We start from the raw sequence: 115033 nt of genomic DNA, 5'->3' as shown, positions 1-115033 counted from the left end.
GCCACCCGGCCGTCACGCTCGCGCTGCGCGCCACCGGCCCGGTCCTGCTGCTCGCCGCCTGGTACGCGGCCACCGCCACCGGCGCCCTCACCCAGGACGTGCTCGCCGGCCCTCAGGACGTCGTCAACACCTTCGGCGAGCTGTGGGCCGACGGCCAGCTCCCCGAGGCGCTGCGCGTGTCGGTCACCAGGGCCGGGCTCGGCCTGCTGCTGGGCGCCTCCACGGGGTTGGCGCTGGGCGTCGTCTCCGGCTTCACCCGGCTCGGCGAGGAGCTCGTCGACTCCTCGATGCAGGCCCTGCGGGCCATCCCGTTCCTGGCGCTGACCTCGCTGTTCATCGTCTGGTTCGGGATCGAGGAGGCGTCCAAGATCCTGCTGATCGGGGTGGCCTGCACGTTCCCCATGTACATCAACGTCTCCAGCGGGGTGCGCAACGTGGACCGCAAGGTCGTCGAGGCGGCGCGCTCGTTCGGACTGGGCCGGCTGGCCGTCGCCCGCGAGGTCGTGCTGCCGGGCGCGCTGCCGTCGATCTTCGCCGGGCTGCGGTTGTCCACCACGCTCAGCGTGATCGCGCTCATCGCCGCCGAGGAGATCAACGTGACGGCCGGGCTCGGCTACCTCATGGCCCGGGCCACCGACTACCTGCGCACCGACATCCTCGCTCTGTGCGTGCTGCTGTACGCGGTGATCGGGCTCGCCGCCGACCTGGCCCTGCGGCTGGCCGAGCGGGTCACGATGCCCTGGCGCAGGGCGGTGACGATCCGATGAGCCTCGCCGTACGCACCCGGGGGCTGCGCAAGGTCTTCGGCGAGCGGGCCGTGCTCGACGGGGTCGACCTGGACGTGCGGCGCGGCGAGTTCCTGGCGCTGCTCGGCGCGAGCGGCACCGGCAAGACCACGCTCCTGCGCATCCTGGCCGGGCTGGACGCGGCCGGCGGCGGGAGCGTGCTGGTGCCGCCGGTGCGCACCGTCGTCTTCCAGGAGCCGCGGCTCGTCCCGTCCAAGCGCGCCCTCGCCAACGTGATCATCGGGCAGGGCCGCGCCGCCCGCGCCAAGGGCCTGGCGGCGCTGGCCGAGGTGGGGCTGAGCAGCCATGCCGACGCCTGGCCCGCGACGCTGTCCGGCGGCGAGGCCCAGCGGGTCGCGCTGGCCAGGGCCCTGGTACGCGAGCCGGAGCTGCTGCTGCTCGACGAGCCGTTCGCCGCGCTGGACGCCCTGACCCGGCTGCACATGCAGGACCTGATCGCCGAGCTGTGCGCCCGGCACCGCCCGGCCGTGGTGCTGGTCACGCATGACGTGGAGGAGGCGATCCTGCTCGCCGACCGGATCGCGGTGCTGCGCGCGGGCACGTTCGTCACCGATGTGCGGGTCGAGCTCGACCGGCCGCGCGACCGCACCGACCCCGACTTCGTCGAGCTGCGCCGCCGGCTCCTCGCCGACCTCGGCGTGGACGCCCACGCGGGAGCGGCGCCATGACGGCGCCCGGGAGCAGTGCCATGAGCAGTGCCATGAGCAGTGCCATGAGCAGTGCCGTGAGCAGGGCCGTGACGGCGGCGGGCTGGATCGCCGGGAACGCCGCCGCGCTGACCGGGCTCGCCGACCGGATCTGGGCCTACGCCGAGCCGTCGCTGCGCGAATGGCGCTCGGCCCTGGCCACCGCCGCGCTCCTGCGCGCGCACGGCTTCACGATCGCGTGGGGCACGGCCGGCCTGCCTGCCGCGTTCGTCGCCACCCACGGCGACCGCGGGCCGGTGCTGGGCTTCAACGTCGAGTACGACGCCCTGCCCGGCCTGTCCCAGCGGGCCGGCGCGGCCCGGCACGAGCCGGTCGCGTTCGAGGGCGACGAGTACGCCCCCGCCTACGGCCCCGGCCACGGCTGCGGCCACAACGCCCTGGCGGCGGCGTCGGCAGGCGCGGCCATCGCCGCCGCCACGGCACTGGGGAGCCGGGCCACGATCAAGGTGTTCGCGTCCACCGGCGAGGAGCACCTGGTCGGGAAGGCGTACGCGGTGCGCGACGGCGCCTACGACGGGCTGGACGCCTTCCTCGACTGGCACCCCGCCCCCGTCACCGGCACCGGCTGGGACGTCACCAGCGCCCTGTACTCGGCCACGTTCTCCTTCCTCGGCTCGCCCGGCCACGGCTCGAACCCGCTGGGCACCCGCAGCGGCCTGGACGGCGCGCTGCTGCTGACGGAGATGGTCGAGCGCCTGCGCGCCGGCCACGTCTCCCCCTCCGGCCGCGTCAGCTACACGATCAGCGGCGGCGGCGCCCCCAACGTCACCCCCGACCTGCAAACGGTCTGGGTCTACGTCCGCGAGTCCACGGCCGCCGCCGCCAGGACCCTCTACGACCAGGTCGTGACCTGCGCCCACGCCGCCGCCGCCGGCAGCGGGACCCGGCTGGAGCACCGCCTGGTCACCGCCGTCAGGCAGGGGCTCGGCAACCGGGCGGGCGCCGAGCTGCTGCACCACACGATGAGCGAGCTGGGGCCGCCGGCGTTCACCGACGCCGACCAGGCGTTCGCGCGGCGGCTGCAGGCGGCGATCGGCCGCCCGCCCGCCGGCCTGGCCGGCGAGGTGCTGCCGCTGCGCCCGCCCGCCGGTCCCGACCTCGGCGGCCCGTCCAGCGACACCTCCGAGGTGAGCTGGACGGCGCCGCACCTCAGCCTGGTCGCGGCCGTGGTGCCGCTCGGGGTGCCCCTGCACTCGTGGGCGGCCACCGCGGCGACCGGCACCCCGATCGCACACGCCGGGCTGCTGGCCGCCGCCCGCTACCTGGCCACGGCGGCGGTCACGCTGGTCGAGCAGCCCGAGACGCTGGCGGCGGTCAGCGCGGAGTTCGACTCCCGCGAACGGGAGCCCGCGCTCCTGCCGGCCGCCGCCGAGCCGCCGTACCACCTGCCGCCGCCCGGCTTCCTCGACGAGACGGGCCAGTCGCCGCAGCCGACCCGGACGCCGCCCGTTTCCGCTGAACCCCTAGGAAAGATCTGACATGTCCGTCCTGCTCATCTCCGGCAGCCCATCGGCCGCCTCGCGCACCGTACGCCTGCTCGACCACCTGGCCGGGCGTCTGGGCCGGCCCGCCACCGTACTGCGCCTTCGTGACCTGCCCGCCGAGGCCCTGCTGCGCGGCGACACCGCCCATCCCGAGCTGGCCCGCGCCACCGCGCAGGTGGCCGCGGCCGACACGATCGTCGTCGCCACCCCGATCTACAAGGCGTCCTACACCGGGCTGCTGAAGGCGTTCCTGGACGTCCTGCCGCAGGGCGCGTTCGCCGGCAAGACGGTGGTGCCGATCGCCACCGGCGGCACCCCGGCCCACCTGCTGGCCGTGGACTACGCCCTGCGCCCGGTGCTGAGCGTGCTCGGCGCGCGGCACGTCACGCGCGGCCTGTTCGTCCTGGACAGCCAGATCGAGCCGCTGGCCGGGGAGCTGCTCCCGCGCATCGACGCCCTGCTGGAAGAGGTCCCGCTGGGGGCGGCGGCATGACGGCGCACCGCACCGGCCGCTACCACCTGGCCCTGCCCACCCGGAGCCCCGCCCCCGTCCCGTTGCCGGGCTTCGTCACCGACGTGCGGCCGGCGCTCACCGACCCCGCCGGGCGGGCCGCCGTGGCCGCGGACCTGTCCGGGTGGGCGGGCGCGCTCTCGCCCTTCGACCCCGCCGGCCAGGAATCCCTCACCGTCGCCGCCAACGCCCTGCGCCACACCCGCCACCTGCGGGTCGTCGCCGAGTTCCACCCGGCCGTGGCCACCCCGGTCTACGCGGCCAAGCTCTCGGCGTCCCTGCAGCGTTTCTCCGCCGGACGGCTCGGCTGGCGGCTCGCGGTGGATCTGGACCCGGCCGTGGCCAGGGCGCAGGGCGACTTCCTGACCGGCGCCGCCCGGTTCGCCCGCGCCGACGAGTTCCTCACCGTGGCCAAGGGCGTCTGGGGCGGCGGCCCGTTCGACTTCGCCGGAGACTTCTACGAGGTGGTCAAGGGCGGCTTCGGCGCGCCGCTGTCGTCCCCGCCCTTCCCCGAGGTGCACCTGTCGGGCGCCTCGCCCGAGGCCCTGGAGCTGTCGCGCCGGCACGCCGACGTGCACGTCTTCGCGGCCGGTGACGACCTGGCGGCCCTCATCCCCGAGCTGCCCGGCCTGCGCTACGGCGTGCACCTGCCCTCGATCGAGGCCGCCGACGAGTACGCCGCGCTCGGCGTCACCGAGTTCTTCCTCCAGACCGAGGACGTCTACCGCCTCGGCGAGCACGTGAAGGAGCGGTCTGTTGACCGTTGACATCTACTGGCGCATCCACATGGAGGGCGACCAGCCCTCGCTGCGCCGCCGCGTCCGCAGCCGAGGCGGTTTCGCCCCCGGCGGCACCGCCCCCGGCACCAGGGACGGCCGGGACGACGGCTACAGCCACGCCGACTACATGGCCGAGGTCGCCAGGGCCGCCGAGGACGGCGGCTTCACCGGCGGGCTGCTGCCGAACTTCCCGCACACCGACGACCCGTGGGCCGCCGCCGCGACGCTGGCCCGCGAGACCACGTCGTACCGCTTCATGGTGGCCTTCCAGCCCGGCTTCCTGCACCCCGTCCAGGCCGCCCGGATGACGGCCACGCTGCAACGGGCCACCGGCGGCCGGATCGTCTACAACGTCATCTCCGGCGGCGGCGGCCCGGCGCAGCTGTGGTGGGGCGACAAGGTGGACCACGACGACCGCTACGCGCGCACCTCGGAGTTCCTGGACGTGCTCAAGGGCGTCTGGCAGGGCGGGCACACCCACCGGGGCCGCTTCTACCAGGTGGAGAACGCCGGGCTGCCGGAGGAGCTGGCCGGGCAGCCGTTCCCCGAGATCTTCTTCTCCGGCTCCTCCCCCGCCGCCATCGACGCCGCCGGCCGGCACGCCGACTACTACCTGTCCTGGCTGGAGCCGTTCGAGGCGCTGGAGGAGAAGTTCGACGCGGTGCGCGCGCACAGTGCCACGCCGCCCCGGTTCGCCGTGCGGGTGGACCTGCTGGCCCGGGAGAGCGAGGAGGAGGCATGGGCGGAGATCGAGGCCGGCTGGCGGGCCCGGCCGCGCGAGAGCGAGGCCGGCGAGGGCGACTCCGTCGGCGTGCGCCGCAGCCGCGCCTTCCTCGCCGGAGCCGGTGACGACCCCCGAGCCCTGGAGGTCGCCCCCCACGTGTGGGGCGGGTTCAGCCAGCTGCGTGACGGCCCGGCCTTCGGCCTGGTCGGCGACTACCACCAGGTCGCCGACCGCCTCGACCGGTTGCTGGATCTCGGGGTGGACGCCCTCATCCTGGCCGGGATCCCCCATCTCGAAGAGGCCCGCCGCGTGGGCCGCCACGTTCTGCCGCTACTGAAAGGACGCTCCTGATGACCACCAAGGTCGGCTTCTTCCCGCAGAACAACACGCTCTGGGTGGCCCGCCACCGCGACCTGCTGCCCGACGTCGAATGGGTGGACCTGAACGCCCTCGGCCGGGACGGGCGGGTCGATCCCACCCGGGCCCTGCCGTCCGCCCACGGCGACCACCTGTTCGACGGCGGATACGACTTCATCGGCACCGGCTCCACGCCCCCGGTCACCGCCCAGGCCAAGGGGCACGACATCGTGTACGTGGCGATCTCGGGGCCGCGGGTCGAGAACGGCCGCCTGGTGGTGCGGGACGACTCCCCGATCGGCTCGGTGGCCGAGCTGAAGGGCAGGCGGGTGGCGCTCGGGCACGGCTCCTGGCAGACCACCCTGCTGCTGCTGGCGCTGGAGCGGGCCGGGCTCGGATGGGGCGACATCGTCCCGGTGGACGCCTACGGCAACGCCGCCGAGCTGCTGGTGAACGGCGACGTGGACGCCTGGGTGGGCTCCTACCCGTACCTGACGCCGGTCGAGTCGCGCACCCGGACGCTGGTGGAGACCGAGGGCCTGTTCAGCCACCGCTCGCTCTGGTTCACCCGCCGCGACTTCGCCCAGGAACGGCCGGAGGAGCTGGCCAGGATCGTCACCGCGCTGCAGCGGGCGGACAGCTGGACGGAGCAGCACCCGCGCGAGGCCGCGGCCCTGTTCGACGGCGACCTCGACGCGTGGGAGCACGCGCTGCGCACCCGCCCGTGGGGGCTGCACCCGGTCAGCCCGGAGTTCGTCGCCGAGCAGCAGCACGCCGCCGACCTGTTCCACGCCAACGGGCTCATCGAGCGGAAGATCACGGTCGCGGACGCCGTCCTCCCCGAGATCGGCGAGCTGGTGACACGGACCCGGTGACTCCCGTCCTCTCCGCCGCCCACGCGGCAGCGGAGAGGTTTCATGGATCAGCTGCGTGCTTCGGGCGGCACGTAGGCGAAGGTGGGACCGGCGCCGCCGGGCAGCGCCATCAGGGCCTGCGCCTGGGCCCTGAGCGTGAACATGGTGCGGGTGGCGTCCGTGAGCCGCTTCGGGTCGCCGTTGAACGCCTGTTCCAGCAGGTTCAGCAGGGTGCTGTAGGTGGTGTCGAACAGATCCTGCGCCGCCCGTACGGCACTGCCCGGCTCGGCGGGCCGCGGGTTGGGTGTCATCGGCAGCACGCCGTCCGGGTCGACGCCGACCTTCTCGCCGGTCGGGCCGGTCTTCGGGGTGTCGCCCCGCTGGTAACGGCGGCCGAGCTTGAGCTCCTGAAAGCGGTAGTAGTGGGCGACCTCTTTCCGCTCGGGGTGGAGGACGTCCTGGTCACCGTCCCAGACCTCGCCGCGGGCGTTGCCCTCCCCCTGCTCGACGATCTCCTTCAGCGCGCCGAGCGCGGACTCCAGATCCTCGACGGCGAACAGCGATCCGGCAGTGTGGCGGAAGTGGGCGCCGCTCACCTGCCGGGCCGGGTCCCCGCAGAACACCTCCTTCTCGCCGAGCGTTCCGCACAGATGGCGCAACCCCTGCTCGATCGCAGCGTAGAACTGCCCGATCGTCTCGTAGCCGTCATCCTCCGGCGGCGCGCCGGGCGGCGCCGGACGCTCCAGGCGCAGGAACATCTCCAGCGCCTGCGCGCCGAACGGCACCAGCGACACCTCCAGATCACCATGAGGCAGCCTGCGCGGATACGGCGGCAACATCCCCGGCATATCCAGACGCGGCGTGCCACCGACCGCGTTCAGCAGATTCGCCGCCAACGCCAGATGCAGCATCTCCTCCACGAAGACGCCGCTCACCACCTCCACAGCCACCGGATTGCGCTCCGGATCCAACGAGTACAGCGCCGTCAGGTACGGCGGCAACGTCGCGTGCTCCAGCTCGATCGCCCACTGCAGATGCTCACGCAGGCTGCCGAGCGTGCCGATCCGGACCGGTCGTTCGTGCTTCATTCGTGTCATACCTCGGGTTGTCGGCATGGCGGATCGGACCGCCGGCCGATGGGCCGGCGGCCTGGTTCGATCCTGGGATCAGGCAGCGATGACGGCAGCCCGTGCCGTCACGCTGCGGACACCTCGCCGGGGTTCAGGACGGGCGTGGCGCGCGGCGGTCCTTGCGCCGGGCCAGCTCGGCCTCTTCCACCAGCGTGAACATCGGCTTGCCCGGCTCGCACAGCATGGTGACCGTGAACCGTACCGGGACATCGGCGCGATTGTTGCCGTCCTGGTAGTGGATGACGTCGCCACCCGGCTCCCAGAACGCCTCGCCGGCGCGGATCACCCGCTCCGGCTCCCCTTCCAGCTCCATCAGCATCTCGCCCTCAAGGACGACGCCGAAGGCGGGACCCGGGTGGCGATGCGGCGGCGCGCCCGGGTCTCCGGGCGGGTACTCGATGACCACGGTCATGGCGTGCGCGCCCTCGGGGATGAACGGAGGCTGCGCCTCCTGCAGCACGGTCAGCGCCGTCTGCCACGCGGTCGATCGCGGCTTGTCCATCGCCCCGCCCTACTTCGCGTCGGACTGGTCGAGCCAGTCTTCGTAGGTGATGGTGCCGAGCCGCGCGCCGTCGGCGGGCACCAGCGACCGCTCGCCGAGCACGCTGCCGAAGTAGCGCGCCTGCGGGTCGGTGACGACCTCGCGGGTGTCGCCCCAGGCGGCCAACGCCTTGCGGAAGAACTCGTCCATCTTGTACCGGGTCGGTCCGGCGATCTCGATCCGGCCGTTCAGCGGCGTCCCCACCGCGGTCCTGCCGACCGCCTGGGCCACGTCGTCGCCCGCGATCGGCTGGAACAGCACCGGCGCGATGTGCACCTTGCCGTCGACGGTGCCCTCGTCGGCGATGCCGCGGGCGAACTCGAAGAACTGGGTGGAGTGCACCAGCGAGAACGGGATGCCGGACTTCTCGATCAGCTGCTCCTGGGCGATCTTCGCCGCGAAGTAGCCGTTCTCCGGCATCCGTTCGGTCCCCACGATCGACACCGCCACGTGATGGCCCACCCCGGCGGCCGCCTCGGCCGCCAGCAGGTTGCCGGTGGAGGTCTGGAAGAACTTCATGACGGCCTCGCGCTCGAACGAGGGCGAGTTCGACACGTCGATCACGACCTCGGCGCCCTTCAGCACCTCGGCCAGGCCCTCCCCGGTCAGCGTGTCGACGCCGGTGTTCGGCGACGCGGCCACGGCCTCGTGGCCGTGCTCGCCCAGCTTCCTCACCAGCTTCGACCCGATGAGCCCGGTCCCGCCGATCACCACGATTTTCATTGCTGGCACCCTTCTGGCTTTCCGGGCGCTGTGGTGCGCCCTCGTCGTCAGCTAAGACAAGGCAGCCCCCTCGGTTGTGACAGGCGGCCTCGTGTCCGAGGAGGAGCGTGCTGATCGCGCGCCGCCTGGACCAGGGCGAGAGCACGCAGACCATGCTCGACCCGAAGAAGTACCCGGGGGGATCTGGTCGTGCACCGGTATGCCGTTCAGTGCCAACGCTGGAGTTTGTCGGGGTTCAGGATGATCCACACCGCCGTGACCTCGGCTCCGGCCACGCTCACGCTGACCACCGCCACGACCTTGCCCGCCCGCCGCAGCACGAGCCCCGTCCTGCCGTTCACCGATCCGATGGCCGGCTCGGTTCCCGGCTGGTCGATCAGCAACGCCGTGACGACCCGCGCGACCGCGTCCGCACCGTGGGCCGGCCGTACGGCGACGCGCACCTTGCCGCCGCCATCGCTGACGACGATCGCGTCGGCGGCCAGGACCTCCCGCAGCGCCTCGGTGTCGCCCGCCTGGCAGGCCGCGGCGAACCGGCGGGCCACCCGCTCGTGCCCGGCGCGCATCTGCGGGCCGTACCCGGCCTGGTGCGAGGCCGGGTACGGCACGGGCCGGGCCCGCGTCACCCGGCCGCCAGGCACGGGGTCAGGGTCGGGGTCGGCGACGAGCTGCAGGCAGATGTTTCCCGCTGTCCGCGTCAGCCAGGCGCGCGGCACCGCGATGGCGGCGCGCTCCTCCTCGTCGAGGGCGTACCAGCGGCGATAGGTCTCCTGGACGACGTGCTCGGCCGTGGTGTCCGAGCCGAACATGGACAGAGCGATCCCGAGCAGGTGCTGCCGTTCGTCGAGCATCTCCGCCAGCGACTCGGCGCCCGCCTCGGTCATGGTCTGCCGCCTCCTTCATCGTTGGCAGATAAGACCGGACAGCCCGTTACGTTGTGACAGAGCGGCTGCGCGAGCGCTCGAAGGCCTCGATCTTGGCCGGGTTGAGGATCCACAACAGGTGGTGGATCCCCTCCTTGGAGGCCTCCATGGCGAGCAGGGCGACGCCGGTGCCGTCCCGGGTGACGAGCACGCCTGGCAGCCCGTTCATCTCGACCCACGTGACGGCGGTGCCCGGCCAGAACCGCGGCGAGAACGCGGCCACGAACCTGGCCACCCGCTCGTTGCCCAGCACCGGGAACTTGGCCGATCCCCTGATGCCGTCGCCGTCGGAGGAGCTGACGACGTCGGCGGCGAAGAGCTTCTCCAGGGCGCCGACGTTTCCCGTCCGGGCGGCGTCGAGGAACGTCTCCAGGAGGCGCCGGTGCTGGAGCCTGTCGACGGGCTCGTGGCGGACGGCGGTCACGCGCCTGCGGGCGCGGCTCACGATCTGCCGGACGTTGACCGGGGTGAGCCGCAGGATCTCCGCTATCTGCGGATAGGGGTAGTCGAAGGCCTCGCGCAGGACGTAGGCGGCGCGCTCGGTGGGATTGAGCCTCTCCAGCAGGAGCAGAAGGGCCAGCTCCAGCGCTTCGCCGCGTTCGGCGCCGACAGTGGGGTCGAGACTGGTGTCCACGGGTTCCGGCAGCCAGGGGCCGATGTAGGATTCCCGCCGCACGCGCGCCGACTGCGCCAGGTTGATGGCCAGCCGGGTGGTGACCAGCGCCAGGAAGGCCGGCGGGTTCTCGATGGTCTCTCGGTCGGTGTCCTGCCAGCGCAGCCACACCTCCTGGACGATGTCCTCGGCCTCGGCCGCGCTGCCCAGCATCCGGTAGGCGATGCCGAACAGCCGCGGGCGCAGCTCGATGAAGGCGGACGCCGCCCGATCGAGAGCGTCCGCCTGTTCCAGGGATTCCGTGTTCATGTGCCCCACATCGATTCGCCCGTCGGCCTGAACAGGGGTTCGTCAGCCTCGCGCGTGGTCCGCGGCGTCGAGGATAGTCGCTGTCACGGCGTCGGGCTGGGAGGCCGCGAGCGCGTGGGAGGCGCCGGCGATCTCGCGCGTGCCGCGCGAGTCCGCGCGCTCGGCCATGAAGCGCAGTGCGGCGGCCGGGATGTTGCGGTCCTTGTCACCGTGGACGAACCAGGACGGGACGGTGCGCCAGGGCGCCTCGTCGACGGCGAGCCCGTCGGACAGGGCGCGCTCGGTCACCGGCCGCTGGGTCGCGGCCATCAGCGCGGCCTCCTCGCTGTCGAGGTCGGCACAGAACTGGCGGTGGAACGTGGCGGGGTCGATGCGGAACTCGTCGCCGCCGGAGGCCACCGGGTAGGCCTGCAGCGCCTGGCCGAGCGTGCTGCCCTCGAAGCCGCGCAGCGGGTTGGCCACGGCGACCGCGGTGAGCCGGCTGTCGCGCAGGCGCCGGATGACGCGGTTCCAACTGGCCGACTCGGCGAAGGCGCCGTGGACGAGGAGAACGACTGGTCGGTTCATGGGATTGCCTCTCTGGTTGTTCACTCGTGAAAGCCGATCTCGCGATGGGTGCCGTCGCAGAGCGGTTTGTTGCCGGAGTGACCGCAACGGCACAGCGTCATCCGGTTCCTAGTCTCCAGCGGCAGGCCGTCCGATCGGGTGACGGGGATTCCACCGGTCACCCACAGCGCGCCGGCGAGGCCGTCCTCCTCCTCCAGCACCGAGACGGCGCGCGGGAGGTCGGCCTCGATCGTCTCGCCGCCGCGTTCGAGGGCAAAGCTGTAGGAGCCGGAGGGGCAGTGATCGATGCGGCCCATGACGTCCGAGCGCACGTCGCTGTCGGCGGTGTCGTCGAGCATCTTGGCGATGGGCCTGGTCCGGCCGATGCAGAAGGCGGCGTGCACGCACAGCTCGCCCACCCGCCGCGCGGAGATGCCGACGCCGTCGTGCACGTGCTGCAACTCCTGGTAGGGCCGCATCGGCGCGGCCTCCGTGCCGTCGAAGCCGATCACGGCGTGAGTGCCGTCACAGAACGGCTTGGCGCCCGAACGGCCGCAGCGGCACAGCGCGTAGGTTTCCTCGGTCTCCAGCGGCTCGCCGGTCTTCCAGGTGAGCGCGTTCTTCTGCTCGGCGGAGACGATCTTCCGCTTGCGCCGCAGGGGGACGCGACCGTACACGACGTACGGCCCATCCCGGAGCACGACGATCCGCTGGTGGTCGCCCGCGCTCCAGCGGCGCAGCTCAGGCGGGACGTACTCGAAGGTGAGGCCGCCCCGCCGCATCAGCTCCTGCGCCTGGGCCTTGAGCGCGTACATCTCGCCGGTGGCGACGGCGAGCATCCTCGGGCTGCCGTTGAAGGCCAGCTCCAGCAGATGGAGGATGGCGCAGTAGGCGTGGTCGAACTCCTCCTGCGCGGCGCGGTCGGCAGGGCCGGGCGTCATGGGGAACACCCCGGTGAGATCCACCGGGAGCCTTTCACCGGTGGGCCCGGACTCAGGGGTGTCCCCGCGCCGGTAGCGGCGGCCGAGCTTCAGCTCCATGAAACGGTAGTAATGGGCGACCTCGTCCTGGTCACCGTCCCAGACCTCGCCGCGGGCGTTGCCCTCCCCCTGCTCGACGATCTCCTCAAGCGCGTCCAGCGCGGAGGCGAGGTCGGTGACGGCGACTAGTCTGCCGCCGGTGTGGCGGAAGTGGGCGCCGCTCACCTGCCGGGCCGGGTCGCCGCAGAACACCTCCTTCTCGCCGAGCGTTCCGCACAGATGGCGCAACCCCTGCTCGATCGCAGCGTAGAACTGCCCGATCGTCTCGTAGCCGTCATCCTCCGGCGGCGCGCCGGGCGGCGCCGGACGCTCCAGGCGCAGGAACATCTCCAGCGCCTGCGCGCCGAACGGCACCAGCGACACCTCCAGATCACCATGAGGCAGCCTGCGCGGAAACGGCGGCAACATCCCCGGCATATCCAGACGCGGCGTGCCACCGACCGCGTTCAGCAGATTCGCCGCCAACGCCAGATGCAGCATCTCCTCCACGAAGACGCCGCTCACCACCTCCACAGCCACCGGATTGCGCTCCGGATCCAACGAGTACAGCGCCGTCAGGTACGGCGGCAACGTCGCGTGCTCCAGCTCGATCGCCCACTGCAGATGCTCACGCAGGCTGCCGAGCGTGCCGATCCGCGGCTCAGGCAACGTCGTCACCCGGCCGCCAGCCGTCCTCCAGCACCTCGACCGCGTCGCGCAGCCCCCGCAGAGCGATCTTCTCGCGCTCGACGTCCGTCGGGTCGTACAGCCACTCGGTGACCGGCTGCCCCACCTCGTCCTCCGGGTGGCTGGCCTCGGTGATGATCAGCTCCTCCTCGATCTCGACGTGGAGCTCGTACAGGAACTCGTTCTCACCGTTCGGGGTGCTCATGTCTCCTCCAAGGGATCTCCAGTCGGCCGGCGATCCGGCCTCAGCCCGCCGACTCCCGCGCCCATGTGATCCGATCGCCAGCTAAGACAGGGCAGCCTCGGCATTTGTGACAAGATCCGGCTATTCGGCGAGCTTTCCCACGGTTGAGACGTCGCGCGGCCCCCTCGGTGACGATGCGCACCGTCTCAGGGTTGGCCGGCAGGTGACTCTCCTTGAGAGTGTCGGCCGCGTGCCGCCCAGATGGCGACGGCGACCAGCGCGACGCAGGCGGCCGCGATCAGCGCGACCACGGCGGCCACCCCGATCCACGGCGCCGCGAGCGGCGACGACATGACGGCGCCGACGCACCCTGCCACGGCGGCGCGGGGGACGACGGAGTCCGCGTCGACCAGCGCATGCACCGCCCGGAGCAGGATGAGATACACCCCGACCGGGACGGCGACCGCGTAGCCGATCGCCGTCGGCGATGCCGCCACCTGGCGCCCGCTCTGCTCCACCGCGACCTCGAGCCCGGCGCCGAGGGCCGCCAGCGCGGCGAAGACGCCGAAGTGGCCGTACCCCCACCAGTACGACCGGTGACGCCGCTCGCTGAGCCCCTCCCCCGCCTCGACCAGGAAGTACAGCCACCACAGGGCGAACAGCAGGACGAGACCGGATCCGGCGATGACGACGAGGGGAGCCGCTTCGAACGCCCCTTCAACCCCTCTGCTCGCGGCCAGGACGCTCTCGCCCAGCAGAATGATCGTGAACAGGCCGTAGCGCTCGGCGATGTGCCGCGGGTGCCAGGTGGTCGCCCTGGCCCGCTCCGCCCACCACGGCACCGCCAGCTCCAGGACGACCAGGCAGGCGAAGAACGGCAGCTGGAGCGACGCCGGCAGGAGGCCGGCGTCCAGGAGAGCGAGCCGGAGCAACCAGCCCAGCTCGACCAGACCGATGCCCGCGGCGTAGCGCAGCCCCGTACGGCGGCTCGCCGGGTCTTCGACCGCGGCCCTCAGCCATTGGGCGACGAGCCCGATCCTCATGATGAGGTAGCCCAGGGTGATGATCCCGTAGTCGGAGCGGCCGGCCGCGGCGGGCACGCCGACGGCCAGGACCAGCACCCCCGCCATCTGCACCATGGTCAGCAGCCGGTAGGGAACGTCGTCGGTGTCGTAGGACGAGGCGAACCAGGTGAAGTTCATCCACGCCCACCAGATGGCGAAGAACACCTGGAGGAACGGGACCAGCCCGGTCAGGCCATGACCTTCGGCGATGACGTGCGCGAACTGCGCCGTGACGGCCGCGACCGCGACCACGAAGGTGAGATCGAAGAGCAGTTCGAGCTGGCTCGACGCGCGATGCGGCTCGTCGACGGGCCGGGAGCTCATCCTGACCCGGATCCGGATGGTGGTCATGGTCGAGGGCACGCTCACGCTCCTGTCGCTCTTTCGGCGTCCGATTCACCCGAAAGACCGGACGGCATCGTGATCTGTGACAGATCGCCGCACCAGCGATCGAACTCAGCGGACGATGTCGGCGGTGAGCACCTCTTCCAGCGCGGCGAGGTCGCCGGACTGGGCGGCGGCGACGAACGTCCGCACGAGGCGCCGGTGCGCGGTGGTGCTCACCTGGTGGCGTCGCTCGGTGGCGAGGTGGTTGCGCGCGCGTCGCAGGAGTTGCCGCGCGTGGTCTTCGCCGAGGTGGAGGAGCTCGGAGATCTGGCGGTAGGGGTAGTCGAAGGCCGTGCGCAGGAGATAGACGGCTCGTTCGGCGGGTGTCAGCCGCTCCAGCAGCAGCCGGATCGCAGTGTCGACCGCCTCTCGTCGTTCGGCTGCCGTCTCGGGCCCGGCGGCGAGGTCCGCCGTCTCCGGGAGCCAGGAGCCGGCGGAGGTCTCCCGGCGCCTGCGGGCGGACCGGGCGACGTTGATGGCGAGCCTCGCGGTGGTCAGCGCGAGGAACGCCGGCGGGCTGATGACGACCGACCGATCGGCACGGGCCCAACGCAGCCACGTCTCCTGCACCACGTCCTCGGCTTCGCCCACGTCCTGCAGGACGCGCAGACCGATCGTGAGAAGCCGGGGCGCGGCGCTGACGAACGCCGGATCGTCTCCGTCCCCATGGGTGATCGACCGGTCACGGGTCTGCTCTGCGTGGTCTTCGTACGACTCCAACAGGCTCATGGTCACGATGGCGGCTCCGTTCGACAGCTGGCATCCGGTGATGCCACTGCGATCACGGTCGCCGTCCGGGCTGCTCCATCGCGCCCTGGGAACACCGTGGTCGGTACCCTGGCCCGCACCGTGGCGGGCGTCGGGGCAGCGGAGGAGCCTCGGGCGGTGGGATGCTCCGCGACCACCCGGCTCACCCTGCGGCCGGTGTCACCAGCAGATTGCTGGGCTTGATGGCAGAACGGTAGGTTACGTCTCCATCGAGGATGTAGCGCCGGTTTTTCCCCATGTTCAGCGGTCATGGGGCCACGAACAGATGATCGTCGGGGGCAGTGCCATGGCAAGCGGGGGTCCCGGGTCGCGACTTCTCGGGCGGCAGCTGGAGTGCGAGACGCTGGATCAGCTCGTGGCGACGGTGCAGGACGGCCACAGCTCGGTCCTGGTTCTGCGCGGCGAGGCCGGCATCGGCAAGACGGCGCTGCTGGAGTACGCGCGGGACAGCGCGTCCGGCTGCCGGATCATCAAGGCGACCGGCGTGGAATCCGAGATGGAGCTGGCCTTCGGCGGGCTGCATCAGCTGTGCTCCCCGTTCCTGGAGCATCTGGGTCGCCTGCCGGGCCCGCAACGCGACGCGCTCGGGACGGCGTTCGGCCTGAGCGCGGGAACTCCTCCGGACCGCTTCCTGGTCGGGCTCGCGGTGCTCAGCCTGCTCGCCGACGTGGCCGGGAAAGGGCCGCTGGTCTGCCTCGTCGATGACGCGCAGTGGCTCGACCAGGTCTCCGCGCAGACCCTCGCCTTCGTCGCGCGGCGCCTGCTCGCGGAGCCGATCGGGCTGGTGTTCGCGGTGCGCGAGCACCACCTCGGACCGGAGCTGAAGGGGCTGCCCCAGCTCGACGTGGGACGGCTGAGCGACAGCGACGCCCGCGCCCTGCTGGACTCCGTGACTCCCGGACGGCTCGACGAGCAGGTCCGGGACCGGATCGTCGTCGAGACGCAGGGAAACCCGCTGGCCCTGCTCGAACTGCCCCGGGGGCTGGCGCCGGCGGAGCTGGCGGGTGGATTCGGGCGGCCCGACGCGCGACCGCTGGCCGGTCAGATCGAGCAGGGCTTCCTGCGGCGGGTCCGGTCGTTGCCGGCCGAGACACAGCGGCTGCTGCTCATCGCGGCGGCCGAGCCGGTCGGGGACGTGACCCTGCTGACCCGCGCGGCGGAGTTGCTGGGCATCGAGGTGTCCGCCGCGTCGCCGGCCGAGGCGGCGGGGCTGATCACCATCGGTACGCGGGTGCGTTTCCGCCATCCCCTCATGCGATCGGCGGCCTACCGCGTCGCGTCCCCGCAGGACCGGCAGGACGTCCACCGGGCGCTGGCCGACGCGACCGATCCCCGAGCGGACCCCGATCGCCGGGCGTGGCACCTCGCCAACGCGACGGCCGGCCCCGACGAGACGGTGGCCGCCGAGTTGGAGCGCTCGGCCGATCGGGCGCAGGCGCGCGGCGGGGTCGCCGCGGCGGCGGCGTTCCACGAGCGGGCAGCCGAGCTGACCCCCGACCACGCGCGCCGCGGCGCCAGGGCCTTGGCGGCGGCACGGGCCAAGTACCAGGCCGGCGGGTACGACGCCGCGCTCGAACTGCTGGACGCAGCCGAACTCAGCACTCTGGACGAACGCGAACGCGCCCAGGCGGACCTGCTGCGCGGTCAGATCGCGTTCGCCTCCAGGAGCGCAGGCTCCGCCTTCCCACTGCTGCTCAGAGCCGGTGAGCGCCTGGCGCCGCTGGACGCCGGGCTGGCCCGCGAGACCTACCGCGACACGTTGAACGCGGCCATGAACGCGGGCCGGCTGCCGAGCGGCGCCCAGGTGGCGGACATCGCCGAGGCGCTGCTCGCCGCACCGCCGGGTCCGCCGCCGGAGCGCAACGACCTGCTCCTGAACGGCGTGGGCGTGGCGCTCACCGAGGGTTCCGCCGCGGGCGTGCCGATGGTGCTGCGGGCCCTGGAGTCCTTCCGCGCCGAAGGGGTCTCCAGGGAACAGGGCCTTGGCTGGCTGCCGTTCGCGTCCCGGATGGCCCATAACGTCTGGGACTTCGACAGTTGGTCGGTGCTCTCCGCGAGGCTGGTCGATCTGGCACGCGAGGCGGGCGCCCTGTCGGTGCTGCCCTCAGCCCTCCACATGCTCGTGTCGAACAGGGTCCTCGCCGGTGAGTTCGCCCTGGCCGACGCGCTGGTCGCCGAGGCGGCGACGATCGGCGAGGTGACGGGCAGCCGCTACCTGGCCCAGTACGCGGCCCTGATCCTCGAGCCGTGGAGAGGACGGGAGGCCGCGACCCGTCAGGTGAGCGCAGCGATCACGCGGGACCCGGCCATTCAGGGAGAAGGCAAGGTGGTGACCGCCACCCAATGGGCGAGCGCGGTGCTCTGCAACGGCCTCGGCCGGTACGAGGAGGCGTACGTCGCCGCCGAGCGGGCCTTCGAGCACCCGCAGGAGCTCGGCGGGACGGCCATCAGGTCCACGGTCGAGCTCGTCGAGGCCGCCGTCCGGAGCGGGAGGCCCGCCCGGGCGGCCGAGGTCGCCCGGCGGCTCGACGAGATGGCCCGAGCCAGCGGCACCGACTGGGCCCTCGGCACCTCGGCGTGCCTACGGGCCCAGGTGAGCGACGGAGCGGACGCCGACGTTCTCTACCGCGAGGCGATCGAGCGGCTCGGCCGCACCGAGGTCCGGACGACGCTCGCCCGCACCCGGCTGCTCTACGGCGAGTGGCTGCGCCGGGAGAACCGCCGCCTCGACGCGCGCGAGCAGCTGGGCATCGCATACGAGCTGCTCGGCGACATGGGGGCCGAGGCGTTCGCGGAACGCGCCCGGCGCGAGCTCCAGGCCACCGGTGAGACGGTACGCAGGCGCACCGTCGAGGCACGCGCCACTCTCACCGCCCAGGAGGCGCAGATAGCGCGCCTGGCCGGCGACGGGCTGACGAACCCCGAGATCGGCGCTCAGCTCTTCATCAGCCCGCACACCGTCGAATGGCACCTGCGCAAGGTCTTCGCGAAGCTCGGCATCTCCTCACGCAAGCAGATCCGCACCACGCTGCTCGAAGGCGCGGCGCTCACGGCCTGAGGATCCGCGGCCCCGCCGTCGTCCGCGAGCGGGACGGTGATGTGACGAGCGTCATGTCACGGGCGGCCTCCCGCACTTTGTCTCTGTAACGACGGTCCATGAGTCACCGCCGGGCCAACGGCGCGATGGCCGTCGATTCGAGAGACGATGCGGGAGAAGAGATGTTCGTCAAGAAGAGGTTGTTCATCGCGGCCGTGTCGCTGATCGCCTCCGCCGGTGGAATGACGCCGCCGGCCTCGGCCGACGACGGCGGCGCCTCGATCAGCTCCTGGGGCTTCCCCGGTGAGGGGTCCGACTGGCAGCCGGTGACCTACGCCGGCGGGCAGATCACCAGCAGGTCCACTCCGGGAGAGGCGCGCGACGACCGCGGCAACATCCTGCACGCCTGGCGCGGCGCGGACAACGACTCCATCTGGATCTCGTTGAACAACGGGCCCGCGTACTCGCTGCCCAACGCCCAGACCTGGACGCCGCCGCGGGTGATCTGGACCGACGACGGAGGCCGCGGCAACTTCCGGATCTTCCACACCGGCACCGAGGGCCACGTCTACCAGCACCGCGTCCAGCTCAGCCCGAGCTACCAGCTACCCGCCACCCTGCCCGGCTGGACCAGGATCCCCAACGACACGCGCACCACCGACACCGAGCCCGTGGCGGCGGCCGCGCTCCCCGGCAACTCCTTCATGCTCGCCTGGAACAGCCAGTCCACCGACGACATCTGGACGATGTACTACAACGGCGACACCGGCACCTACAGCTCGCCCAGCGTCGTGCCGGGCGCGCGGAGCAAGGACGCGCCTGGACTGGCCGCCCAGGTGGGCGCCAACGGCGACCCCGCTCCCTGGAACCAGGTCGTGCTCGCCTTCACGGGCACCGACAACTACGTGTACATGTCGCGGCAGCGGTACGGGACCGGCAACTGGACGAATCCGTTCCGGGTCTACGCGACAGGCACCCCGGGCTACACGAGGAACGGCCCGTCCGTCGCGCTCTCCCGAAGCGGCTACGGCGTCATCACCATCACCGAGGACCGTGACAACACCATCGGCAGTTACCTGATCTCGCGCGACGGCGGGTGGAGCGGCTACTACGAGGAGAACAGCTTCGCGCTCTCCCCCGGCAGGACCCCGCTGGCCGTGGTGGCCGGAACCGATCTCTACTACGTCGTCAACGGTTCGGCCGGCGGCAGGAGCGGCGTGCTGTGGAAGAAGGTCTACGACTTCGCGGCGATGCCCACGCCGTCGGCCCCGCAGTGGTGAAGCCGGCGAACACGCAGCCGGACGACGTCATCGTCACCGACGCCGGCTCCCGGCGTCCGCGTCCTTCTCGGAGAGATCACGTGAGAATGGTCCGACCAGCGGCGGCCATGATGTCCGTCCTGCTGCTCTCGTTGTCGTCGCCGGGCGGCACCCCGGCGGCGTGGGGGGCCTCCGCCTCCCCGACGTCCGTGACCGCACCCGCCACGGCGGAGGACCCGCCGTGGGCGGGGCCTGGAGCGTCCGGCCCTGACCTGAGTCACGGCAACCGCACGGCCCCGCCGGCCGGACTGCCGGACTGGTCCCGCGCCGGGTACCGAGGCGGCCAGGAGCTGCCTGAGGGCGATGCGGAGCTGACCGACGACGCCTCCTGCCGCATCTCGCCGGAAGAGCTCGCCTCCTCCTACGGGGTGACGGCGGACGACGGGACCGACGACACCGCCGGACTGCAGAAGGCGATCGACCACATCAAGAACGACTGCTCGCCGAACGCCAACTTCAACCGGCTCTCGCTCATCGAGCTACCGGCAGGCCGGATCGACATCACCCGGCAGATCTACGTAGATGCCGGATTCCTCATCGTACGGGGCAAGGGCTCCGGCGACGACGGCACCCGGCTGGTGTTCAGACCCGGCCTCCAGACCCGCTACGACCAGGTGATCAACGGCCGGTGGGACCAGGAGAGCATGATCGCCGGCACCGCCCCCGACATCGGCAACGGCGGCTGGATCTGGCCCGGGCGTGGCATGTTCCGGGTCCAGACCCGGGAGGTGGCGACCCGGTACAAGGACGACTGGGAGCTGGCCTCCAGCCTGCCCATGCGCAAGGACCTGTACGAGGGGAGCGTCAACCAGCACTGGGTCTCCGGCTTCAAGGTGGCCGCCGCGCCCGATGACCCGGGCTTCTCGGCACGGGCGGGAGGCACGGTCGTGCGGCTGGACGCGAAGGCCGACATGACGAGGTTCAGGCCCGGCGGCTATGTCTGGGTGGGCGCGGCCAACAGCAGGAAGTTCTACGCGCAGCAGGGCATCACCGAGCAGAGCATGATCGAGGCGCTCCACATGCGGCAGGAGATGTTCCGGCTCAGCCGCATGGACGCCACGGCCAGGACGATCACGCTGGACCGGCCGCTGAGGTGGGACCTGCCGGTGAACTCCGAATCGGACGGCTCCGAACCGCTGAACGGCAACGGCACCCCGTACGCCAGCAAGGTCACACCGCTGAAGGTGGTCGAGGGCGTCGGGTTCGAGGACTTCTCCTTCACCCAGGACATGAACGGCCTGCCGAAGATCGGCGGCCAGGAGACGTACTCGCTCACTCCCGAGCAGGCCGTGCACAACTACGGCAACCTGGCGCCCGAGTACGCCATGCACGGCATCGTGTTCAAGTGGGCGGCGAACAGCTGGGCGCGCGGGCTCAAGGCCACGATGACCGGCTCACACCCGATCGTCACCGAGGTGGCGCGCAACCTGCAGATCGAGCGCAACAGCTTCGACGGCGCCTGGAACAAGGGCAAGGGCGGCAACGGCTACCTGCGCGGCAGCCGCGTGTGGGACTCGTTGTGGGCGCACAACCTCAGCCGCGGCCTGCGCCACTTCACCTTCCAGTGGTCGGCGGGCGGCAACGTCGCCTTCCGCAACGACCTCGACTCCGACCTGAACCTGCACGGCGGCTGGGAGCACGACAACCTGTTCGAGCAGAACACGGTGCGAGTCCCCTACGAGCACCGCTCGGCCAGTTGCTCCGCCAACTGCGGTGGCGAGGGCGGTGAGATGGACGCGGGCACCTGGTATCCGATCTGGTGGGCGGCCGGGCCCAAGGCCGGCAAGTGGGCCGGCTCGTCCGGGCCGCAGAACGTCTTCTACGGCAACACGCTGAGCAAGCAGACCACCGCCGGCGGGCCGTTCGAGCCGTACCGGCCGTACGGCGCCCAGGCCGGCACCGCCTTCCAGTTCGGATCGGACGGCTCCGACCCACGCGCGTTCCTGCCCCTGAGCCAGGACGGGCAGGCGATCACGGACTGGACCGGGCGGGAGACCCTGAACTACCAGGGCAACGGAGTGGCCGCCCTCGACGTGGGACACCGGCAGTCGCTGTTCCTCCGCGACACCGGCGGCGAGCTTCCCCCACGCGACCCGAAGCTCGTCGAGATCAAGGCGGCCACCTGGAACATGGCCGGCGCGTCCTCGCCGCGACAGGGCGACAGGTACGCGACCGCGCTGCCCGCGCTGCACACCCGGGAGAGTCCTCCCAGGGAGAACGACCTCCTGGCCCTGCAGGAGACCGGCTATCCCACCGACCGGCACTATTGGGGCAAGGACACGATCGCGCAGACCGACTACGTCAAGAGGATGCGCGACGGCAGCACGAACGCGCCTCCCGTCGAGGAGATCTGGCTCAGCCGGACCAGTGGAGGCCGCGGCGGAGGTTACCTCTACTGGCTGAACACGAACGTCGACACCGGTTCCGGCAACCCGGAGAAGATCAATCTGGCCGTCTGGACGCGCAGAAGTGTCCGGAGGGACGAGATATTCGTCGTCCCCGGAGCGACCCGGAACGGCGTTCACGAGGGCAAGTCCCGTCCCGCGCTCGGCGTCAACTATTGCGGGGTCGTCTACTTCACCTGGCACGGGGCCGCGGCAGGCGGCACGGACAACGTCACGATGCTGCGGAACATCAGGAGTCATATGGAGAACGCCGGCCCGAACGGGCAACCGCTGCCCTGGGTGGTCCTCGGCGACTTCAACATGGAGGCTTACGGGCAGACAGGATTGTTGACCGCCCTCGGCGACGACTCCGGTCAGTTCGACGTACTGCCCTCCAGCGGGCCCACCCGGCCCGTCACGGGACGCACCATCGACTACGCCGTCACCCAGAACGGCGTCACCCCGGCGCTCTACAGGGGGTACGGGTTCGGGACGCCGATGACCGACTTCGAGATGTCGGACCACCTTCCCGTCGAATACGACTTCTCCTATCTCACCGAGGACCCGCGGTGCACGACGTCCCAGCCGGCGCGGCAGGCGAAGGCCGTTCCGCGGACGACGCAGAATCTCAGAAGCGCCTCCAGCACCCGCTCTCCCTACCCTTCGGGTGCGGGGACGCGGCCCGGCAGCAGCCGCCTCAAGACCAGGACGTTCGCCCGGTCCGAGCAGAGCGCGCACAATTTCCGGTTCCTGGCCGCCGGTGACCACCCGGGGCACTATCGCGTGCTGCACAGCCTCACGCGTACCTATCTTGGCCAGGAATCCGGACTCGCCGACGCGCCGGCGGTTCTCCAGGGCTCCGACGACGGCGACTCCCAGCTGTGGCGGTTGCTCGACATGGGAGACGGCACCTGGATATTGCTGAACAAGGCCACCGGCCAGGCGTTGACCGCCCTGGATCGCGCCGACGGCGAAGAACTGGTGGGCCGTGACCTCGCCGACGAATTCGACCCCGACCAGCGCTGGTTCCTCCAGGACGCCGAGAACGAGGCGCTGGACGTCGATGAGATCGTCACCGGCGCGGGATCGGCCATGACCGTACAGGACTCCGATCCGGAACCGGGCACGCCGGTGGCGCTCGAACCCGACAGCGACGATTCCGCGGAAGAATTCATGCCCGTATACGCCGACAAGACCGAGGGTTATTACTGCTACTACCTGGTCCACAAAGGACTGTATGTCAATTCAACGGCCACCAATCCCGGGGTCGGCGACGGCAACCTGCTCACGCTGAACGAATTCCGTCCCAATGACGGCGGCTACATGTTCTGCACCCCGCCGGCCGACAGGCACGCCTCGCAACTGACGGCGGTGGGCCAGTACGACGCGCGGGGCCGCTTCCTCAACCTCGGCACTGCCGGCCCGGGTCTGCTGGCGCTGAGCACGTCCTACGGGCTCACCTGGAACTGGAAGGCCGTCGCAGGCTGACCGCCGGTGGCGTTCCACCGGCGGCCTCGTGGCCGCCGGCGGGAGCGTGATCACAACGAGCAGTCCCGCTCCCGGTGCTCGTCGAGCGCGCGGAGCACGTCGGCGCACGCCTGCGCGAAACCGGCCAGCCGCTCGGGCCCGAGCACGTCGACGAACAGGGCGTGCACCAGCTCGGTGTGCTCGGGGACGGCCTTGTCGATCGCCGCGGAGCCCTTGTCGGTGAGCCGCACGTCGGGATAGCGGCGGTCGTCGGTGTCCACCCGCTCGACCAGCCCGCGCTGCGCCATCCGGGTGAGCTGGTGGGACAGGCGGCTCTTCTCCCACTGGGTCGCGGCGGCCACCTCCGCGACGGGCATCTCCCGCCGCTCCGACTCCGTGAGCCGGACCAGGACCTCGAAGTCGGCCGCGGACAGGTCGCACTCGCGCTGCAGGTGCTGCTGCAGGTGTGAGCCGAGGTGCTTGGCCATCTCGATGTACGTGCGCCACATCCGGTCGGCCTCGCCGATGTCCTGCTCCCATCCCATGACGCCCACTCTACCGGTTGCTTGACGTATCAACCTGGCGCTGTATGGTGGCCGGGTTGATACATCAACCTGACCACGTGAGAGGACCGTTTCCGTGAGCGAGCAGCAGATCATCGCCGTGGTGGGCGCGACCGGAGCGCAAGGAGGCGGGCTGGTCCGCGCGATCCTCGACGACCGCGGCGGGCGGTTCGCCGCGCGAGCCCTGACCCGGGACCCGGGTTCGGCGCGGGCCAGGGAGCTGGCCGCCCTGGGGGCCGAGGTCGTGCAGGCCGATCTCGACGACGCGGGCAGCCTGCGCAGGGCCTTCGACGGCGCGCACGGCGCCTTCGTGGTGACGAACTTCTGGGAGCCGCGCACGCCCGAGGAGGAGCGGGCACGGCCCGCGACCACCAAGGAGCGGGAGCAGGCCGGCAACGCCGCGCGGGCGGGCCGGGAGGCCGGCGTCCGGCATTTCGTCTGGTCCACGCTGTCCGACACCCGCGGCTACTTCCGTCCGGACGACGGGACGCCGAGCTTCGGGGGCACGTACAAGGTGCCGCACGCCGACGGCAAGGCCGAGGCCGACCGGTTCTTCCTGGAGTCGGGCGTGCCCACCACCTTCCTGCAAGCGAACGTGTACTACGAGGCATTTCGCGACATGTTCGCGCCCCGGCGTGACGAGACGGGCGCGCTGGTGCTGCCGCTCGGGTTCGGCGAGGCGAGGGTGGCCGCGCAGGCCGCGGAGGACGTCGGCAGGACCGCGCTGGGGATCTTCCGCCAGGGGAACGGGATGGCCGGCAGGCGGGTGAGCGTCGCCGGGGCCCTGCTCACCGGCGCGCAGTACGCCGCCGCGCTGAGCCAGGCGCTCGGCGAGCCCGTCACGTACCAGGCGGTCAGCCCCGACATGATCCGGGCCGCGGGGTTCCCGGGCGCGGGCGAGGTCGGCAACATGCTCCAGTACCTGGTCGCGGCCGCCCCCGACATCGCCGAGCTCATCGACTTCGAGCTGCTGCGTGCACTCAATCCGCGGCTGCAGACGTTCGACGCCTGGCTGGCCGCCCACCGGGACACCATCCCGCACTGACCGGTTCTCGCGGGCACGCTTCTCACGGCCGCCTCACCCGCCGGCGCCCCGGCGACCAGTTCCCCATGCGGCAACGGGCCAGGACCGACCTCGTGCGCGGGAAGCTCTCGTTCGCCCGGCGCCGGGGCGGCGAGGGGCCCACGACACACCTGCTGAGCGCGGCCGACACCTGTCGTGGTGCTTCGGACTCCGTGGTCAGTGCGCCTGGTCGGCGAGGTCGGCCAGGTCCTCCTCGGTCAGCTGCAGGGACGCGGCGGCGACGTTCTCCTCCAGGTGGGCGAGCGAGCCGGTGCCGGGGATGAGCAGGATGTTCGGCGACCGGGCCAGCAGCCAGGCCAGCGCCACCTGCGGCACGGTCGCGCCGTGGCGGGCGGCGACGGCGTCCAGACGCTCGGCCGTGAGCGGCCGGAACCCACCGACCGGGAAGAACGGCACGTACGCGATGCCCGCCTCGGCGCAGGCGTCCACCAGCGGGTCGTCCTCGCGCCTGGCCAGGTTGTAGAGGTTCTGGACGCAGACGATCGGCGCGATCTTCTGGGCCTCGGCGAACTCGGCGGGTGTCACGTTCGAGACGCCGAGGTGGCGGATCAGCCCCTCCTCGCGCAGCGCGAGCAACGTCTCCAGCGGACCGGCGAGCGGCGTCCCGGCGCGGTCGAGGTCGCCCATGCGCAGGTTGACGACATCGAGGCGGTCCACGCCGAGCGAGCGCAGGTTCGCCTCGACGCCGCGGCGCAGGCCGTCGGGGGTGAGGCCGGTCTTGCCCTCGGCGGGCAGGGCGAGGTCAGAGCCCTCGACCAGCGCGCCCACCTTCGTCACGATCACCAGGTCGTCCGGGTAGGGATGCAGCGCCTCCCGGATCAGCTCGTTGGCCGCCACGCCGTCGCGAGCGTAGTAGTGCGAGGTGTCGATGTGGTTCACGCCCAGGTCGACGGCCCGGCGCAGGACGGCGAGCGCGGTGTCCCTGCTGGGACGGTCGCCTTTCGGCCAGCCGGTCAGCTTCATCGCGCCGTACCCGACCCTGGCGACGCTCAGGTCGCCGCCCAACGCCCATCGTCCAGTCGTCATGATCACCCACTCTAGCGGTGGTCAGCGTCCGGGGCCGCGAGCGCCGTCGAGCATGGACCTCGCCGGTGACCAGGGCGATGCGGGCCCAGCACCCGGATGAAGACCATGATCCGCACATCTTTCGCGGAGGTTCCAAATCGCTTCCAAATGCCTTCCAAACACCCAGGAGCAGCCTGAACACATCGCAACCGATGAAGGAGCGGGAACAGATGAGCGTCAACACCCGGGACATGGAGATCGTCCACCGCGCGCTCCGCCGTGAGTCGCGGCTGCTGGTGGAGCTCGTCGCGGCCGTCGCCCCGGGTGACACCGCTCGCGCCAAGGTGATCGCCGGCCACTTCCGCGTCTACCGGCTGGGCCTGCACAACCACCACGAGGGCGAGGACGAGCTGCTGTGGCCGCCGCTGCTGTCCCGGGTGGACCTGGAGGCCGACGTCGTCCTGCGCATGCAGGCCCAGCACGAACGCGTCGCGGCCACCCTGAGCAGGCTGGACGCCGCGCTTCCCGCCTGGGAGGCCACCGCGGGCGCCGACGAACGCGACGCCCTGGCGGCCGCCCTCTGCGAGCACCGCGCGGTCCTGCTGGAACACCTCCACGACGAGGAGGCCGCCCTCCTCCCGCTCGCGGCCGAGCACATCACCCGACAGGAGTGGGCCTCCCTGGGCGACCACCTGGTGAACAACACGCCCAAGCTCACCCTGCTCACGCTCTTCGGCGCCGTCCTGGAGGACGCGAACCCGGCCGAGCGCGCCGTCGTCCTCGGCGGCCTGCCCGTCCCGGTCCGCGTCATCTGGCACCTCATCGGCCGCCCCCGCTACGCCCTCCACATCCGCCGTGTCCGCGGCTGAACCCTGCCCGTCCGTGCAAACAAGGAGTACGACCATGTCGCTGAAGAAGCTCAACACCGTCCTGGCCGCCGTCGTCGTCCTGTTCACCCTCTACCTCGGGTTGTCCTTCGTCCTGCCCCTCGGGACGACCTTCCCGGGGCTGGCGGACTGGCCCTCCGACGGCAGCGGCTTCTCCATCGTGAAGGGCAGCCGCGAGATCGGGATGGGCCTGGCCATGGGCGTCCTGCTGGTGACAGGCCACCGTCGCCCGTTGGGCTGGGTCCTGCTGATGACGGCCGTCACGCCGTTCGGCGACATGGTCAACGTCCTGGCCCACCACGGATCCACGGCCGCCGCGCTCGGCATCCACGGCCTGACCGCGGCGCTGATCGCGATCACGGGGTTGCTGATCCTCCGCGAGGCCGGAGCCACCCCGGCGACCGCCGCGCAGTCCGCCTGACGTCCGCATTTTCTGACAACTCGACAAGGGAGACGACAATGACGATCAACGATTTGCGCGGTGTCCTGAAGGGGCGCGTGCTCCTGCCCGGCGACGACGGCTTCGAACAGGCGGCCACCGCGTGGAATCTGACCGTCAGGCAGCCGGTGGCTGCCGTGGCGGAGGCCGCGGACGCCGAGGACGTGGCGGCGCTCGTGCGTTACGCGCGGCGGGCGGGCATGACGGTGACCGCGCAGCCGAGCGGGCATGGCGCCTCGGGTGACGTGGAAGGCGTGATCCTGTTGCGTACCGGCCTGCTGAACGACGTGGAGGTACGCCCGCAGGAGCGCGTGGTCCGGGTGGGCGCGGGCGCGAAGTGGGGGCAGGTGCTGGCGGCGGCCGGTCCGCTGGGTCTGACCGGCCTGTCCGGCAGCGCGCCGGGGGTCAGCGTGACCGGCTACACCCTGGGCGGAGGGGTCGGCTGGTTCAGCCGCAAGCACGGCTTGGCCTCCGACAGCGTGCGGGCCATCGACATCGTGGACGCCGACGGCCAGCCGGGCCGGGTGACCGCCGAGTCCGACCCCGACCTGTTCTGGGCGCTGCGCGGCGGTGGCGGGGACTTCGCGGTGGTGACCGCCCTCGAACTCGACCTGTATCCCGCTCCGGTCCTGTACGGCGGGCGCGTGATCTGGCCGGAGCACCGGACCGGGGAGGTGTACGACGCGTTCCTGGAGATCACCGCCGAGGCGCCGCGTGAGCTCAGCCTCTGGATCAACCGGCTCCAGCCCCCCGGCGCGCCGCCGATGGTGACGCTGGATCTGGCCTACCTGGGTGAGGCGGCGCAGGGGGCGGACCTGCTGGCACGCATCGACAAGATCGGGGGCGCGATCTCCGACAGCCGCGGCGTCGTCCCGGTCGCTGACCTGGGCAGGATCGCCGCCGAGCCCACCGATCCGGTCCCGTCCATCGCTCGTGCGGAGCTGCTCACCGGCCTGAACGCGGACACGGTGGAGCTCCTGCTGGCCAAGCCGATCGAACCGCTCATCAACGTGCAGATCAGGCACCTGGGCGGGGCGCTCGCCGAGCCGGGCGGCGGGGCCGGTGCGAGCGGCGCGGTGGCTGAGCCGTACCTGCTCGGACTGGTGGGTCTCGGCCTGCCGCACGCGGCCGACGCGACGCGCGCCAAGCAGGCCGAGGTCGTGGCCGACCTGGAGGCGTACATCAGCGGCCGCAAGCCGTACACCCTGCTGTCCCCCGGTGACACGGCGGCGCAGTCCTTCTCCGGCGACGCGCTCGCGCGGCTGCGAGAGATCAAGCGGGCCCGTGACCCGCACAACGTGTTCCGCGCGAACTACCCGGTGCTCGGATAGCTCGGTTCCCAGCGGCTCATGGCCCCTCCGCCCACCACGGCGGCGGGGCCGCACCACGTCCGCATGACAGATGTCGCCCTACGGCGACTGGACCGGCTCCGTCTCGTGCCCCGTTCGCAGACGGAGCTCCAGGACGTCCTCCCGGCCGAAGACCTGCCCGGTGGGAACGAACCCGGCAGAGGTGTAGAGCGCCCTGGCCGCGATGTTGTCGCCACGCACTCCCAACCGCAGCACCGGTGCGTCGAACGCGTCCCGCACATGGGCGATGACCTGTTGGAGGGCCGCTCGGCCCAGCCCCTTCCCCTGGTGATCCTTGTCGATCATCAAACGATAGAGCCAGATCTGGCCGTCATCGGGATCGGGGCCGTACATCGCGAAGCCCACGGCGCGCTCCTCGTGCATCACCGCACGGGTGACGAAGCCCGGCAGGAACCGGCTCTCCGCGATCGAGTACAGGTTCGACGCGATGAGATCAGCCTGGTCGTCAGCCACCCTCAGCTCGGCCACCGCTTCCCAGGTCTCCTGGCACAGGTCGTCAAGGCGCACACGAATCGACATGGATCCTCTCTATCGGATCATTGCGCAGACGGTCATGCGAATATCACCGCGACCAGGCACGGGTGACCATTGCGCGAACCGCCGCACGTCACGCACGGATGCCGGATGGCTCGCCGGAGCCTTCCGCCGTTCGGCAAGAAGTCGCCCAGCATTCGCTTCCTCCCCATGCAAGCCGTCACGCTCCTCTGCGAACGTGACGAAGGGCCGCAGGTTCACCTGCGGCCCTTCGTGCGCAAGCTCATGGGCCACCCGAGAACGACGCACCAGGTATTCCAGATGAAAGGTATGTCCCATGTGCCGCACCCATGCACACACCCACAGCGCACCGGAAGGAACGGCTGCGTTCGCCGACCTGTCCGTCTCAGAGACCGAACTGTCGCCCGCCGACCTCGGTCGGCGCCGCTTTCTGCTGAACAGTGGGCTGCTCGGCATCAGCAGTCTCGCCGTCACCGCTCTGGGAGGGCTGACCACGCGTCCCGCCGCCGCGATCAGCGGCGGCTCCCGCGCGCTCAACTGGCTGGCCGGCGACCATCACGTTCATACGCAGTACAGCTACGACGGCTTGTACACCATTGAGCAGCAGGCTGCGGGCGCCCTCAAGCACGGCCTGGACTGGCTGGTCATCACCGACCACGGGCATGCCGCGCACGAGAAGTTCGCGGTCGAGTCCACCTATGCCGACATCGTCACCTCCCGGGCCAAGCACCCTGAGCTGCTGTTGTGGCAGGGGCTGGAATGGAACGTTCCCGGAGGCGAGCACGCCACGGTGTTCTTCGACGGTGCTCGCGATGAGATCCAACTGCTGCGCGCGTTCGAGCGGCTCTTCGACTCCAGGATCAACGGCACCGGCGCGGGCAACCCGGCGAACGAGGCCAAGGCGCTGGAGGCGCTCGCCTGGCTGGAGACCGCGCTGCGCACGGGTTCGGCGAGTTCCGCGCTGTTCCTGATCAACCACGTGATGCGGCGCGGCAGGTACTCCCCGCGTGACCTGCGCACCTATCGCGACAAGGCGCCGAACATCGCAGTCGGCATGGAGGGCGCGCCTGGCGCCCAGAACGAGCCCAGGGCCCGCGGCGACTTCAACAACACCGCCGACGCCGACTCCTGGGCCGGCTGGCGGCCGGAACACTACCCGACGTACGGCGGCTTCGACTCCATGACCGGCATCCTGGGCGGCATGTGGGACTCGATGCTCGCCGAGGGCAAGGGCTGGTGGATCACTGCCAACTCCGACGGCCACTTCTACAACGGTGACACGACCGTCGAGCCCTCCCGACCTGCTGACTGGTACGACCAGCACGGTAGATACCCCGATCCCATCGACGGCGGCGTCCCGCTGCGGCACGCCGACTTCTGGCCCGGTCAGTTCAGCCGCACGGTTGTGGGGGCGACCTCACGCAGCTATGGCGCGGTCATGGAGGCGATCAAGGCCGGGCGATCCTGGGTGTCGATGGGCGGCCTCATCGACGGGCTGCACGTCGACGCGCACGCCCCCGGCAACGCCCCGGCCACGTTCGGCGGACGGCTGTCGGTGCGGCGCGGCGACGACGTCACCATCACCATCTCCGTCGATCTCGCCGGCCGTCCCAACGCCAATGAAGAGATCCCCCGGCTCGCCCGCCTGGATCTGATCCGCGGTGCGATCACCGGGCCGGCCGCCGACCCCGACGTCTTCACCGCACCGGACGTGAGTGTGGTCGAGTCGTTCATGCCGAAGGGCAGGGGCCGGGTCGCCCAGTTCCACTACAAGTTCCGCGACGTGCGCGAGCCGTTCTACTTCCGGCTGCGTGGCACCGACGGCAGGCGCAGCGCTCCGGGCGGGATGGAGCCGGCGGCGGACACAGGCCGCAATGAGAACCCCTGGCACGACCTCTGGTGCTACACCAACCCCACCTTCGTAGAACTGACATAGAACGATTCGGCGACACCCGTCCCGCTGAGGCGCTGCACCAGTTCTTTACCGTCGTACGGGCCGTCGTGGTCGGTGTCGCCGGTGCTTCCGAACCGGTGAGTTGCCGGGCATCAGGTGCGGTCTCCGGCTCCAGGGACGATCAAGCCGGTCTCGTATGCGACGACCACGGCTTGGGCGCGGCTGGACAGCTTGAGCTTGGTCATGAGGCGGCCCAGGTGGGATTTGACGGTGGCCTCGGCGATGTTCAGGCGGGTGGCGATCTGCTGGTTGGTCAGGCCCTGGCCGACCAGGTGGAGCACGGCGGTTTCCTGGCTGGTGAGCCGGGCGAGTTCCGCGGGCCGGCGCCGGTCGGGTTCGGGCGCGGTGACGAAATGGTGGACCAGGCGCCGGGTGACGCTGGGCGCCAGCAGCACCTCGCCGCGGGCGACCGTGGCGATCGCGGCCAGCATCTGGTCGGCGGGGGTGTCCTTGAGCAGAAAGCCCGAGGCGCCGGCGCGCAGGGCGGCGAAGACGTGTTCGTCCAGGTCGAAGGTGGTCAGGATGAGGATCTTCGGTGCCGGGCCGGCGGCGTGGGCGAGGATGTGGCGCGTGGCGGCGACGCCGTCCAGGTCGGGCATGCGGATGTCCATCAAGATGACATCCGGGGCGGTCGCCGCGGCCTGGGCGATGGCTTCGTGGCCGTCGGCGGCCTCGCCGACGACCGCGAGAGCGGCGTCGGTGCGGAGGAGGGCGACCAGGCCCGCGCGGACCAGGGCCTGGTCGTCGACGACCAGGACGCGGATGGTCCCGCGGCCGGTGTCGGGGCCGGTCATCGGGGCGCCCCGGGTCGTGGTGCGCTCTGCCGCGGGTGGGCCGTGGCGAGAGCGGGGTCGCTGAGCGGGGAGGCGGGCGGGTGGGCCGTGGCGAGAGCGGGGGCGGCGAGTGGGGAGGCGGGCAGGTGCGCGGTCACGGTGAAGCCGCCGTCCGTACGTGGGCCGGCGGTGAGGGTGCCGCCGTAGAGGGTGGCTCGTTCGCGCATGCCGATCAGGCCGTGCCCGTCGGCGCTGTGCCCGGTGGTGGCCGGGCCGCTGTTGCCGACCTGCAGCGTGACCGCGGCGGGCTGGTAGGTCAGGGTGATGGTCACGTCGGCGTGTGGGGCGTGTTTGAGCACGTTGGTCAATGATTCCTGGGTGATGCGGTACAGGCACCGGTCCACGCCGGGCGGCAGCGGGCGTACCTGACCGGAGGTTTCCCGCCGGATCGACAGGCCGGACAGGCGTGAGCGTTCCAGCAGCGTGTCCAGCTGGGCCAGCCCCGGCTGCGGGGCGTAGGAGTCCTCGCCGGTGTCGGACGTGAGGCGCAGGACCGACAGCATGTTCCGGAGTTCGGCCAGTGCCTCGCGGGTGGTGGCGGCGATCGCGGTGAATGCCTCACGTGCGGCGTCGGGCTCGGTGTCGATCAGACGGCCGCCGGCGCCGGACTGGATCGAGACGACCGACAGGTGGTGGGCGACCACGTCGTGCAGTTCCCTGGCGATGCGCACGCGTTCTTCGGCGACCGCTCGCAGCGCTTTCTCCTCGCGTTCGATCTCCAGGTGGCGGGCGTGCTCGACGAGGTCCTGGTGGCGCAGCCGGCGGCTGCGCACCCCCTCCCCGATGGCCCAGGCCGCGCCGAGCTGAAGCGCGTTCTCGACCAGGCTCTTGACGATCGTGAAGGTCAGCCCGGACCTGATGAGGTCGGGAACGAGGATGCCCGCCATCAACGCCAGGGCCACGACGCCGTCGCGATGGCCCTCCCGGCGGTAGGCCGCGACGGTGTAGAGGCTGACCAGCACCGGCGGGGCCTGGAATCCGTTGGGGTAGCCGGCCAGGCCGCAGCCGATCAGACCCGCCGTGATCACCGCGAGGACGGCGATGGGGTGGCGCCTGCGCAGCACCAGCGGCGCGCTGGTGAGCACCGCCAGCAGGTACGCCAGCACGACCGGGTCATGGGCGGACAAGGCGGCCTGCGTCACCGCCAGCACGGTCGACACACCGGCCAGCAGGCTGTCGGCGACCATCACCGGCAAGCCGCGCCACCAGCGGCCCCATCGTCGCACCACGTTCATGAGACGAAGGTAGCCGCCAGCATGACCCGCTTTGTCCTCCTTTGGGAGGAGTCGTTGTTAGGGCAGCGGTTGCAGAGAAGCGGGCGGTTGGTGTGCCGGTGGCAGGGCCCGGATCGACCTTCCGCACGATGTCCAGGGGCTGCTCAGGCCCCTAGTTTTGGATACAGCCGGTGATCAGTGATCAACAGGGGGCACCCCTGAGACCGGACACATCACTGCCGGACCGTCGAAATCCGACGCGCGCCGGATCCGCAGGAAACAACCCCTTCACCAAGGAACGACGCATGCTCCTCATCAAGAGTGGAACGGCTGCCGCAGTGGCACTCACGGCCGGAATCGGATTGGGCGCCGCCGGACCGGCGCAGGCGGCCACCCCCCTGGACCGCTTCCACCATCAGACGATCACCTGGCGCGCCTGCGCAACCGGACCCGGCGATCAGATGGGCGAACAGATGGACGCCGCCGGTGCTCGATGCGCCACCGTCCTGGTCCCGATGGACTACCGCAGACCGCAGGGGCGGACCCTCTCCGTCGCGATCTCACGGATCAAGGCCACCGATTCCGCCCGGCGCCGCGGCGTCTTGCTGCTCAACCCCGGCGGGCCGGGCGGCGCCGGCCTCTCGATGACGCTCCTGGGCAAGGCGATGCCCGAGGTCGCGGCCCGTTACGACCTGGTGGGCATGGACCCCCGATTCGTCGGCCGCAGCACACCGACCAGCTGCCGGTGGCAGACCGACACCTTCCTCCGCTCGGCGGGACCCGACCGGCGTACCTTCGACGAGGGGGTGCGCCTGGCCGAACAGTTGGCGGCGGGCTGCGCCAAGGGCAATCTCCAGACCCTGCCGTACGCCACGACCAGGAACACCGCACGCGACATGGACGTGATCCGGGCCGCGCTCGGCGAGCAGAAGCTGTCCTACCTCGGTTACTCCTACGGCACCTACCTGGGTGCGACCTACCTGCAGATGTTCGGCTCGCGGGCCGACCGGGTGGTGCTCGACAGCGCCGTCGACCCGCAGGTGTACGGCCCGCGCATGTTCGCACGCGCCGCCCCCGCGATGGACGCCGCGCTGCGCCGCTGGGCGTCCTGGGCCGCGTCACATGACAAGGAGTACGGGCTGGGCGGGACCCGTGACGCCGTCCTGGCGACCGTGGAGAAGATCAACCGGCATCCCGTGAAGATCGGCGCATACCGCGTCGATGCCCATGTCGTGCCGTACTGGCTGTTCGCACGCCTCTACAGCGACGACCCGCAGTCCTATGCCGTCCTCGCCGAGGAGGCGCGGGCGCTGAGCCGCGGCGGCGAGACGCCGCCGCCCGCCTCGCTGAAGGAATTCCTCGACGGCCTGTTCACCGGTTCCGGAGAGGCCACGGACCGGGCGGGCACGGCGATCCTGTGCGGTGACCGGGCCGCACCCCGCGACCCGGCGACCTACTACCGCAACATCCAGCGGCACCGCACCGCAGAACCACTGTTCGGGCCGCTCGCCCGCAACATCTCCCCGTGCGCGTTCTGGCCGGTCAAGCCGCTTGAAGCGCCCACGAGGGTCGGCAACTCCGTACCGGCGTTGATCGTCGGCGCGGCCGGCGACCCCGCGACGCCCTATCCGGGCCAGCAGGCCATGCACCGGGCGCTGACCGGCTCCCGCATGATCACCTTGAACGACGCCTTCCGCCACGGCGTCTACCTCGCGGCGGGCAACGCCTGCGTCGACACCAAGGTCACCAGCTACCTGGTCGACGGTGTCCTGCCCGGTGAGGACGTCACCTGCGGCCGCCCGGCCGTCTGACACGTTCGCGCCCCACCACCAGCCGTCCCGGCCGGAAGAGCCTCATCGTCCTCGACGACCTGTTCCAGCGAGCCGCGGCCCTTCCAGGAGCGGCAGGCCCGCCGCGTACCGCCGGAGGAAGCCGGCGGTCGGGGTGTTCGCGGTTGCGACGGCGTCCGGGGTGCCCTCCGCGACCACCGCGCCCCCGTCCGGACCGGCTCCCGGCCCCAGGTCGATCACCCAGTCCGCGGACGCGGCGACGGGGATGTCATGTTCGGCAACGACGACGGTGTTGCCCGAGTCGAGCAACACGTCGAACGCGTCCACCACCCGCTGGACGTCAGAGGGGTGCAGGCCCGAGACGGGTTCGTCGAGAACGACAAGACCGGCCTTGCGGCCCGCGGCCCCGCGCTGGATGGCGGAGGCCAGCTTCAGCCGCTGCGCCTCGCCGCCGGACAACTCCGTGGCGCTCTGGCCGAGCTGCAGATAGCCGAGCCCGACCTGGTTCAAGGCTCCCAGGGTCTCGGCGAGTTGCCGGGGTTCGGAGAACTGCTCCACCGCCTCGGCGACGGTCAGCTCCAGCACCTGATCGATGGCCAGTCCCTGGTACTTGATCTCCAAGGCCTCCGGCGTGTAGCGCCGGCCCTGGCATGCGTCGCAGACCACCCACACATCCGGCAGGAAGTGCATGTCGACCAGCTTGCGGCCATAACCGGTGCAGGGTTCGCAGCGGCCACCGCCCGCGGTGTTGAAGCTGAACCAGGACGCGTTGACCCCACGTGCGCGTGCCATGTCGGTCTCGGCGAACAGCTTACGGACGACGTCGAACGCCTTGCTGTAGGTGGCCGGGTTGGATCGCGGCGTGCGCCCGAGCGGTTCCTGATCGACGACGGCGACCCAGTCGAACCCCTCCAGGCCGGTCACCTGGCGCACGGCGTCGGTCGTCGTCCCGTTCAGAGCGGCCTCCACGCTCGCCGCGAGCGCGCCGAGCAGGCTGCTCTTGCCGCTGCCGCTCACCCCGGTCAGGCAGGTGAGCCGACCGGCGGGGAAACGCACCACGTCTGCGGTCACGTTGTGCGCGCGCAGGCCGTGCAGCTCCACCCAGCCGGTGTCATCCCCGGCCGGACGGCGGGTCCGGCGCAGCCGTGGCCCCTCACCGGCCAGGTAGCGTCCGGTCAGTGACGTGGGGTGGGCGGCCGCGTCGGCGGGAAGCCCCGACACCAGGATCTCACCGCCGAGGCGGCCCGCGCCGGGCCCCATGTCGATCACCCAGTCGGCCCGGGCGATCAGTTCGGGGTCGTGCTCGACCAGGAGCACCGTGTTGCCGGCCTCGCGCAGCTCCAGAGCGATGTCGAGCAGGTGCGCCTTGTCCGCCGGATGCAGCCCGGTCCCGGGCTCGTCCAGGACGAAGACGATGCCGCTGAGCTCGGTGCTGAGCTGTGCGGCGAGCCGGGTTCGCTGCAACTCGCCCCCGGACAGTGTCGCCGCGCTCCGGGACAGCTGGAGATGGGCCAGGCCGAGGCGGTCGAGGATCCCGAGTCTGCGGCCCAGGTCCTGCAGCAGCGGCTCACCCACCTCGCGCTGCCGGACGTCCAGGTCGCCGGCCACCCGCTCGGCCCAGCCGCGTACCTCCCGTACGTCCACCTGGAGCAGGTCGGGAAAGGTCAGCCCGCCGAGCCGCACGGACCGGGCCACCTGGTCGTACCCGCTGCCGCCGCAGGTGCCGCACGGCTGCTTGCGCATGTACGGCAGGTAGCGCTGCTTGGCGCTGGCGGTCTGGGCGTTCAGGAACACCCGCTCCACCTCGGCCAGCGCCCCCCGCAGCGGCTGGCTGGAGGTGTAGGTCACCGAGACCGTCTCCTTCTTGCTGGTCATGTCGACGGTCGCCTCGACCTTCTCCTCACCTGTGCCGTACAGCACGCAGTGGCGGAACTCCTCCGGCAGCGACCGCCATGGCAGGCCGAGGTCCACGCCGCGCTTGTCGGCGAGCGCCGGCACGAACGCGTGCTCCCCCGACCGCCACCTGGCGTACCAGGGCGAGGCCCCCTCGAAGAGGGGAAGCTCCGGACGGGTGATGATGAGGTCCTCCTGCGCCTGCCAGCGCCCGCCCACGCCGTGACAGTCCGCGCAGCTGCCTTCCGGGGTGTTGCGGTCGAAATGAGCGGTCGTCAGATGCCCGTTGACGCTCTGCGCCGCCGGGTCCGCGCCGATTCCCGGAAGGCGCGAGTACAGCAGTCCCAGATGCCCGTCGATGCCGGTGATCGTCGCGACCGTGGACCGGGGGTTGCGGTTCAGGCGGCGCTGGTCGACCGCGAGCGTCGCGCCGAGTCCCAGGATGCGGTCGACCTTCGGCCGATTGCGCTGGGTGATGTACTGCCGTACGAACGGCGAAAGCCCCTCCAGGTAGCGCAGCTGGGCCTCGTTGTGCAGGGTGTCGATGGCCAGCGAGGTCTTGCCGCTGCCGCTCACCCCGGTGAAGGCGGTGAGCCACCCCTTGGGGATGCTCACCGACACGTCCCGCAGATTGTTGGTACGAGCCCCCACCACCTCGATGGCCTCTCGCCCCATACTGGCGACGTCCCGTACGAACGCAGTCAACCTTGATCCACCCTCTCGCAACACAGCAGAACACAGGCGGACGGACGCCCACCCATGTCGAACAAGTCGATTCCGCCACTACGCGGCCGTTTGATCAGACCCCTCGGCACCCGGCCGGTCTGGATTCGGCCCATGCCGCAGATCAAGACCGGGCCCCCATCCATGAGGCCCCCGGTCCACACCCACATCGGCGCCGACCGGTGCATTGATGATCACCCTGAAACCCGACGCCTTGTGTCATGTTTTCATCCGTGTCCTGTCCCGCGACATGCTGGACAGGTCGATCCCAAGACATGGGTGACAGGTGCTGCCTTCGGCCCGTCCGTCGTGCGTTGTTGCGGCGTCGCGCGTCAGGAAGGCGGGAATGGCCCTGGTGGACATGCCCGTTGTCGAACAGCGGTACCGGGCTGTGTCGGCGGCGTCGGCGGGCATGGGTGGTGACCGGCGTCGGCGACCGCTCGCGCTTCTGTGTGATCGCCAAGGCGGTGGTGCGGGCCACTGGCCGTGCGGTCTGCCTGGCCTTTGTGGAGGCGTTCGGGGCGCCGGGCGAGGTGCTGCACTGGCAGGCCTGCCACCAGCCGGCCGCGTACTCAACCTCACGGGACAGGACAGCTAGACGTCGTCGTCCGGGCGTAGGGCGTTCAGGACCGCAGAAGTGTCCAGGTAGAACGGGTGTATCTCGGTGATGCGATCATCCTTGATCGTCATCAGCTGCATCACCGAGGTCTCCAAGGCCCGGCCGGTGGCGCGGGCGCGCAGGATGCCGCGGTTCCAGACCACGACACTGTCGCCGTCGACCACATACTTCTGCTCCAGGAACTCCAGGGACTGCCATGCCTCGCTCATGGCGGCCATGAACTGCTCGATGCCGCTCGGTCCGCGCCAGATGCCCCCGTAGGGCAGGGAGTCCGCCTGGTACATCACGACCTCTGGGTCCAGGCACTCGGCAAGCTGGCCGAAGTCGGCCTTGCCGAAGCCCCCTGCGGCGATATAGGCGACTTCCGCCCGGTAGAACCTCTCCAGCACTGCCAGTGCGCTCCTGCCCTCGTCGCCCCCCGAAGCCGGACCGTCATTCGTCATTGCTTCTGCCATCATGCGCTCATCATGTCCGCCCCCGACAGGATGCATCCGGCGCGAATCGGACCTGTAGGCGGCAAGCTCGCCACCGACGACCGGCCGCACTGCTGGACGCGGTGTCCTCCCTCCGGGACGGGGACACTGCGCCTGCCAATGATGACATCCGTCCAGGTCATGGCCATCTGGAGGCTTCGCGGCGCGGCGCGAGTCGCGCCGGCATCGCGATCTGATGAGACGTCGTCACGCTGGTACCTGTCGGCCGAAGCGGCCTGGCCGCCCACCCACGGTCCGCTCCATCCGTGCCCTCATCCTGCGTCTGGTTCGGGAGAACCACACCATCACCTGAACGGGCAGCGCCAGTACATCCTGGCCGTCATCGAGCACGCCGGCAGACGGATCCGTGTGCCGCTCGTGCGCGACCGATCGAAGGAGTAACGCAGGAATCCCGCGCCCATCGGCGCGCCCGGGATCAGGCGGCGAGGCCGAGGGCTTGGGCCACGGCCGAGGTGGCCGAACTGGTTTCCGTCGCGGTGTAGCCGCCGCGCAGGGAGGCGTCCTGGTCTTTCAGGCCGTTGCCGCTCAGCGTGATCACGATCCGCCGGCCCGGCGCGAGGTTGCCCCGGGCGTGCTGGTCGAGGAGGCCGGCGATCCCGGCGGCCGAGGCGGGCTCGGCGAAGACGCCGTCGCGCCTGGCGACCAGCTCGTACGCCTCGAAGATCTGCGCGTCGGTCACCGCGGCGATCAGCCCGCCGGACCGGTCGCGGGCGTCGAGCGCGCCGTCCCAGGTGGCCGGGCTGCCGATGCGGATCGCGCTCGCCGCGGTCTCGGGATCGGCGACCGGCGTGCCGTGGACGAGCGGCGCGGCCCCCGCCGCCTGGAAGCCCCACATGCGCGGCGACCGGCCGGACAGCCCCTCCTGCTCGTAGGCGCGGTAGCCGCCCCAGGTGGCGGTGATGTTGCCGCCGTTCCCGACGGGCAGGCAGTGGATGTCGGGCGCGTCGCCGAGCGCGTCCACGATCTCGTAGGCGACCGTGCGCTGCCCCGCCAGGCGCAGCTCGTTGCCGACCGAGTTGACCAGCGCGATCGGGTGGTGGGCGGCGAGCTCGCGGGCGACGCGCAGGCAGTCGTCGAACGTGCCGTCGATCTCGACGATCCGCGCGCCGTAACGGACCGCCTGCCCCAGCTTGGCGAGCGCGACCCGCCCCTTCGGCACGAGCACGGCGGCCGTCAGCCCGGCGCGCGCGGCGTAGGCGGCGGCCGAGGCGCTGGTGTTGCCGGTGGAGGCGCACACGGCAAGCTCGGCGCCGGCCTCGGCGGCCCTGCTGATCGCCACGGTCATCCCGCGGTCCTTGAACGACCCCGTGGGGTTGGCGCCCTCGACCTTCAGCCAGACCTCGCAGCCGGTCACCGCGGACAGGTGCGCCGAGCGCAGCAGCGGGGTGTTGCCCTCGTTGAGCGAGACGGCGGGCGTGTCGGGGGTGACCGGGAGCCAGCGCCGGTAGCCGCTGTCGATCAGTCCGTTCCAGGTACTCATACCGGCGACCGTAACACTTGTTTCATTCACTCCGCCACGCGTAACATTTGTCAGCATGGATGAGGATCCGGTGACGAACCGGCTCAGCGCGGTCTACCCCGAGCTGCCACCGGGCGAGCGGGCCGTCGTACGGGCGCTGCTCGACGACCACCCCTTCGCCGCGCTCGGCTCGCTGCGCGCGCTCGCCGAGCGGGCCGGGGTCAGCCCGCCGACCGCCTCCCGGCTGTTCGACCGGCTCGGGTACGCGGGGTTCGCCGGGTTCCAGGCGGCCGTGCGCGACGGCGTCCGCGACCGGTCGCGCCTACGCGAGTTCGTCGCCCGTCCGCCCGGCACCCGGCGGGCCGCCGAAGACCTGCGTGCCGGGCTCGACAGCACCCTCGCCGCCGTCACCGAGCCCCTGCTCGACGCCGTCGGCGACCTGCTGGCCGGAGCCGCGTCGGTCTGGGCGCTCGGCGGGCCGCTCAGCGAGCTGGCCGCCGAATACCTGATCAGGCAGCTCGCCGGCCTGCGTCCGGGGGCGCATCGGGTGCCCGACTCGGCGTCCGCGCGTGCCCGTACGCTGCTCGACCTGGGCGGTTCTGCGGCCGTGGTCGCGTACGACTTCCGGCGCTACTCCCCCGCGACGGCCCGCTTCACCGAGGCCGCGTGCGCCCGCGGGGCGCGGCTGGCGCTGATCACCGACGCCGGGGAGTCGCCGCTCGCGGCGCGGGCGGAGGTGCTGATCAGGCTGCCGCGCGAGGCCGCCGGGCCGATCGCGCCGCTCGCGCACCAGATCGCCGTCACCGAGCTGCTGCTGGTCGCCGTGGCGGCCCGCCTCGCTCCCGCCGGCCGCCTGGCCGACCTCGACGCGCTCACCGAGATGTTGTGAACCGCTTGTAGAAGAAGGGCGAGGCTGATCGTCGCGACCACGACGCCGCCGGCGTCGCGGCCCCCCAGACCATCAGCCCGTCCCGGCGACCACCGCCGCCTGCTCGCGCCACCAGCCGGCCGCCTCCTCCAGCCCGAACGGCTCCACGAACCCCACCGAGGCCCGCTCGGCACTTCCATCCGGTCACAGCACTAGCGTCGGGCTTTCGCCGGGGCGATGGACGATCTGGCGCTCGTAGGGGTTGGTTCGTCGCCGCTGTTGTGGGTGCGTTGAGTGATGGCGCGTTCGAGGCCGTCGAGGAGGGCGAGGAGGCCGAATTCGCGGGTGGTGGTGGTTGAGGGGATGGCCACGGTGGTGGCCAGCAGCGGGAAGCGGCCGGCGTTGAGGAGTAGCAGGTCGCGCATGATGGGGGCGGCGCTGCCGTCCGTCCAGGTCTGAGTGCCTTGGGTGGCGGCCGGGTGGGTGGCGCGGATGTGGTGGGACACCATCATGACGGCGTCGAGTCGTTCGCGTTCGGTCAGGGGGGTGTCGGTGAGGGCGCTGAGGGCTGTTTCGGTCCATGCGGTCTCACGTGGGCCCATGACACGGTCGCCCACGGTGATCGACGGCAGCCAGGGGTGGCACCGCCAGACGGTGGACAGTCCGCGGGCGTACTCCTCCAGCCTGGCCCGCCAGCCGGCCGCCCCGCTCAGGTCGGGGGGTGTGCCGACCGCCGCCTCGATAATGGAACAGGGCTGGTGCGATCCTCGCGGGACGGCGGACCGCTGAGCTCATGGACCACTGGGGCGGCTCTCATGGCGGTCTGCCGACCTTCGTCCCCAGCCACCGGCCGCCCGGCCCGGCGGCCAGGTGGGGCTATCCGCTGGTGACCTACGTGAACGACGGGATCGAAAGCGCGATGGCGCAGGCGAAGGCCGCCGCCGGGGAACGGGACGTCCAGATTCGTGGTGGCGCGTACACGGTGCAGCAGGCCCTCCAGGCCGGGGTGCTGGATGAAGTGCAGATCCATCACATCCCAGTACTCCTGGGCGCAGGGCGCCGGTTGTTCGACGTCCTGCCGTCGGAGATCGAGTTGGAGATCATTCAGGTGATCGACACCCCAGAGGCCACCCACATCCGCTACCGCGTCCGCCGCTGAGCCGATCGGCCACGGACCGGGCTCATGGAGATCTGGGTGGCGTTGTATATGTCGGATCCGGGTCGACGTAGACCACAGACCGGACCGGCGGCGGGCCGCCCAGGTTGCGGCCCGCCTGGGTTTCGCCCGTCTGACCCAGAATCGGTGCACCTCGCCGCCCAGGAGCTCGGACAGGACGGGCCGCGCGGCCACCCCCGTCGCGGCGGCCGAGCCCCATGGGTCAGCCGCCAGGTAAGACAGACGTGACATTTCATGCGGGCGGCGCTTCAATGGCTCGATTATGGACGATGCCGAAATGGCGGCGGAGCGGGTGATCTCGCCCGTCCTCGTCGGCCGGGACGCGGAGCTGCGGCGGCTGCGGGCGGCGGTGCGGCGTCCCCCGGCCGTCGTCATGATCGAGGGCGAGGCCGGCATCGGCAAGACGCGGCTGGTCAGCGAACTGGCCGCCGAACTGCGTGACCGGCCGCCGCTCGCCGCCGAACCGCCTGATCGGCCGCCGCTCGTCGGCGGGTGCCCGCAGATTCGGGAGCCGTTCCCGCTCGGGCCCGTGATCGAGGCGTTGCGCGGCGCGGCCGGGAGGTTGCCCGAGGGCGGCCTGTCGCCGGTGACCGGCGCGCTGCGCCCGCTGCTGCCCGAGCTCGCCGCCGTCCTCCCGGTCGAGCCCGGCCCGCTGGACGACCCCGCCGGGCTGCGGCATCGCGTGTTCCGCGGGCTCGCGGAGCTGCTCGCCGCGCTCGGCCGGGTCGTCCTGGTGCTGGAGGATCTGCACTGGGCCGACGAGCAGACGGTCGAGTTCCTCGGCTACCTGCTCGCCGACCCGCCGCCCGGGCTCGTCCTCGTGCTCACGTTCCGCGGTGAGGAGGCTGGTCCCGGTCTGCGGGCGCTCACCGCGCGGTTACGTCCTGAGCTCGCCCATGCCCACCTCGTGCTGGCCCCGCTGGACGCCGCCCGGACGAACGAGCTGACGGCCTCGATCCTGGGCACCGCGCAGGTGTCGGACGAGTTCGCTGCCTACCTGTGCGAGCGTACGTCGGGCCTGCCGTACGCCATCCAGGAGCTGGTCGCGCTGCTGCGGGCCCGCGGCGTCCTGGTCCAGCGCGGTACCAGGTGGGCGCGCAAGACGCTCGACGAGCTCGGCGTACCGGCCGGGGTGCGGGACTCCGTACTGGAACGGGTGCGCGGCCTGAGCGCGAACGCGCAGGCGGTGGCGGAGGCCGCGGCGGTGCTGCGGGTGGCCGTGCCGGTGCCCGATCTCGTGGCCACCTGCCGCGTACCGGAGCAGGACGCCCACGAGGGCCTGGACGAGCTCCTCGACCGCGGCCTGTTCGCCGAGCACGCCGGCACGGCGGGCTTCCGGCACGCGCTGGCCGTCCAGGCGGTGTACGGGAGCATCCCGCTGCCCAGGCGCCAGGACCTGCACGTCCGCGCGGCCAAGGCGGTGGCGCGGCAGAATCCCACGCCGCTCGGCCAGATCGCCCACCACCACCGTCACGCCGGCCGGCACGACGCGTGGGTGGACGCCGCGGAGAAGGCGGCCGACCAGGCCGTGGCCCTCGCCAACGACGCGGAGGCCGAACGCCTGCTGGAGGCGGTCCTGCGGCACGCGCCCCTCGACCCGGAACGCGAGGGCAGGCTCGCGGCGAAACTGGGCTGGGCGGGCGGTTACGCGCTGGGCGCCGACGAGCTCATCGGCCTGCTGCGCGCCGCCGCCGCCCGCCAGCCGCCCGGACCGGTGCGCGGCGAGCTGAACTACCTCATCGGGCTGAAGCTGGAGGCCGGGGGCGCCGCGCCGGAGCTCACCCGCGGGGCCATGATCGAGGCGGTCGCCGATCTCGCCGACCGACCGGTGCTGGCCGCGTACGCGATGGTGGGCCTGGGCATGCCGAGAACCCCTGGTGTCCCGCTCGCCGAGCACCTGCGCTGGCTCGACCTGGCGCTCGAACGGCTGCCCGAGATCGCGGAGCCCGAGCGGCGCATCTCCGTGCTCGGCAAGGTCGCCATGGTGCTGACCCTCGTCGGCGACCCGCGCGGGGCGAGCCTGACCGCGCAGGTCGTGGCGCGGACCGGCGGCCGTCCGACGAACCGGTGGGAGGTGGTGGCCTACGACTCGATCGGCGAGGTCGCCTGCCTGGCCGGGCATCACGACACCGCGTACCGCCTGCTGGACGCCGCGCTGGCCGAGGCGGCCGAGCACGACGTCACCGGCCTGATCGAGTCCAGGTGCCGGTTGAACCTGGCGGCTCTGGCGTACTGCCGGGGCTCCTGGGACGGCGTGGCGGACGAGCTCGAAGCGTTGCGGGTGCGTTTCGCCGACCTGCCCAGTTACCGGCTCACCGCGGACACCGTGTCCGGCTGCCTGGCCCTCGCGCGCGGGCGGGCCGACGCCGCGCGGCTCGACGACCTGGTGCGCGCGAACCTGGAGACGGGCGCGGCCGACGTGCTCGCACTACCGGTGAGCGCGCTGCTGCGGCTGGCCGTCGCACAGGACCGGGCCGGGGAGGCCGTGGCGCGTACCGGCGAGGCGTTCTCGTTGTGGGCGGCCAAGGGGTTGTGGCCGGTGGCCGTTCGGGCGGTTCCCGCGCTGGTCGAAGCCCTGGTGGGGCTGGGCAGGGCCGAGGAGGCCGGGGAGCTGGTGTCACGTCTCGAAGGCGAGCTCGCCGCGCTGGACGCGCCGCTCGCACGGGCGGCGCTCGACCATGCGTGGGGCTTCCTGTCCGCCGACGCCGTGCGCTTCATGGACGCGGCGGCGTCGTACGAACGGCTGGGGGCGCCGTACGAGGCGGCGCAGGCGCGCGAGCACGCGGCCGGGCTGCTGCTCACCGCCGGTGACGAGCGGGGGGCGTCGATGCTGGAGGCCGCCCTGCACGCGTACGGCGGGCTCGGCGCCGCCTGGGACCTCGACCGGGCGGGCCGGCTGAGCAGGCGCTGGGGCCTGCCCGTACCGGCCCGGCATCGCGGCGGCCCGCGCGGTTACGGGTCCGCGCTCTCCCCCAGGGAGGACGCGGTGGCCAGGCTGGCCGCCACCGGCCTGACCAACAAGGAGATCGCCAAGGAGCTGTTCCTGTCGGCCAAGACCGTGGACAAGCACCTGGGGTCGGCCATGCGCAAGCTGGGCCTGCGCTCCCGCGCGGGGCTGGCGCACCGCCTCGACGCCTGACTATTGGGGTGTTTGCCCCATAGGTAGCCATCTGTCGCTCCTGTGACGCTAGGCGCATGCCCGAAGAGCCCGATCCGAAGGACGAGCAGGACACACCCGAGCCCGAGGCCGAACCCGAGGCCGAACTCGAAGAGGGCTGGGTCGACGCATGAGGAGAGAGGCAGAACCCCCGATGCCAACCACCAGGAGGCGGCCGTGGCCGCGCGTGTCAGCGGGCGCGGCCGTAGCGGCACTGGCCGCGGGCCTGCTCACCCCGGCGACGGCCCTCGCCGCGCCTGATGAGGGCGGCCCAGGCGTCGGCACGCTCCCCGGCGCCGCGGGCGGCGAATGGAACCTCACCCTGATCACCGGCGACACCGTCCGCCTCACCAGGGACGGCGACGGACGCTACACCGCGACCCCCGAGGCCGTCCGCCGCCCCGACGGTCACACCCCGTTGTTCCGCAGCGAGGCCGGCCCGGAGGGGATCTTCGTGATCCCGGACGACGCCCAGCCCGCCCTCGACGCGGGCGTCCTGGACCTCAAACTGTTCGACGTCCGCTACCTGGCCGAGAACGGCTACGCCGACGGCACGGCCGACCGCCTGCCGCTGATCGTCCAGTACCAGGGCGCCCAGAAGAGCACCGCCCGCGCCCTGCCCGACAGCACCGCCACCCGGTCGCTGCCGAGCATCCACGGCGCCGCGCTCACGGTCGACAAGGCGAAGGCGGACGACTTCTGGGCCACCCTGCGCGACTCGGCCAGTGGCAGGACGAAGCTGGCCGGCGGCGTCGGCAAGGTCTGGCTGGACGCCAAGGTCAAGGCGGACCTGGCCGAGAGCGTGCCGCTGATCGGCGCCCCCGAGGCGTGGCAGGCCGGCTTCGACGGCTCGGGCACGACGGTCGCCGTGCTGGACACCGGCGTCGACGCCAGCCACCCCGACCTGGCCGGCCGGATCGCCGACAGCCGCAGCTTCGTCGAGGGCCAGGAGGTGACCGACCACCACGGCCACGGCACCCACGTCGCCGCGACCGTGGGGGGCTCGGGCGCGGGCTCGGACGGCACGCGCAAGGGCGTCGCCCCCGGCGCCCGGCTCGTCATCGGCAAGGTGCTGGGCGACTCGGGCTCGGGCGACACCTCCGACATCATCGCCGGCATGGAGTGGGCCGCCACCGAGAAGAAGGCGAAGATCGTCTCGATGAGCCTCGGCGGCAACCCCACCGACGGCACCGACCCGCTGTCCCAGTCCGTCAACGACCTGAGCGCCTCGACGGGCGCGCTGTTCGTGGTCGCCGCGGGCAACGACGGCCCCGGCAAGGAGACGATCGGCGCGCCCGGCGCCGCCGCGTCCGCGCTGACGGTCGCCGCCACCGACAAGTCCGACCGGCTCGCGAGCTTCTCCAGCCGCGGGCCGAGGGCCGTGGACGGCGCGCTCAAGCCGGACATCGCCGCCCCGGGCGTGGGCATCGTCGCCGCCCGCGCCGCCGGGACCTCGCTGGGCACCCCGGTCGACGCCCTCTACACCAGCCTGAACGGCACCTCGATGGCGACCCCGCACGTCGCGGGCGCGGCCGCGCTGCTGGCCCAGGAACATCCGTCCTGGGACGGCCGGCGGCTCAAGGCGGCGCTGATGTCGACCGCCAAGGACGCCGGATACTCCGCCTACGAGCAGGGCGCCGGCCGCGTCGACGTGGCCAGGGCCGTCTCCCAGACCGTCGTCTCCACCACGCCGAACCTGGACTACGGCGTCATCCCCGTAGACGTGAACGACACCGTGGACAAGACCGTCACCTACGCCAACGACGGCGCCGCCGAGGTGACGCTGACCCTCGCCGCCGCACTGGGCGAGGCCAAGGACGCGCTGACGTTCAGCGCCCCGTCGGTCACCGTCCCGGCGGGCGGCACCGCGTCCGTCACCGTCACCCTGCGCCCGGACGGCCTGCCCAAGGGCGGCCACACCGGCGCCGTGGTCGCCACGGGCCCGTCCGGTACGCACGTCACGACCCCGGTCGGGCTGCGCCGAGGGCCCAAGAAGGTGCCGCTGACCGTGCACCTCATCGACAGGTACGGCAACCCGCCCTCGCCGATGGTGACCTGGGTGGCCGCGAGCGCGGTCGACGTCCCCGACACCTACGGCGTCAGCTCGGGCGAGTTCGTCAGCGACGGCGTCTACCGCTACATGGTCGAGCCGGGCACCTACAGCGTCCAGGCCGGCGTCCAGCACAACACGACCGACAGCGGGCCTCCCCCCGTCGCCCAGCTGTACGACCCCGAGGTGGTCGTGCCGGAGGGGGGAGCCGAGATCACCCTCGACGCCCGCGAAGCCGTGCTGCTGCGCGTCAGGACGCCCAAGCCGATCGACTGGCGGCACGCCAGAGGCACCATCTCCTTCCTGCGCACAGCCTGGGACGGCACCTCGCTGTCGTCCGGGAGCATGGGCGCCCTGGGCATGAACGACTGGTACATCAGCCCCACCAAGAAGGTCACCAAGGGGAAGCTGCTGTTCTCGATGCAGGCCACGGCCGCCAACCCGCAACTGGCCGTGCGCGCCGTGTCCCCGCGGAAGTACGCGATCGACGCCAGAACCTATGAGTACTTCGACCGTGGGCTGAGCCTCGACCTCGGCTGGGACATCCCGTTCCCGGCCGGCACCCGCCGCTACGACCTCGCGTACGTCGGCGGCGGCGCGAACCCGCAGGGCGACCTGCGCGGCAAGCTCGCGCTGATGACGATCGACCCCGATGACACCTGCGTCATCGAACTCGACCGTCTCCGGGCGCTGAAGGCCGCGGGCGCCGCCGGGGTCGTGCTCTTCGCCAACCGCGTGTACCCCGGCTGCTCGATCCCCGCCTGGCCCGGCGGGGACGAAAAGCCGGAACTGCCGGTGGTCCAGATCTTCAAGGCCGTCGGCGACCGGCTCCGCGCCCAGCTCGCGGACGGCCCGGTCACGCTGGAGATCGCCAGCCACCCGATCATCGACTACACCTACCAGCTCCTGGAGTACGCGGACGGCAGGGTCCCCGACCCCGACTACCGCTTCACCGACAGCCGCCTGCGGGCCGTGGACACCGCGTACCACACGCCGATGAGCCTCGACAACCAGATGGAGATCTGGCACAGCCGCAAGCCGCTGGAGCGGGTCACGTTCTCGACGGCCTTCCACTTCGCCGCCCCCTCCAGGCGGATCGAGTACTTCAGCCTGTCCGGCGCGGACACGCTGCGCGAGGGAACCGTCAGCGGCACCGGCACGAAGACCTGGGGACTGGCGACGACGATCGAGAAGCCCGGCAGGGAGACCAGGCGCTGGGGCACCGGCCCGGCCACCCCGGGCGGCATGGTGATCCCGGAGGTCCCCGGCGTCGAGCAGAAGGTCTTGTGCGCGATGTGCCGGCGCGGCGACACGTTCCTGCCCGCCTACACCTTCGTGACCGGCGACGGGCGGCTGGCCATGACCGGCGGCAGCGTCAACACCGACGCGAAGCTGTTCAGGGACGGCAAGGAGGTCCCGCGCGTCGCCGGAGCCGCGTTCCCGATGTTCACGTTGCCCAAGGAGGAGGGCGTCTACCGGCTCGAACAGAGCGGCTCGGGCTCCGTCAACGCCTGGACCTTCCACTCCAGGGCCCGCGACGAGGACACCGTCCCGCCCACGACCGCCTGCCACCCGACCATGGGCTCGTCCGGTTCGTGCAACCCGCAGCCGCTGGTGTTCGTCGGCTACGACCTGCGTGACACCCAGGCCCTGGACACCTCCGTACGGGCCGGTGGCCGGCACACGTTCCAGATCGACGTGACCCACTCCCCGTCGGCCGAGCGGATGCCGTCCGTCGCGGGGCTGAAGCTGGCCTACAGCACCGACGACGGCCAGACCTGGAAGGACGCCAAGGTCCGCCGGGTACGTTCCGGCGTCTACACCACCACACTCACCTACCCCGCCCTCGCGGATACGAAGGGCGCCGTAACCCTCAAGGCCGAAGCCTGGGACACCGAAGGCAACAAGGTCGAACAGACCACCACCCGCGCCTTCCCCCTGCGCTGACACCTGGACCCGAATCCGTGCCCGCCACCCACCCAGGGCGGCGGGCACCCGCCTGACCGCAGCCGATACGGGTCGTTACTCTTCGCGGCAGACAGTAGTCATACGCCGCTTGACCAGCACGGATGGAAATATCGGCGGGCGGCGATTCTGAGCTGTTCCTGGCGCAAGCCTGGCGCCGAGGACGATCGGGCGAGGTCAGGCCGGGCGCTCATGCCCGAAGGTCGAGCGTTGACCGTGTCCAGAGGGTGAGATCGCTGCTGGTGGCAACATAGATGTCGCCGCCCGCGGAGAGCAGGACGCGGGCGTTCGGCCATTCGGGGCTGACGACGTCGAGGCACCAACCGTCCGGGGTGGTGCTGTGCAGGCCGCCGCCGAAGAGGCCGGCAATGCGCACCCGGCTGCCCGCGACAGGCCCGAGACCGGGGCAGGTGAGGTCCGGGGAGGCGTCAGGGGTGCTGTTGTCGGGGTCGGGATCACGGTCCCGCGAGATCACCGCAGGCGCGCTTCAGGCGTTGGGGGTGCCTTGGTGGAGGGTGCCGGTGGCCGGTCGGCCAGGGTGGTCCGGCAGAGGGCGCGCAGGTCGCTGAAGGCTTGCAGGAGGTGCGCGTCCAGGCTCTGCGAGGAATCGTCGATCCATGCCTGGGCCGCTTGGTGGAAGGTGGCCCACCCGATCTGAGCGGCCAGGCGGGCCGACCGGTCGGCGACACCGCGCTGCCGCAGCGCTTCGGCCACGGCTTCGGCGATCGACGCGGCCTTGGCCAGGTCCCGCTCGCGCAGTGCCGGCGTCGCCGCGATGACCTGCAGGCGTGGTTCGGCGAAGGGGCGGTTGTCCTCAAGGAGGTGCTCGACCTTGCGGAAGGCGTGGAGCAGCAGGTCGAGCGGCTGGAGACCGTCGGGCGCCTCCGCCACCGCCTGCACCAGGGACGCGCGCAGGTCGGCTTCGCCGTCGAAGAGCACCTCGCGTTTGTCGGGGAAGTGCCGGAAGAACGTGCGTTCGTTGAGGCCGGCCCGGGCGGCGATCTCGGCCGTGGTGGTCCGGTCGAACCCGCGTTCCCGGTACAGCTCCAGAGCCGCCTGCTGCAGGCGGCGGCGCGCTTCTGCTCCGCTGCGTGGCACGCTCCGCAGGATACCGCATACGTCAGTGACTGACGCTACTTGACGCCAGTCACTGGCGCTACCTACAGTCAGCGGCTGGCGCTACGTAGTGCCAGTAACTGGCGTTAAGGGAGAGGGTCTCATGCATGTCTTCGTCACCGGCGGTTCCGGCCAGACCGGCCCCGCCGTCGTCACCGAGCTCATCGCGGCCGGTCACACCGTCACCGCTCTGGCGCGCTCGGACGCCGCGGCCGCCCGGCTGGCCTCGCTCGGGGCCACCCCCCACCGCGGCTCCCTGGACGACCTCGACAGCCTGCGCAGCGGCGCCGAGGCCGCCGACGGAGTCCTGCACCTGGCCTACGGCGGCGACTTCTCCGATCTCGACGACATGATGAGGCGCGACCGGACGGCGATCGAGACGCTCGGCCGGCCGCTGGAACACTCGGGCAAGCCGCTCGTCGTCACCTCGGGCACCCTGGTCATGCCCGCCGGCCGGGAGAGCACCGAGCAGGACGAGCCCGACGCCGCCGGGATCGCCGCCTTCCGCCTCGCTGGGGAGCGCGCCTGCCTGGACTTCGCCACCAGGCAAGTACGCGCCGCCGTGGTGCGCCTGGCTCCCACCGTCCACGGTCCCGAAGATCATGGTTTCATCCCCATGCTCATCGCCACCGCGCGGAAGACCGGCGTATCCGCCTACGTGGGAGACGGCACCAACCGGTGGCCCGCGGTGCACCGGCTCGACGCGGCGGTCCTGTTCCGCCTGGCGGTGGAGCAGGCGCCCGCGGGCAGCGTGCTGCACGGGGTGGCCGAAAGCGGCGTCACCTTGCGGAGCATCGCCGAGGTGATCGCCCGGGGCCTGGGGGTGCCTGCGGTCTCGCTGACGCCCGCCGAGGCCGCCACGCACTTCGTCAGCCCGTTCATGGCCCTCGCGTACGGGTTCGACGGGCCTGTCTCCAGTTTCCGCACGCAGGCGCTGCTCGGCTGGTCGCCCGTAAACCCGACCCTGCTCGAAGACCTGGAGCACGGCGACTACCTGAGGTCCCCGCAACACTGAGGAGATCGCTGCGGCACGGCACCCGCTGGAACGGCGCCCGCACGGTGTCATGGTCGCGTCACGAAACGGGCCGGCAGGTCAGGGCGTCGGGCCGGGCCTCGCGGCGGGGCCGTGCACGGTCCTCCCGGTCATCACCCAGGGCGCCAAGAAGGGGTGCCGTCAACCCATGCGCCGCCAGCCGCCAAGCAGGCGCGGCACTGGCGGAGTCACTGACCTGGGAGAACCCCGTTGTGCGTGTCTGGATTCGCGCAAGGCTCTGACGCTGGGGGCTTCTTGCCTGCTTGCCCTCTACGAGATTGGGTTCACACGGGATGGACCTGCCTCTACTGTGAACGAGGTGGGCGAGGATGTGAACGAGGCGCTTGGTGTGTTGGCGCTCCTCGGGGGTGTGCTGCTGCTTGTCCTGCTGGTGTCCGGTGGCTCCGAAGCCAAGCCGGCCGACGACGAAGTCGACCCGGCCGTGCAGCGGCGGCGGTGGGAAGTGCGGGTCCAGGGGGCACGCCGCCTCCTGGAGGTCTGCCTCACCAACGCCGCCCATGGGGAGAAGCACTACCAGGAGGCTGAGAGGCGCCTTGCCACTCCCGGTTCGGAGAGCCTCGCGGCCATGGAGATCGAAAAGGCCTGCATCTACAGGCACTGGCGGGCGCTGCTGCACCTGGCGGTGATCCGCGCCATGGAGATGAAGCCCAAAGAGGCGATATATGCGTTCGACAAGGCCGTCCTGATGGTGAACCCCGCGGGGATCGAGCCCGACGACTTCCGGCCCAAGATGGTGGGGATGGCTCTGGTCTGGCTGGAGGTCCGCCCGGGGCTGGCCAAGGTGTGGGAGGACTCTGTAGGCCGGAGACATCCTGGCCTGTCCGGCTCGCAGCTGCGCGCCAAAGCCGTCGAAGAGATCATCGAGACGGTCCCGCCCTTGAAACCATGACGCCCTCGCAGGGCCGCCCGCAGGCCGGGCGGGTTCTTGCCGCTGCCCGGCGCCGCTCACTACGCCGCATCCAAGGCCGTCCTCGAACAACTCACCCGCAGCTGGGGCGCTGGAACTGGCCGGCGACGGCATCCGCGTCAACGCCCCGGCCCCACCGAAAGCCAGGCTCTGACGCCGCCGGCCTGCCCGACACCGTCATCAAGAACCGCCGCGTCGGCGATGCGCCTGCTCACCCTCGAAAGGACCAGCCCCGCTGGTGCTTCCGAGGGCGCAGCCGTCACCAACAGCAACCACGCAAGCACCTCGGCGCAACCATCGTGCCTGCCGGCAAGCACCTCAGCCCGAGCTCTGCATGATCACGCAGCCATGCGAAACCAGGTCTGTCCCCACATGTGTCCCCCAGGAGAACGCGGAAAGGCCGCGCCGACCGTGTTCAGGAGGTTCTGGATCTCCGAGCCGCTGACGTGGCCGGGTGACGCGGTGAGGGCGTCGCCGGCCACCGGGGCCTGCGATCATGAAGCACTGCGGTCCGGGTCAGGAGACCGTGTCAAGGTCGTGGACGTGCCGTCGGGGAAGCCGATGACGACCTCGCGGGCGGAGACGTCCACGGTGATCGCGTCGCGGAGGGCGGCCGGGTGCACGGCGTCGCCGGAGAGCACGACCAGAGAGACGTGCAGGCCGGGCTCGTCGGCGTGCAGGCACGGGACGGCAGAGTGCGGGCCGAACGCGTTGGACTCGACCTCGCGCTCGACGCTCGCCCGCCGCCAGCCGTACAGGGCGACGATCGCGGAGGTGAGGCCGTCCGCGCGGCGCGCCATCGCCCATCCGCGCCCGGTCGCCACGGTCGGCGGCACGTCCCCGGCCACGGCGAACCCACCTTCACGCACGCAGCCCTCCCTGCTGCCCTCGCCGCCGCCCTCACCGCCGCCCTCACCGCTGCCCTCGCCATCGGCGATCTCGTGGACGCGGAGCTCCCAGGGGCCGCGGACGACCGAGGTGCTGGTGACGAGCGCGCCGCCCGCGGTCCGATGGGAGGAGGAGGCGGTGGCGTCCGCGCACGTCAGCGGCGTGATCGCGGTACGGCGCGAGGGGATGCCGCCGGGCCCGACCAGCGCGAGGTGGTTGTCGAGATCGCGAGCCCAGGCGTGCTCGGCCGCCTCGGGGGCGGTGCGGGTGGAGTAGGCGAGCTTGGCGTAGTGCGGGTCGTCGGGCGGCGCGCCGTGGTCGCTGCCGTGGTTGAGCAGGCGGACGATCCCGTCGTGCCGGGTGCCGTGCAGGAGCAGCCCGGCGGCGGGGACGGCCGCGACGACGTCGTGCTCGTCGATGGGCAGCGGCTGCTCGCGCTCGGTCCACACCGGGTGGTCCGGCGGCAGCAGCAGCCCGAGGAACCCCTTCGACGCCCAGTACGGCGACGCGGGCCCCGAATACGCCTGCGTCACCGGCAGGAACGGCTCGTACCAGCCGAGGGAGAGCAGCCCGTCGGGGCCCGGCACGCCGCGCTCGGCGAAGTGGCGCGCCACGGAGGAGGCGAGCTTCCTGGTCTGGCCCGGCGCGAGCGGGGTGGCGCCGGCGAGCGCGCCCAGCCAGACGGGCGCGAGGGCGGCGAAGCGGTAGGCGAGCGAGCGGCCGTGATGGACGGGCGCGCCGTCCGCACCGAAGAAATGCTGATATGTCGTGAGGAATTCGTGCAGGCGGCTTGTGTACACGCCGGCCCGCTCCGCGTCGCCCGACATGCGGGTCCACAGCAGCGGGTACAGGTGCAGCGCCCAGCCGCAGTAGTAGTCGAAGTTGCGCGAGCCGCCGTCGGTGTACCAGCCGTCGCCGGCGTACCAGTCCTCGATGCGGTCCAGGCCGCGGTCGATCTCCCGCTGCTCGTACGGCCCGCCCACCGACTTCAGGAACTCCTCCGTCACCGTCTGGAACAACATCCAGTTGTTGTCCCAGGTGCGCTTGCCGACGAAGCCGCCGAGCCAGTGGGCGACCCGGTCCCGTACGCCGTCGTCGAGCCGGTCCCACAGCCACGGCCGGGTCTCGTGCAGCGCGACCGCGATCGAGGCGGCCTCCACCATCTGCTGCGAGCAGTCGGTCAGCTCGGGCCACGCCTCGCCGCTGCCGGGGTCGGTGCCCGCCGCGAGGCCCCTGGCGTACCGCTCGGCGAGGTCGGGGACGTCGCCCGCCGCGCCCGCGAGGCGGAACGCGGCGAGCAGGAACGTGCGCGCGAACCCCTCCAGCCCGTCGAGCGCCACGCCCGACCAGCTCGCCCGGCCCGGCAGCCGGATCTGCGCGAAACCGGGCGAGGCGTGCGGCGTCACCGCCCCGAGCAGCCGGTCGGCGAGAGCTTCCCAGTGCGCGCGGGTCCAGCCGGTGCGCGAGGAGAGCACGCGGTCGGTCGGCGGCAGCGACAGGTACGGAGGGATCAACGTTCAGCCTTTCTTGCCGACGGCGAGGACGGCGGTGTGGGACCGGCCTCGGGAGCCGGCCAGATCGACGGTGACGGAGGGCCGCTCGCCCGTCGTGACCGAGACGGTGTCGTCGGCCCTGACCAGGGCGTGCGCGGGATGGGGAAGCACGAGCGTCACCGCCGCCACCGTACGCCCCGGGTCGGAGACCGCCACGGTCGTCCGTCCCGCCGCCCGCCGGACCAGGACCGCGCAGGGAGCCGAGGCCGACACCCCACCCGCCCTCCCCGCCGCCCAGAACGTGGCCGCGAACAGCTCGCCGCCGCCCGCCGAGCGCCCGTGCGCGCGCACCGCCTGCACGGTCGGGGTGTTGGCCAGGATCTCGGCACGGTCGAAGTCGCGCGTCCGGTCGGGCGTGGCCCCCGGGAGCATGACCCAGGCGTAGTCCGCGCCGGACGGGCTGATCCCGTGGTCGAGCCAGAGGGTGGTGTAGTCGCAGGTCGCGGTGGCGTCCGTGCCCTGCGTGCTCGCGCCGTCGTTGATCGACCGCCAGGTGTCGGTACGGCGCTCGGTGAGCGAGCGCGGCCGGTGGCCGGACGGGAAGACGTACCCGGCGACGCCTTCGAGGTGCGCCCAGCCGTCGCCGGTGGTGAGCGGGGCGGAGGTGCGCCGGTTCTCCACGACCGTCTCGATCACCCGGCCGTCGGCGCTGGTGATCCCGGCGCCGAGACAGACGACGGCGTCGTCGAGGCACACCCAGGTCTTGCGGGCGGTGAGCGTGGTCCCCACGGCCATCAGGTCGAGCGCGGCGACGCCGTACCCGTCCGCGGTGGCGCCGCCCGCCCAGGCGTTCTTCGGGCGGAACGTGCCGGTGCCGCCGGAGGAGACGGCCGGGTCGCGCGGGCGGGTGTCGACGGTGGTCCCGGCGAGCCGGTGGGAGTCGACCGTGGGCCAGTAGCCGTCGCTGTAGTGGCCGGCGTCGAGGTAGAGGTACGTCGCGCCGTCGCCCTGGTACCAGGCCCGGTAGTTCTCGCCGTTGCCGCACTCGTACAGGGCGATCCGCTTCGACGACAGGCTGATCGCGTACGACCAGCCGGGGCGGCGGTGCACGACGCGGTCCATGTCGGCGAACACGTGGTGGCCGCTCGGCCGGGGCGCGGCGGCGACCGCGTCGTCGGCGAGCACGGCGACGGCCCTCGCGGTGGCCGCGACGTCCGCGCCCTCCAGGAACCGGCCGCGCGCGATCCATCCCTTGGCCAGCTCGCGGAACCGCGCCACGTACGGCTCCCCCGCGCCGGCCGCCAGGCGCAGGATCGCGTCCACGGTGTCGCGGCCCGCGTCGTGGTCCCGGTTGAACTGCCGCGACACCGCCCGCCCGCGCACGCTGTCCATCATCAGCCCGTCGTGGATCCACGGCGCGTACGTGCGCTCCACCGCGTCCAGCACGACCCGCACCGCCGGATCGTCCACCTGCCAGGCGCTTCCGCCGAGCAGGCCGAGGATCGCGCTCACCGACTGGAGCAGGACGACGCCGTACGAGCCGGTGTAGGCCACGACGTCGTGCTGGACGAACGAGCCGTCGGCGTAGTAGCCGTCGCCGGAGGTGACGTAGCCGAACAGGGTGTGCTTGCCGGCGTCGCGCCGGTCGGACAGGCCGTCGCGGGCGAGCGCGATCTTGTCCGAGCTCTCGCCGACGATGCCGCGCAGGGCCACGATGAGCGCCTTGTCGGCCCGGTTCGCGCCGGTCTCGGCGAAGTTCGTGAGGTTCGTCCGGCGGTCGGGGTTCGGGCAGAAGCGGTCCACGGCGCGGATCCAGGCGGCCCGCCGTCCCGCGTCGACGGCGTCGTGCATGAGCACGCAGGTGTCCATCAGCGCGCGCGGGGCGCCGATCTCCCAGTGCCACCAGTTGCCGGTCTCGCGCTTGCCCTCGTTGTAGGCGCGCTCGTAGAGGAGGTCGAGGCCGCCGATGATCTGCGCGGCCAGGGTCTCGTCGGCGTACAGGGCCGAGCCGCGGCTCGCCCAGGCGGTGGCGAGCGCGCGCAGGCGCTGGTGGCTGGTCGCGATGTCGCCGGACACGCCGGTCAGCGGGAGGTCCGGCCACAGGTGCGTACGTCCGGGAGCCAGGTTCATCGACGTCCGGTACGCCGAGGCGGCCGCGTCCAGGCGGGCCAGCGGCGCGGCGAAGGCCGGGTCGCGGGGGTCGAGGTCGCCGCCCGTGATCAGCTCGGCCGCCTTGGCCCGGAGCGCGGCGAAGTCGGCGGGACCCGCTGGTACGTCCGCCCCCGAGGCCGCTGTGCGGCGGATGGTTCCGGCCCGGGCCGGGGTCGCGGTGAGCAGGGGCGCGGCGGCGACGGCGCCGAGGAAGGCGCGGCGGCTGGTCATCGCTCGCTCAGCCGGGTCAGGTCGGCGTCCGGCGCGGGCAGGCCGAGCGCGGCCAGTTCGGCGTACCCGCTCTCCGGGATCGGGAACGCCCACGCGCGCAGGAACCCGGTGAGGTCGCGTCCGGCGACGCGGCTGAAGTACAGGGCCATCAGCGTGAAGCGCCGCGCCGAGTCCCCCGAGGACGACGGCGGCGTCTCCTCCCTGACCAGCCGGTGCACCCTGGGGTAGAAGTCGTCGCCGAACCCGAGTTCGAGCTGCCGGAACGGCACCAGCTTCTCGAACGCCCCGAGCCCGGCGTAGTCGGCGGCCGGCAGCTTGGCGAGCGCCGTCTCGTAGGCGTTGTTGGTCACCAGGTTGGACGGCATGCCGAAGCGCCGCTGCACGGCCAGGCTGTAGATGTTGACCGTGACCTCGGTGAGCTCGCCCGGCCGCCAGGCCATCTGCTGGTGCTGGTGGCCGAGCTCGTGGTAGACGCCCCAGCCGGTGGTCCGCACCTTGTCGGGCAGGAGCAGGCGGGTCGTGGCGTACGCGTCGTAGTAGGCGGTGTAGGCGTGGGTGGCGTACGCGGTGGACTTGGGGCCGTATTCGGGGCGTACGTTGACCAGGTGCCGGCCGAGCGGGGTCGGGGCGTGCAGCGGGGCGGAGCCGTCCAGGCCGGAGATCGCCGCCTCGACGTCCTCGACCTGCTCCAGCAGGGTCATGAGCTGGGCGTGGTCCTGGTCGCGCACCTGGAGGAAGGTCTCGCGCCGGACGGTCACGATCAGCTGCGGCGAGACCAGCTCGACGAAGGGCGCCTGGGTGAACGCGTCCACCTGCGCCTGGAACTCGGCCTCCGTGGTGCCCTCGGGCGCGAACACGGGCGCGGCGAAGGCCGGGCGGCCCTGCCACGCCGCCCGCGTCGCCAGCGCGGGGTCGCCGCAGCCGCTGCTCGGCGCCAGCACGTACGTCGGCGCAGGGACGCCCTCCGGCCCGAACCGCACGACCGCGTTCGCCCTGCGGTCACCGGTGAACGACAGATACACCATGCCGCCGCCCGCGTCGGTGACCGTGTTGACGCCCTCGGTGAGCGGGTGGGCGCGCGGGTACCGGTAGGCGGTGTCGGGGTTGGTGTCGGGGGCGCCGACGTGCAGGGTGGGCCGGGGGCCGTCGGGGGCACGTACCTCCAGGGTGAGGGGGCGTCCGGGCGGCAGGTACAGGCCGGTCGGCACGAACTCGGTCGTACGGTAGACGGTCTGCATGCGCAGCCGTTCCGCCTCCGCCGCCGGCCGCCCCCGCAGCACCACGGCCCTACGCGCCCCGGGCACCGCGACCCGCCGCACCTCGGCGGCCGCGACCCGGGGGACGCCCAGCAACGCCACGCCCCCGGCCGCGGCCAACCCCACGACCACGCCCCTGCGGGAAAGCCCCCCAGCGGGGAACGGGCCGGAAGCCCGCCCGGGGGCCGCCGGGGCAGGACGGGCGGACGTGCCATCGGGGTTCGCCGGGGCGAGGCGAGCGGGCGTCCCATCGAGGGACGCGGCGACGGGACCGGCGCAGGCCCGGTCAAGGGGCGCCGGGGCAGGACGGGCGGAACCCCCGTCGAAGGACGGCGAGGCGGGACGGGCGGAGGTCCCGTCAGGGGGTGTGGGGGTGGGGCGGGCAGAGGGCATGGGGGCTCCTAGTCGGTGAGCGTCGAGGGGTCGGCGGCGGGGGCCGGGAGGCCGAGGGCGGCGACCCGGGCCAGGTACTCGGCGGTCAGCGGCGCGCCCCAGCGGGTCCAGAAGCCCGACAGGTCGGCCCCCGCGATCCGCGAGGTGTAGATCGCGAGGTAGCCCCACCGCTTGGCCGACTCGGTGTAGTCGGAGGCCGGGCGTTCCTCGCGGACCAGCCGGTGCAGGCGCGGGTGGAAGTCCTCGCCGAAGGCCAGTTCGAGCTGCCGGAACGGCACGAGCTTCTCGTACGCCCCCAGCTTCCGGAAGTCGGCCGCGGGCAGCTTGGCCAGCGCGCTCTGGTACGGCGTGAGCCCCGTCCTGGCGTCGGGCCTGGTGAGGTTGGACGGCTGCGCCAGCGTGCGCTGCGCGGCCAGCGCGTAGACGTTGACCGTCACCTCGGTCAGGTCCTCCGGCTTGTAGGCCATCTGCTGGTGCTGGTGCCCGAGCTCGTGGTAGACGCCCCAGCCCCGGGTGCGCAGCCCGTCCACGGCGATGAGCCGGTCGAGGTAGGTGCGCGGGTAGGCGGTCCAGCCGTGGGTGGCGTACGCGCCGGCGCCCGTGGGCATGCGCGGGGCCTCGACGAGGTGGAAGGGCAGCGGGGAACGTTCGGCGGCGGACAGGCCGGAGATCGCGGCGTGCGAGGCGATGATCGTCTCCAGGAGCCGGAGCAGTTCCCCGTGGTCCTGGTCGCGCCAGGCGAGCATGCCGTCGCGGGTGATCGTGACGATGGCGTGCGGCGAGACCAGCTCGGCCTGCGGTGCGGCGGTCAGCGTGTCGAGCTGGGACTGGAACTCGGCCTCGGTGCTCTCCCCCAGCGTGAACGTCGGCACGCGCACCCCGCCCGACAGGAACTTGACCCTGGCGCGCTGCCCGTCGCCGGTCAGCGCCAGGTAGACGAGCCCGCCGCCGGGGTCGGTCACAGTGGTGACGCCCTCGGTGAGCCGGTAGGCGCGTGGGTTCTTGTACGCGACGTCGGCGTGGGTGTCGGGTGCGCCGACGTACAGGGTGGGCAGCACCCCGTCGGGGGCGGTCACCTCGACGGCCATCGGGGTGCCGGCGGGCAGGTGGACGCGGGTGGGGTGGAACTCGGTGGTCCTGAGCGCCTGCTGGAGCCGGAGGCGTTCGCCCTCGGCCGCGGGCCTGGCCCTGAGCGTCACGGTGTGCCGTGCCTCCTGGCCGGCCGTGCGCGCCAGGGCCGGGCGGGAGCCGAGCAGGGCCGCGCCCGTCACCGCTCCGGCCGCGCCGAGGGAGGTGCCGAGAAAGGTTCTGCGTGTGAGGGGGGTCATGGCAGGGATTGTGTAAGCGCTTACTATGCCGGTCAAGGGCTTACTAGATCTTTCTGCGGCTTTCTATCCCTGCTCCACGCCGCAATCCCGAGCCATGATCAGTAAGCGCTTCCTACGGCAGCGGCGCGACCGAGGCCCTGACCACGATGCTCGTGCCGACCTTGGCCATCGTCTGCACGGGCGAGAGGTAGTCGTCGTCGTCCCCGACGTCGAGGCCGAGGCGTACGGCCTGGCGGCCCAGCTCCTCCAGCGGGATGCGCACGGTCGTCAGCTGCGGCCGCAGCTCCTGCGCTATCGGCACGTCGTCGTAGCCCACCACCGAGACCGCCTCCGGCACCGGCACGCCCGCGAGCTCCAGCCCCTGCATCGCGCCCGCCGCGACCGTGTCGTTGGCGCAGAACAGCGCCGTGAAGTCGAGCTTGTCGGCCAGCAGCGCGCGGATCCTGTCGTAGCCGAACCTGCGGTTGAGCTGCCCGAGGTGGATCAGCCCCTTGTCGTAGGGCAGGCCGCGGAAGGCGAGCGCGCGCCGGTGCCCGGCGAGCCGCGCGACGGTCGTGGACAGGCTCGGCGGCCCGCCCAGGAAGACGATCTTCCGGTGCCCCTGCGTGATGAGGTGGTCCGTGATCGCGAAGGCGCCGCCCTCGTTGTCGTACTCGACGACCCGGGTCGGCACGTCGTCGCCGAGCGACGGCCGGCCGCACAGCACCAGCGTGGAGCCGCTGGCATGCAGCGCGCGGGCCCGGCGGGCGACCTGGGCGGCGTAGGCGCGGTCCTCGTACGCGCCGCCGACCAGGATGACGGCGTCGGCCCGCTGCTCGTGCAGCAGGTCGATGAGCGCGAGCTCCTTCTCGTGGCTGCCGTGGGTGCAGCAGACCATGCACAGGCGGCCGTGCCTGGTGGCCTCGCGCTCGACGCCCCGGGCGATGTAGGCGTAGAAGGGGTCGATCACGTCGTTGATGATGATCCCGACGGTCCTGTTGGTGGCTCCGGCCAGGGCGCGGGCGTGGGCGTTGGCGACGTAGCCCAGCTCGGCGATGGCCCGCTCGACCCGCTGGCGCGTCACCGCCGAGACCGGGTAGTTGCCGTTGATCACCCGGGACACGGTCGCGCTGGAGACGCCCGCGCGCTTCGCCACGTCGGCCATCGTCGCCAGGCTCGGCTCGGTCACCGGCACCTCCTCGCTGTCGATCATGCCATTCGGTCGAGCTCGCCGCGATCGATCTCGTGCAGCAGCGGCAGCCCGGCGGCGTAACGGGCGATCTCCCCGAGCGTGGACTCGGCCAGCCTGCCGAGCTCGTTGCCCTGCGCGCCCGCCAGATGGGGGGTCACGAACGCGTTGGGCAGGTCGAACAGCGGATGGCCGGCCGGGAGCGGCTCGGGGTCGCTGACGTCAAGTATCGCGTCGAGCCGGCCGCTGCGTACCTCCTTGACCAGCGCGTCGGTGTCGACCAGGCCGCCGCGGGCGGTGTTGACGACGACGGCGCCGTCGCGGAGCATCGACAGCCGCCTGGCGTCGAGCATGCGGCGGGTCTCGCGGGTCTCGGGGGCGTGCAGGCTGACCACGTGCGACCGCCTGACCAGGGTGTCGAGGTCGACGGCCGTGCCGCCGAGCTCGGCGATCCCGGCGGGGTCGGCGTACGGGTCGTAGACCAGCACGTCCGCGTCGAGGCCGCCGAGGAGCCCCATGACGCGCCGGCCGATCCTGGACAGCCCGACCAGGCCGACCGTGATGCCGCGGGTGCCGAGCCAGGGCAGGCCGGAGAAGTCGCGCCGGGTGCCGCGCTCCCGGTAGCGGCGGGCCAGGGTGAAGGCCCGCTTGGCGCCGAAGACGATGGCGGCGAAGGTGAACTCGGCGACGGGCACCGCGTTGGCGTCGGCCGCGCTGCAGACCCGGACGCCGCGTTCCAGGACGGCCGGGTCGAGGAAGGTCTTGACCGTGCCCGCCGCGTGCGCGACGAGGCGCAGGCCGGGGGCGCGATCGAGCAGCCCGGCGTCGATCTTCGGGCAGCCCCAGCCGGTCACCAGGACCTCGGCCCCGGCCAGCGCGCGCAGGGCGTCCGGCGAGCCGACCTCGTGCAGCACCTGGTCGTGGAGCTCGGTCAGCTCACCGAGGCGGCGCAGGGCCCCGTGCCCGAACACCTCCTCGCGCACCCCAGGCGCCATCGCCAGCACGGCGCGCGGTCTCGGCCGGGTGTGCGGAGGTCTCACCGGCGCCTCTTGTCTGCCCACGTCCATCTCCCGATAGTAAGCGCGTTCTACGCACTGCTGCGGCACGCTAGGGCTTCACCTGCGCAAAGGTCAAGGAGTCTGGCGGAGAACGGCATGACTTCCGGTCAAGGGCTTGACGAAGCATGAAAGCGCTTACTAGCTTCCTCGCCAACTGGAAGGACCCAGCGCATGACCGCTACCCTCGACGCCCCCCGTGCCGGGACAGCGTCGTCGTCCGGCGAGAGGCCGCGCAGGCTCTCGCTGTGGCGGCGCCTCCGGCGCGACCGGGTGATGCTCCTGCTGACGCTGCCCGGGCTGATCTATTTCCTGGTCTTCCACTACGGGCCGCTGTTCGGCTACGTGGTCGCGTTCAAGGAATATCAGCCCTACATCGGCTTCATCGACAGCGCCTGGGTGGGGCTGCGGAACTTCGCCACCGTCTTCGGCGACCCCGGCGTCTGGAACGCCCTCGGCAACACCCTCAAGATCACCCTCACCCAGCTCGTGCTCTTCTTCCCCGCACCGATCGCCCTCGCACTGCTGCTCAACAGCGTGGTCAGCGACAGGGTGCGCAGGTTCGTGCAGAGCGTGGTCTACCTGCCGCACTTCATCGGCTGGGTGATCATCGTCTCGGTGTTCCAGCAGATCCTCGGCGGCGCGGGCGCGCTGCCGAACTTCCTGCAGAGCGCCGGCCTGCCGCGCTACGACATGATGACCGATCCCGACGTCTTCCCGCTGCTGGTGACGTTGCAGGTGATCTGGAAGGACGCCGGCTGGGCGACGATCATCTTCCTCGCCGCCCTGCTCGCCATCAACCAGGACCTGTACGAGGCCGCCGCCATGGACGGCGCGGGCCGCTGGCGCCGCCTGTGGCACGTCACGCTGCCCGGCATCACGCCGATCATCGTCCTGCTGCTGATCCTCAACCTCGGCAGCATCCTGTCCGTCGGCTTCGAGCAGATCCTGCTCCAGCGCGACAACGTCGGCCCCGAGGCGGGCGAGGTGCTGGACACGTTCGTCTACTTCAACGGCGTCAAGGACGGCCAGTGGGGGCCCGCGGCCGCGGTCGGCCTGGTCAAGACCATCGTCGGCACCGCGATGGTGCTCGGCGCGAACAAGGTGGCCCACCTGTTCGGCCACGAGGGGGTGTACCGCGGTGGCGACAAGTAGCCGACCGGCCTGGATGGAGCGGCCCTCCACGCCCGGCCTGATCCTCAAGGGCGCGATCCTCACCGCGGTCGTCCTGCTGGTGGCCTACCCCTTCGTCGGTGTCATCGGCACCAGCCTGTCGGCCGAGTCCGACATCGCGCGGGCGGGCGGGTTCGTGCTGGTCCCGTCCGCGCCGAGCCTGGCGGCGTACTCGACGATCCTCAGCGGCGGGGTGGTGACGCGGGCGCTGCTGGTCAGCGTGCTGGTGACGGCCGTCGGCACGCTCGCCAGCATGCTCGCCACCATCGGCATGGCGTACGGGCTGAGCCGCCGCGAGGTGACCGGCTCGCGCTGGATCCTGATGGTCGCCCTGCTGACCATGCTCTTCAACCCGGGCCTGATCGCCAACTTCCTGCTGGTCAAGCAGGTCGGCCTGATCGACTCGTTCGGCGCGCTGATCCTGCCGAGCCTGGTGAGCGCGTTCAACCTGGTCGTGCTGCGCTCGTTCTTCATGGGGCTGCCGCGCGAGCTGCTGGAGAGCGCCCGCATCGACGGCGCGGGCGACTTCGGCATCCTCGTACGGATCGTGCTGCCGCTGTCGAAGGCGGTGCTCGCGGTGATCTCGCTGTTCTACGCCGTCGGCTACTGGAACGCCTTCTTCAACGCCCTGCTCTACCTCGACGACTCCGACAAGTTCCCGCTCCCGCTGATCCTGCGCACGTTCGTCCTGCAGGGCCGTTCGATGGAGACCGTGACGGCCGCCGAGGCGCCGGCGCCCGTGCAGGCGGTCCAGATGGCCGTGCTCGTGGTGGCGATCGTGCCCATCCTGCTCGTCTACCCCTTCCTGCAGCGCTACTTCACCAAGGGCGTGCTCACCGGCGCCGTCAAAGGCTGACCCCCCAACCCCCCAAGGAAGATCCCATGAGAGAAAGCGTCTCGCGCCGAGGTTTCCTCCGGCTCGGCGCCGCCACGGCGGCGGGTGTCGTCGCCTCCTCCGCCCTCGCGGCCTGCGGTGGCGGGTCCGCCGCGCCCGCCGCCAAGGCGCAGGGGCTGACCATCAAGCTGCCGACGTACACGCCGCCGGCCGGCACGCTCACCCCCGACCTGCCCGGCAGCCCCACGGGCGTGCCCGAGGGCTACTTCACCTATCCGGACAAGCTGTTCAGGGCCGTCGCCAAGCCGCCGATGTCGGGCGGGACCGTGAAGATCGCGGTGCAGACGTTCCTACCGCCGCCGCCCGGCCGCGCGGAGAACCCGGCGTGGCAGGAGGTGGAGAAGCGGCTCGGCGGGACGGCCGACGTGCAGGCGGTCTCGTCCGACGACTGGCCGACGAAGTTCAACACGATGGTCGCGGGCGGCACGTTGCCCGACATGTTCACCTACATCCAGTCGCAGGGGGTGAACAACCTGCCCGCGTTCGCGGCCAGCCAGTGCACCGACCTGACGGCGCTGCTCGGCGGGGACGCGGTCAAGGAGTACCCGAACCTGGCGGCGATCCCGCAGGTGTTCTGGAAGCAGGGCATCGTCGGCGGCAAGCTGTACGGCATCCCCATCCCGCGCAACATGGTCGGCGGGCTCGGCTTCTACCGGGCCGACATGTTCGCGAAGGCGGGCGTCGCCGACCTGGCGCAGGTCTCCGACATGGACCGCCTGTTCGAGCTGCTCAAGGAGGTGACCAGGCCCAAGGACAACCAGTGGGGCGTGCTCACCATGGTCGGCGGCGTGTACGGCCTGTCGATCTTCTCGCAGCTGTTCGGCGCCCCCAACGGCTGGCGGCTGGAGAACGGCAGGCTCGTCCACGCCATCGAGACCGAGGAGTACAAGGCGGCCGTCGAGTACGTCCGCAAGCTCCGCGAGGCGGGCGTCATCTACCCCGGCTCGGAGGGCTTCGACGGCCTCAAGCGCAAGAACGAGTTCAACTCCGGCCACGCCGCGATGGTCTACGACGGCCTGCCCGCCTACCTCGGGCCCACCGGCTACCTGCAGACGTCCAAGAAGATCGACCCGACGGCCGATCCGCGGCCGCTCACGCCGGTCGGCCCGAAGGCCAAGGCGTTCCTCAACAACATCGTCGTCTCGATCACCATGCTGAAGAAGAGCGACGAGCAGCGGGCCAAGGAACTGCTGCGGGTGGCCGACTTCTTCGCCTCGCCGTTCGGCAGCGAGGAGTACACGCTGTTCAACTACGGCCTGGAGGGCACCGACCACACGCGCGACGCCAAGGGCGCGCCGGTGCTGACCGAGCAGGGCGGGCGGGACACCGCCGTGCCGTGGAAGTTCGTCGCCGCGCCGACGCAGGCGCTGTTCGACTCCTCCTCGAAGGAGGCCGTGAAGATCATGCACGACGCCATCGGCAAGATGATCGCCGTGGGCGTGGAGGACCCGACGGTCGGGTTGTACTCCCCCGCCAACGAGAACAAGTACGAGTCGCTGTACACCATGCGCACCGACCGGGTGACCTCCATCGTGGCCGGGCGGGCGCCGCTGAGTGACCTGGACAAGCTGGTCAAGGACTGGCGGGCGCAGGGCGGCGACCAGGCCCGCGCCGAGTTCGAGGAAGCACTCAAGCAGTCACCGAAGGCGGGCTGACCATGAAGCGGACCGTCATCGCCCTCGTCGCGGCCGCGCTGCTCGGCACCGCCGCCGCCGTACCCCCGTCGCCGGGCTCGCCCGGGGTCGGCGACCCGCTGTTCCCGACGCTCGGCAACGGCGGCTACGACGTGCGCCACTACGACGTCTCCTTCGACTTCACCCCGGTCACCTACGACTTCTCCGGCGTCGTACGGTTCACCGCGAAGGCCACCCAGGCCCTGTCGTCCTTCAACCTCGACACCGACGGGCACGTGATCGACGCCGTCACCGTCGACGGCGAGCCCGCCACCTGGGCGCTCTCCCCCGGGCAGAGCGGTCAGGAGCTGACCGTCACGCCCGCCGAGCCGCTGCGCGAGCACGTCCCGTTCGAGGCCGAGGTGCGCTTCCACGGCAACGGCAAGGCGCCGCGCGCGGGCCTGACCGGCTGGCGCTTCGGCCCCGACGGCGGGTTCGCCGCCGCCGCGCAGTCCAGCAGGGCCGACACGTTCTTCCCCGTCAACGACCATCCGTCGGACAAGGCCACCTGGACCTTCCGCGTCACCGCCCCCGAGGGGTACGTCGCCACCGCCAACGGCGAGCTGACCGGCCGCGACGGCGGCACGTGGACGTTCGAGGAGCGCGAGCCGATGGCCTCGGAGCTGATCGGCCTCGCCGTGGTCAAGGGCACGTACGTCTACGGCACCGGCCCGCACGCGCTCCCGCTGCGGCACGTCGTCCCCCAGGGCCAGGAGGCCAGGTACGCGCCGATCGCCGCCGAGACCGGCGCCCAGATCGCCTGGGCGGAGGCCAGGTTCGGCCGGTTCCCGTTCTCCACGTACGGGGTGCACATCTACCCGGGGTACAGCGACGCGCTGGAGAACCAGACGCTGTCGCTGTTCGGCACCGGGTGGTTCGACCGGCCCACGTACTCCAACACGATGGTGCACGAGCTCGTCCACCAGTGGTTCGGCGACTCGGTGACCCCCGCCACCTGGCAGGACGCCTGGCTGAACGAGGGCCCGGCCGTCTACTACGCGGCCGTGTGGGCGCAGGAGCACGGCGGCCAGCCGCTGGCCGACAAGATGCGCGGCGTGTACGCCAAGCTCGACGAGGTCCGCGCCAAGGACGGCCCGCCCGGCAGGCCGAAGGGCCTCGGCGGCTACAACATCTACGACGGCGGCGCCCTCGTCCTGTACGCCCTGCGCACCGAGGTCGGCGAGGAGACGTTCGACCGGATCATGCGCCGATGGGTGCAGCGCAACAAGGACGGCAACGCCTCCACCGAGGACTTCATCACCCACGCCGCCGCCACCGCCCACCGTCCCGCCCTGGACGGCTTCCTGCGCGCCTGGCTCTTCGGCACCCAGAACCCCCCGCTGGAGGGAATGTGAACGCCGCGATCGCCCTCGCCCTGACCCTGGCCCTGCCCCCCGCGCCCCCCGCGCCCCCTGCGGCCGCCCCGGCCCCGAAGGTCTTCCACGTCGCCCCGGACGGCCGGTCCGCGGCCTGCAACCAGGTCAACCCGTGCTCCCTGGAGACCGCGCGGGACAAGGTCCGCGAGGCCCTGGCCGGCGGCATGGACCGCGACGTCGAGGTCCGCCTGGCGGGCGGCGTCTACCGGATGGCCGCGCCGCTCGTCCTGGACCGGCGCGACTCCGGCCCCGACGGGCACACGGTGACCTGGACCGCCGCCCCCGGCGCTCGTCCGGTGCTGTCCGGCGGCGTGCCGATCACCGGCTGGCGGCAGGAGGGACGCCTCCAGGTCGCGCCCGTTCCCGAGGGCCTCTCGCCCCGGCAGCTGTTCGTCGGCGGCGTACGCGCGGTCCGGGCACGCGGCGGGTCGTGCCCGGCCGCGACCTGCGACGCGACGAAGACGGGCATGACCGGCGCGGTGAAGAGCGGGGTCGCGGGCTGGGCCGACCCGGCGAACGCCGAGGCGGTCATCAAGGTCAGGTGGCGGAACTACCGCTGCAGGATCGACCGCGTGGACGGCGACGTGATCACCTTCGTCCAGCCGTGCTGGACGAACTCCGCGAGCGGCACCGGCCGCACCGGGCCCGCGTGGGACTCGACGACGGTCGACTCCTCCCGGTACTCCAAGGTGTCCTTCTTCGAGAACGCCGCCGAGCTGCTCGACGAGCCGGGCGAGTTCGTCTTCGACCGGACCGCCCGTACCGTCTCCTACCTGCCCCGGGCGGGCGAGCGACTGGACGACGTGATCGCGCCCGCCACCGAGACATTGCTGCGCCTGGAGGGCGCGAGGCGGGTCAGGATCGCCGGGCTGGGCTTCGAGCACGCCGCCTACCGGCAGCCGGACACCGCCGAGGGGTACGCGGGCACGCAGGGCGGCCTCACCCTGACCGGCGCGACCGGCCCCGAGGACCACGCCGGCCGCTTCTACACCAAGCCGGCCGCGGCCGTCGTCGTGCGCGGCGGCCGGGACGTGACCGTCGAGGGCGCCGCGTTCGCGCGCCTCGGCGGCGCCGGCGTGATCCTGGAGGGCGGCACCAAGGACTCGGCGGTCACCGGCTCGACGTTCACCGACCTGTCGTCGGGCGCGGTCTACGTCGGCGACACCGAGCCCAATCCCCCGGCCGAGCTGCGCGGCGAGCGCAACACGGTGGCCCGCAACACCATCACCTGGACCGGCCGCGAGTTCACCGACGCGGTGGGCGTCTGGGCGGGCTACGAGTCCGGGCTGCGCGTGGACCACAACACGCTGGAGAAGCTGCCGTACTCGGGCGTGTCGGTCGGGTGGGGCTGGAACCAGCCAGTGGCCCAGAACCCGGACATGCGCGACAACCGGATCACCGGCAACAGGATCGTGGACGCCATGATGGTCGCCGAGGACCAGCACGACGGCGGCGCGATCTACACCCAGGGCCCGCAGCCCGGCACGGTGATCTCCGGCAACTACCTCAACCGGTCGGCGTACGGCAACACCGAGCGCGACGGCAACGGCGTCTACCTCGACGAGCAGAGCTCCCACATCACCGTCGAAGGCAACGTGATCACCCGCGTCGGCTACAAGTGGATCTCCAACTGGGCCGGGTACGGCATCGACAACCTCGCGACCGGCAACTGGACCGACACCACCGCGCCGGAGCTGTCCGGCCGCGGCTCGCGGCAGGTGGACAACCACACCGCCCTGGAACGGCTGCCCGACGCGGCGCTCGCCGTCGTCGCGGCGGCGGGCGCGAGCCCCGGCCCGGTCGAGCAGCTCGCACCCGACCTGGCCAGGACGGGCAGCGCCACCCAGTCCGCCACCGAGGGCGCCGCGGCGGCCGCCGACGCCCTCGACGGCTCCACGGTGACCGACACCAGGACGACGTCCGCGCCCGGCTCCTGGTGGCAGGTCGACCTGGGCGGCCCGCACCGGATCGGCACGGTGGAGATCTGGAACGACGCCTCCATGACCACGGCCGACGCCGAGCTGCTGGTCTCGGCCACGCCCGACTTCGAGCGGGCCACGCGGGTGCCGCTGCCGGGCCGGGCGCTGCGCCCGTCCGTGATCGCGGTGGACGCCGAGGGCCGGTACGTGCGAATCCAGCGGACCGGCACCGGCAGGATCGGCCTGTCGGCCGTCATGGTGCACCCATGAGCTGGTTCACGCAGGCCCGGTTCGGCCTGTTCATCCACTGGGGCATCTACGCGGCGGCCGCCCGCCACGAGTGGGTGCAGTCGTACGAGAAGATGGACGACGAGCGCTACCGCCGCTACTTCGACCACTTCGACCCCGACCTCTACGACCCGGCCGCCTGGGCCGACGAGGCCGTCAACGCCGGGATGAAGTACCTGGTCGTGACGGGCAAGCACCACGACGGCTTCTGCCTGTGGGACTCCGCGCTGACCGATTTCAAGGCCCGGCGCGACCTGCTCGCCCCCATGCTCGACGCCTTCAGGGAGCGCGGCCTGCGTACCGGCCTGTACTACTCCCTGCTCGACTGGCACCACCCCGACTTCCCCAACGACCTCTACCACCCCCGCCGCGACGAGGACCTCGGCGAACGCGACGTCGCCAAGTACGCCGACTACCTGCACGGCCAGGTGCGCGAGCTGCTGACCCGCTACGGCCGCATCGACACGATGTGGTTCGACTTCTCCTACGCCGGGCGCGGCTTCGGCGCCAAGGGCCCCGACGAGTGGCGTTCGGCGGAGCTGGAGCGGATGGTCCGCGAGCTGCAGCCGGGCATCCTCGTCAACAACCGGCTCGGGCTCGGCGGCGGCGACTTCACCACGCCCGAGCAGGTCATGCCGCCCGGCGGCGTGCCCGGCCACCGGCCGTGGGAGGCCTGCCAGACGCTCAACGGCAGCTGGGGACACCACCGCGACAACCAGGACTGGAAGCCGGTCGAGCTGCTGGTGAAGATGCTGGTCGACACCGTGTCCAAGGGCGGCAACATGCTGCTGAACGTCGGCCCGAACGCCCGGGGCGAGTTCGAGCCGCGCGCCCTGGAACGGCTGCGCGGGATCGGCGCGTGGATGCGCCTGCACGCCCGGTCCATCCACGGGGCAGGGCCCGCGGAGTTCGAGGCCCCGCCCGACTGCCGCTACACCCGACGCGGCGACCGGCTCTACCTGCACCTGCTGTCGTGGCCGATGCAGCACGTGCACCTGCCCGGCCTCGGCGGCCGGGTGGCCTACGCCCAGTTCCTGCACGACGCCTCGGAGGTGCCGTTCGTCGAGATCGACCCGAAGGAGCCGTTCCACCACTACCTGCGCGGCCTGCCGGAGGACACCCTGACCCTGCGGCTGCCGATCACCCGCCCCGACGTGACGATCCCGGTCGTCGAGCTGCTCCTGAGGCCCTAGTGCCGCGTTCCTCAGGGTGTAGGTGAACCGTCGCCGGCGGCTGTCCGGGCGTTGCGGCGGAGAGTCCGGCGCCCGTCAGGGCTGCGGCAGCGGGATGATCTTGCGGTACTTCCCTCCGGCCGACTGCTCCGGCGGCTCCTCGGCGCGCTCGATCGTCACGTGACCGGCCTTGTGCTCGGCGAGCAGATGGACGGCCCGGTCGTGGGCGGCCTGCCAGACGCGGTCCGCGTCGGCGCCGCCGGCGGCCCGCAGGCGTACCCGCAGGACGGTGGGCGCGGTCTGGACGAGCTGGAACTGCTCCATGCCGGGTACGGCCAGCGCGGTGCTGAAGGACATGGGCGAGATGCCGACGCGCTCGCCGGACCCGGTGGGAAAGGTGAGCAGATCGGCCGCACGCCCCTGCACCTGGACGGCCGGGAGCGGATTGCCGCACGGGCAGGGGTCAGGACGCATCAGGACGCTGTCGCCGAGGTCGTAGCGCAGGATCGGCTGGACCCGGTTGGCGAGGTTGCTGATCAGGACGGTGTGTGAGAGCCGCCCGGGCGGCACCGGCCGGTGGTCGGCGTCGACCGGCTCCAGGACGACCCAGTCACTGTTGACGTGGTACCAGCCCTCCCGGCAGCCGGCGGTGAGGAAGCCGCACTCGCCACAGGCGTAGGCGGCGCGGACCTTCGCCCCGAACGCGGCGGCCAGGCGTTCCCGGGTCTGCGGGCTCAGCGTCTCGCCGCCGGGGATGACGAGCGCCGGGCGGATGCGCAACCGGCCGGCCTCCTGTTCCCCTGCCAGCAGCGTGAGCAGCCCGACGAAACCGGCGACGCTGGCCGGATCGAACCGGTTGAGCTCGTCGACCATCTCCTCCATCGACTGGTCGGTCCGGATGATCCGCATCAACCGGCCCAGCCACGGCCGTTCCAGGGCCGCCCGTGCCGGTCCGGCGAGGGTGGCGAAGTGGCCCCCGGGCGCCGTGACGATGGCGGTGCGGCCGGCGCGGGCGAGCGTGCGCAGGACGTCGCGGGCCGACAGTCCGGCGCCGGTGCGCAACCCGGTGGCGGTGTGCACGGCCAGGCACCGATCGTCCTGCACGAACAGGCCGCGCTGCCCGCTGGTGCCGGTGGTCGTGGTGACCAGGTAACGGCCCAGGAACCGGTGGCCCACCAGATCGGGATCGGCCACGAACTCCTCGACTCGCTCCCGGGTCACCGCACGGTCGGTGACCCAGTCGTCGAAGCGGGCCATCAGTGTCCTCTTGTCGGTGACGGGGAGCAGCTGCGGGTCGTCGGCCCCTTCCGGCAGGTCATGGTAGAGCTCGCGGTAGAAGGGCGAGTGAGCGCGGGCATGGGCCACCAGCTCGGCCAGGCGACCCCGCCGCCGCCGCGCGATCGCCTCCGGGCCTTCCCGTACGGCGCGCCGCATGTCGCGGGCGAGCCGCCGGACGCTTTCCTCCATGATCGTCGCTCCTGTCTGCGGTGATGCGTCAAGGGTTCGGGGTGGACGGCGGCACCGAGCGCAGACCACGCATGGCGATCTCGACGCCGTGCCGGGCGGCCTCCCACAACTCCTCCTGGGACCGGCCGAGCTGGACGCTGGCCAGGCCCGCCTGCTGGACGGCGCCCATCAGGGCCCCGATCATCGCGGCCGCGGTGATCGGGTCGAGGCCGGGGAAAGCCTTCAGCAGCTCTCCGACGACGCGCTGCTGAAGGTCGAGCAGCAGGTAGAGCCCCTTGGCCTGGAGCGCCGGCGTGGTCAGGGCCAGCCGGGTCACGCCGGACAGCTCCGCGGCCTCCTTGGCGGGGATCTTGGGGCGGCGGTGGGCGGCGTACCGCTCGACCGCCCTGGCCAGCACCTCGCCGGGGCCCTCCTCGGGGCGGCGGTCCGCGATGGCTCCGACCAGCACGTCGAAGTCCCGCTCCATGTCGACGAAGAGCACTTCGTCCTTGGTGCGGAAGTAGTTGAAGAACGTCTTGGGATCGACGTCCGCCGCCGCGGCGATCTGCGTCACGGTGGTCTGCTCATAGCCCTGTTGTTCGAACAGAGCTATGGCCGCCGACACGATGCGCTGCCGGGTCTCCCGCTTCTTCCGCTCCCGCCGCGACTCTTGCATGCGAGCGAATATACTCTTACTAGAATTTTCCAGCAACTGGAAGTTTGTCCGCGCGCGCCCGCCCCGGAGCCGCCACGGCCGGTCTCTCGGCGCGCAGCACAGCGCCCGAAGGGGCCGGCGCGCCGTCCTTCTTGCGCGTGCCCGAGGGATCGTCTACCTTAATTCCCACTAAACCAGTAGCTTATTGTGGAATAGGGGCGGAGACGATGATCCGTGGGGTCGGGCTGCGGGTGGCGGGGGTGGTCCTGCTGGCCGCGATCTGGTGGGCGGTCGCGGCCTCCCGCCTGTGGCCCGAGGTGTTCGTCCCCAGCCCGCAGCAGCGCGCCGCCATCGCCCGGGCGCTCGCGCCCGACCCCGCGATCCTGCTGATGGACGAGCCGTTCGCCGCGCTCGACGCGCTCACCAGAGAGCGGCTCCAGGAGGAACTGCGACGGCTGTGGCAGGCCACGGGCAAGACCGTGCTGTTCGTCACGCACAGCGTCGACGAGGCCGTCTACCTGGGCACCCGCCTGCTGGTGATGAGCCGCGGGCCGGGCACGATCGTGCTCGACCAGCCCTCGGAGCTGCCGCGCGCGGCCGATCCGCGCACCCATCCCGACTTCCCGTCCGTACGCGAGACCGTGGCCGCAGCCGTCCGGCGGGCCGCTTCGTCCGACCCCGAGGTTTCCTGATGCGTTTCCACTGGTTCCTGCCCACGACCGGTGACGGTCACGACGTACGCTCGGCCATCACCACCACCGACGCCTACCGCCCCTCCGCCCGCCCGGCCACCGTCGCGTACCTGACGCAGGTGGCCAGGGCGGCCGAGCAGGCGGGGTTCGAGGCCGCGCTCACCCCCGTCGGCGCGGGCTGCCCCGACCCATGGATCGTGTGCGCGGCCCTGGCCCAGCACACCGAGCGGCTGCGGCTGCTGGTCGCCTTCCGCACCGGGTACGCGCTGCCCACCCTGCTCGCCCAGCAGGCCCAGTCCTTCCAGGAGATCTCCGGCGGCCGGCTGCTGCTGAACGTCGTGACCGGGGGCGACCCCGTCGAGCAGCGCGCGTACGGAGACTTCCTCGACCACGACGCCCGCTACGCCAGGACCGGCGAGTTCCTGCACGTGCTCCGCCGCGCGTGGGACGGCGCGCCGTTCGACCACCACGGCGAGCACTACCGGGTCGAGAGCGGCGGCCTGCCCGCGCCGCTCGACCCGAGGCCGCCGCTCTACTTCGGCGGCGCGTCACCGGCCGCCGAGCAGGTCGCCGCCCGCCACGCCGACGTCGTGCTCATGTGGGGCGAGCCGCCGCAGGCGGTCGCCGAGCGGGTGGCCAGGCTGCGCACGCTCAGCGCCGCGCACGGCCGCACCCTCGGGTACGGCCTGCGCGTGCACGTCATCGCCCGCGACACGAACGAAGCCGCCTGGGCCGAGGCCGACCGGCTGCTCACGGGCATGGACCCGGGCCGCATCGCCGAGGCCCAACACCGCTTCGCCCGCTACGACTCCGTCGGCCAGCGCCGCATGGTGGACCTGCACGCCGGCGGCACCCGTGAGCTGGAGATCCACCCGGGGCTGTGGGCCGGGGTCGGGCTGGTGCGCGAGGGCGCCGGCACCGCCCTGGTCGGCTCGTACGACGAGGTCGCGGCGCTGTTCCACGAATACGCGGCGGCAGGGGTGGAGGAGTTCGTGCTGTCCGGGTGGCCGCATCTGGAGGAGGCGTACCGGGTCGGCGAGCACGTCCTGCCGCGCGTGCCACGGACGGCGGCCCTTCCGGCCTGAGCCTCCGTGGGAGGCGGGTCGGTCGCCGCGGCGCTCGTCGGCGAGCTTGCGCGCGATCTGCGCCGGCTCGGCCGCGGTTCTCCGGTCGGCCGGAGGATCGCTGCCTCGCCCTGCACGCAGTTCGGAGATCTGCGCCCCCCGCGCGGAGCGGAGGCGGCCGTCTCAAGGGGGCTGCTGCCCGGCTGCCGCACCAGCAGCCCGCCGCGACGAGCAGACAGCCTCACCGCCTTGCTGACCAAAACCGCCTGCTTCTGCGGACCTGTTCGACAACCTCATCCGGGACCTCGACCACACCCGGCGGTCGTTCGGCTTCGACTACGCCTTCGAGGCCCGCAGGCCGCCGGCCAAGCGCCGCTTCGGCCACTACGTCACCCCGCTGCTGCCGGAACCCGCCTGGTCGGACGGGCTGACCTCATGCGCGACGGCCCCGTTCTGCGCACCCTGGCGATGCACCGTGAACCCGGCCCGTCCGCCGGGCCACGACTTGGTCCTGCAGGCGGGCCGACGCCTGGTCGAGCACGTCGGCCGGCGCGGCACCGGCAGTGAGGCCGCCCGATCTCGAAATGCCTGCTACGGCGCCGCCGCCGCTCACCCCACGAAGGGGGACTCGAAGGAGAACTGCTCCCGCCTGACCAGGTCTGTGACCTGGGCGGAGCCCAGGGCACGGTCGAACTGGAAGGGGTTGTTGTCGGGCACGCTGCGAGTGCCACAGAACGCCGTCTGCCCGTTCTGGAGGTTGATGTTGACGCAGCGGGCGTCCGCGGGAAGAGACTCCAGGCGGGCGGTGAGGTTCTCGACCTCCACCGAGAAACCCGTGCCGTTGAAGACCTCCGTCTGAGCCTGCTTCCAGGCGGCACCGGTCCCCCAGATACAAGCTCGGGCCGACAGACCGGGGAAGACGAGACTGGACGTCCAGCTTCCGCATGTCGGGTCGGCCGCGGCCGAGGCGCCGCTCGTGCCGGTCAGGCCCGGCGCCATCGTCACAGTAGCCGCCACCACCGCTGCGATCAGGGCACGGGACAGGGCCTTCGCCCATCGGTTGCTCATCGTGGTCGTCCCTTCGTAACAGCCTGATCGCCGCCGCCGGACGTAGGTGTCGCATCGACGGTGGTCGGACGCTGGATCTTCAGGCCGGAGCGCCTGCTGTCCGATCGCTCGATCTTCGGATCGTCGCTGGTTGTAACCGCCCCTCGACAGGGTCCATGTTGTTGGTGGAAACGGCGACGGGCAATCTTCGGTCCACTCAGTGGACCGGCGGAAGCAGCCGCTCTCGCGGGGAGACAGCTCGGCCAACACCCGGATCGGTCAACTCCAAGCCGAGCGCATTCGTCCAGTCGACCCGGGCACGCACCACCCGACATGCAAGATCGACAGCAGCCGCACGCGACGCCACCGAAGATGTCGTTCCCACTCAAACACGACAAAGAGCGGCCCCGCGATCTCACTGGTGATCACGGGGCCGCTTCGTCCCTTGCTCAATTCGCCGACAATGTCGCCATCGAGGATGCGGGGCTGTCGTGAGGTTGGTTGCGCCTTCTAGTCGGGCAGGCGGTCCAGGAGCCAGGTGGCGCCCTCTTCCGTGATCTCGGTGTGGCCGCGGTTGTCGCCGGCGCACATGAAGTCGTCGAAGTCGCTCTCGTCCGGGGACAGCGCGTCGATGTCGGTGTACAGGTCGGCGTCGGTGACGTCGCGGACGGAGACGGCGCTGATGGACGGGACGAAGCAGTGCCCGGCGATCGGATTGTCGACGTCCAGGCCGAGACCTGTGGCTTCGGCGATGGCGTTCAGCGCGTCGGCGAGGATCTTGAAGCCGGTCAGGATGCCGCCGGGCGCGCCGTCCACGCACGGGACTCCCGGCGCCTGCACCTCGATGACGTCGGGCGTCACCAGGCGAAGCATGCCGGCCAGGGTCTCGGGCGCCTTGGGCTGCGTGCGCAGGTCGGTACCGGTGATGAGGTCGCCGGTGCCCAGCAGCGCGCTCTCCCCGGCGCCGGTGCCGTTGCCCGCACCGTTGCCCGCACCGTCGGCCACGGCGAGCAGGCGCGGGATGCGCGGCCACCCACCGACGGACTCCAGCTCGCGCAGGAACTGGGTACGCAGCGGGTCGACACCGGGCACGCCGTCGGTGCCAGGCAGGTGCCAGGCGAGCAGCTGGCGGGCGGCGGGGCTGTTGAACAGGTCGGAGAAGCGCGAGTCGTAGGCGTTGATGTGGTGCGCGAACGCCTGAAGCGAGATCGGCACGTAGGCGCCGCGGTGCGGGGTGTCCCAGGAGAAGTACACGCCGACCTGGTGGTCGATGCGCTGCCTCTCCATCCGGGCCAGGGCGTAGCGGGTGACCAGGCCGCCCATGCTGAACCCGCCGGCCAGCAGGCGGGCGCCGCCGACCCGCTCGGCGGCGGCGCGATGGATCGCCGCGGTGGCGGTCTGCGCGTTGTCGAGGATGGAGGCGCCGCGGTCGTCGTAGCCGATGATGACGACGTCGCGTCCGCGCCGGCGCAGCTCGCTGATCAGCGGGAAGGCACGCCTCTCCAGGCCGTCGTAGAGCTCGTCGATGTCGCTGGCCCCGGATCCGAAGCCGTCGGCCAGGAGCACCGGCCGGGTCAGGGCCTGGTTGCGTTCGCCGTAATACACCCACGCGGTGCCGCCGGGCAGCGGCCAGCGGTCGCTCCACTCCGCGGCGGGAGGAGCGGTGGTGGTGGCGGCCGCCCTTGAGCTGGCGCTGGACGACAGGACGACCGGCGGCGCGGCGCTCAGAGCGCTCGCGATCTGCTGTTTGTTGATCACCCCAGAGTTATCACCATTAGTGGCCACACGAACACCTAAAGCTATGATCTCGGCCGGCTCCTGGTTTGGTTCGCACAGGACCGCAGCAGGAAGTCCAACGTTCCGAACTCGCCGGACGAGGACACCGTGGCCACGTAGGCATCCGGTTCGATCATGGCGAGGCGCCCTCGTGCCGCACCGCGGGCGCTGCCGCTGTCCCGGTACACCCACTCGGCGGCACCGCCCTTGCAGCGGACGTGAGTGCGGCGGTCTCGTAGAGCATCCGCCACCGCCTCTTCTTGCGCAGCGGGAGACCACTGGCGCGACAGCAGCCGGTGGATGGTGGTCCTGGCCACAGCGCGGGCCTCGTCGGCACTTTCCCTGCGGCGTTCGGCCTCAGCCGGGACCGATGGGGCGGCCCAGTGTTTCCTGGTGTGGCGCCAGGTGAGCCAGGAGGTGGTGGCGGTTGCGGTTTCAGGTCGCTGCAATCACGCCCTGCGCCGCCTGGAGTAGAAGGGAGGCGGGCGCCTCGGCTCTGCCCTGCTCGCCTCCCTCACCTCCGCTTCGGCCGCCGGCCGCGCCCACCCCGTGTCTCGGCCGGCAGCATTCCGCCCCGGGCAAGGTCCTGGGACAGCGCCAGCCGCGCCGTCCCACTACCGCTGCGACAACCACTCCACCACCTGACCATCGAACGGTGCCGCCGGATGGCGCCCTGGGCCGTAGTCCCGACACACGAGGACGCCGGCCCATGGCTCGCAGCGCCAGGGCGAAGGTGGGCATGTCCTCATCGATCACCTTCGGCCCGGCCGCCGTGGTGGCCGGGCGCGGCGGCGGCCTGCCGGCCTCCAGGGTCCCTTGTCGCGGATGTGGTCGTGGTCGCGCTGGGCGGAGACGGCCAGCACCGCCAAATGAGTCACGATCTCAGGTGAGTAGTGAGACGACCGGCCCGTTGCCGGGGCCATCGGATCCTATTCCCAGCTGACGCCGACCTGCCGGAAGCGCCACAGCTGGTTGTTGCCGGAGCCGGGCCCGCCGCAGGTGCCCTGAATGACGTTGGCGCCGTGCTCAAGGCGAGCGTTGGCCACGTCCAGACACTTTCCGCTGTGCCGGGCGCGGATGCGGGCGGTGCCGTCGGTCTTCACGTACTCGATGCGCCATTGCTGGTTGTAGGCGGCCGGCCCGCCGCAGACGCCTTGAATGACGTTCGCGCCGTGTTTGGTGCTGGCATAGGCGACATCGAGGCACAGGCCGCTGTGCCGGGCGATGAGGCGGATGTAGTTGCCGGAGGCGCCGCTGTCGACGATGCGCCACTGCTGGTTGTAGCCGCTGCCGCGGGGGGCGCAGGTGCCCTGGATGACGTTGGCGGCGTGCCCGGTTCTGGCGTACGCCACGTCCAGGCACTTTCCGCTGTGCTGAGCCACGACCTGGTACCAGTACACCGGACCGGCCGCCGACGCCGACGCCACCGCCGACGCGGGCACGCAGAGCGTGCCGGCCAGCAGACCGGCTGACGCAACGGCTACGGCGAGTCGCCTACCACTCATGATCTCTCCTGTGCTTCCTCGGTGACACGGGCTGAACTCCCCCACCATCACCGGCCCAGGCGAGATCGGTCATGAGTAACCCCATACTCGGATTTCGACCCGCGGGGGCCTTCAGGGAGGAGCGGACCGGATTGGTGCTGCGCCATCCCGAGCTCGGGTTCGGGTCGAGGAATCGATGGTCATCTTGGGTTCTCAAGCGATGGCGAGAGCCGTGGGCCGGGGAGGATCCAGCGTGCCGTTCACGAACTGCTGGAGTCTGCGCGGACAGTCGAGCCATGGCCGGTGCACATGTCGGCCATCGGGCTCGCGCCTCGCCCCGCCCCGCCCCGCCCCGCCCCGGAAGTTCAGATGAGTGACGGACTGGACGGACAAATTCGGCTATGTTGCCCGGCTGGGGAACCACCCCTTTCTCCCCAGCCCCGACAGACAGGTGACCGTTCACACCAGCGAGCCCGGCATCGATTCTGATGCCGGCTACACCGTGGGCTACGGATGTTTGAAACGCTTGTTTGCGGCGTTGGTAGGATCGTCACGTGGGAGTTCCTGAGGATTTGCTGGCCGCGACCAAGCAGTGTCTGTCCGAGCGCGGATATGCCCGCACGACGGTGCGCGACATCATCGCCGTCTCCGGCAGCAACCTCGCCGCGATCAACTACCACTTCCGCTCCAAGGACGCGCTGCTCACCCAGGCCATGATCGAGGTGACCGGCGAGGCGGTCGCGGAGATCCTCAAGGCTTTTCCCGACGACTCCAAGGAATGGTTCGAGGCCTTCTGGGGTGAGCTGATCGAGTCCTTCCGCACCAACCCGACCGTCTGGCGGGCCAATGTCGAGACGCTCGCGCAGGCCTCTCACCTGCCTGATGTGCGGGCCCGGCTGGCCGAGGGGCAGGCGCTGGCCCAGCGGGAGCTGAGCGCGCGCCTCCCCGGGCACGACGAGGCGGGGGCCCAGGTGCTGCTGACGCTGTTCATCGGGCTGCTGGTGCGCTGGCAGATCGACCCCGACAACGCCCCGGCGGCCCACGATCTGGCCACCGGCCTCCGCGCGGTCGCCCAGGCGGCGGGCCACGGGGAATCGGCACCCGCCTGACCGCTCGGCCCCACTCCAGGCTCCTCGCCCCGGCGGCCCTGTTCCGCCCGCCTCGTTCCGACCCGCCCCCTTCCGCCTGCCGTGGCAAGCGGCCTCTTCAGCGCATCGCGTGGCGGCCGGCGTGCCGGTCCTCAGGTGGCGGCGGGGTGCCCTTCGCCTGCCGTACGGCACGCAGCATGACGGGAGCGAGCACCGCCATCACGCACAACGCGGCGGCCGCGGCGAGCATGGCGTAGTGCTGACCCTGTGTGAAGCCCTCGCGGGCGGCGGCGGCCAGCGTGGTCGCGGCCGGTTCCGTCAGGTGCCGCGCCGACTCCAGGGCGCCGCCCAGAGTGTCGAGTGCCGGTGACGGAGCGCCCGTCTCGGCGAGGTGTCCCCGGTAGACGGCGGTGCCGATGCTGCCCAGCAGGGAGATGCCGAGCGCGCCGCCGAACTCGGTGGCCACCTGTGACAGCCCGGCGACCGATCCCGCGCGCTCCGGCGGAGCGGTGGCGATGATCAGGTCGGAGGAGACCGTCAGGACGAGCGTGACGCCACCGGCCATCAGCATGATCCCGGCGATCAGCAGACCGCTCTGCCCCGTCACGTCCAGCCGGGACAGCAGCATGAACCCGCTCGCGCCGACGAGCAGCCCGGCGCAGACCACCAGGCCCGGCCTGACCTTGCGGGCGAGCACCGGCGCCAGCCCGGCGGCCAGCATCGCCATGCCCGCCGACGGCAGCGCGTACAGCCCGGCGATGAGCGGCCTGGCGCCCATGACCATCTGCAGGTACTGGGTCGTGAACAGGCTGGAGCCGACCATCGCGAAGACCCCGAGGGTGTTGGCGCCGATCGAGACGGTGAAGGCGCGGCTGCCGAACAGGCGCACGTCCAGCATCGGATCGGCCATCGAGCGCTGGCGCCGGACGAAGGCGGCCCCCAGCGTCAGCCCGGCGACGATGGCCAGCGCCGGCGCCCAGCCGAGGCCGTCCTGGGCGATGTGCTGGATCCCGTAGATCGTCGGCAGGATGGCGCCCAGCGACAACGCCACTCCGAGCAGATCGAACCTGCCCGGACGCGGGTCACGCGACTCGGGCAGCAGCAGCGGCGCCAGGACCAGCAGCAGCGCCATGACCGGCAGGTTGACCAGGAACACCGACCCCCACCAGAAGTGCTCGAGCAACGCGCCGCCCATCAGCGGGCCCAGCATCGCGCCGCCGGCGAACGCGCCGGTCCAGATGGCGATCGCCACGCGGCGCTGGCCGTCATCGTGGAACATGTTGCGAAGCAGCGACAACGTCGAGGGCATCAACGTGGCGCCACCCACCCCGAGCAGGGCACGGGTGACGATCAGCAGGTCGGCACTGGGAGAGAACGCGGCGACCGCGGAGGCGGCCCCGAACGCGGCGGCCCCCGCCATCAGCAGCCGCCGCCGCCCGACCCGGTCACCGAGCGTGCCCATCGGCAGCAGCAGCCCGGCGAGCATGAACGGATAGATGTCGATGATCCACAGCAGCTGGGCACCGCTCGGCGCCAGGGAGGCGCTGATGAACGGCAGCGCGTAGGACAGGACGTGCAGGTCGACGGAGATCAGGAGTACGGGCAGGACCAGGACGGCCAGCCCGATCCACTGCTTGCGTCCGGCCTTCATGAGCGGCCCTTCTCTCGGAGCGGAGCACCGGCCTGGTGCAGGTGACGCAGCGCCTCGGCGTGCGAGGCGACGAAACTGACTTCGTGGTACGGCAGGCGCAATTGCCGGCAGTGGGCCTGCACGATGGGTTGCGCCAGGCGCAGGTTGGGGGTGGGCATGTTGGGGAACAGGTGGTGTTCGATCTGGTAGTTGAGCCCGCCCATGGCGATGTCGGTGAACCGGCCGCCGCGCACGTTGCGGGTGGTGAGCACCTGCTTGCGTAGAAAGTCGAGCTTGGCCTCCCCCGTGAGGGTCGGCATTCCCTTGTGGCCGGGGGCGAACACGCAGCCCATGTAGACGCCGAACAGCCCCTGGTGGATGGCGAGGAAGACCAGTGCCTTGCCCGGTGACAGGGTCCAAGCCAGCACGCCCAGGTAACAGGCGAAGTGCGCGAACAGCAGCGCGCCCTCCAGGAAGCGCTGTTTCATCCAGGGCTGCCGCAGGGCCCGCACACCGCTGACGTGCAGGTTGAGCCCTTCGAGCAGGAGCAGCGGGTAGAGGAGGAACGCCTGCCGGCCGCCGATGAGCCGGGCCAGGCCGCGCGCGTCGCGTGCCTGTTCCTGTGACCACACGAGGACGTCGGGTGTGACGTCCGGATCGAGTTGCTCGTGGTTGGGGTTGGCGTGGTGGCGGGTGTGCTTGTTCATCCACCAGCCGTAGCCGAGGCCGATGGCGAGGTTGCCGCCGAGCCGCCCGAGGATCTCGCTCGGGCGGCGATCGCTGAAGACCTGCCGGTGAGCCAGATCGTGCAGAACCAGGGCGACCTGCGCGAAGACGATCGCGAAGTAGGGGGCCAGCAGGAGCTGGAGCCAGGAGTCGCCCAGCCAGAGGAACGCTGCCGCTCCTGCAAGGTAGGCGGCTGCGACGGCGGTGATCCGGACCAGGTAGTAGCGGGGGCGCCGGTCGAGGAGCCCGGCCTGCCGGATGAGTCTGGACAGGCGGCTGAAGTCGCTCGCGGCCGTAACCGCTGCGGTTGCTTGTGCCATGCCGACGACCATACACACGTTTGAAACGTTCGTGCAAAACATGTGTTTGTGACGGTTGTTTGGATAAGGTGGCGGAATGAAGGAGCGAGACAAGCTGATCGAGGGCGCCAAACGCTGCCTGCAGGAACGCGGCTACGCGCACACCACGGCACGCGACATCGCCAGGACTTCCGGCGCCAACCTGGCCTCCATCGGCTACCACTTCGGATCGAAGGACGCGCTGCTGGCCGACGCCATGGTCGAGGCGACCGCCGAGTGGGCCGACAAGCTACGCCAGGCCATGGCGGGCGAAGTGCCACGCGAGGGGGATGGGAAGTTGTGGCAGCAGGCGATCGAGCTGCTCGACCTCCACCGCCCAGTCTTCGTGGCCGGCATCGAAGTCTTCGCTCAGGCCGAGCGCAGGCCACAGCTGCGCCAGGCATTGGCCGACGCTCAGGAGGCCGCACGCCTGGAATTGACCAACTGGCTCGCTGAAGGGACGTCGCCTCCAGCGACGCAGCGGGCGGTCGGCGCCTTCTACCTGACCTTGCTGACGGGGCTGATCCTGCAACGTCTCATCGACCCGGAACGCGCCCCCACCGCCGAATCACTGACGGAGGCGCTGGGTGCCGTGCGTGCGCGTGCCGGCGCATGACGGCGATACCTTCACTCACCCTGCGTCAAGCTCTGCTGGTCGTGGACGCGGTGAACGGCATGCACTCCACCGACCGCCTGGCCGGCACGCGCCTGCTGGCACAGGAAGTGGAGGCGGTGATCGCGTTGGGCGCGGCAGCGGTATGGGCGGAGGAAGGGCACGCTCTGTTGGACATGATCAAGGCATGGACGACCTGCGAGCGCCTGGCGGTCATCGCCGCCGCCGAGCGATTCTGGGCATGTTCCGAGGGCGGCTATGAAGAGGGGCTGCGAGCAGTAGGACTGCTGCCCGAACCATGAGTCCGGCTTGAACCTGCGGACAGCCGTTGGCGGTACCCGCGAGCAACTTAGCCGGACGCACCTCTGCAAGCTGGGCGCCAGCGCGGGCGGGCGTTCGCGACGACGGTCAGCTGGCCGTACAGGGCCTCCTCCGACAGGGTGCCGCCGTGGAGCGCGGGCTGCCGGCCGAAGCGGAACACCGGCACGGCGGTCACCTCCCGAGCCCACGGCACGGGGACCGTCTCATCCCATCGCACGCCCTGCTCGGCAGCCAGGGCACGCAGCACGCCGAGGCTGCCGATGTGGGCGCCGTCCACGAAATGGGCCTGGAACAGCCGCGCGGTCATGGCCTCGCCCAGCCCCTGGTCGGCGGCCATGGCGATGAGCTGGTGCGCGTGCCGGGTGCCGGCCGTCAACGCCTTGGCGAAGTCCAGCGGAATGCCCTCGGCCGCCGCGAGGGCGTTGACCCGCGCCACCCCGCTCTCGCCGAACCTGGCCAGGCTCTGCGCGAGCTTGGACTCGCCGCCCACCGCGCCGGGCTCCACCTGCCAGGACCGGATCGTCAGGTCGACGTGCCCGCCCTCGTCTCGGAAGCGGGCGGCGGCTCGCCGGTATCGGGTGAAGGCCAGGTAGGACCAGATGCAGCTGACGTCGAGGGTGATGTCCACGGATACGGTGTTCTTCATGGTGTCCAGGGTCGCCACCGCCCCCACCCGCGGCAACGCCGGATTTCGCAACGATCGCTAACGTACGGGTTATGGAACGGCGTGACATCGAGATCTTCCTGACCTTGGCCGAGGAGCTGCACTTCGGTCGTACGGCGGAGCGGCTGGGCGTCAGCGGGGCCCGGGTGAGCCAGACGATCAAGCAGCTGGAGCGCCGGTTCGGTGTCGCGTTGTTCCAGCGGACCAGCCGCCACGTGACGCTCACCCCGGTGGGCAGTCAGCTCCGCGACGACGTGCAGGCGGGCTACCAGCGCATCCAGGAAGGCATCGCCAAGGCCGTCGCCGCCGGCCGGGGGTTCGCCGGGACCCTTCGGGTGGGCTTTTCCAGCCCCCTGGTGGGCGAGGCCATCATGGCCGCCGCGCAGGCGTTCCGCGCCCGCCATCCGGACTGCGAGGTGCGCATCCGCGAGGTGCACCTGTCGGACGCCTTCCGTGCGCTGCGGGGCGACGAACTCGACCTGCAGATCACCGAGCTGCCCGTCCGGGAGAGCGACCTGTCGAGCGGGCCCGCCCTGCTGCGCGACCCCCGCCTGCTGGCCGTCTCCGCGCGGCACCCCTTCGCCCGGCGCGCCGCCGTCACGGTGGAGGACCTGGCCAGGGACCTGGTGCTGGTCCCCGCCGACGCGCCCGCCTACCTGCTCGACGCCCTCATCCCGGCGCAGACCCCCAGCGGCCGCCCCATCCGGCGGGAGCAGGTGCTGACCTCGCGGCAGGAACTGCTCACCCTGGTCAGCGGCGGCGCGGGCATGGCCGTCGTGGGCGGGCAGGCCACGCGGTACCACTCCAGGCCGGACCTCGCCTACGTGCCTATCGCCGACCTACCGCCGATCGAGTACGGCCCCGTCTGGCCGGTCGGCGGCCAGACCAGCAGGGTGCGCTCCTTCCTCAAGCTCCTGCAGGCAGAGCTCGATCGCTAACCCAGGGGTTGAGGATCGTTTCGGATCTCGTCGTTGTTGCAGGTCAGTGCGGCGCCCAGGGTGGAGGCATGGCAACGACGAAGGAGCACACCATGACGAACCCCATCCCCGAGGAGTACAAGGGCGGCGTCCCCTACCTCAACGTGCACGACGCCAAGGCGGCGATCGCCTTCTACCGGGAGGCCTTCGGCGCGGACGTGCGCATCGAGATCCCCCGCCAGGGCGACAAGATCGCGCACGCCGAGTTCCGCATCGGCGACGCCGTCTTCATGCTGCGCGACGAGTACCCCGAGTACCGTTTCCGCAGCCCGAAGACGATCGGCGGCACCCCGGTCAACCTGATGGTCTTCGTCGCGGACGTCGAGACGTTCGCGACGCGCGCCATCGCGGCCGGAGCGCACGTGATCCGGCCGGTGGAGATGCAGTTCCACGGCGATCTGCAGGTCGAGCTGGAGGACCCCTTCGGGCACTCCTGGTTCTTCACCAGCCGGGTGGCCCACATGGACGAGGCGGAGCTGAAGGAGACCGCCTCGGCGGTGAACCTCTGATCCGGCCGGGCCCTCGGCGGGGGACGTCCGCCCGCAGCGCTACCGGCAACGGTCCGGTCCGTCAGCGCGGCGATGGCCGCGCTGACGGTAGTGCGCCCCCGGTTCAGCTCCGCTGCGATCGCCTCGCCCACGCCCGGCACCGCGCCTGCCGATGACTGCATCCGCCCAGGTCATTGTCTGCGAGGGCTTTCGCTGCAACGTACGCGAGTTCCGGTCAGCCGGGAGACGGAAACGCGTACGGCAGGATGATCCGCTGTGCTGCTCCGCCTGGCCTACCTGACCGTCACGAACGCCTTCGCCGCGCTGCGACTGCTGCCCATGAGCGAACGGGACAAGGACCTGGAAATTCTCGTTCCGCGTCACCAGATCGCCGTCCTCCAATGCCAACTCGGCGCTGACACGAGAGCGCGATCCACACCCGAGGACCGGGCCCTTCTCGCCGCTCTCCTCACCTCGATCAGGCCCTCCAGCTGGGCCTCGAAGAGGCCCGTGTCACGCCACTACCGGAAGCGGTTGCAGACGGTCGGCCAGGCACCCAGGCCCCGCCCCGAGAGCGAATCCCACAGATTGATCAAGGGTCCGGACCTCGCAGTGCCTGATCCGTCCGGTCTCCGGCGCTGGTTGCCCTCGTGGGCATCGGTGGAGCTTGCCTACTGTGTCCGTGTGAGTGACGTGACGAGCGGGCGTACGGGACGGGTGGTCGTGCTGGTGCTGCCCGAGGTGAACCTGTTGGATCTCGGCGGCCCGGTCCAGGTCTTCTCTGCGGCAGCCCACTTGGGCGGCTGCTACCGGCTGGAGTACGTCGCCGAGACCGGTGGGGTGCGCTCGGCGCAGGGGCTGGAGCTCGCTGGGCTCCAGGCGCTCGCGGCGACGCAGGCGGGACCGGGTGATCTGGTGCTGGTGCCGGGGCCACGACTGACCGGATCCGACCGACTGGTGTCGAGCGCCGCAGTGCGATGGCTGCGGGAGGCTTATGACGCGGGGGCGCGGGTGGCGTCGGTGTGCAGCGGCGCCGCGGCCCTGGGAGAGGCGGGGCTGCTGGATGGACGGGCGTGCACGACGCACTGGTCGCTGACCGGAGCGATGCGCGAGCGGTATCCGGCAGCCCGGGTCCGCGAGGCGGCCCTTTACGTCCACGACGGGCGCATCAGTACCAGCGCGGGCATCTCCTCCGGGATCGACCTTGCACTGTCCCTCGTCGAACGCGACCACGGCCCGGAACTGGCCGCCGCCGTCGCCCGTGAGCTGGTGCTCTATCTACGGCGGGACGGCGATGCTGCCCAGATCAGCCCGTTCCTGCGCTACCGCGACCATCTGCAGCCCGCCGTGCACCGGGTGCAGGACCACCTGGCTCAGAACCTGGACGCCCCGCACTCCCTCGACGAGCTCGCCGCCGTTGCCCATCTGTCGCCGCGCGGTCTGACGCGGGCCTTCATCACGGCCACCGGGATCACCCCGCTGGCCTACCAGCGCCGGCTGCGCCTGGAACGGGCCCGTGCCCTGCTGACGGACACCGACCTGACGGTGGAGACGATCGCCGCCCGTTGCGGCTTCCGTGACGCACGGCAGTTGCGCCGCCTGGTCACCGCGAGCTTCGGCATTTCGCCGTCCCGACTCCGCACGCAGTTGCGCCCCGCCGGCTGAAACGCCCGCTGGGAACGGCTCCTGACGCCTTCCCTCGGCCACTTCCTTTCTTGTTCTCCCCATGGGGGCGGTTGCGTGTGCCGCACCCCCACCAATCGTCCGCTTTATGGAGGTATGTCGTGTCAAGATTGAATAGGGGGCGCTGGGTGGTCCGCCGTGCGGGCTGGGTGCTCATGGGCACGGCGCTGTCGGTGGCGTCGTTCGCCGGGATCGCCTTCGCGGGGGTGAGCATGTCGATGGCGGACAGTTTCGCCCCAGCACCGACCGCATCGGACGCGCGTGCGTGGCCGACCGCGCGGGCCGTGCCGACCGGCCGGATCACGGTGGCCGTGGTGGTCAGCAACGAGGGGTCTGTGGCCACCGACGTGATGGCGCCGTACCGGGTGTTCGCCGAGTCGGAGAAGTTCTTCGTCTACACCGTGGCGGCCGAGCGCCGCGTCTCCCCGCTGTCCGGCGGAGCCCATCTCCTGCCCGACCACACGTTGGCCGAGGTGGGCAGCGGAGTGATCCCTGAGCCCGATGTGGTGGTCGTGCCCGCGGTGACCGAACCGGCCGACGCCAAGGAGGCGCGGCTGCGGGAGTGGATCGTGGAGCGGCACCGCAAGGGCGCGCGTGTTCTGGGAGTATGCGCGGGCTCTGAGCTGCTGGCGGCCTCCGGCCTGCTGGACGGCCGGGACGCGACCTCCTTCTGGTCCAACATCAGCTCCTTGCAGCGCGATCACCCCCGGGTGCACTGGAAGCGCGGCCAGCGGTATGTGGAGGACGGCCGGGTCACCACCACCGCCGGCATCACCTCCGGTACGGTCGGAGCCCTAAGGGTCGTGGAGAAACTGGCAGGCAACGGCGAAGCCGCCCGAATCGGGAAGGGCCTGTCGTATCCGGGCTGGACTCTGGACGGGCCGACCACGATCCCGGCCAACCACCTCACACTCGGCGACCTGCCGTACGCCCTGAACGCCGCGTTCCCCTGGCTTCGCTCCACGGTGGGGATCGGCCTGGTCGACGGCGTCGATGAGATCGACGCCGCAGCCGCCTTCGAAGCGTACGGCGGGGTGTCCTTCAGCGCACGTACGGTGGTCCTCGGCAGCCGTGGCACAGTCACCACTCGTCACGGCCTCGTTCTGGTCGCCCAGCCGACAGGTTCCGGCTCCCACGGAGTGGACCGCTTCGTGGTGCCGGGCGTCGCGGATGTGTCGGCCGTCGACACGTCGCTGCGCACCTGGGCGCAGCGCGACAAGCTGGCCGTCGAACTGCCCGGCGGGGGACGGCATGCCGGTGAGTTCGGCTTTGATCCGGTCCTGCGTGACGTCGCCCGCCACAGCGACCGCTCCACGGCCCGGGTCACGGCGAAGTTCTCGGAGTACCCCTCCGCCCACCTGACGCTCACCGGGGCGGCCTGGCCCTGGCGGTCGACCCTGCTGGCCGTCGCGGCGGCCGCGGTCAGCGTCGGTGCGGGGTTCCTTCCGACGGCGATCCGGCGGGCCGTGCGGCGCCGGCGGGCGGCATGACAGCGCGTCGCACCCCGCGGGGTGCTCTCCCAGCCCACAGCCGCTTGTAGGTGTCCACCCCGCGGCCGGTCACCTTGCGCAGACAGGTCATGCGCTGGTCGTAGGTGGAGGCAGGGCTGCAGCCGATGGTGGCGACGGAAGACAGCCGCAATAGGGGTGCCGTCGGAGATACGGCAGAAACGGGCCGTGCGAGCACGTCGCCGCAGGCAGTGGAGAAGCCTCGCGGCGGTCAGATGGCTTGCACCGGGACCCCGACTCCCGTCATTGAAGGGATCATGGACGCGTGAGGGCGGAGATGCTTGCGAATCTGTCGGCGGCCGATCCGGGCATGCGGGCCGAGGCGCTGCGGTGGTTCACGGCGCACGGGGACTCCGGCGACGCGGCGGTCGTGGCACCTCTCGTGCTGGATCCGGGCGAGTTCGATGATCGGGATCATGACGATCCACCCGAGTCGGCGCGAACCCCCGTCCGGATGGTCGCCCTCGAAGCGCTCGCCCGGCTGCGGGCGCCGGGGATGTTCGCCGGGGTGTTCGACGACGCGCTTCAGGACGGCGATCTCCGGGTGCGGGGGCGGGCCGCGCTGGGCGCTTCGGCCGGGGCGCTGCTGGCGCGGCTCGCCGTTGAGGGCGATCGGGGGGTGCGGTACCGGATCGCGGTCGGGCTGCTCGCCGGTGACGTCGGCCGCGACCAGGCGGTTACGGCCCTCGAACGGCTGCGCGGCGGCGACGATCCGGCAGCGGTCGCCGCCGCCTCCGTCCTCGGCGCGGTGGCGTGCCTGCCGGATGCGGCCCGTTCCTGCCGCATTCCGGCGGCACTCCCAGAAGATCTTGGCCGGTAGCCGGGGTCGATGAGCGGCGTGGTGGTGAAGGAGGCCCGCGCGACAGCTGTGACAGGCCGGCGGGGAACCCCCTTCCTCGCCTTCGGGGTCGGGATCGGGAACCGCGATGGAGTCCTCCAGCTTCGAAGGCCGCGCACCTGTCGTGCCGGAATTCACGGAAACGCGACTTGACCTTGACCCTAAGGTCAAGGGTGACGCTGGTGGCATGACGAACTCGAACGCTGCCCACCTGGGATGGAAGGGCCTGTTGCCGGTGGAGGACACCGCACTGGCCGTGACCGACACCGGCGGGTCAGGCATCCCCGTGGTCTACCTGAACGGCTCCTACGCGAGCCAGCGGCACTGGCGCCCCGTCATCAACGCCCTGGGGCCGGGGTGGCGGCACATCACCTACGACGAGCGGGCTCGCGGCAAATCGAAGAAGTCGGCGGACTACTCCTTCGAGGCCTGCGTCCGGGATCTCGACGCCGTCCTGAAAGCCAGGCGGGTGGAGCGACCGCTCTTGGTGGGCTGGTCCTACGGCGCCTTGCTCGGGGTCCACTGGGCCGCTCGGCATCCGGGCCGCGTCGCCGGCGTGGTCGGGGTCGACGGCCCCTTTCCGTCCGGGTGGACCGACGAGGCCGGCCACGAACGCATCCGGCGGCTGTTCCACAAGGCCCGATGGGCGTTGCCGATGGCGCGCCTCATCGGCAACGCCGCGCGGATGAGTGCCGCACAGCATGCCGAGATCAACATCGAGGCCCACATCCTGCACGCCGCCCTCGAACCGGTCCTCGACAGCCTGACGGTCCCGGTCCGGTATGTGGTCGGCTCGGGGGAGGCCCTGGGAAGCAAGAATGACGAGCAGGAGCAGATGCGCACTACTCTCAACCCTGTGCTCGCCCGCAACCCGAACCTCACGATAGGCGCGAAGGTCGCCGGCAACCACGGCACGATCGTGCGCAAGGATTTCCGCGCCATCGCCGAGGTCACACGCGAGCTCGCCGCCCTCACCCGCGAAAGTCGCTGATGACCATGACCGGCGGCGTCACGATCGGCCAGGCGGCGGCCTTCGCCGGCGTCACGATCAAGACCGTCCGCCACTACCACCGGCTCGGCCTGGTCGACGAACCGCGCCGGGACGCTTCCGGCTATCGCCGCTACGGGTCGTCCGACCTGCTGCGGCTGGTCCAGGCCCGGACACTGGCCGAGTCCGGCGTACCGCTGTCCGAGATCGCTGCCCTGCTCGATGCCGATCCGGAGCGGTTCGCCGTCCGCCTGGCCGAGGTCAAACGGCGGCTGACCGAGCGGATCGAGGAGCTGATCGCGCGCGGCGACTCGCTGGACCGGCTCGCCAACAGTGACCGGGCCCTGTTGCCCGACCGGGCCTGCGCGCTGCTGGACCGGGCCGCCGGCCTCGGCTTCACCCCGGATGAGGTGGCGGCCTACCGCGAGGGCATGGTGCTGGCCAGGGCCCTGGTCCCCGACGGCTTCGACGACTATCTCACCACGGCCGAGCACGTCCTCGACGACGCTCGGTTCGTCGCCTTGAACAAGGAATGCTGGGCCGCCAAGGACCTGGCGCCCGACGACCCCCGCATCGAGGAACTCGCGACCGCCGTGGCCGACCGCTTCCTCGCCAACCCCGCGCTGCTCGCGATCTCGAGCGGCTTCCAGGCCCGCACCGACGTCACCCGATACGGCCTGCTCAACCATCACGGCGAAGACCAGGGGTCGGCCATGGCCCAGCTGACCACGCTGGTCGAGGCGAAACTGCGCTCCGCCGGCGTGGACATCCCCCACCAATAGACGCCGCTCACCGTCCACAGTCCCGGCGCGGTGAGCCGACCACCACACGGTGGCCGGTCGGGGTATGCCTCACTTGTGAGGATCACGAACCGCGACCGTGATCGATCACAGAGCTACTTGGCGGCTGGGGACACGTTCGAGAGAAGACCTCCTGATCGAAGCGTTTGAGCAGTATCTCGCGCAGGGCCTGCCCGGTCATGTGGGCGGGCCGGCCGTCGCTGGTGGTTCGCAACCTGCCTTCCTTCCACACGGGCGGGAAGAGAGCGCCGGGGGTCCGGCCGCGCACGCTGATCCACGCGGCGATCAGCTCGGCGACGTCGTCGGGCACGTACCCGTCGCGCTCCTTGTTGCCCTTGCCCAGGGTGCGGACGGGTTCAGGGAACTCCCGAACGCCGACCGGAACCGGCTCTACGAGGCGCCCGGTCAGCTTCTCCTCCAGCGGCACGTCGAACATGCCCCGAAGCTGGAGGACGCGGGCGGTGCGGCGTACAGGGGTGGTGCGGGTGATGTCCGCGCGCACGAGGATCCTTCCAGGGGTCACGATCACGTCACTCGGCGTCCATTGAGCCCGGTTCCGGCCGCATCATCGGGCCCATGGCGAAGAAGTCCATTTCGATCGTGATCCCCATGATCGGTTGTGCACTGGTGGCGTCGATCGTCTGGATGCTGGGCCCAGGGACGCGCTGGATACTTGAGAACATCGACGGGGTGACCATCGGCGGGCCGACAGGACTGACCGGTAAGGATCTGGCGGCGGCTCTGGACGCGGTCCGAGGCAGGGTGCTGGCCGTGGCCACCGGGCTGGCTGCTCTGCTGGCGGTGTTCTACACCGCGCGCAACGCCGACACTGCCCGCCGTTCCTTCCAACTCGGCGAGCGCGGCCACGTGACCGACCGCTACAGCAAGGCCGTCGAGCAGCTCGGCAGCCCCCAGGCCCCAGTCCGCCTGGGGGGACTGTACGCGCTGGAGCAGCTCGCCCAGGGCACGCCTGACCCCGAGTTCCGGCAGACGATCGTGGACGTGATCTGCGCCTACCTGCGCATGCCGTTCACTCCGCCCACAGAGGGAACCACTTCGGAGCCCGCCGGCCGTGACCCCCAGGAGGAGCGGCAGGTCCGCCTGGCCGCCCAGCGCATCCTTGCCCATCATCTGCGCCATCACTCTCCGACCGCACGTCCTTGGCGGCGGATTCGCCCCGCTGACCTCAACGCCCGTCACTGGCCGGACGTCCGCATCGACCTCTCCGGCGCAACACTCATTGACCTCGACCTCCGTAACTGCCATATCAGCGAAGCCAGGTTCGCCGAGAGCATCTTCATAGGTGACAGCACGTTCGCTGGGTCGATCTTCGTCGGCGATGCCATGTTTGACGGGACCGTTTTCAACGGAGCCGCCCGGTTCGGCGGAACGACCTTCGATGGTGCCGCCTGGTTCGAGCGAGCGACCTTCACCGGAGCCGCCACTTTTGCGGGGGCCACCTTCACCATCGCCGCTCAGTTCGAGGGAGCGACGTTCAACCGCGCTGCTCGGTTCACCGGGGCGGCCTTCGTTGGCGCCGCCTGGTTTGGTGGCGCGACTTTTGCTGGTGCCTGGTTCGCAGGAGCGACCTTCGACAGCGATGCCTGGTTTGGTGGAGCGACCTTCACTGACAGTGCCTTGTTCGAGAGGGCAGTGGGACTGGAGACCGCAGCGTTAGGCGGCGTGCGACTGGCGCCGGTGGCCAAGGACGTGGTGAGGATATGGCCGACGGCCTGGAAGGAGGCGTCGGATGGCACGGGAGGGCGGACGCTTCGATTGGCGCAGCCGCCCGCCGAAGGCGCCGATGAAGCCAGAGAGCCAGGCGAGTCCAGCGCTACCTGAGGGCCCGGACGGCGCGGCCTTCGGCGGCCAGGAGCGGGACCTCGGCCTCGCCGAGGTGGCCGGCGGCGCTGTGGCGCAGCTGGTGCAGGTCGAACCCGGCGTACTTCTCCAGGACGCGGGCCGGTCGTAGCCGAGTATGCTGCCTACGCCGGAACAGGCGTTTTCCCCCACATTTTTGGGCACGGAGGCGGCATGTTGGATCAGGCGTTGATCGCCTTGGCCTCGGCGGCCGGGGTAGCAGTGGCTCAGGCGGCCGGCACGGACGCCTGGCAGGGCTTCCGGGAGCGGGCGGCCCGTGTCTTCGGCCGTGGCCCTGCGGCGGATGCCGCTCAGGAAGCAGCCCTGGACAGGCTGGACCGTACGGCAGCCGAACTGGAGAGCGCCGATTCCGGCGCGGCCGAGCAGGTGCGGGACGCCGCGGTGACCGCCTGGCGGACCCGCTTCCAGGATCTGCTGGAGGAGTTGGACGAGGGCGGCCGTGAGCAAGTGGCAGCCCAGATACGTGAGCTGGTGGCCCTGGCTCAGCAGGCCGGCGGCGGTGTGTCGGCCGCGGACGACGGCATCGCCATCGGCGGCGACGTGCACATCGAGGCCCGGAACCACGCGGCAGCGGCTGTGAAGATGGGCGACGTGACCTTCGGAAACCCCTTGTCGCCGGGTCCGGACGGGAGCTGACCGCGCCCGGCGCTCGGCACGCTCCGCACATCACCGCGCACCTGTCGATCCACGCGGATTCGGGTGGGCTCGCCGCCGGGTACATCGAGCGGCTCGACTATCACGCCCCGCCGCGCCCTCCGGTCGTCTGGCCGGTGGTGGTGGGCGATGTGCCGCTCTTGGCCTCCGCCTTCCAGCCGCGCCCCGGCCTGCGCGGCCGGATCGACCGGGCATGGGCCGGACGCACCTCTCTGGTGCTCTCCGGCGGCGGCGGTGTGGGCAAGTCCCAGCTCGCGGCCGCCCGGGCACAGCAGGCCCTGGCCGCCGGCACCGAACTGGTGGTGTGGGTGAACGCCGTTGACACGGCGCAGGTCGTCACCGGCTACGCCGCCGCCGCCCTCCGCGTCCGGGCAGAGGGCGCGCAGGGGCAGGACGTCGAGAGTGATGCGCGGGCCTTTCTGGAGTGGCTGGCCGCCACCTCCCGCTCGTGGCTGGTCGTACTCGACGACGTCGCCGACACGGAGAGCATCAAGCGGTGGTGGCCGCCGTCATCGTCCAACTGGGACGGCCGGGTGCTGGCCACGTCCCGGCGCCGCGACGCTCTGATGTCCGGCGGCGGCCGGGCCGTCGTCGATGTCGGCACCTACGCCCCGGACGAAGCCATCGCCTACCTGCGTCACCGGTTCACCGACACGGACATGTCCCGACTGCTGGACGCGCAGGCCACGGATCTGCTGCGCGAGCTGGGACACCTGCCGCTGGCCTTGTCACACGCGGCCGCCTACATGATCAACGAGGATGTGCCCTGCGCGTCCTATCTTCGGCTGTTCGTCGACCAGCGGACCCGTCTGGAGGCGATGCTGCCTCCCGAGGCTGACACCGAGGGCTATGGCCGGCCTGTCGCGGCCGCGCTGCTGCTGGCGCTGGACGCCGTCCGGCGCCGCGACCCGTCGGGCGTGGCTGCGCCGGCCCTGTGCCTGACAGCTCACCTGGACCCGGTCGGTCACCCCTTGAGTCTGTGGGCCGATGCGGCGGTCATCAGCTACCTGAGCACCCACCGCAGCTTGCCCTCCGGTCATGCGGACGCCCTTGAGCCCGCAGAGGTCACCGCCGAACAGGCCCGGTCCGTGCTGTGGCTGCTGCACCACTACAGCCTGATCACCTTCGGCTCCCAGGACGGCGCCCGCGCGGTGAGCATGCACGCGCTGACCGCCCGTGCCGCCCGCGAGAACGCCCCCGCGCCCGTGCTCGCCGCGGCCATGAGCGCCGCCGCGGACGCCCTCGCGGCGATCTGGCCCGAGGAGGACCACACCGATCGCGACCTGGCCACTGTGTTGAGGGCCAACACCGACACCCTGACCCTCCTGGCCGGCGACCTGCTGTGGCAGCCCGACCTCCACCCGGTTCTGTACCGGGCCGGGATGAGTCTGCTGGACGCCGGCGCACACGCCGCCGCGGTGACCCACTGGCAGCGGCTTGCCGTCGACGCCGAGCGGCTGCTGGGCGACGAGCATCCCGACACCCTGACCTTCCTCAGCCTCCTGGCCGACTCGTACCGCCGGGCGGGGCGCACCGCGGAAGCGATCGCCCTTGGAGAGCAGGTCGCCGCCGACTCCGAACGGCTGCTGGGCGACGATCACCCCGACACCCTGACCTCCCGCAGCATCCTGGCCAACTCCTATTTGGTGGCGGGGCGCACCGCTGCGGCGATAGCCCTCGGGGAGCGCGTCGTCGCCGACCGCGAGCGGCTCTGGGGCCAGGACGCCCCGGCCACCGTCCTGGCCCGCAGCAACCTGGCCGCCTACTACTCACTGGCGGGGCGCACCGCTGAGTCGATCACCCTCGGGGAGCGCGTCCTCGCCGACCGCGAGCGGGTCCTGGAACCGGATCACCCCGACACCCTGGCCTCCCGCAGCATCCTGGCCGGCTCCTACTCAGAGGCGGGGCGCACCGCTGAGGCGATCGCCCTCGGGGAGCGCATCGTCGCCGACCGGGAGCGGATCCTGGGCGAGGGCCATCCCACCACCGTGGAGAGCCGAGCGAACCTCGTCGGCTACTACCACGCAGCGGGCCGCACCGGAGAAGCGATCGACCTGGCGGAACGGGCCATCACCGACGCCGAGCGGCTGCTGGGCGATGACGATCCTGTCACCCTCGTGGCCCGCGGCAACCTGGCCGCGCTGCACTTCGAGGCAGGGCACGTCGACGAAGCAATCGTTCTCGGGGAGCGGCTCGTCGCCGACGCCGAGCGCATCCTCGGTACCGGTCACCCGTACACCCGCAAGTTTCGGGACACCCTGGCCGACACCTACCGAGCGTCGGGGCGTCCGGACCACGCGATCGACGTGGCGCAGCTCAACGTCACCGAGGCCGAACGGCTGCTGGGTGAGGACCATCCCGACACCGTCATGGCCCGCATGGAGCTGGCCGCCTGCTACTGGGATGCGGGCCGTACGGAGGAAGCGATGGTCCTGGCGCGGCGGCTAGTGGAACCGGACAATCCCGACGGCTTGTCTGCCTACGCCGGCCTGGTGCGGTTCTACGAGACGACGGGGCAGGCCGAGGAAGCGCAGGCTCTACGGCGCGTGGTGGCCGACGTCGGGCGGGTTCTGGGCGAGGACCAGTCCGATGCCGTCGGAGTGGACGAGAAGGTCGCGCTGCTGGAGCGGGCCGCAGCCGACCTCGGGCGGATTCTGGGCGAAGACCATTCCCACACTGTCACCATCCGCGGCGGCATGGGTTTCGTCCTCCTGGAGGCGGGACGCTCAAAGGAAGCGATTCCCCTGCTGGAGCGGGTTGCCGCCGACACGGAGCGGCTGTTCGGCCTTCAGGACGCCATCGAGGGATTCATCAACCTGGGGATCGCCTACTCAAGGGTGGATCGCTGGGGAGAAGCGATCACGTTGCTGAAGAGAGTCGTCGCCGACGCCGACCGGATACTCGGTCCTCACCACCCCGGCACGCAGGACGCTCGCGCGGCCCTGGGCCGATGCTACGGCGCGGCGTTCCGGGCGCGGTTGGGCAGGCTGCGCCCGTGGCGGCGCAGGCAGAAGCCGCGAGAGTGACGGCCGTCCGAAGAGCATGTTCTGATCCGCCGACAGAAACGGGGGCAGCACGGCCAACCTGGTCTGCAAGCGCGTGTCGACCGACCAGCAGTCGACCGGCCGTCAGAACCTCGTTCTCGCCGAGGCCGGGATCGAAGACCCGGTCGTCTTCGAGAAGGACCCCGGCGCCTCCAGCCGCCTTCACCCGCTGGAACGACCGAAGCTCAGCGAACTGCTTACCTACGCGCGGCCTGGCGACACCGTGCACATCCCCGAGATGTTCCGCCTCGTACGCGGCACCGGGGCACATCCTCGCGGGCGGACGGGAGTCGGCGATGATCAGCCGGAGCCGAGCCCGGCATCCCGCGCCCGGGCAACCGCCGCCGAACGGTCGGAGACGTGCAGCTTGGCGAAGATGTTGGAGACGTGGTTGCGCACGGTCTTCTCGCTCAGCACGAGCCGCCGCGCGATCGCCTGGTTGTTCAGACCGACCGCGACCAGGTCGAGGATCTCCACCTCGCGGTCGGTCAGCTCGGGCAGCGGGCGCGGGCGTGCCGCGGTCGTGGCGAGCACCGACAGCAGGCGTTCGCCCGTAGAGGCGCCGAACACCACCTGCCCGGCCGCGACCGCCCGCACCGAGCGTACGATGTCCTCGCCGGTCGACTCCTTCAGCAGGTAGCCGCGGGCCCCGGCGCGGATCGCGGCGAGCACGCTCTCGTCGTCGGTGAGCATCGTCAGCGCCAGCACGACCGTCTCCGGCCGGTCGGCGAGGATGCGGGCGGTCGCCTCCACGCCGCTGATGCCCGGCAGGTGCAGGTCCATGAGCACCACCTCCGGCGCGACCCGTCCGGCGAGCTCGACGGCGGCCTCGCCGGTGCTCGCGACGCCCACGACGTCGATCTCCGGCGCGTCGCCGAGGAGCGCGACCAGGCCCTCGGCGAACACCGGGTGGTCCTCCACCACCATGACCCTGATCATCAGGCCGCCAGCGGGAGTCTGACGAGCAGGAGCGTGCCCGGTCCCGAGCCGGTGACCAGCTCGAACGTGCCGTTCAGCTCCTCGGACCTGCGCCGCATCGAGGCCAGGCCGAACCCGCGCCGGACGGGCGCGCCGACGCCCACGCCGTCGTCCTGCACGCGCAGCTCCAGGGTGTCGGTGGCGCGCAGCGTGACCGTGCAGCGGGAGGCCATGGCATGCCGTACGGCGTTCGTCAGCGCCTCGGCGGCGATCCGGTAAGCGGCGAGCTCGACCGGCGGCGGCAGCACGGGCAGGTCGGGCGGCACCTCCACGTCGACCGCGAGGTCGCCGGCGAAGCCTCTGCCGAGCTCGGCCAGCGCGCCGGCCAGGCCCAGGTCGTCCAGGGGCGGCGGCCGCAGGTCGTTGACGATCGTGCGGACGTCCTCGACGGTGGCGCGGATGCGCCTGGACAGCTCGTCCATCACCCCCTTGGCCTTGGCGGGGTCGGTGTCCACGAGGCGGCGGGCGCGGTCGGTCTGGAGCGCGAGCGCGGCCAGGTTGGGGCCGAGGCCGTCGTGCAGCTCGTACAGCAGGCGGTCGCGTTCCTCCTGGCGGGCGGCGAGCATACGGCCGTGCGAACGCTCCAGGTCGGCGCCGAGACGGTGGGCGTGCACGGCCACCGCGACGTGCGGGGCGAGCTCGCCCACCAGCTTGTGGTCCTTCGGGCGCAGCCGTTCGCCGAGCAGCAGCGCGCCGACCGGCTCGCCCCGGTGCAGCAGCGGCACGCTCTCGGCGACCTCACCCGGACGGCCCCAGGAGGCGACGACCGCGCCGGACTCCTCGACCGCGACGTAGTGGACGCGCAACACCCTGCCGACCTCCGCGGCCATCTGGTCGAGCAACTCGCCCGGCACGCCGGCGCCGGACAGGCGGGTGCCGAGCATGCGCAGCGCGCGGGCCGGGTTGTCGCGGTCGCCGTACACCAGGCGGTTGGCGGCGGCGAGGACCCGGGCGTACAGGGGATGCACGACGCACGCCACGAGCACCGCCGACACGCCCGCGCCGACGATGCCACCGAGGGTGAACGCGACCAGCGCGTACATGATCAGCAGCCCGACGCTGAGCGCGCCGAAGGCGAGCGCCCGCGACAGCAGGAGGTCCAGGTCCCACAGGCGGTGGGCGACGATCGCGACCGAGACCGCCACCGGCAGCGGCACCGCCGCCAGCACGAGCGCGCCCGCTCCCCAGGACGCGACGAGCGCCACCCCGGCCAGCGCGACCGTGATCAGCGCGGCGGCCACCACCCACTGGAGCCGCCTGCGCACCTCCTCGCCCGACGACCGGTAGCGGACGGCGAGCGAGGCCACCGCGGCGGCCACCGCCCCCGCCGTGCACGCGACGACCGGCCCGTCCAGCACGTCGGGCAGGCCGCGCAGACCGGCCAGCACGCCCGCGTACCCGTCGGGGAACAGGCCGGGCACGTTCTCGTACGGCACCGGCCGCAGCATCCAGTCCAGCGTGTTGGCCCCGATCGCGACGAGCGCCGCCACCAGCGCGGGCCGCCAGCGGCGCGAGGGCAGCCGCCCGTCCGGGAAGATCAGCAGGAAGACCGTCGGCACGACGAGGTAAGCCGGCATCCACAACCAGTTGGACGCCCACATCGCCCAGTCGTCACCCGGCAGCCGCCCGCCCCCGACGCCGCCCTCGACGCCCTGGTTGATGCCGAGCAGCCCGTACGTGCCGAGCGCCAGTCCCACCGCCTGGGCCGCCCCGGTGAACACCATCACCCAGCCCACCCGGCCCGCCGGCCCGCCCGGCCGCTGCGACACCACGAAGAGCCCCGGCACGCCGAACGACAGCGCCGCCACACCGCGGAAGGCGTCGAACCGCTCGACGATCCCCGTGACGCCGAGCGCCCGCAACCGCGGCTCGACCGCCAGCGAGCCGACCACGAGGGCGACGAGCACCCCGCCGACCAGCGCAGCACGCCGTACCGATCTGTCCTTCATGGAGTGAATCGTGCCACCCGGTTGTCCCACCGTCACGGGACGAGAAGTCCCCTCCAGGTCGGGACATGAGGCTCATGACGCCCGGCGGCCGCCCCGCACATCCTTGAGGCCGTTCCCCACGACCTCAGGAGAAGAACATGTCCGTCTCCACCACGACCACCACCGACCGGCCGCTGAAGGTCTCGCTGCTCGCCGGGGTCGGGCTGCTGCTCGCACTGGACCTGGCCGGCGCGGTCATCTCGCTGTCGGCCGGGCTGAACGCCACGTTCCTGGACGCGCTCGGCTCCCAGGCGCGCCTGTCGGCGCCGATCCCGATGATGGTCGCGCAGGTCATCCTGGTCGCGGGGGCAACCACCCGCCGCCGGGCGCTCGCCGCGCCCGCCGCCGGGCTGCTGGTCGTGGCGGGGGTGCTGGCGTTCATGTCCGGCTTCTACGACGGAGGCTACGCGGCCGACCTCACCGGCGGGCAGCGGATCTTCCAGATCGTCCTGGTGTGCGCGCATCTGGGGGTGGGCGTGCTGGCCGCGATCCGGCTGGTCGGGCTGCTGCGCCGCCGCAAGCCACTTTCGTGAGCAGGAGAACGTCGATCGCCGGAGCCGGCGGCGCGAGGCGGGCCATCAGCCTGGCGTGCGCAGCGCCACGACGGCGGCCGCCATGGCGGTTCGCAGCATTCCGCCGCTGAGCTCGGGACGCCGGACTGCCGCGCATCTCCGGGGCCGCCTACCGGTCGCGACACCGAGAGCTCCACTGAGCTCCCGCGTCCCGACAAGAGGCGGGCAAGGGAGCTCGTGGCGCGTACTGCATCCGGCCCCGCACGACTGGATCGATCCGGCGCGCGAGGTCGTATTCCGGTGGTACCCGCTCTGTGTCAAGCCGCGGGCCGCAGGTGCTGCAGAGCCCATTCGTACGAGTCGTACAGGACCAGGCTGCCGTGCTCGGCCAGCTTGCTCATGAACTCCAGCCGGCGCGGGTGAGCCGACGCCCGATCGCCCTCGCACGCTTGACTTCCGCGATCTGGTCGAGCACTGCCCGGCCCGCGTCGGTGACGTGCCAGCGGTAACCATTCGCGAGATCGTCCCGCTCATCGCGAATCAGCCCCTGTTCGGCCAACCGCTTGAAGTCAGCGCGCTTTGTCCAGTCGCCCCACAAGGTGTTCACGTCGCCAGTGATCACTGTGGAGTCCCGGATGCGAATCAAGAGCTTGCGTTGCCCCTCGGTGAGGTCGATCGGCGTGGCGTTCATCGCCGACCTCCGCGTCGCGTCTCGGAATAGATGCGGAGCTTCACGGTGTCGCTCATGAGGCATCATCGCCCTCGACGCCGACGCTGATCAAGTTCGCATCGGCGATGGGCAAAACTCCGGCCCGGACGGCGAGCCGATGAGCGACCCCGGCCTTCGACGCGGTCTTCGCCGACGCCGGCCTGCGCGTCATCAAGAGCCTCACAGGATTCCGCATGGACCGATTCCTTGCCTTGTCACGGCGTCGCCGACGCAGCCGATGTCCCGGTCACCGTCACAAGGCCATGCGCAACGTCGGCCTGGAGCTGCGCTCATCCGCTTCCGTCCGCACCCGAAGCCAGGGATGCGGCCGCGAACACCCGCGCCGCTTCGGCCGGCCATCCGCTTCGTCCTCGGCCTCGGCCGCCGGAAGCCGTCCGTCGTCGAGTAGAAGTCCGAGAAAGGGACGGGCCGGAAAGGGTGTTATGTGGTATTTGTGATCTAGGCATTGGGTCGAGCAGGGAACAGACGTGATCCATAAGCGGCTGATGATCTCGCCGACACTCGTCGGCCGCGCCGGTGAGCTGGCCCAGCTGACCGAGACCGTCTCCAACGCCCCAGCGGTCGCCGTGGTCGAGGGCGAGGCGGGCATCGGCAAGACCCGCCTGGTGGCCGAGCTGTCCCGGACCGGTCTCCGCATCCTGACCGGCGGCTGCGCCAGGATCAGGGAGCCGTTCCCCCTCGGCCCGATCGTCGAGGCGCTGCGCGAGGTGCCCGATGACCTGACCGGCCTGTCGGCGGTCGCGGGCGCGCTGCGCCCGCTCCTGCCCGAGCTGGCCGAACGCCTGCCGGAGCCCCCCGACCCCCTGGACGACCGCGCGGGCGAGCGCCACCGGGTGTTCCGCGGCCTGAGTGAGCTCCTGCGCGCGCTGGGCAAGGCCGTGCTGGTCGTGGAGGACTTGCACTGGGCCGACGAGCAGACCGTGGAGTTCCTCGGCTACCTGCTGTCCGACCCGCCCCGGGACCTGGCCGTGGTGCTGACCTACCGCGCCGACGAGGCCTCCGCCGACCTGCGTGCGGTGACGGCCCGCCTGCCGCGCGCCGTCACCCACGCCCGCGTACGGCTGGCGCCCATGGACGTGGCCCAGACCAGGGCGCTGGCGGCGGCGATTCTGGACACCGAGGAGATCTCGCTCGACTTCGCCGAGCACCTGTGCGAGCGGGCCTCCGGCGTCCCGCTGGCGGTGCAGGAACTGGTGGCGCTGCTGCGCCAGCGCGGGACGCTCATGCACCGGGGCGGGGAGTGGGCGCGCAGGACCATCGCCAGGCTGGACGTGCCGGTGGGCGTGCGCGACCCGGTGCTGGAGCGGGTGGGCCGCCTGTCGCCGCAGGCCGAGGCGGTGGTGAGGGCGGCCTCGGTGTTGCAGGAGCCGATGCCGGTCGAGGTGCTGGCGGCCACCGCCCGCCTGCCGTACGAGAGCGCGCTGGACGGGCTGGACGAGGCGGTGGAGCACGGCCTGCTGACCGCGCGCGGTGATACGGCGGCGTTCCGGCACGTGCTGGCGGCGCAGGCGGTGTACGAGGACATTCCGGCGGCCAGGCGGCGCGACCTGCATGCCAGGGCCGCCGCCGCGGTGGAGGCGATGCCGTCGGTGCCGCTGGGGCAACTGGCCCACCACCACCGGCGCGCCGGGCACATGGCGGCCTGGGTGGAGGCCGCCGAACGAGCCGCCGACCAGGCGCTGCGGCTGGGCGACGACGCCGAGGTGGTCAGGATCCTGGAGGCGGTCCTGCGGCACGCTCCCCTGGAGGCGGAGCACCGCGGGCGGCTGACGGTCAAGCTCGGCTGGGCGGCCGAGGGGCTGCTGCACATTCCCGACGTCATCGACCTGCTGGCCCTGGCCTTGGACCAGGGCCCCTCGCCGGTGCTGCGCGCCGAGCTGACCCTGCTGTTGATCTATCTGAAGGACGCGACCGGACAGGGGCCCGGCCCCTGGTTCGAGGCGCTGACCTCGGCCGTGGCGGACCTGGACATCGAGGCCCAGCCCGAGCTGGCGGTGCGGATGATGACCGTCCTGAGCATGGGGCGGGACGCCAGAACCGCCGACCGGCACTGGATGGGCAGGACGCTGGCCGTCCTGCCCGCGGTCAAGAACGCGGCCCTGCAGATCTTCGTGCTCGGCAAGATCACCAGCAGTATGGTGCTGATGGGCGACCCGCGCTGGGCCGAGCTGATCGAGGAGGTGCGCGGGAGCCTCGGGCACCGGTCCTGGCACCGGGCGAAGGTCAACGCCTACTACTCGATCGGCTCGGCACTGGCCTTCGTCGGTGACCACGTCCAGGCGCAGACGATATTACGGGTGGCCCTGGAGGGCGCGGCCCCCCTGGTCGAGGTGAGCGGCGGGGACATGATCGACCGGTGCCGTTCCGCGCTGGCGGTGGCCGACTACTGCGCGGGTTCCTGGGACGGGCTGACCACCGAGACGGCCATGCTGGCCGAGCGGCTCAGCGAGCGGCCCAAGGACAGGTACGCGGCGGCGACCGTGACCGCCTGCCTGGCACTGGCCCGCACCGACGCGGCCGGCGCCGAGTTCGGCATCCGCCAGGTGATGACCGAGGTCCCGGGCACCATGGACGAGACGGCGCTGCTGATCACCGCGCTGCTGCGCCAGGCCGTCGCGCGCGGCGAGCCGGACCGAGCGGTGGCGGAGGTCCTGCCGCTGATCGAGTCGTGGTTCGAGCGCGGCCTGCGGCCCTCGGAGGTGCGGACCGTGCCCGCGCTGGCCGAGGCGATGGTGGCGGCCGGGCGCGCCGCGGAGGCCGCGGACCTGGTGAACCGCTCCGAACGGGCGATGGCGGGCCTGCACGCGCCGCTTGCTCCCGCCGCGCTGCGCCACGCCCGCGGCGTCCTCGACCCCTCCGGCGGTCACTTCACCGCGGCGGCCGAGCTCTACGAGGCCATCCAGTGCCCGTACGAGGCGGCCCAGGCCAGGGAGCAGGCCGGGACCGATGAGCAGCTCAGGCGGGCCATCGAGACCTACGAGGCGCTCGGCGCCCGCTGGGACCTGGACCGCGCGGCCCGCCTGGCGCGCGAGCGCGGCCTGTCGCTGCCCGCCAGGCACCGGGGCGGCACCCGCGGCTATGGCGACGCCCTGTCACCCCGCGAGCGGGACGTCGCGCGGCTGGCCGCCTCCGGGCTGACCAACAAGGAGATCGCGCAGGAGCTGTTCCTGTCGGCCAAGACGGTGGAGCGGCATCTCAGCGCCGTCCTGCGCAAGCTGAACCTGCGCTCGCGGATCGAGCTGGCCCTCATGGGGGACGCCGCCACGGCGGAATGAGGGATCTCCCGCATAGCTAGCTGAATGTCCCATTCGTCACGATCTTCGCATGTCCGACGTACACGAGGCCGAGGACGAGCCCGTCGAGGATGAGCTCACCGAGGACGAAGGCGTGGAGATCGCGCCTGAAGAAGGCGGAAGCGAAGACGACAAGGACGGCTGGGTCAAGGCATGAACAAGTCAACCTCCCGGCTGGGCGCGGCCTGCCTCGCGCTCACGCTGGTCACCGGGCTCGGCACCGCCGAGGCCACGACAGAACCCCCGCCGAAGGCCGCGACCGGGCCCGGCGCCACGGTCACGCTGGTGACCGGTGACAAGGTGCAGGTGGACCCCACCGGCAGCGCCACCGTCATCGACCCCGGCGATGGCGTGTTCGCCCAGCTCACCCTGAACGGCGACGAGTACGTCATCCCCGCCGAGGCCGCCCCCTTCTTGGGCAGCACCCTGGACGTCCGCCTGTTCAACGTCAGTTACCTGGTGCGCGCCGGGCTGGACGACGCGCACGCCGACGCCCTGCCGGTCAAGGTCGAGTCGGGCGGCGTGGCCACGCTCGGCCCGCAGTCCAGGACCCTGGCCAAGAAGGACGCCGAAGGCTTCGGCCAGGAGCTGGCCGGCAAGTGGAAGGCCGGGCAGAAGCCGGGCACCGGCCGCATCACGCTGGCCCAGCCCGAAGGCGCCCCGGCCCTGCCCGCCGATCCGATGGCGGCGCCGGCCGACTATCCCGAGTACCACACGGTCACCGTCGACTCCATCGACCGCACCGGCAAGCCCGGCGTCATGCTCGGCTCCATCCACAGCCTGGACGACCCGACGTTCACGCTGTTCCAGGTGGGCGACGGCGTGGAGGGCACCTCCCAGGCCGTCTTCAGCGTGCCGGCGGGCCACTACAGCATCGAGGCCAGCGTCCTGACCGGACCGGTCCTGGACATGGGCTCCACCGGCGCCCTGGTGATCGAGCCGGAGTTCTCCGTCACCGAGGACATGTCGCTCACGCTGGACGCACGCAAGGCCGTGCCGTACGAGACGACGATCGAGGGCGTGCCCGAGACCGCCGACACGCAGTACGACCTCATCACCTACAACCGCACCACCGTCCAGGGCGACCAGGTCGGCAACCCGCCCTTCGGCAACTCGGTCACGGCGCTGTTCCTCATGCGCCTGGTCTCCGGAGGGGACTTCGGGGTCCACACCCTGTACGCCACGCCGACCAGGCGCGTGACCAAGGGCAGCCTGGACTTCCTGGCCATGACCTCGATCGGCGGTCCCACCGGGGCCGATCCCACGTACAAGGTGGTCTTCCACGAGCCCGGCGGCGTGCCGGCCTCGCTCACCCGCACGGTCAGGCGCTCGGACCTGACGACCGTGGACTCCACGATCCACAACACTCCGGGAGCCACCTCCCAGCACCCGGAGCTCCTGAGCACGGTCTACCTGCCGTGGACGCAGACCACCTTCGGCGTCACCGCCCCCCTGGACGGCGGCAGGCGCACCGACTACTGGTACAGCAACGCCCCCGGCAAGGTCTCCTGGGAGCCCATCCTGCGACCGGACCTTGGGCTGCGCCTGTTGGGGGAGCGCCGGCTGATCCGGCCGGGCCAGCACCTCACCGAGACCTGGAACAAGGGACCGCAGGTGCCCTCCAGCAGTGCACCGTACGTGCAGGAGGCCCTGATCGGGATCCAGGACACCCCTGACACGAACGTCACCAGCGCGCTGCAGCAGGTGTGCGTGGCCTGCCGGCAGGGCGATCTGGGGCTGCTGTACCTCAACCCGTACGCCGACTCCACCGCCGGCCACTACCGCTCGGCCCTCGACGGACTCGCGAAGGTGGAGTTCTACCGCGACGGCGCGCTCGCCTTCACCTCGGCGACCCGGGGCGACGGCACACGTCTCACGCAGCTGCTGGACCTGCCGCTGCTGCCGCGGCCCGCCGAATACCGGCTGAAGGTGACCGGCGACAACCCTGGTGTGGGGGACGCGACCAGCACCACCGACTGGACCTTCCGCACCACGAGCCGCGACCGGTCGGCCGATCTGCCCGACCAGGCGATGTGCGCGCCCGACCCCGCCCGCCGCTGCTCGTTCCTGCCCCTGCTGTTCGTACGGCCCGACCTGCCGCTGGACATCGACAACGCCACCCCCGCCGGCGAGCCGTTCGAGGTGGCCTTCACGGTGCGGCACCAGCAGTACCAGGACGACCCCAGCAGGGTGAACGCCACCGTCTCCGTCTCCTACGACGGCGGCACGACGTGGTCGGAGCCCCGGACCGCGAACCGGGGACGCGACGGCCGCTTCACCACGACCCTCACCAGCCCCGGCAGCGGCGGGTACGCCGCCCTGCGGATCAAGGCCACAGACCGCGACGGCAACGCCGTCGAGCAGACCAACCTCCGCGCCTACCGGCTCGCACCGAAGGACCAGTGACCGTGATCATCTCCCGGCTGCTCCCCGCGATCGTGCTCGGCCTGACCCTGCTGGTGCCGGCGTCGGCTCAGGCCGCCGGCGACTGCTCCACCCCCGACTGTCTGCTGAAGGTCACCTCCAAGTCCGACGCGAACGTCAGCGACGGGCTCAAGGCGGCCGACCTGCAGGACGCCTACAAGCTGCCCTCGTCCTGGCTGGGCGGCGGCCAGACCCTCGCGGTCGTGGTCCCGTACGGCCATCCCGGCGCCGAGCGCGACCTGAACGAGTATCGCAAGGGCAACGACCTGCCGCTGTGCGATGAGATGTTCCCCTGCTTCCGTCACGTGGACCAGCGCGGCGGCACCACCAGGCCACCGACCCACAACGGCTACGCGCTGCACACCGCGGCCGGGCTCGACCTGGGCTCGGCCGCCTGCCCCAACTGCAAGCTGCTGCTGGTCGAGGCCGACGACGAGACGCCGGCCAGCATAGGCGCCGCGGTCGACCAGGCGGTCGTCCAGGGCGCCGACGCGGTCTCGGTGATGACCGGCTTCTACGAGTACGCCGGCCAGCGGGCCGACGCGGCGCACTACGACCACCCCGGCGTCCCGATCGTCGCGGGCGGCGGCAGCGGGTTCGGCAACGGCGTGGGCAGGCAGATGGTCCCGGCCGCCTACGGATCGGTGATCGCGGTGGGCGCGACCACCCTGTGGCGTGACCCGGGCAACGCGCGTGGCTGGAGCGAGATGGCCTCCTCGGGGTCCGGCTCGGGCTGCTCGGTGTACGAGGCGCGCCCGGCCTGGCAGCCGAAGGGGCAGTGCGGCGCCAAGCGCACGGTCGCCGACGTGGCCGCGGTGGGCGATGCCCGCTCCCCCGTGCAGCTCTACGAGAGCACCTCCTGGGGCGGCTGGATCGGCGTCAGCGGCACCCCGATCAGCGTCGCGCTGATCGGCGGCGTGTACGCGCTGGGCGACAACGGCCAGGAGATCGTGCCCGGCCAGAAGCTCTACGGCTCCGGCCAGTACCTGTTCGACATCACCACCGGCGCCAACGGGTCCTGCGGCGGCTCGCCGCTGTGCACCGCCAGGCGCGGACACGACGGGCCCACCGGCATGGGCGTACCCAACGGCATCGGCGCCTTCTGAGGAGCATTCGTGCGCAGCATACGCAGAACCGCGGTCGCCCTGGCGGCGACGGCATTGACCACCGCGCTCACGACCGGCGCGGCGACGGCGGCCTCGGCCGCCGCCTGCACCCCCACCTGGAAGTTGCTCGACGTGCCCGCCATCCCCGACGGCGGCGTCTCGGTGGCCCACGCGTCGTCCGTCTCATCCGAGCAGGCGGTGTTCACCACCGAGGGTGACCGCACCTCCGCCACCCTGACCTCGGACGGCAGGTCGGTCAAGCTCCTGCCCAAGCAGATCCCGCACGCGGCCATGGCCCCCGGCGGTGCCTGGGAGACGACCTTCGACTCGACGTCCAGCGGGTGGGCGCGCTACCAGTTCCGCTACGGCGACACCTACGGCAGCGGCGTCCCGGTCTTCGCGCGCCTGAACGGCGGGCGGTGGACCTTCGTGCCCACCGCGATCTCCCCCGACCCCACCGCGACCAGGCCCAATCTTCAGTCCATCGACTCGGTCTCGTCCTCGGTCGCCTGGACCGTCGGTGAGTACACCACACAGAGCGCGGACTCCGCCGGCGCCGCCATCCAGCAGTGGAACGGCAGAGTGTGGAAGAACGTCGACCACCCGGCGATGAGCCGGGCGAACGCAACCCTGCGCGCTGTGCACGCGCGGTCCCGTGACGACGTCTGGGCGGTCGGCAGGCAGTACACCGACCCCGCCCGGATCGAGTCGCTGATCCTGCACTACGACGGGAAGGCGTGGAGGGAAATGCCCGGCGTGGCCGGGCTGCTCGCCGAGCTCGTCTCCGTCAGCGCTCGTGCCTCCGACGACGTCTGGGCGGTCGGCTACGAGCGGAAGCCGGGCACCTTCGCCCCCGTGGCGCTGCACTGGGACGGCAGGTCCTGGAGTGCCGCGCCCACGCCGTCGGCGGCCTGGACCTCGCCCTTCTCTGTCTACGCCGCGGGCCCCGACGACGTGTGGATCACCGCGACGTCGCCGGCAGACGGCTCGTCGCAGCCCCCGCTGCAGCACTGGGACGGCAAGTCCTGGACGGACGTGCGGCCCGAGGGCGTCCAGGCGCCCGGCTCGGCCTACATCTACACCGCGCTGACCGGCTCCGGGCCCAAGGACGTCTGGGCGAGCGGCCAGATTCTCAACGGCACCGGCTGGGAGAGCACTTCACAGCCACTCGTCGCGCACCTGAGCTGCGAAGGACGCTGACATGAAAATCATCACTTTAGCGGTGGGCGCGCTCATGGCCGCCTCCCTCCTGGCCCCCGCCCCGGCGGCGGCCGCCGCGCCGGCTGATCCGCGTCCGCTGGGCGGGGAAGTGCTCGCGGCCTACGCCGCCAAGGACCGCACCGACCTGTGGGTGCTGCTGTCCGACAAGGCCGACACCAAGAGCGCCGAGCGGGCCAGGACCCGCACCGCGCGCGGCGAGCAGGTCGTGCGCGCCCTGCGCGACACGGCCGACCGTTCGCAGGCCCCGCTGCGCAAGCTGCTGAAGGCCGAGGGCCGCAAGAGCGAGGCGTTCTGGGCGGCCAACGCCGTGTACGTCCGCGACGTGCCACTGAAGCTGGCCGAAAAGCTGGCGAAGCTGGACGGGGTGAGCGAGGTCCGGGCGCCCAGAACCTATCCGGTGGCCCTGCCGGTGGAGACCAAGGGCGCCGCCGCGACGGCCGCCGCCGTGGAGTGGGGCATCGCCAACATCAAGGCCGACCAGGTGTGGCAGCAGTACGGCGTGCGCGGCGAGGACATCGTCGTGGCCAACGTCGACACCGGCGTGGAGTACACCCACCCGGCGCTGATCGGCTCCTACCGGGGCAACAACGGCGACGGCACCTTCACCCACGACTACAACTGGTACGACGCGGCCGGGAACTGCGACGAGCCCGGCCCGTGCGACGGCCACAACCACGGCTCGCACACCATGGGCACCATGGTGGGCGACGACGGCAAGGGCAACCAGATCGGCGTCGCGCCCAAGGCCAAGTGGATCGCCGCCAGCGGCTGCCAGGCCGGCGGCTGCAGCGACCTGGACCTGATGCGGGCCAGCCAGTGGATGCTGGCGCCCACCGACGCGGCCGGGCAGAACCCCGACCCGGCCAAGCGCCCGCACATCGTCAACAACTCCTGGGGCAGCGACCTGCCCTCCAACGAGCCGATGTTCGAGGAGATCCAGGCGGCCTGGGCGGCGTCCGGCATCTTCGGCATGTGGGCCAACGGCAACGAAGGGCCCGAGTGCCGGACCTCGGGCACCCCCGGCAGCCGTACGCTCAACTACTCCGTGGGCGCCTACGACAGCAACAACAAGATCGCCAGCTTCTCCAGCCGGGGGGACGGCCAGGACGGGCAGATCAAGCCCGACATCTCGGCTCCCGGCGTGGACGTCCGCTCCTCCGTCAGGGGCGGAGGCTACCTCTTGATGTCGGGCACCTCGATGGCCACGCCGCACGCGTCGGGCGCGGTGGCCCTGCTCTGGTCGGCCAACCCGTCGCTGGCCCGCGACATCGAGGGCACCCGCACGCTGCTGGACCTGACCGCCGTCGACACCGCCGACCCGCAGTGCGGCGGCGACGCGGCCAACAACAACGTCTACGGCGAGGGCCGCCTGGACGCGCTGGCGCTGGTGCAGGCGGGCGCCCAGGGCCTGGGCACGCTTTCGGGCACCGTCACCGACGCCGCCACCGGCGATCCGCTCAAGGGCGCCACCGTGTCGCTGAGCGGGCAGCTCAACCGCCAGTCCACCTCCGGCGAGGACGGCGCGTACACCTTCAAGCTGCTGGCCGGTGACTACGAGCTCAAGGTGAGCGCCTACGGCTACCAGGACGCCACCTTGGCGATCAAGGTGACGAAGGACGGCTCGATCAAGCAGGACGTCCCGCTCACCCCGACCCAGCGCAAGACCCTGTCCGGCACGCTCACCGACGGCTCCGGCCACGGCTGGCCGCTGGGCGCCAAGGTGACCGCCGACGACGGCAAGGGCCATACGTGGGACGCCACCGCAGACGCGATCACCGGCCGCTACTCCCTGTCCCTGCTGCCCGCCACCGACTACACGCTGCGCATCACCCCGGGCGCACCCGGCTACGACCCGGTCAGCAGGAAGGTCAGTCTGGGGGCGGAGGACCAGACCGTGGACGCCGCCCTGCCTGCCGCCCTCGCGTGCGTGGCCCCCGGCTACCTGGCGAGCAGGGCGGGCACGCCCGAGCCGTTCAGCTCGGGCAAGCCCACCGGGTGGCAGGTCACCAACGTCGATCCCGGCTTCCCCGGGTTCGACCACCAGCCGGGCTGGGTCTTCGACAACCCCGGCGCCCGGGAGAACCGGACCGGCGGGAGCGGCAGGTTCGCCATCGTCGACTCCGACCACTCCGGCAAGGGGCATGTCCAGGACACCTACCTGACCAGCCCGGTGCTGAACCTGGCCAAGCACACCAGCCCTGTGCTGGAGTTCGCGGGCGACCTCAAGCCCGGCGTCAACGCCATCGCCTGGGCCGACCTCAGCCTGGACGGCGGGCGCACCTGGACGACGGTGTGGACCCGTAAGGGCTTCCCCGGCGCTTCCGGCCCGGCCGCGCAGGTGGTGGCGATGCCGCAGGCGGCGGGCAAGACCAAGGCCCAGGTCCGCTTCCACTACCGGGGCAACCGCTCGGGCTGGTGGGCGATCGACGACGTCTACGTCGGTGACCGCACCTGCCAGAAGGTCACGGGCGGCCTGGTGACCGGCACGGTCACCGATGCCGCCACCGGCAAGCCCGTGCAGGGAGCGGCGGTCGCCTCTGACGGGCGAACGGCCACCACCGACGCCTCCGGCGCCTACTGGCTGTTCTCCGCCCGGACCGGCGATCGGGAGGTCACGGTCACCAAGAGCGGCTACGCCGCCACGACCGCCACCGCCGCCGTCGCCACCGACCGAATCACCGGGCTCGATGTGAAGCTCGCGTCATCCTGATCCCCCGCGCCCCCGGCAGCCCTCTGCCGGGGGCGCGGCGCGCAGCACCAGCAGGCGGCGGGCCGCCTCGACCCGCAGGCTCTCCACGAGCCCCACCGCTCAGGTCGGCACGAGGGGTGATCGCCGACCGCTGGGACCGCAGGCGCACCCTGCTGATCTGTCAGACCGGACGGGCGCCGGCCATGGCCTCCGTCGCCGCCGCCGTGTGGCTGGACGCCTGCTCCTTCCCGCACATCCTGCCGGTGGCACTGCTCGACGGCCTGCTCGGGGCCGCGTTCGAGCCCGCCGGGCAGGCCGCGCCGCCGCAGGTGGTGCCCACCTCGCAGCTCTCGCGGACGGCGGCGGTCGGGCCGCTGCTCGGCGGAGCGCTGGTCACGGCGGGGACCGGCGGCATCCTGGCCTGCGCCGCCGCGCTCGCGACCACGCTCAGCCCGACCCTCCGCCGCTCCCCACCGCCGCTTTCAAGACGCCGGGCGAGCGAACGAGACAGAGGGCGGCATGGCCACTCCCGATCCCACCTCCGGGCCTCAGCCGCCGAACTGATGACGAGCCCGGCGATCAGCGTCCCCCGAGGCGTCCGCCGTCTCGGCCGCCCGTCTGATGGGCGTCGGGGTTGAGCAACAGGTAGCCGCAGCCAGTCCTTGTGGGCGGGGGCGCGATTCCAGAGCCGTGACCAATCGGTAAGTCGGCCTGCGAACATTTCGAGAAGACGGAACAATCCTTGCGCCTCGTCACGGGAGGGGTAAAGCTCTTCGGGGCGAGCCGCCGCCGGGTCGCTCTCGAACTCCTCATCCTTCAGCGAGGGCAATGAGTAATGGAGAACCTGAGTGACGAACTACGGCTGCGACGCGAACAGGCCGGCCTGACCCAGCAGGAACTCGCCGCCCGGTCCGGGGTGAGCGTCGCCGTGATCCGTGACGTCGAGCAGGGCCGCACGCGCCGCCCACGTGCCGAAACCCTGCGCCGCCTGTCGGACGTCCTCCCGCTGGTCATGTCCGGATCGGGCGATCCCTTTCGCGGTCCGGCGTCGGCGGCGGTCTGGCTGCGGATATTGGGCCCGCTCGAAGTGCGGGAGCACGGATCGTTCGTCGCGTTGGGCGGTGAACGGCAGAGAGGCGTTCTCGGATTGCTCGCGTTGTCCGCGAACCAGGTCGTGCCGATGGAATCCATCGCCGACGCATTATGGGGTGACGCGGCCGGCGACGGTTGTGTGCGAGCGGTGCACGGCCATGTCAGCAAGCTTCGCCGCACATTGCATCACGGGGCCCGGAACAAGAAACTCATCATTTGCCGTCAGCACGGCTATCAGCTGTCCGTGGCGGACGGCGACGTGGACGTCCTGACCTTCCGGCGGCTTCTTCGCCAGGCGCGCGAACATCGTGACAGGGCCGAGCTCGACGCGGCCGCGGTGTCGTTCGGGCAGGCGATGGACCTGTGGCGGGACAGCCCGCTGCTGGACGTCCCCGCGCTGCACAACCATCCGAAGGTGTCCGCGTTGAGCGCGGAGCGGGTGACGGCCGCGCTGGAGTTCGCGGAGGTGGCCGAGTCGCTCGGCCGGCACGAGCTCGTCCTGTCGCCGCTGCGTGCGATCACGCAGGTGGAACGGCTGCACGAACGGGCGCACGCGCGGCTGATGATCGCGCTGGCCGGCTGCGGCGAGCAGGCCGCCGCGCTGGAGGTGTTCGGCGGGATCAGCCGGCGGCTGGTCGACGACCTGGGGGTGTCCCCCGGCCCGGAACTCGTGGACGCGCAGCTCCACGTGCTCCGGCAGGGAGTGGACGGCGCCGTGGAGATCCGGACGTCCGGCGCGCCGGCGGAGCCCGGCACCGGCGCGCCGACCGCTCCCCGCGAGCTGCCGCCCGTGGTGCCGGGTTTCGTCGGACGGACGGGGCTGATCGACGCGCTCGTGCGCGACGTGGTCGGCAGGCGTCCGCAGCCGATCCTGATCTCCGGCTGCGGCGGCATCGGCAAGTCGGCGCTGGCGGTCAAGGCCGCCTGGCAGGCCGCCCACCATTTTCCCGACGGGCAGTTCTACCTCAACCTGCACGGCTCGACGCCCGACCTCGAACCGCTGGACCCCCTGCGGTCCCTCGGCCGCCTGCTGCGGTCGCTCGGCGTGGACCGGGCCGCCGTCCCCACGGACGTCGACGAGGCCGCCGCCCAGTTCCGGTCCCGCACCGCCGGACGCCGCATGCTGTTCGTGTTCGACAACGTGCTGGACGTCAGACAGGTACGCGCGCTGCTCCCGGCGAGCCCTACCTGCGGTGTCATCGTGACCAGTCGCAGGACGCTCGCCGCGCTGGAGGGCCGCGTCCCGTACGAGCTGGAGGTGCTGCCCGAGGAGGACTGCCGCGCCCTGCTGACCCGCCACGCCGCCGATCCCGCCACCGGTCCCGCCACCGGTCCCGCCACTGGGCCGGACGACATCGAGGCCCAGAACGCCGTCGCCCGGCAGTGCGCCTACCTTCCGCTGGCGCTCTCGATCGCGGCCGCCCGGCTGTCGGTGCGGCCCGCCTGGACCTGGCGGACGCTGGCGGACAGGCTGGCCGAGGAGGGGCGGCGTCTCACGGAGCTGGAGCTGGAGGACCGCGCGGTCAGAGCCAGTCTCATGGTCGGCTACCGGGATCTCGACCCGGCGCAGGCCCGCATGTTCCGGTGCATGAGCCTGCTCGGCGTCACGGAGCTCGGCGTGGACACCGCCGCGGCCCTCGCCGGCCTCCCGGCCACGACCGCCGAGGACCTGCTCGACCAGCTCACCGAGGCGCATC

Annotated in this window: 92 protein-coding genes and 2 pseudogenes (2 of these 94 cut by a window edge); 55 read left to right on the top strand and 39 right to left on the bottom strand. The window is 71.6% G+C overall.

From position 1 onward, the window contains the following. The 7 genes in view from ACFYUV_RS10645 to ACFYUV_RS10615 are tightly spaced (at most 44 nt apart) and all read left to right on the top strand, a layout consistent with a single transcriptional unit that may run on beyond the window. Positions 1-767 carry the 3' portion of an ABC transporter permease gene (locus ACFYUV_RS10645; protein ID WP_387667348.1) on the top strand. The gene continues 67 nt to the left of window position 1, outside the view, so the window shows 767 of its 834 coding nt (coding positions 68-834); its start codon lies off the left edge, out of view; its stop codon occupies positions 765-767. Further along, positions 764-1474, top strand: a complete 711-nt coding sequence (locus ACFYUV_RS10640) for an ABC transporter ATP-binding protein (protein WP_125629991.1) — start codon at positions 764-766, stop codon at positions 1472-1474. Before ACFYUV_RS10645 ends, ACFYUV_RS10640 begins: the two co-directional genes overlap by 4 nt. A gap of 44 nt (positions 1475-1518) precedes the next feature. After that, positions 1519-2991: a hypothetical protein gene (locus ACFYUV_RS10635; protein WP_387667345.1), complete on the top strand. Its 1473-nt coding sequence runs from the start codon at positions 1519-1521 to the stop codon at positions 2989-2991. A gap of 1 nt (position 2992) precedes the next feature. After that, entirely contained in the window at positions 2993-3490 is a 498-nt protein-coding gene (gene ssuE / locus ACFYUV_RS10630) for an NADPH-dependent FMN reductase (RefSeq protein WP_387667342.1), read from the top strand. Further along, positions 3487-4275 (top strand): LLM class flavin-dependent oxidoreductase, encoded by a 789-nt coding sequence (locus ACFYUV_RS10625; protein WP_387667340.1) that lies wholly within the window; start codon positions 3487-3489, stop codon positions 4273-4275. Before ssuE ends, ACFYUV_RS10625 begins: the two co-directional genes overlap by 4 nt. After that, entirely contained in the window at positions 4265-5362 is a 1098-nt protein-coding gene (locus ACFYUV_RS10620; RefSeq protein ID WP_387667337.1) for an LLM class flavin-dependent oxidoreductase, read from the top strand. The genes ACFYUV_RS10625 and ACFYUV_RS10620 overlap by 11 nt, the downstream gene beginning before the upstream one ends. Beyond that, the gene (locus ACFYUV_RS10615) at positions 5362-6243 is read left to right on the top strand and encodes an ABC transporter substrate-binding protein (RefSeq protein ID WP_387667334.1); all 882 of its coding nucleotides are present in this window, start codon (positions 5362-5364) and stop codon (positions 6241-6243) included. Before ACFYUV_RS10620 ends, ACFYUV_RS10615 begins: the two co-directional genes overlap by 1 nt. 47 nt (positions 6244-6290) lie before the next feature. Here ACFYUV_RS10615 and ACFYUV_RS10610 read toward each other — a convergent pair whose 3' ends face one another. The 10 genes from ACFYUV_RS10610 to ACFYUV_RS10565 all read right to left on the bottom strand — a co-directional run bounded on the left by ACFYUV_RS10610 (position 6291) and on the right by ACFYUV_RS10565 (position 15077). Beyond that, entirely contained in the window at positions 6291-7310 is a 1020-nt protein-coding gene (locus ACFYUV_RS10610; RefSeq protein WP_387667332.1) for a ferritin-like protein, read from the bottom strand. Between the two features lie 133 nt (positions 7311-7443). Further along, on the bottom strand, positions 7444-7854 hold the full coding sequence (locus ACFYUV_RS10605; protein WP_387667330.1) for a cupin domain-containing protein: 411 nt from the start codon (positions 7852-7854) through the stop codon (positions 7444-7446). A 9-nt stretch (positions 7855-7863) separates the two neighbouring features. Continuing rightward, on the bottom strand, positions 7864-8616 hold the full coding sequence (locus ACFYUV_RS10600; RefSeq protein ID WP_387667327.1) for an SDR family oxidoreductase: 753 nt from the start codon (positions 8614-8616) through the stop codon (positions 7864-7866). A 206-nt stretch (positions 8617-8822) separates the two neighbouring features. Further along, entirely contained in the window at positions 8823-9500 is a 678-nt protein-coding gene (locus ACFYUV_RS10595) for a sigma factor (protein WP_387667325.1), read from the bottom strand. Between the two features lie 46 nt (positions 9501-9546). After that, positions 9547-10461, bottom strand: coding sequence for an RNA polymerase sigma-70 factor (locus ACFYUV_RS10590; protein ID WP_387667322.1), 915 nt, complete (start codon positions 10459-10461; stop codon positions 9547-9549). Between the two features lie 42 nt (positions 10462-10503). Beyond that, positions 10504-11028, bottom strand: coding sequence for an alpha/beta fold hydrolase (locus ACFYUV_RS10585; protein ID WP_387667319.1), 525 nt, complete (start codon positions 11026-11028; stop codon positions 10504-10506). A gap of 20 nt (positions 11029-11048) precedes the next feature. Continuing rightward, positions 11049-12704 (bottom strand): ferritin-like domain-containing protein, encoded by a 1656-nt coding sequence (locus tag ACFYUV_RS10580; protein WP_387667317.1) that lies wholly within the window; start codon positions 12702-12704, stop codon positions 11049-11051. After that, the gene (locus ACFYUV_RS10575) at positions 12688-12918 is read right to left on the bottom strand and encodes a hypothetical protein (RefSeq protein ID WP_387667314.1); all 231 of its coding nucleotides are present in this window, start codon (positions 12916-12918) and stop codon (positions 12688-12690) included. The genes ACFYUV_RS10580 and ACFYUV_RS10575 overlap by 17 nt, the downstream gene beginning before the upstream one ends. 185 nt (positions 12919-13103) lie before the next feature. Continuing rightward, positions 13104-14324: a low temperature requirement protein A gene (locus tag ACFYUV_RS10570; RefSeq protein WP_387667311.1), complete on the bottom strand. Its 1221-nt coding sequence runs from the start codon at positions 14322-14324 to the stop codon at positions 13104-13106. Positions 14325-14417: 93 nt separating this feature from the next. After that, entirely contained in the window at positions 14418-15077 is a 660-nt protein-coding gene (locus ACFYUV_RS10565) for a sigma-70 family RNA polymerase sigma factor (RefSeq protein WP_387667308.1), read from the bottom strand. A gap of 304 nt (positions 15078-15381) precedes the next feature. Here ACFYUV_RS10565 and ACFYUV_RS10560 point away from each other — a divergent pair, with 304 nt between their 5' ends. The 3 genes from ACFYUV_RS10560 to ACFYUV_RS10550 all read left to right on the top strand — a co-directional run bounded on the left by ACFYUV_RS10560 (position 15382) and on the right by ACFYUV_RS10550 (position 23344). Continuing rightward, entirely contained in the window at positions 15382-18174 is a 2793-nt protein-coding gene (locus tag ACFYUV_RS10560; RefSeq protein WP_387667305.1) for an ATP-binding protein, read from the top strand. Positions 18175-18335: 161 nt separating this feature from the next. Continuing rightward, entirely contained in the window at positions 18336-19433 is a 1098-nt protein-coding gene (locus ACFYUV_RS10555; protein WP_387667302.1) for a hypothetical protein, read from the top strand. An 86-nt stretch (positions 19434-19519) separates the two neighbouring features. Further along, a complete protein-coding gene (locus tag ACFYUV_RS10550) occupies positions 19520-23344 on the top strand; it encodes an RICIN domain-containing protein (protein WP_387667299.1) in 3825 nt (1274 codons plus the stop codon). A gap of 50 nt (positions 23345-23394) precedes the next feature. Here the strand turns inward: ACFYUV_RS10550 and ACFYUV_RS10545 are convergent, their stop codons facing one another. Beyond that, positions 23395-23868 (bottom strand): MarR family winged helix-turn-helix transcriptional regulator, encoded by a 474-nt coding sequence (locus ACFYUV_RS10545; protein ID WP_387667296.1) that lies wholly within the window; start codon positions 23866-23868, stop codon positions 23395-23397. Between the two features lie 94 nt (positions 23869-23962). On the opposite strand from ACFYUV_RS10545, the gene ACFYUV_RS10540 reads away from it, so the two are divergent. Further along, a complete protein-coding gene (locus ACFYUV_RS10540; RefSeq protein ID WP_387667293.1) occupies positions 23963-24931 on the top strand; it encodes an NmrA/HSCARG family protein in 969 nt (322 codons plus the stop codon). Positions 24932-25126: 195 nt separating this feature from the next. On the opposite strand, the gene ACFYUV_RS10535 is transcribed toward ACFYUV_RS10540, so the two are convergent. After that, positions 25127-25996, bottom strand: coding sequence for an oxidoreductase (locus ACFYUV_RS10535; protein WP_387667290.1), 870 nt, complete (start codon positions 25994-25996; stop codon positions 25127-25129). Between the two features lie 209 nt (positions 25997-26205). On the opposite strand from ACFYUV_RS10535, the gene ACFYUV_RS10530 reads away from it, so the two are divergent. The 3 genes from ACFYUV_RS10530 to ACFYUV_RS10520 are packed head-to-tail and all read left to right on the top strand — an operon-like array spanning position 26206 to position 28632. Beyond that, positions 26206-26844, top strand: a complete 639-nt coding sequence (locus ACFYUV_RS10530; RefSeq protein WP_387667287.1) for a hemerythrin domain-containing protein — start codon at positions 26206-26208, stop codon at positions 26842-26844. A 34-nt stretch (positions 26845-26878) separates the two neighbouring features. Then, on the top strand, positions 26879-27283 hold the full coding sequence (locus tag ACFYUV_RS10525; protein ID WP_387667284.1) for a DUF4267 domain-containing protein: 405 nt from the start codon (positions 26879-26881) through the stop codon (positions 27281-27283). Between the two features lie 38 nt (positions 27284-27321). Beyond that, entirely contained in the window at positions 27322-28632 is a 1311-nt protein-coding gene (locus ACFYUV_RS10520; protein ID WP_387667281.1) for an FAD-binding oxidoreductase, read from the top strand. Between the two features lie 78 nt (positions 28633-28710). Here ACFYUV_RS10520 and ACFYUV_RS10515 read toward each other — a convergent pair whose 3' ends face one another. After that, entirely contained in the window at positions 28711-29190 is a 480-nt protein-coding gene (locus tag ACFYUV_RS10515) for a GNAT family N-acetyltransferase (RefSeq protein WP_387667279.1), read from the bottom strand. 292 nt (positions 29191-29482) lie between these two features. Here ACFYUV_RS10515 and ACFYUV_RS10510 point away from each other — a divergent pair, with 292 nt between their 5' ends. Then, a complete protein-coding gene (locus ACFYUV_RS10510) occupies positions 29483-31102 on the top strand; it encodes a PHP domain-containing protein (protein ID WP_387667277.1) in 1620 nt (539 codons plus the stop codon). A gap of 110 nt (positions 31103-31212) precedes the next feature. Here the strand turns inward: ACFYUV_RS10510 and ACFYUV_RS10505 are convergent, their stop codons facing one another. Further along, positions 31213-31914 (bottom strand): response regulator, encoded by a 702-nt coding sequence (locus ACFYUV_RS10505; RefSeq protein WP_387667275.1) that lies wholly within the window; start codon positions 31912-31914, stop codon positions 31213-31215. After that, positions 31911-33188, bottom strand: a complete 1278-nt coding sequence (locus tag ACFYUV_RS10500; protein WP_387667272.1) for a sensor histidine kinase — start codon at positions 33186-33188, stop codon at positions 31911-31913. Before ACFYUV_RS10500 ends, ACFYUV_RS10505 begins: the two co-directional genes overlap by 4 nt. Before the next feature lie 440 nt (positions 33189-33628). Between ACFYUV_RS10500 and ACFYUV_RS10495 the strand changes: the two genes are divergently transcribed. Beyond that, positions 33629-34978, top strand: coding sequence for an alpha/beta hydrolase (locus ACFYUV_RS10495; protein ID WP_387667269.1), 1350 nt, complete (start codon positions 33629-33631; stop codon positions 34976-34978). 42 nt (positions 34979-35020) lie between these two features. Here ACFYUV_RS10495 and ACFYUV_RS10490 read toward each other — a convergent pair whose 3' ends face one another. From ACFYUV_RS10490 to thrC, 3 genes are all read right to left on the bottom strand, one after another. After that, a complete protein-coding gene (locus ACFYUV_RS10490) occupies positions 35021-37525 on the bottom strand; it encodes an excinuclease ABC subunit UvrA (RefSeq protein ID WP_387667266.1) in 2505 nt (834 codons plus the stop codon). Positions 37526-38167: 642 nt separating this feature from the next. Continuing rightward, a complete protein-coding gene (locus ACFYUV_RS10485) occupies positions 38168-38650 on the bottom strand; it encodes a nuclear transport factor 2 family protein (protein WP_387667264.1) in 483 nt (160 codons plus the stop codon). A 451-nt stretch (positions 38651-39101) separates the two neighbouring features. Continuing rightward, entirely contained in the window at positions 39102-40166 is a 1065-nt protein-coding gene (thrC, locus tag ACFYUV_RS10480; RefSeq protein ID WP_387667262.1) for a threonine synthase, read from the bottom strand. 55 nt (positions 40167-40221) lie between these two features. Between thrC and ACFYUV_RS10475 the strand changes: the two genes are divergently transcribed. Then, a complete protein-coding gene (locus ACFYUV_RS10475) occupies positions 40222-41034 on the top strand; it encodes a MurR/RpiR family transcriptional regulator (RefSeq protein ID WP_387667260.1) in 813 nt (270 codons plus the stop codon). 191 nt (positions 41035-41225) lie between these two features. Here the strand turns inward: ACFYUV_RS10475 and ACFYUV_RS10470 are convergent, their stop codons facing one another. Further along, a complete protein-coding gene (locus ACFYUV_RS10470; RefSeq protein ID WP_387667493.1) occupies positions 41226-41675 on the bottom strand; it encodes a TetR/AcrR family transcriptional regulator C-terminal domain-containing protein in 450 nt (149 codons plus the stop codon). On the opposite strand from ACFYUV_RS10470, the gene ACFYUV_RS10465 reads away from it, so the two are divergent. From ACFYUV_RS10465 to ACFYUV_RS10450, 4 genes are all read left to right on the top strand, one after another. Next, on the top strand, positions 41614-41802 hold the full coding sequence (locus tag ACFYUV_RS10465) for a hypothetical protein (protein WP_387667257.1): 189 nt from the start codon (positions 41614-41616) through the stop codon (positions 41800-41802). The two genes, ACFYUV_RS10470 and ACFYUV_RS10465, sit on opposite strands and share 62 nt — an antisense overlap. A 4-nt stretch (positions 41803-41806) precedes the next feature. Beyond that, entirely contained in the window at positions 41807-42172 is a 366-nt protein-coding gene (locus tag ACFYUV_RS10460; protein ID WP_387667254.1) for a dihydrofolate reductase family protein, read from the top strand. A gap of 280 nt (positions 42173-42452) precedes the next feature. Then, entirely contained in the window at positions 42453-45329 is a 2877-nt protein-coding gene (locus ACFYUV_RS10455; RefSeq protein WP_387667251.1) for an ATP-binding protein, read from the top strand. A 172-nt stretch (positions 45330-45501) separates the two neighbouring features. Next, positions 45502-49344, top strand: a complete 3843-nt coding sequence (locus ACFYUV_RS10450; protein ID WP_387667248.1) for a S8 family serine peptidase — start codon at positions 45502-45504, stop codon at positions 49342-49344. Between the two features lie 208 nt (positions 49345-49552). Here the strand turns inward: ACFYUV_RS10450 and ACFYUV_RS10445 are convergent, their stop codons facing one another. Together ACFYUV_RS10445 and ACFYUV_RS10440 are read right to left on the bottom strand one after the other, a co-directional pair. Further along, the gene (locus ACFYUV_RS10445) at positions 49553-49837 is read right to left on the bottom strand and encodes a hypothetical protein (protein WP_387667245.1); all 285 of its coding nucleotides are present in this window, start codon (positions 49835-49837) and stop codon (positions 49553-49555) included. Beyond that, positions 49834-50460 carry a TetR family transcriptional regulator gene (locus ACFYUV_RS10440; protein ID WP_387667242.1) on the bottom strand — a complete coding sequence of 209 codons (627 nt, stop codon included), beginning with the start codon at positions 50458-50460 and terminating at the stop codon, positions 49834-49836. Before ACFYUV_RS10440 ends, ACFYUV_RS10445 begins: the two co-directional genes overlap by 4 nt. A 121-nt stretch (positions 50461-50581) precedes the next feature. Here ACFYUV_RS10440 and ACFYUV_RS10435 point away from each other — a divergent pair, with 121 nt between their 5' ends. Further along, positions 50582-51493, top strand: coding sequence for an SDR family oxidoreductase (locus ACFYUV_RS10435; protein ID WP_387667240.1), 912 nt, complete (start codon positions 50582-50584; stop codon positions 51491-51493). A 337-nt stretch (positions 51494-51830) separates the two neighbouring features. After that, the gene (locus tag ACFYUV_RS10430) at positions 51831-52421 is read left to right on the top strand and encodes a hypothetical protein (RefSeq protein ID WP_387667237.1); all 591 of its coding nucleotides are present in this window, start codon (positions 51831-51833) and stop codon (positions 52419-52421) included. Between the two features lie 512 nt (positions 52422-52933). Here the strand turns inward: ACFYUV_RS10430 and ACFYUV_RS10425 are convergent. The 6 genes from ACFYUV_RS10425 to ACFYUV_RS10400 form a co-directional block, all read right to left on the bottom strand. After that, complete coding sequence (locus ACFYUV_RS10425; RefSeq protein WP_387667235.1) at positions 52934-54841, bottom strand: DUF2264 domain-containing protein; 1908 nt, start codon at positions 54839-54841, stop codon at positions 52934-52936. A 3-nt stretch (positions 54842-54844) separates the two neighbouring features. Continuing rightward, the gene (locus ACFYUV_RS10420) at positions 54845-57202 is read right to left on the bottom strand and encodes a polysaccharide lyase 8 family protein (RefSeq protein ID WP_387667233.1); all 2358 of its coding nucleotides are present in this window, start codon (positions 57200-57202) and stop codon (positions 54845-54847) included. After that, a complete protein-coding gene (locus ACFYUV_RS10415) occupies positions 57199-58584 on the bottom strand; it encodes a M60 family metallopeptidase (protein ID WP_387667230.1) in 1386 nt (461 codons plus the stop codon). The genes ACFYUV_RS10420 and ACFYUV_RS10415 overlap by 4 nt, the downstream gene beginning before the upstream one ends. A gap of 275 nt (positions 58585-58859) precedes the next feature. Next, positions 58860-60179 carry a M60 family metallopeptidase gene (locus tag ACFYUV_RS10410; protein WP_387667227.1) on the bottom strand — a complete coding sequence of 440 codons (1320 nt, stop codon included), beginning with the start codon at positions 60177-60179 and terminating at the stop codon, positions 58860-58862. Between the two features lie 112 nt (positions 60180-60291). Next, complete coding sequence (locus ACFYUV_RS10405; protein WP_358295918.1) at positions 60292-61371, bottom strand: LacI family DNA-binding transcriptional regulator; 1080 nt, start codon at positions 61369-61371, stop codon at positions 60292-60294. Beyond that, the gene (locus tag ACFYUV_RS10400) at positions 61368-62408 is read right to left on the bottom strand and encodes a hydroxyacid dehydrogenase (protein WP_387667224.1); all 1041 of its coding nucleotides are present in this window, start codon (positions 62406-62408) and stop codon (positions 61368-61370) included. The genes ACFYUV_RS10405 and ACFYUV_RS10400 overlap by 4 nt, the downstream gene beginning before the upstream one ends. Positions 62409-62576: 168 nt before the next feature. On the opposite strand from ACFYUV_RS10400, the gene ACFYUV_RS10395 reads away from it, so the two are divergent. From ACFYUV_RS10395 to ACFYUV_RS10370, 6 genes are read left to right on the top strand one after another with little or no spacing between them, the layout of a single operon-like run. Then, positions 62577-63557, top strand: a complete 981-nt coding sequence (locus tag ACFYUV_RS10395) for an ABC transporter permease (protein ID WP_387667222.1) — start codon at positions 62577-62579, stop codon at positions 63555-63557. Further along, positions 63544-64431, top strand: coding sequence for a carbohydrate ABC transporter permease (locus tag ACFYUV_RS10390; RefSeq protein ID WP_357985905.1), 888 nt, complete (start codon positions 63544-63546; stop codon positions 64429-64431). The genes ACFYUV_RS10395 and ACFYUV_RS10390 overlap by 14 nt, the downstream gene beginning before the upstream one ends. 26 nt (positions 64432-64457) lie before the next feature. Next, entirely contained in the window at positions 64458-66125 is a 1668-nt protein-coding gene (locus ACFYUV_RS10385; protein WP_387667218.1) for an extracellular solute-binding protein, read from the top strand. 2 nt (positions 66126-66127) lie between these two features. Further along, positions 66128-67498, top strand: a complete 1371-nt coding sequence (locus tag ACFYUV_RS10380) for a M1 family metallopeptidase (protein ID WP_387667216.1) — start codon at positions 66128-66130, stop codon at positions 67496-67498. Then, positions 67495-69708 (top strand): right-handed parallel beta-helix repeat-containing protein, encoded by a 2214-nt coding sequence (locus ACFYUV_RS10375; RefSeq protein WP_387667213.1) that lies wholly within the window; start codon positions 67495-67497, stop codon positions 69706-69708. The genes ACFYUV_RS10380 and ACFYUV_RS10375 overlap by 4 nt, the downstream gene beginning before the upstream one ends. Then, entirely contained in the window at positions 69705-70919 is a 1215-nt protein-coding gene (locus tag ACFYUV_RS10370; RefSeq protein WP_387667210.1) for an alpha-L-fucosidase, read from the top strand. Before ACFYUV_RS10375 ends, ACFYUV_RS10370 begins: the two co-directional genes overlap by 4 nt. Before the next feature lie 75 nt (positions 70920-70994). Here the strand turns inward: ACFYUV_RS10370 and ACFYUV_RS10365 are convergent, their stop codons facing one another. Then, positions 70995-72365, bottom strand: coding sequence for a hypothetical protein (locus ACFYUV_RS10365; RefSeq protein WP_387667208.1), 1371 nt, complete (start codon positions 72363-72365; stop codon positions 70995-70997). Positions 72366-72393: 28 nt separating this feature from the next. Beyond that, positions 72394-73020 (bottom strand): TetR/AcrR family transcriptional regulator, encoded by a 627-nt coding sequence (locus ACFYUV_RS10360; RefSeq protein WP_387667205.1) that lies wholly within the window; start codon positions 73018-73020, stop codon positions 72394-72396. A gap of 206 nt (positions 73021-73226) precedes the next feature. On the opposite strand from ACFYUV_RS10360, the gene ACFYUV_RS10355 reads away from it, so the two are divergent. Together ACFYUV_RS10355 and ACFYUV_RS10350 are read left to right on the top strand one after the other, a co-directional pair. Further along, entirely contained in the window at positions 73227-73691 is a 465-nt protein-coding gene (locus ACFYUV_RS10355) for a hypothetical protein (protein WP_387667202.1), read from the top strand. Beyond that, positions 73691-74776, top strand: a complete 1086-nt coding sequence (locus ACFYUV_RS10350) for an LLM class flavin-dependent oxidoreductase (protein WP_387667199.1) — start codon at positions 73691-73693, stop codon at positions 74774-74776. Before ACFYUV_RS10355 ends, ACFYUV_RS10350 begins: the two co-directional genes overlap by 1 nt. 588 nt (positions 74777-75364) lie before the next feature. On the opposite strand, the gene ACFYUV_RS10345 is transcribed toward ACFYUV_RS10350, so the two are convergent. The 3 genes from ACFYUV_RS10345 to ACFYUV_RS10335 all read right to left on the bottom strand — a co-directional run bounded on the left by ACFYUV_RS10345 (position 75365) and on the right by ACFYUV_RS10335 (position 79083). Next, entirely contained in the window at positions 75365-75823 is a 459-nt protein-coding gene (locus ACFYUV_RS10345) for a hypothetical protein (RefSeq protein WP_387667196.1), read from the bottom strand. Positions 75824-76312: 489 nt separating this feature from the next. Next, positions 76313-77560, bottom strand: coding sequence for an esterase/lipase family protein (locus tag ACFYUV_RS10340; protein ID WP_387667194.1), 1248 nt, complete (start codon positions 77558-77560; stop codon positions 76313-76315). A 947-nt stretch (positions 77561-78507) separates the two neighbouring features. Then, positions 78508-79083: an RICIN domain-containing protein gene (locus tag ACFYUV_RS10335; protein WP_387667192.1), complete on the bottom strand. Its 576-nt coding sequence runs from the start codon at positions 79081-79083 to the stop codon at positions 78508-78510. 533 nt (positions 79084-79616) lie between these two features. Here ACFYUV_RS10335 and ACFYUV_RS10330 point away from each other — a divergent pair. Next, a complete protein-coding gene (locus tag ACFYUV_RS10330; protein ID WP_387667190.1) occupies positions 79617-80171 on the top strand; it encodes a TetR/AcrR family transcriptional regulator in 555 nt (184 codons plus the stop codon). Between the two features lie 97 nt (positions 80172-80268). On the opposite strand, the gene ACFYUV_RS10325 is transcribed toward ACFYUV_RS10330, so the two are convergent. Together ACFYUV_RS10325 and ACFYUV_RS10320 are read right to left on the bottom strand one after the other, a co-directional pair. Further along, entirely contained in the window at positions 80269-81801 is a 1533-nt protein-coding gene (locus tag ACFYUV_RS10325; protein WP_387667187.1) for an MFS transporter, read from the bottom strand. Continuing rightward, positions 81798-82826: a fatty acid desaturase family protein gene (locus ACFYUV_RS10320; RefSeq protein ID WP_387667185.1), complete on the bottom strand. Its 1029-nt coding sequence runs from the start codon at positions 82824-82826 to the stop codon at positions 81798-81800. Before ACFYUV_RS10320 ends, ACFYUV_RS10325 begins: the two co-directional genes overlap by 4 nt. Positions 82827-82902: 76 nt before the next feature. Between ACFYUV_RS10320 and ACFYUV_RS10315 the strand changes: the two genes are divergently transcribed. Further along, positions 82903-83460 carry a TetR/AcrR family transcriptional regulator gene (locus tag ACFYUV_RS10315; protein WP_387667182.1) on the top strand — a complete coding sequence of 186 codons (558 nt, stop codon included), beginning with the start codon at positions 82903-82905 and terminating at the stop codon, positions 83458-83460. 41 nt (positions 83461-83501) lie between these two features. After that, positions 83502-83759 (top strand): hypothetical protein, encoded by a 258-nt coding sequence (locus ACFYUV_RS10310; protein ID WP_387667180.1) that lies wholly within the window; start codon positions 83502-83504, stop codon positions 83757-83759. Between the two features lie 47 nt (positions 83760-83806). Here ACFYUV_RS10310 and ACFYUV_RS10305 read toward each other — a convergent pair whose 3' ends face one another. Next, entirely contained in the window at positions 83807-84424 is a 618-nt protein-coding gene (locus ACFYUV_RS10305) for a DsbA family protein (RefSeq protein ID WP_387667177.1), read from the bottom strand. A gap of 71 nt (positions 84425-84495) precedes the next feature. Between ACFYUV_RS10305 and ACFYUV_RS10300 the strand changes: the two genes are divergently transcribed. The 7 genes from ACFYUV_RS10300 to ACFYUV_RS10270 all read left to right on the top strand — a co-directional run bounded on the left by ACFYUV_RS10300 (position 84496) and on the right by ACFYUV_RS10270 (position 91706). Further along, complete coding sequence (locus tag ACFYUV_RS10300; RefSeq protein WP_387667175.1) at positions 84496-85380, top strand: LysR substrate-binding domain-containing protein; 885 nt, start codon at positions 84496-84498, stop codon at positions 85378-85380. Positions 85381-85448: 68 nt separating this feature from the next. After that, positions 85449-85928, top strand: coding sequence for a VOC family protein (locus tag ACFYUV_RS10295; protein WP_387667172.1), 480 nt, complete (start codon positions 85449-85451; stop codon positions 85926-85928). Between the two features lie 255 nt (positions 85929-86183). Further along, positions 86184-87572: a GlxA family transcriptional regulator gene (locus tag ACFYUV_RS10290; RefSeq protein ID WP_387667170.1), complete on the top strand. Its 1389-nt coding sequence runs from the start codon at positions 86184-86186 to the stop codon at positions 87570-87572. A 119-nt stretch (positions 87573-87691) separates the two neighbouring features. After that, positions 87692-89080: a DJ-1/PfpI family protein gene (locus tag ACFYUV_RS10285; RefSeq protein ID WP_387667167.1), complete on the top strand. Its 1389-nt coding sequence runs from the start codon at positions 87692-87694 to the stop codon at positions 89078-89080. 295 nt (positions 89081-89375) lie between these two features. After that, complete coding sequence (locus ACFYUV_RS10280; protein ID WP_387667165.1) at positions 89376-89918, top strand: hypothetical protein; 543 nt, start codon at positions 89376-89378, stop codon at positions 89916-89918. Positions 89919-90123: 205 nt separating this feature from the next. Further along, positions 90124-90927, top strand: a complete 804-nt coding sequence (locus tag ACFYUV_RS10275; RefSeq protein ID WP_387667163.1) for an alpha/beta fold hydrolase — start codon at positions 90124-90126, stop codon at positions 90925-90927. Further along, positions 90927-91706, top strand: a complete 780-nt coding sequence (locus tag ACFYUV_RS10270) for a MerR family transcriptional regulator (RefSeq protein ID WP_387667161.1) — start codon at positions 90927-90929, stop codon at positions 91704-91706. Before ACFYUV_RS10275 ends, ACFYUV_RS10270 begins: the two co-directional genes overlap by 1 nt. An 82-nt stretch (positions 91707-91788) precedes the next feature. Here ACFYUV_RS10270 and ACFYUV_RS10265 read toward each other — a convergent pair whose 3' ends face one another. Further along, entirely contained in the window at positions 91789-92226 is a 438-nt protein-coding gene (locus ACFYUV_RS10265) for a hypothetical protein (RefSeq protein WP_387667159.1), read from the bottom strand. 74 nt (positions 92227-92300) lie between these two features. On the opposite strand from ACFYUV_RS10265, the gene ACFYUV_RS10260 reads away from it, so the two are divergent. The 4 genes and pseudogenes from ACFYUV_RS10260 to ACFYUV_RS10245 form a co-directional block, all read left to right on the top strand. Further along, entirely contained in the window at positions 92301-93566 is a 1266-nt protein-coding gene (locus ACFYUV_RS10260; protein ID WP_387667156.1) for a pentapeptide repeat-containing protein, read from the top strand. 192 nt (positions 93567-93758) lie between these two features. Further along, a complete protein-coding gene (locus ACFYUV_RS10255) occupies positions 93759-94241 on the top strand; it encodes a hypothetical protein (protein ID WP_387667154.1) in 483 nt (160 codons plus the stop codon). Between the two features lie 134 nt (positions 94242-94375). Beyond that, the gene (locus tag ACFYUV_RS10250; protein ID WP_387667152.1) at positions 94376-97285 is read left to right on the top strand and encodes a tetratricopeptide repeat protein; all 2910 of its coding nucleotides are present in this window, start codon (positions 94376-94378) and stop codon (positions 97283-97285) included. Between the two features lie 73 nt (positions 97286-97358). After that, positions 97359-97550, top strand: a pseudogene (locus ACFYUV_RS10245) (recombinase family protein); the annotation flags it as partial. 53 nt (positions 97551-97603) lie between these two features. On the opposite strand, the gene ACFYUV_RS10240 reads toward ACFYUV_RS10245, so the two are convergent. Beyond that, positions 97604-98230, bottom strand: coding sequence for a response regulator (locus ACFYUV_RS10240; protein ID WP_387667150.1), 627 nt, complete (start codon positions 98228-98230; stop codon positions 97604-97606). Positions 98231-98241: 11 nt separating this feature from the next. After that, on the bottom strand, positions 98242-100230 hold the full coding sequence (locus ACFYUV_RS10235; protein ID WP_387667148.1) for a sensor histidine kinase: 1989 nt from the start codon (positions 100228-100230) through the stop codon (positions 98242-98244). A gap of 137 nt (positions 100231-100367) precedes the next feature. On the opposite strand from ACFYUV_RS10235, the gene ACFYUV_RS10230 reads away from it, so the two are divergent. Then, on the top strand, positions 100368-100802 hold the full coding sequence (locus ACFYUV_RS10230) for a hypothetical protein (RefSeq protein WP_387667145.1): 435 nt from the start codon (positions 100368-100370) through the stop codon (positions 100800-100802). Positions 100803-101178: 376 nt separating this feature from the next. Here ACFYUV_RS10230 and ACFYUV_RS10225 read toward each other — a convergent pair whose 3' ends face one another. Further along, positions 101179-101472 carry a hypothetical protein gene (locus ACFYUV_RS10225; protein WP_387667142.1) on the bottom strand — a complete coding sequence of 98 codons (294 nt, stop codon included), beginning with the start codon at positions 101470-101472 and terminating at the stop codon, positions 101179-101181. Between the two features lie 506 nt (positions 101473-101978). On the opposite strand from ACFYUV_RS10225, the gene ACFYUV_RS10220 reads away from it, so the two are divergent. From ACFYUV_RS10220 to ACFYUV_RS10180, 9 genes and pseudogenes are all read left to right on the top strand, one after another. Next, positions 101979-104786: an ATP-binding protein gene (locus tag ACFYUV_RS10220; RefSeq protein ID WP_387667139.1), complete on the top strand. Its 2808-nt coding sequence runs from the start codon at positions 101979-101981 to the stop codon at positions 104784-104786. Positions 104787-104835: 49 nt separating this feature from the next. Continuing rightward, positions 104836-104961 (top strand): hypothetical protein, encoded by a 126-nt coding sequence (locus ACFYUV_RS10215; protein WP_387667137.1) that lies wholly within the window; start codon positions 104836-104838, stop codon positions 104959-104961. Further along, positions 104958-107210 (top strand): hypothetical protein, encoded by a 2253-nt coding sequence (locus tag ACFYUV_RS10210; protein WP_387667135.1) that lies wholly within the window; start codon positions 104958-104960, stop codon positions 107208-107210. Before ACFYUV_RS10215 ends, ACFYUV_RS10210 begins: the two co-directional genes overlap by 4 nt. Next, entirely contained in the window at positions 107207-108334 is a 1128-nt protein-coding gene (locus tag ACFYUV_RS10205) for a hypothetical protein (protein ID WP_387667133.1), read from the top strand. Before ACFYUV_RS10210 ends, ACFYUV_RS10205 begins: the two co-directional genes overlap by 4 nt. A gap of 9 nt (positions 108335-108343) precedes the next feature. Then, positions 108344-109534, top strand: a complete 1191-nt coding sequence (locus ACFYUV_RS10200) for a hypothetical protein (protein WP_387667131.1) — start codon at positions 108344-108346, stop codon at positions 109532-109534. A gap of 1 nt (position 109535) precedes the next feature. Then, positions 109536-112265 carry a S8 family serine peptidase gene (locus ACFYUV_RS10195; RefSeq protein ID WP_387667129.1) on the top strand — a complete coding sequence of 910 codons (2730 nt, stop codon included), beginning with the start codon at positions 109536-109538 and terminating at the stop codon, positions 112263-112265. Between the two features lie 116 nt (positions 112266-112381). Further along, positions 112382-112882, top strand: a complete 501-nt coding sequence (locus ACFYUV_RS10190; RefSeq protein WP_387667126.1) for a hypothetical protein — start codon at positions 112382-112384, stop codon at positions 112880-112882. A gap of 197 nt (positions 112883-113079) precedes the next feature. After that, a pseudogene (locus tag ACFYUV_RS10185) lies at positions 113080-113565 on the top strand (helix-turn-helix domain-containing protein); the annotation flags it as partial. Positions 113566-113580: 15 nt separating this feature from the next. Then, positions 113581-115033, top strand: partial view of an ATP-binding protein gene (locus tag ACFYUV_RS10180; protein ID WP_387667491.1) — the 5' portion only. It continues 1121 nt past the right edge of the window; only the first 1453 of its 2574 coding nucleotides appear in the window; it begins with the start codon at positions 113581-113583; its stop codon lies beyond the right edge, outside the window.

The sequence above is a fragment of the Nonomuraea sp. NPDC003560 genome (assembly GCF_042878785.1).
In the GTDB taxonomy this organism is placed as follows: Bacteria; Actinomycetota; Actinomycetes; order Streptosporangiales; family Streptosporangiaceae; genus Nonomuraea.
The sequence above is the reverse complement of the archived record's forward strand: the minus strand, read 5'-3'. Positions and strand labels throughout refer to the sequence as shown.

Bases quoted from the DNA above. Each gene is read 5' to 3' on its own strand.
- ACFYUV_RS10550 (WP_387667299.1), top strand. From the start codon at position 19,520: ATGGTCCGACCAGCGGCGGCCATGATGTCCGTCCTGCTGCTCTCGTTG.
- ACFYUV_RS10510 (WP_387667277.1), top strand. From the start codon at position 29,483: ATGTGCCGCACCCATGCACACACCCACAGCGCACCGGAAGGAACGGCT.
- ACFYUV_RS10615 (WP_387667334.1), top strand. From the start codon at position 5,362: ATGACCACCAAGGTCGGCTTCTTCCCGCAGAACAACACGCTCTGGGTG.
- ACFYUV_RS10585 (WP_387667319.1), bottom strand. From the start codon at position 11,028: ATGAACCGACCAGTCGTTCTCCTCGTCCACGGCGCCTTCGCCGAGTCG.
- ACFYUV_RS10235 (WP_387667148.1), bottom strand. From the start codon at position 100,230: ATGAAGGACAGATCGGTACGGCGTGCTGCGCTGGTCGGCGGGGTGCTC.
- ACFYUV_RS10215 (WP_387667137.1), top strand. From the start codon at position 104,836: ATGTCCGACGTACACGAGGCCGAGGACGAGCCCGTCGAGGATGAGCTC.
- ACFYUV_RS10460 (WP_387667254.1), top strand. From the start codon at position 41,807: ATGGACCACTGGGGCGGCTCTCATGGCGGTCTGCCGACCTTCGTCCCC.
- ACFYUV_RS10210 (WP_387667135.1), top strand. From the start codon at position 104,958: ATGAACAAGTCAACCTCCCGGCTGGGCGCGGCCTGCCTCGCGCTCACG.
- ACFYUV_RS10555 (WP_387667302.1), top strand. From the start codon at position 18,336: ATGTTCGTCAAGAAGAGGTTGTTCATCGCGGCCGTGTCGCTGATCGCC.
- ACFYUV_RS10230 (WP_387667145.1), top strand. From the start codon at position 100,368: ATGTCCGTCTCCACCACGACCACCACCGACCGGCCGCTGAAGGTCTCG.
- ACFYUV_RS10325 (WP_387667187.1), bottom strand. From the start codon at position 81,801: ATGAAGGCCGGACGCAAGCAGTGGATCGGGCTGGCCGTCCTGGTCCTG.
- ACFYUV_RS10565 (WP_387667308.1), bottom strand. From the start codon at position 15,077: ATGAGCCTGTTGGAGTCGTACGAAGACCACGCAGAGCAGACCCGTGAC.
- ACFYUV_RS10240 (WP_387667150.1), bottom strand. From the start codon at position 98,230: ATGGTGGTGGAGGACCACCCGGTGTTCGCCGAGGGCCTGGTCGCGCTC.
- ACFYUV_RS10350 (WP_387667199.1), top strand. From the start codon at position 73,691: ATGCGTTTCCACTGGTTCCTGCCCACGACCGGTGACGGTCACGACGTA.
- ACFYUV_RS10395 (WP_387667222.1), top strand. From the start codon at position 62,577: ATGACCGCTACCCTCGACGCCCCCCGTGCCGGGACAGCGTCGTCGTCC.
- ACFYUV_RS10275 (WP_387667163.1), top strand. From the start codon at position 90,124: ATGACGAACTCGAACGCTGCCCACCTGGGATGGAAGGGCCTGTTGCCG.
- ACFYUV_RS10465 (WP_387667257.1), top strand. From the start codon at position 41,614: ATGACACGGTCGCCCACGGTGATCGACGGCAGCCAGGGGTGGCACCGC.
- ACFYUV_RS10410 (WP_387667227.1), bottom strand. From the start codon at position 60,179: ATGACCCCCCTCACACGCAGAACCTTTCTCGGCACCTCCCTCGGCGCG.
- ACFYUV_RS10345 (WP_387667196.1), bottom strand. From the start codon at position 75,823: ATGAGCAACCGATGGGCGAAGGCCCTGTCCCGTGCCCTGATCGCAGCG.
- ACFYUV_RS10525 (WP_387667284.1), top strand. From the start codon at position 26,879: ATGTCGCTGAAGAAGCTCAACACCGTCCTGGCCGCCGTCGTCGTCCTG.
- ACFYUV_RS10255 (WP_387667154.1), top strand. From the start codon at position 93,759: ATGTTGGATCAGGCGTTGATCGCCTTGGCCTCGGCGGCCGGGGTAGCA.
- ACFYUV_RS10420 (WP_387667233.1), bottom strand. From the start codon at position 57,202: ATGACCAGCCGCCGCGCCTTCCTCGGCGCCGTCGCCGCCGCGCCCCTG.
- ACFYUV_RS10435 (WP_387667240.1), top strand. From the start codon at position 50,582: ATGCATGTCTTCGTCACCGGCGGTTCCGGCCAGACCGGCCCCGCCGTC.
- ACFYUV_RS10485 (WP_387667264.1), bottom strand. From the start codon at position 38,650: ATGATGGCAGAAGCAATGACGAATGACGGTCCGGCTTCGGGGGGCGAC.
- ACFYUV_RS10595 (WP_387667325.1), bottom strand. From the start codon at position 9,500: ATGACCGAGGCGGGCGCCGAGTCGCTGGCGGAGATGCTCGACGAACGG.
- ACFYUV_RS10370 (WP_387667210.1), top strand. From the start codon at position 69,705: ATGAGCTGGTTCACGCAGGCCCGGTTCGGCCTGTTCATCCACTGGGGC.
- ACFYUV_RS10600 (WP_387667327.1), bottom strand. From the start codon at position 8,616: ATGAAAATCGTGGTGATCGGCGGGACCGGGCTCATCGGGTCGAAGCTG.
- ACFYUV_RS10605 (WP_387667330.1), bottom strand. From the start codon at position 7,854: ATGGACAAGCCGCGATCGACCGCGTGGCAGACGGCGCTGACCGTGCTG.
- ACFYUV_RS10360 (WP_387667205.1), bottom strand. From the start codon at position 73,020: ATGCAAGAGTCGCGGCGGGAGCGGAAGAAGCGGGAGACCCGGCAGCGC.
- ACFYUV_RS10610 (WP_387667332.1), bottom strand. From the start codon at position 7,310: ATGAAGCACGAACGACCGGTCCGGATCGGCACGCTCGGCAGCCTGCGT.
- ACFYUV_RS10260 (WP_387667156.1), top strand. From the start codon at position 92,301: ATGGCGAAGAAGTCCATTTCGATCGTGATCCCCATGATCGGTTGTGCA.
- ACFYUV_RS10270 (WP_387667161.1), top strand. From the start codon at position 90,927: ATGACCATGACCGGCGGCGTCACGATCGGCCAGGCGGCGGCCTTCGCC.
- ACFYUV_RS10495 (WP_387667269.1), top strand. From the start codon at position 33,629: ATGGGCGAACAGATGGACGCCGCCGGTGCTCGATGCGCCACCGTCCTG.
- ACFYUV_RS10315 (WP_387667182.1), top strand. From the start codon at position 82,903: ATGAAGGAGCGAGACAAGCTGATCGAGGGCGCCAAACGCTGCCTGCAG.
- ACFYUV_RS10320 (WP_387667185.1), bottom strand. From the start codon at position 82,826: ATGGCACAAGCAACCGCAGCGGTTACGGCCGCGAGCGACTTCAGCCGC.
- ACFYUV_RS10530 (WP_387667287.1), top strand. From the start codon at position 26,206: ATGAGCGTCAACACCCGGGACATGGAGATCGTCCACCGCGCGCTCCGC.
- ACFYUV_RS10280 (WP_387667165.1), top strand. From the start codon at position 89,376: ATGCTTGCGAATCTGTCGGCGGCCGATCCGGGCATGCGGGCCGAGGCG.
- ACFYUV_RS10625 (WP_387667340.1), top strand. From the start codon at position 3,487: ATGACGGCGCACCGCACCGGCCGCTACCACCTGGCCCTGCCCACCCGG.
- ACFYUV_RS10455 (WP_387667251.1), top strand. From the start codon at position 42,453: ATGGACGATGCCGAAATGGCGGCGGAGCGGGTGATCTCGCCCGTCCTC.
- ACFYUV_RS10640 (WP_125629991.1), top strand. From the start codon at position 764: ATGAGCCTCGCCGTACGCACCCGGGGGCTGCGCAAGGTCTTCGGCGAG.
- ACFYUV_RS10450 (WP_387667248.1), top strand. From the start codon at position 45,502: ATGCCAACCACCAGGAGGCGGCCGTGGCCGCGCGTGTCAGCGGGCGCG.
- ACFYUV_RS10515 (WP_387667279.1), bottom strand. From the start codon at position 29,190: ATGTCGATTCGTGTGCGCCTTGACGACCTGTGCCAGGAGACCTGGGAA.
- ACFYUV_RS10505 (WP_387667275.1), bottom strand. From the start codon at position 31,914: ATGACCGGCCCCGACACCGGCCGCGGGACCATCCGCGTCCTGGTCGTC.
- ACFYUV_RS10560 (WP_387667305.1), top strand. From the start codon at position 15,382: ATGATCGTCGGGGGCAGTGCCATGGCAAGCGGGGGTCCCGGGTCGCGA.
- ACFYUV_RS10225 (WP_387667142.1), bottom strand. From the start codon at position 101,472: ATGAACGCCACGCCGATCGACCTCACCGAGGGGCAACGCAAGCTCTTG.
- ACFYUV_RS10490 (WP_387667266.1), bottom strand. From the start codon at position 37,525: ATGGGGCGAGAGGCCATCGAGGTGGTGGGGGCTCGTACCAACAATCTG.
- ACFYUV_RS10305 (WP_387667177.1), bottom strand. From the start codon at position 84,424: ATGAAGAACACCGTATCCGTGGACATCACCCTCGACGTCAGCTGCATC.
- ACFYUV_RS10520 (WP_387667281.1), top strand. From the start codon at position 27,322: ATGACGATCAACGATTTGCGCGGTGTCCTGAAGGGGCGCGTGCTCCTG.
- ACFYUV_RS10365 (WP_387667208.1), bottom strand. From the start codon at position 72,365: ATGGAGGAAAGCGTCCGGCGGCTCGCCCGCGACATGCGGCGCGCCGTA.
- ACFYUV_RS10405 (WP_358295918.1), bottom strand. From the start codon at position 61,371: ATGATCGACAGCGAGGAGGTGCCGGTGACCGAGCCGAGCCTGGCGACG.
- ACFYUV_RS10385 (WP_387667218.1), top strand. From the start codon at position 64,458: ATGAGAGAAAGCGTCTCGCGCCGAGGTTTCCTCCGGCTCGGCGCCGCC.
- ACFYUV_RS10195 (WP_387667129.1), top strand. From the start codon at position 109,536: ATGAAAATCATCACTTTAGCGGTGGGCGCGCTCATGGCCGCCTCCCTC.
- ACFYUV_RS10635 (WP_387667345.1), top strand. From the start codon at position 1,519: ATGAGCAGTGCCGTGAGCAGGGCCGTGACGGCGGCGGGCTGGATCGCC.
- ACFYUV_RS10475 (WP_387667260.1), top strand. From the start codon at position 40,222: ATGGATGAGGATCCGGTGACGAACCGGCTCAGCGCGGTCTACCCCGAG.
- ACFYUV_RS10335 (WP_387667192.1), bottom strand. From the start codon at position 79,083: ATGAGTGGTAGGCGACTCGCCGTAGCCGTTGCGTCAGCCGGTCTGCTG.
- ACFYUV_RS10295 (WP_387667172.1), top strand. From the start codon at position 85,449: ATGGCAACGACGAAGGAGCACACCATGACGAACCCCATCCCCGAGGAG.
- ACFYUV_RS10535 (WP_387667290.1), bottom strand. From the start codon at position 25,996: ATGACGACTGGACGATGGGCGTTGGGCGGCGACCTGAGCGTCGCCAGG.
- ACFYUV_RS10590 (WP_387667322.1), bottom strand. From the start codon at position 10,461: ATGAACACGGAATCCCTGGAACAGGCGGACGCTCTCGATCGGGCGGCG.
- ACFYUV_RS10300 (WP_387667175.1), top strand. From the start codon at position 84,496: ATGGAACGGCGTGACATCGAGATCTTCCTGACCTTGGCCGAGGAGCTG.
- ACFYUV_RS10545 (WP_387667296.1), bottom strand. From the start codon at position 23,868: ATGGGATGGGAGCAGGACATCGGCGAGGCCGACCGGATGTGGCGCACG.
- thrC (WP_387667262.1), bottom strand. From the start codon at position 40,166: ATGAGTACCTGGAACGGACTGATCGACAGCGGCTACCGGCGCTGGCTC.
- ssuE (WP_387667342.1), top strand. From the start codon at position 2,993: ATGTCCGTCCTGCTCATCTCCGGCAGCCCATCGGCCGCCTCGCGCACC.
- ACFYUV_RS10380 (WP_387667216.1), top strand. From the start codon at position 66,128: ATGAAGCGGACCGTCATCGCCCTCGTCGCGGCCGCGCTGCTCGGCACC.
- ACFYUV_RS10575 (WP_387667314.1), bottom strand. From the start codon at position 12,918: ATGAGCACCCCGAACGGTGAGAACGAGTTCCTGTACGAGCTCCACGTC.
- ACFYUV_RS10500 (WP_387667272.1), bottom strand. From the start codon at position 33,188: ATGAACGTGGTGCGACGATGGGGCCGCTGGTGGCGCGGCTTGCCGGTG.
- ACFYUV_RS10355 (WP_387667202.1), top strand. From the start codon at position 73,227: ATGATCCGTGGGGTCGGGCTGCGGGTGGCGGGGGTGGTCCTGCTGGCC.